The sequence below is a fragment of the Pseudomonas sp. F(2018) genome (genome assembly GCF_005508865.1).
Taxonomy (GTDB): Bacteria; Pseudomonadota; Gammaproteobacteria; order Pseudomonadales; family Pseudomonadaceae; genus Aquipseudomonas.
In genome coordinates this window covers 1,064,551-1,178,659 of the sequence record NZ_SCOM01000001.1, presented here as the reverse complement: position 1 = coordinate 1,178,659, position 114,109 = coordinate 1,064,551, and the positions used below count along the sequence as shown (strand labels likewise).

Sequence of the window (114,109 nt, the reverse complement as noted above, 5' to 3'; positions counted from 1 at the left end):
CATAGAGGGAGAGCGCCATCAGCGCACCGGTGTTGCCGGCACTGACGCAGGCCTTGGCTCGGCCGCTGCGCACCAGCTCTAGCATCACGCGCATGGAGGCATCGGGCTTGCCGCGCAGGGCATGGGTCGGACGCTCGTCCATGCCGATCACTTCGCTGGCGTGCTCGACCTGCAGGCGTGTGCGATCGACACCCGGATGACGGGCGATCAGTTCTTCGAGGACGGGAGCTTGGCCGACGAGGACCAGGTGTAGCGAGGGGAATTCAGCCAGACTGGCGATGCAGGCTGGAACAATGTGATGGGGACCGAAGTCCCCACCCATTGCATCGATAGCGATCGGAGCGGACAAGGATTACTCGTCGGCGCCCTTGTCGATCACTTTACGGCCACGGTAGACACCTTCCGGGGACACGTGGTGACGCAGGTGAACTTCACCGGTGCTCTTCTCGACGGACAGGGCGTTGGCCTCGAGGGCATCGTGGGAACGACGCATGTCGCGGGCAGAGCGGGATTTTTTGTTCTGCTGAACAGCCATAACTCAATAACTCCTAAACGTTTGGGTCACGCTTTAACTGCGCCAAAACACTGAACGGGTTGGACCGCGATACCTCGTCCTCGCTCGGCTCGGGCTCGTTGGCACCGGCCGGCTGCTGGCAATCCTCAGGGGCATGGACTGGAACGATGGGCAGAGCGAGCAACAGCTCATCTTCGACCAGCGTCAGCAGATCCAGTGGATCTTCGCCCATTTCCAGCACGTCATAGCCCTTGGGCAGCGACTGGGTATCCGCACCTTCCTTCACCACCGCGTAATGACACTCGCTGCGGATCGGCAGAGCGACCAGTTCCAGACAACGCTGGCAAACCATTTTGACCTCAACCTCGAGCTGACTGTGAATACTCACAGCACGACGCTCGCCACGTTCGAAGACCAGCTTCGCGTGCACCTGCCCAGCGTTGTCCGCCAGCGGGTCGCACAGTCGCTCGAAACTGGCCAGCGGCATCTCCCCTTCCAGGGTGGCACCGCGATCGGCGAGTTTGCGCGGATCAACGTGAGGTGGAATCGGCCCATTCGACATAGGCGCGGTATTCTAGGGATGCACCCTGCCCCTGTCAAAGGAATTTCCGCCCTGTCCGTCGGCCACCACGGTCGCTAGAATCGCGCCCGACTCTCGCAATCCCGCTCAGGAGATCAATCATGCTGCCGCTGGTACTCGCCTCTAGCTCGCCCTATCGCCGCGAGCTGCTGACACGCCTGCGCCAGCCCTTCACCTGGGCCTCGCCGGCCATAGACGAAACGGCGCATCCCGGAGAAAACGCAGAAGCGCTGGTACGCCGCCTGGCCGAAGCCAAGGCAAGGGCCCTGAGCGAACTGCATCCCGCACACCTGATCATCGGCTCGGACCAGGTCGCCGTGCTCGACCGACAGATCCTCGGCAAACCCCATGATTTCAGCCGCGCCCGCAGCCAGTTGCTGGCCGCCAGCGGCCGCAGCGTGACCTTCCTCACCGGCCTGGCCCTGCTGGACAGCGCCACCGACGAATGCCAGGTCGACGCCGTGCCCTTCACCGTGCACTTCCGCCACCTGAGCGAGGAGCAGATCACCCGCTATCTGGAGGCCGAGCAACCCTACGACTGCGCCGGCAGCTTCAAGGCCGAAGGCCTGGGCGTCAGCCTGTTCCGCGCCACCGAGGGCGAAGACGGCACCAGCCTCATCGGCCTGCCATTGATTCGCCTGGTGCAGATGCTGGACAGGCACGGCGTCGCCATTCCCTGACCCCTATATAAAGGAAGAGGCCCGACCAAGGCCGGGCCTGTTCACTTCAATTGAACTCAGCGCAGCGTCGGTCCCTGGAAGCCCATCCACAGGGCCAGGCGCTCGGCCACGCTGGTGCCGAGCTTCTTGGTGAAACGATCGAAGGGATTCTCTTCACGGGTGAAGTCGACGATGTCCTTGGCGCCGATCACTTCGCGCGCCACGTAGCTGCTGCTACCCAGGGCATCGACCAGCCCCAACTCCAGGGCCTGCTCACCGGACCAGATCAGACCAGAGAACAGCTCCGGATGCTGATCGACCTTGAGTCGCTCGCCGCGCCCCTTCTTGACGCTGTCGATGAACTGCTTGTGGGTAGTTTCCAGCACGCTCTGCCAGAAGCGGGTTTCTTCCACTTTCGGCGGCTGGAACGGATCGAGGAAGGCCTTGTGCTCACCCGAGGTGTAGACGCGACGATCGACGCCGACCTTCTCCATCACCCCGACGAAGCCGAAGGTGGCCGCGGTGACACCAATGGAGCCCACCAGGCTGGCCTTGTCGGCATAGATCTGATCGGCGGCACTGGCGATGTAATAAGCACCGGAGGCACCCAGATCACTGATCACCGCGTACACCTTGGTGTCCGGATGCTCGCCACGCAGGCGCTTGATCTCGTCGTAGATATAGCCGGACTGCACCGGACTGCCGCCCGGGCTGTTGATACGCAGGACGATGCCCTTGGTCTTCTTGTCCTCGAAGGCCGCGCGCAGGCTGCTGACGATGTTGTCGGCACTGGCCTCCTCGTCGGCCATGATCATGCCGCGCACTTCGATCAGCGCCGTGTGGTGCTCAGCCGAGGACGCCGTCTTGTCCAGCTTCAGGCCCGGCGCGAACAGCGCCAGTGCACCGAACAGGTAAACGAACGCCAGCAACTTGAAGAAGATGCCCCAGCGCCGCGCACGACGCTGCTCCACCACTCCAGCCTGCAGAGTCTTTTCCAGCAGCTTCCAGGCCTTCTCGTCACCACCAGCGGTGGTCGACGCTTTCCATTCATCCGACATACTCGCCTACCTCGACAGTCCTAACGGGTGCGCGCCCTTCCAGCCAGGCACGCAATTCGGGAAACTCATTGATCGCCAGCTGCGGCCCATGGCCGAGCAGGCTCTCCAGCGGCTGCGCCCCAAAACCTACGGCAACCGAATCGACACCGGCATTGCGCGCCATCTGCAGGTCGAATATCGAGTCACCAACCATCAGCGCCCGCTTGGGCGCTACGGCGCAATGGGCCAGGATCTCATGCAGCATGCGCGGGTGCGGCTTGCTCGCCGTCTCGTCGGCGCAGCGCGTGACATCGAAATACTCCAGCCAGCCACGCCCCTCCAGGATGCGGTGCAAGCCCCGGCGACTCTTGCCGGTAGCCACGGCCAGCTGATAACCCTGCTCGCGAAAGGCCTGCAGAGACTCCTCAACCCCAGGAAACAGCGCCGAGGGCTCGCTTTCCAGGGCCATGTAATGCTCGCCATAGCCAATGCGGAAGCGCTCGACCAGCGCCGCCTCTTCCAGCTCGGGGTAAAGCGTCCGGATCGCCTCCGGCAGGCCCAGCCCAATGATGCCCTTGACCGCCTCGTCGCTGAGTTGCGGCAGTCCACAGGAATCGGCGGCGCGATGCATGGATTCGACGATGCGCCCAATCGAATCGACCAGCGTGCCGTCCCAGTCGAAGATCAGCAGCTGATAGCTCGATAACCGAGAGTCAGACACCGAGGCGCTCCAGCGTCTGCGCCCAGACCTCGTCCACCGCCGCCTCGAGCTCCAGGCGCTGACCATCCGGCAGCTCGACCTTCAGCTGATAGGCATGCAGGAACAGACGCTTGCCGCCCAGCTCACGTACCTCGCGCGTGAATTCGTCTTCGCCGTACTTGGAGTCGCCGGCGATGCAATGCCCTGCATGCTTGGCATGCACGCGAATCTGGTGGGTACGCCCGGTGATCGGGCTGGCTTCGACCAGGGTGGCAAACTCGCCGAAGCGACGCAGCACGCGAAATTCGGTGAGCGCCTCCTTGCCTTCGGGATTGACCTCGACCATGCGCTCGCCCGAGCGCAGATTGTTCTTCAGCAGCGGCGCACTGACTTTTTTCTTCGAGGTCGGCCAGCTGCCGCGCACCAGGGCCATGTAGCGCTTGTCCACGCCATCGCCGCGCAGGGCCTCGTGCAGGTGGCGCAGCATGCTGCGCTTCTTGGCGATCATCAGCAGGCCTGACGTGTCGCGATCCAGACGATGGACCAGCTCGATGTCCTTGGCATCGGGGCGCAACTGGCGAAACGCCTCGATTACCCCGTAATTCAGGCCGCTGCCACCATGCACGGCAATGCCGGCCGGCTTGTTCAGCACGATCAGCGTCTTGTCCTCGTAGACGATGGCCGCCTCCAGGCGCTCCAGCAGGCTCTGCGCCAGCGGTGCCGGCTCGTCACGCTCGGCCAGGCGCAGCGGCGGCACCCGCACGATGTCGCCGGCCTGCAGCTTGTATTCGGGCTTGATGCGCCCCTTGTTCACCCGCACCTCACCCTTGCGCAGGATGCGATAGATGAGGGTTTTCGGCACGCCCTTGAGGCGGGCAAGCAAGAAATTATCGATACGTTGGCCGGCATGCTCCGGCGCAACCTCAAGCAGCTGGACGCCGGAGGTTGGAGAATTGTCAGTAGTCATGCCGGGAATCATAACAATTTTTTATGGAATTGAAGCACTTAATCATTGCTGCTATAGTCGCGAACGCCGCCAAAAGCGGCCCGGTCAGCGGATGATCGACAACCTACCATCCCCTGCCGAGCGCAACCCTTTCAGGACGTGAGGCCGTCCGACGGGAATCTCGCCGCACAGAGCGCGATGTTTCCCGGAAACAAAGCCTTGAGCCACAAGAGCCTTGAGCGCATGAAGTCGCGACCAGGCTCGACAGACGCGCAGGCCCAGCCTGCGGTAATGCAAACCCGCTACGGATTCAGCGAGCGGCACCCGATTTCAGCGATACGTGTAGGGTGGAGATGCACAACCGTCGGACAGCGTAGCTACAGGCATTACCCAGACGCTTCACATTCGTCCGCACCGACCGGTTGATTCCTCCCCTGACTGAGTGCTTCTGTCACCACAGCAAACAGGAGCGTTGTCGCGGCCCGGCCCCGTTGGCCTGACCGCTGGACACCGGAGTGATTTACGACCACACCGGCGACGCACCCTGACACCGACCGTGAGAGTCGTGTGTGCCAAACGCCGTTTCCGGCAGCCCCGGAAACCATTGGTACAACATGAAAAGAATGCTGATCAACGCAACTCAGCCCGAAGAGTTGCGTGTCGCTCTGGTAGATGGCCAGAAGCTCTACGACCTGGATATCGAATCCGGCGCCCGTGAGCAGAAGAAAGCCAACATCTACAAGGGCCGCATCACCCGCGTCGAGCCCAGCCTCGAAGCGGCTTTCGTCGACTTCGGCGCCGAGCGCCACGGCTTCCTGCCCCTCAAGGAAATTTCCCGCGAGTACTTCAGCAAGTCGCCTGAAGGTGGCCGCGTCAACATCAAGGAAGTGCTGAAGGAAGGCCAGGAAGTCATCGTCCAGGTCGAGAAGGAAGAGCGTGGCAACAAGGGCGCCGCCCTGACCACCTTCATCAGCCTCGCCGGCCGTTACCTGGTTCTGATGCCGAACAACCCGCGCGCCGGTGGCATCTCCCGCCGCATCGAAGGTGAAGAGCGCAACGAACTGCGCGAAGCGCTGAACGGCCTCAACGCCCCGGGCGACATGGGCCTGATCGTGCGCACCGCCGGCCTGGGCCGCTCGAGCGAAGAGCTGCAGCTCGACCTGGACTACCTGATCCAGCTGTGGACCGCCATCAAGGACGCCTCCCAGGGTCGTGCCGCACCGTTCCTGATCTACCAGGAATCCAACGTCATCATCCGCGCCATCCGCGACTACCTGCGCCAGGACATCGGCGAAGTACTGGTGGACAGCATCGAAGCCCAGGAAGAAGCCCTGGCCTTCATCCAGCAGGTCATGCCGCAGTACGCCAGCAAGATCAAGCTGTACGAAGACAGCGTGCCGCTGTTCAACCGCTTCCAGATCGAAAGCCAGATCGAAACCGCCTTCCAGCGCGAAGTGAAGCTGCCGTCCGGCGGCTCCATCGTCATCGACCCGACCGAAGCCCTGGTGTCCATCGACATCAACTCGGCGCGCGCGACCAAAGGCGGCGACATCGAAGAAACCGCCTTGCAGACCAACCTGGAAGCGGCTGAAGAGATCGCCCGCCAGCTGCGCCTGCGTGACATCGGCGGCCTGATCGTCATCGACTTCATCGACATGACCCCGGCCAAGAACCAGCGCGCCGTCGAAGACCGCGTGCGTGAGTGCCTGGAAGCCGACCGCGCCCGCGTCCAGGTCGGCCGCATCTCGCGCTTCGGCCTGCTGGAAATGTCCCGTCAGCGCCTGCGTCCGTCCCTGGGCGAGACCAGCGGCATCGTCTGCCCGCGCTGCAACGGCCAAGGCATCATCCGTGACGTCGAGTCCCTGTCGCTGGCCATCCTGCGTCTGATCGAGGAAGAGGCCCTGAAGGACCGCACCGCCGAGGTTCGTGCCCAGGTGCCGATCCCGGTTGCCGCCTTCCTGCTCAACGAGAAGCGCAACAGCATCACCAAGATCGAGCTGCGCACCCGTGCGCGCATCGTGATCCTGCCGAACGACCATCTGGAAACCCCGCACTTCGAAGTCCAGCGCCTGCGCGACGACAGCCCGGAAGTGATGAGCGGCCAATCCAGCTACGAGATGGCTGCCGCAGAAGTCGAAGATGCCCAACCGGTCAGCGCCACCCGCACCCTGGTCCGCCAGGAAGCCGCGCTGAAGACCACCCCGCCGCGCCCAGCCGCACCGACTCCGGCCGCCCCGCTGGCACCGGCCGCGCCGACTCCGCAGCCGAGCCTGTTCAAGGGCCTGGTCAAGGGTCTGGTCAGCCTGTTCGCCGGCAAGGAAGAAGAGCAGCAGCCGGTCGCCGAAGCCAAGCCCGCCGAGCGCAAGCCGCGTGGCGACGAGCGCCGCAACGGCCGCCAGCAGAACCGTCGCGACGGCCGTGGCAGCCGCGAGCGCGGTGAACGTAGCGAGCGTGGCGAACGCGAAGAGCGCAAGCCGCGTGAAGAGCGTCAGCCTCGCGAAGCCCGCGAGCCGCGCGAAGAGCGCCAACCGCGTGAAGCCCGTGAAGAACGCCAGCCGCGCGAGGAGCGTCAACCACGCGAGGCTCGTGAGCCGCGCGAGCCACGTGAAGGCCAGGAAAATCGCCGCGAGCGCCAGCCGCGTGAAGCCCGCGAGCCGCGCGAAGAGCGTCGTCGCGAGCTGCGCGAGCCGCTGGACGTCGTAGCCGCCAATGGTGAAGAGCAGCAGGAGCAGCGCGCCGAGCGCAAGCCACGCGAAGAGCGCCAGCCGCGTCCGCCGCGTGAGGAGCGTCAACCGCGCGCCGAACAGGCCGAAGCCGCCAGCGAAGAAGAAGTGCTGTTGAATGGCGAGCAGGCCGATGACGACCAGGAAGGCGGTGAAGGCGGTGATCGCCCGCGCCGTCGCTCCCGTGGTCAGCGTCGCCGCAGCAACCGCCGCGAGCGCCTGCGTGATGCCGACGGCAACCCGATCGCCGATGACGCCGAGGAGAATGCAGAAGCTGCCGAGGCCGGCACCGAAGGTGCCACCATCACCGCCGCCGAAAGCGCTGCCGTGGCGGTCGCCGCCGCCGTGACCGTAGCCGCCGAGCAAGCCCTGGCCCAGCCGGAACAGGCTCCGGTAGCCGAGCAAGCGCCAGCCGAGATCGTCACCTCGATCGAAGAGCCCGCCCCTGCCCCGGCCATCGCAGCCGAACCGGCAGTGGAAGCCGCTCCGGTGGAGCAGGCTCCGGTCGCGCCGGTCGTCGAGGCTCCGGCCGTGGTTGCCGAAGCTGCTCCCGCTCCCGTAGAGGCCGCTCCGGCAGCCGCTCCTCAGAGCAGCGGTGGTCGCGCACCGAACGATCCGCGTGAAGTGCGCCGTCGTCAGCGCGAGGCCGAGCGCCTGGCTGCCGAAGCCGCTGCCGCGCCGCAGGTGGAAGCCGCTCCGATCGAGGCACCTGCCGTAGTCGAGGCCGCTCCGGTCGAAGCCGCTCCGGTAGTCGAACAGGCTGCTCCGGTCGTGGAGGCCGCTCCGGCGGTGGAAGCACCGAGCGAAGTCGCCCCGGCTGAAGTGGTAGCCGAAGCGCCGAGCGAGGAGCCGGTGGTTGTCAGCGCCGCCGAGCCTGCCGCTGAAGAGGCGGACAAGGAAGAAGAGGCGAAACCGCAGATCTAAGATCTGCGGTCCAAGAAAAAGGGGATGCTTCGGCATCCCCTTTTTCGTTTCGGCCTATCGGCCGCCAACTGCCTGCGCTGTGCTCAGAGCACGTTGGGTTCTATCTCCAGCTCCACACCGAAGCGCTGCAGGATATCCCGCTGAATGCGCCGAGCCAGCTCCAGCAACTGGGCGCCGCTCGCCGCGCCATAGTTGACCAGCACCAGCGCCTGCAGACGATGCACGCCGGCATCGCCTTCGCGGAAGCCCTTCCACCCGGCCCGCTCGATCAGCCAGCCGGCCGCCAGCTTGGCCAGCCCCTCTCCCGCCGGATAACTGACCAGATCGGCATGCTCGGCGCGAATGCGCTCGGCCAGCTCGACCGGCACCAGCGGATTCTTGAAGAAGCTGCCGGCATTGCCCAGCTGCGCTGGGTCAGGCAATTTCTCGCTGCGGATGGCACAGATGGCGCGACTGACATTGCTAGGCGTCGGCGCCTCGATGCCTTCGGCCTGCAGGCGCTGGCGCACCGGACCGTAGTCCAGGTGCAGCCGCGCCTGGCGGGTCAGGGCAAAACGCACGCGCAGGATCAACCAGCGCCCCGGCTGCTGCTTGAACAGGCTGTCGCGGTAGGCGAAGGCGCACGCCTCCAGGTCGAACTCGCAAAGCTCGCCGCTGTGGCGGTCCAGCGCCGTCAGCCCGGCGAACACATCCTTGATCTCCACGCCGTAGGCACCGATGTTCTGCATCGGCGCGGCGCCGACCGTGCCGGGGATCAGGCTGAGATTTTCCAGCCCGGCCAGGCCCTGCTCCAGGCTCCACAGCACGAAGGGATGCCAGGGCTCGCCAGCCTCGGCCTCGACCAGCACCCGCGCGCCGTCGTCTTCGACGATGCGCAGGCCGCGACTGGCCATGCGCAGCACCAGGGCCTCGATATCGCCGGTCAGCAGCAGGTTGCTGCCGCCACCAATCGGCAGCAGCGGCAGACCGCGCTGCTCGGCCAGGGCCAGGGCCTCGCGCACTTCGGCGTCGCTGTTCGCCTCGGCGAACAGCCGGGCCCGCACATCGACACCGAAGGTATTGAAGGGCTTGAGGGAAACATTCTCTTGCAAGCACAGGCTCACAGGCGCCCCCTGATCTCGGCGAGCAGCGCATCGCTGGCCTGCTCGATCAGGTCTAGCACCTGCTCAAAGCCGTCGGCGCCGCCGTAATAGGGATCGGGCACCTCGTCCAGCGCCAGTTGGTAGCGGCGCAGCAGCAGGTCCAGCTCGGCGCCGCCAGCGGCAGGCCGCAGAGCCTGCAGACGCGCCAGGTTGTCGTGATCCATGGCCAGGATCAGGTCGAAACGCTGGAAGTCGTCACGCAGCACCTGGCGCGCGCGCAGGCTCGAAAGGTCGTAGCCGCGGCTCAGCGCCGCCTGGCTGGAGCGACCGTCCGGGGCCTTGCCCACATGCCAGTCGCCGGTGCCGGCGGAGTCCACCCTCACCCGCTCATGCAGGCCAGCCTGCAGCAGGCGCTGGCGGAACACGCCCTCGGCCGTCGGCGAGCGGCAGATATTGCCCATGCAGACGAACAGGACGCGCATCAGGCCCCCAACAGGCGGCGCACCCGCTCCAGGTCTTCCGGCGTATCGACGCCGGCGGCAGGCGCTTCCAGGGAATCGGCCACGTGGATGCGCACGCCATGCCAGAGCGCACGCAGCTGCTCCAGGCACTCGGTGTCTTCCAGCCAGCACGGGCCCCAGGCAACGAAGTCATGCAGGAAGCCGGCGCGGTAGGCGTAGATGCCGATGTGGCGACGGTAAGGCACGCCTTCCGGCAGCGCATCGCGACTTTTGGCGAAGGCATCGCGAGCCCAGGCCAGCGGCGCGCGGCTGAAGGTCAGGGCCAGGCCGCTCTTGTCCGACACCACCTTGACCACATTGGGATTGAACAGCGCGGTGACGTCCTCGATCGGCTCGGCCAGGGTGGCGATGCCGGCCTGCGGATTGGCGGCCAGGTTGGCGGCCACCTGATCGATGATGCTCGGCGGAATCAGCGGCTCATCGCCCTGCACGTTGACCACGATGGCGTCGTTGGCCAAGCCCAGCTGGGTGGCCACTTCGGCCAGACGGTCGGTGCCGGAGTTGTGGTCGACGCGGGTCATCAGCACTTCTGCGCCGAAGCCCTGGCAGGCTTTGAGGATGCGCGCATCGTCGGTAGCCACCACCACGCGGGTAGCGCTGCTCTTCTTGGTCTGCTCCCAGACGTGCTGGACCATGGGCTTGCCGGCGATGTCCTGCAGCGGCTTGCCGGGTAGGCGGCTGGAGGCGTAGCGGGCGGGAATTACAACGGTGAAGGCAGTCATCTACTTGTCCAGGCGCTCATCGGTGGTCAGGGTGCGCGCTTCGCTCTCCAGCATCACCGGGATGCCGTCGCGAATCGGATAGGCCAGGCCGGCGCCCTTGCTGATCAGCTCGGACTTGTCTTCGGAAAGCTGCAGCGGGCCCTTGCACACCGGACAGGCCAGGATGTCGAGCAGTTTGGGGTCCATGGGGGAATCCTCGGAGAGGTGGGAAAACGCGAAAACTCAGGGCCGGGCGGACGGCAGGCGATCCAGGCGCGCATCGAACCAGGCGACGAAGGCCGGTGACGGCGCCGCATCCACCGCCAGGTACCACCAGTCGGCGGCGGCGAAGGCTCGGCATTTCACCGCATCCTTCTCGGTCATCAGCAGCGGCAGCGGCGGGCTGAATTGCAGGGCCTCGGGGCTGTAGCTGGCGTGGTCGGCGAAGGGATGCGCGATCGGCCGCCAGTTTAGCGCTTCGAGGGTATTGAAGAAACGCTGCGGATTGCCGATGCCGGCTACCGCATGGACCTGCTGGCCCGGCGCGAAATGCTCGAGGCCGACGCGCTCGCCGCTGAGCAGATTGACCAGGGCGGTTGGCCGCAGCTGCAGGGCGTAGCCCTCCTCGCCATCCTCGGCGGCGCCGTTGCGCAGCACCGCGTCGACCTCGGCCAGGCGCTCGGCCGGCTCGCGCAGGGGACCGGCAGGCAGGCAGCGGCGATTACCCAGGCCACGCGCAGCATCGATCAATACCAGTTCGATATCGCGGGCCAGGCGGTAATGCTGCAGGCCGTCATCGCTGAGGATCAGGTCGAGTGGCTCCTGCTCCAGCAAGGCCTGCACGGCGCGGGCCCGCCGCGGGTCGATCACCAGCGGCACGCCGCTGCGCTGGACGATCAGCAGCGGCTCGTCGCCGGCGTGGCTGGCCGGGTCGTCGGCGCGGACCCGCCAGGGCAGCTGCGGCGGCGTCGCGCCATAGCCACGACTGACCACGCCGACGCGCAGGCCACGGGCACGGCAGCGCTCGATCAGCCAGAGAATCATGGGGGTCTTGCCGGTGCCGCCAACGGTGACGTTGCCGACCACCAGCACCGGCACCGGCGCGCGGTAGATATCGCCCTCGCCGGCCAGGAAGGCGCGGCGCTTGCCCTGCACCACCCGCCGGTACAACCACTCCAGCGGGCGCAGCAGGGTCAGGGCCGGGTGGCCGTGGTACCAGGCGGCGGTCAGCCGGTCGGCCAGGCTCAAGGCTTGGCCTCGGCCTCGACCGTGGTGATGCGCAGGTGGGAGAAGCCCATCTTGCCGGCGGCGTCCATGGCGGTGATCACCGCCTGGTGCGGGGTCTTGGCGTCGGCGCTGATGGACAGCGGCAGGCTGTTGTCGCCGCCGGACTCCTTGCCCAGCGCCGCCATCAGGCCGTCCAGATCGCTCTTGAGCAGCGCCTGGCCATTCAGCGAGTAGCTGCCCTCGGCACTGATCAGGACTTCCATCTGCTTCAGCGCGGTGTCTTCCGGCGGCGTGCCGCTGGCGGCTTCCGGCAGGTCGACCTTGAGCTGGGTCTCGCGGGTGAAGGTGGTGGTGACCACGAAGAACAGCAGCAGGATGAACACCACGTCGATCAACGACGCCAGGTTGATCTCGACATTGTTCTCCCGCTGTTTGCGCCGGAACTTCACGCCTTCTTGCTCTCTTTGCGGGCTTCTTTCGGCGCGGGGGCGCTGCCGTTGCCCAGGTCGACGTCACGGTCGCCCTGCACCACTTCCACCAGCTTGATCGCCTCCTGCTCCATACCGACCACCAGCTCGTCGACGCGGCGCACCAGGAAGCGGTGGAAGAACAGCGCCGGGATGGCCACGAACAGGCCGGCGGCGGTGGTGATCAGGGCCTTGGCGATACCGCCGGCGAGCACCGAGGCGTTGGCCATGTGGGTGCCCATGAAGGCGCTGAAGATATCGATCATGCCCAGCACGGTGCCGAGCAGGCCGAGCAGCGGCGCAATGCCGGCGATGGTGCCGAGGGTGTTGAGATAGCGCTCCAGATCATGGATGACGCGACCAGCCGCCTCCTCGATGCACTCCTTCATGATCTCGCGGCCATGCTTGGAGTTGGCCAGGCCGGCAGCGAGGATCTGCCCCAGCGGCGAGTTGGCACGCAGCTCCTTGAGCTTGTCGTTGGTGAGCTTCTTTTCCTTGATCCACAGCCACACCTGACCCAGCAGATGGGGTGGCGCGATACGGCTGGCGCGCAGGGTCCAGAGACGTTCGGCAGTGATGCCGGCGGCAACGATAGAACTCAGAATGATCGGCAGCATCATCCAGCCACCAGATTTGACCAGCTCCCACACGGCAGTGCATCCCCACTCGGAAAAGTGGCGCCACTCTAGCATAGGGTCGAGTCGGCGCAGACCACCCCGGTTCTCATTTTTCCCGCCAGAAACGCGGACGCTCGCGCCAGCTGGAAACGCCTTCCCCAGCGCCCAGCTGCACGCGTACGGCGCCACGTTCGGCGCTGTCATACAGGGTAATGTCGCGCTCGCGATAACGCGCCAGCACAGTCGGGTGCGGATGACCGAAGGGATTGTGCCAACCTCGCGAGAGCAAGGCAGCCCGTGGCGCCACCGCATCGAGAAACGCCGCCGACGACGAGCTGCGGCTGCCATGGTGCGGCACCTGCAGCCAATCGGCGCGCAGATCGCGACCGGCCGCCAGCAGCGCCGCTTCCGCCGCCTCATCTATATCGCCGGTCAGCAGCAGCCGCTCGCCTGCTGCCTCGACCTTGAGCAGGCAGGAAGCCGGGTTGCCCTCTCCCGCCCCGACCCAGCGCCAGGTGGTGAAGCGCACGCCATCCCAGCTCCAGCTCGCCCCGTCGATACACGGCTGCGCCACCAGACTCACCGGCAACACAGCCGCCTCGCCACTCAGCACGCGGTCGATCGGCAGACCACGCGCCAGCGCCTCCGCCCCGCCGGCATGATCGCTGTCGGCATGACTGAGCAGCATCAGGTCGAGGCGCGACACACCGAGCTGGCGCAGCGACGGCAGCACCACCCGCTCACCCAGATCGAAATCGCCAAAACGCGGCCCGGCGTCGTACAGCAGCACATGCTCGCGGGTGCGCACCAGCACGGACAGGCCCTGGCCGACATCCAGCTGCCAGACTTCCGCCTGCCCCGGCGGAATTCGTTCACGCGGCGGCGCAACGAATGCCAGCAGCATCACCAGGCCCAACGCCCGCAGCGGCACACCGGCCGGCGCCAGGCATAACAACACGCCCAGGCTGCCGATCAGCCAGCACCAGAGCGGCAGCGCGGTGGGTAGCCAGGCCGGTAGTAACGCCGCGATCCAGGCCAGCAGCTGGAACAGGATTTCCAGCAGGCCGCCGGCCAGCCACAGTAGTCCCTCCCCCAGCCAGGGCACCGGCAACAGTAGGGTGCCGAGCAACGCCAGCGGCACCACCAGCAGACTGACCCAGGGCACGGCGACCAAGTTGGCCAGCGGGCCGCTCAGGCTCAACGGCAGACCGAGGGCGAAGAACATTGGCAACAGCCCCAGGGCCAGCGTCCACTGCGCCCGCCACCAGACGCGCCACCAGGACCAGGCGCCGAGCCGCCCGCCGAATACCCAGACCAGCGCCCCCACCGCGCCGAACGACAACCAGAAGCCCGCCTGCAGGCTGGCCAGTGGCTCGACCAGCAACACCAGAATGAACGCCAGCGCCAGCGGCCACCACAGCCCAAGGTGTCGAAAGCGCAGGCGCCAGAGCAGCGCCAGCGCCACCATCACGCAGGCACGCCGTACCGGCACCTCGAAGCCGGCCAGCAGGCCATAGCCCAGCGCACCGGCGAAGGCCAGGCCACAGGCCCAGGGCAGCCAGGGCAGCAGGCGCGGCCAGAGACCGAGGCGGGCCAGACCGGCGACCAGGCCATAGAGCACGGCGGCGAGCAGCGCCACGTGCTGGCCGGAGATCACCAGCAGGTGCACGGTGCCGGTGTCCTGCAATGTGCGCCAATCGGCGCGACTGAGGCCGGAGTCGTCGCCGAGCACCAGCGCCGCCAACCCGCCGGCGCGGCCGTGCGCCTCGACGCTGAGCAGGCGCTGGCGCAGCTCATCGCGCCAGGCGGCAGGTCCCGATGCCTCGCCCAATCGCTCGCCCTGCTTGATGGTGCCGGTAGCGCCGATGCGCTGGGCCAGCAGCCAGGCCTCGTAATCGAAGCCCTGCGGATTGACCAGGCCACGTGGGCGCTTGAGCTTGACCGCCAGGCGCCAGCGCTCGCCGGCCAGCACGGGCGGACCGTCGTACCAGGACAGGCGCAGCCGTGCGGGCAGCCGGTGCGCACGCGCTATCGGCTCTTCCAACTGGAAGCGCACCACGCCCTCGCTCACCTCCGGCAGGCCGCTCACCCTCCCCTCCAGCCACAGGGTGCGGCCGTCCAGCTCGGGAAGCAGGCGATCATCCAGCGCCGCCTGGGCGCTCCAGCAAGCCCAGACAAAGCCGAACAACAGGAAGGAGATGGCATAGCTGCGCCACGGCAATAGCATCAACGCCACGGGCAGCAGCGTCAGCAACAGCCAGGTCGGCGGCAACTCCGGCAGTAACGGCAGGCAGGCCAGGCCTGTACCCAGCGCGAGCATCCCTGTGCGCATCTTTCCCATCCTGGGTTATCGGTTGTCACAATGCGGCCAAGCCTGCCTGCGACCATCGGTGCATAATAGCCGCTCGTTTTTCCCGAGACTGCCCATGCCTCGTCGTCTGTTCAAACGCTACATGCCCAATCCGGAGACGATCCGGGAACACAAGTCACTGCGCTTCCTCGGCGCCTTGCTGCACGATCCCAACCTCTGGCACCTGAACCGCCATTCGGTGGCGCGTGCCATGGCTGCCGGCCTGTTCGCCGCATTCATCCCGGCGCCTGCGCAGATGCTGATCGCCGCCTGCCTGGCGATTCCGATCCGCGCCAACCTGCCGATCTCGGTGGGCCTGGTGTGGCTGACCAACCCCTTCACCATGCCGCCGATCTTCTACTGCACCTACAAGATGGGCAGCTGGTTGCTCGGTATTCCGCCGATGGAGCTGCCGGACGAGCTGACCTGGGAATGGATCAGCGGCGAGCTGGCCATCGTCTGGAAGCCGTTCCTGCTCGGCTCGGTCGTCACCGGCGCGCTGCTCGGCGCACTGGGTTATGGCGTGACCATGCTGTACTGGCGCTGGTGGGTGGCGCACAGCTGGCGCAAGCGCGCCGAGCGCCGTCGTCAGGCCGCCAACTGAATGAAAAACGCCGCGATGATCGCGGCGTTTTTGTCTTCACTCGTAGCGCAGCGCCTCGGCCGGCTGGGTGCGTGAGGCACGCCAGGACGGGTACAGCGTGGCGAGGAAGCTCATGCTCAGTGCCGCGCCGCAGATCAGCAGCACGTCCAGGCCGCGCAGATCGGACGGCAGGCTGCTGATGAAGTACACGTCCGAGCTGAAGATATGCGCGCCGCTGACCCGCTCCAGCCAAGCCACCCAGCTGCTGACATTGAGCGCGACGATCACGCCCAGCACGCCACCGATCAGGGTGCCGATGCTGCCGATCACCGTGCCCTGGACCATGAAGGTGGCCATGATCTGCCCCGGCGTGGCACCCAGGGTACGCAGGATGGCGATGTCGGCGCGCTTGTCGGCGACCACCATGATCAGCGTGGCAATGATGTTGAAGGCAGCCACCGCGATGATCAGCAGCAGAAGCAGACCGATCATGGTCTTCTCCATCTGCATGGCGCTGAACAGGCTGCCCTGGGTACGGGTCCAGTCGATCGACTTGTAGCCGGCGCCCAACTCCTTGGCAATGGCGGCAGACACCTGCGGCGCCTGGTACAGGTCCTTGAGGGCGATGCGCACGCTCTGCACCTGCCCTTCGTTCATGCGCTGGATGCTGGAGGCGTCGGCGATGTTGATCAGCGCCAGGCTGCCATCCAGCTCGGCGCCGACCTTGAACACGCCGACCACCGACAGACGCAGCATGCGCGGGGTAATGCCGCCGGCGGCGTTGCTCAGCTCCGGCACGATCAGGGTCAGCTTGTCGCCGACACTGAGGCGGAAGCGCCGCGCGCTGATCTCGCCGAGCACCACGCCGAACTCGCCCGGCTTGAGGTCCTCCAGGCGGCCCTGGACCATGTGCCGACCGATGATCGAGACCTTCTGCTCCTCGGCCGGATCGATACCATTGATCTGGATCGGCTGCATGGTGCCCTTGTAGGAGAACATGCCCTCCAGCTCGGCGAAGGGCGCGGCGCCGGTCACCTGCTGGTGCTTCATGGCGGCGGCGGCCACCGCCTGCCAGTCGTCCAGCGGCTGCTGCGCGGACAGGGTGGCGTGCGGCACCATGCCGAGAATGCGCGAGCTCATTTCCTTCTGGAAACCATTCATCACCGACAGCACCACGATCATCGCCAGCACGCCAAGCGCCAGGCCGATCATCGAGGTCAGCGAGATGAACGAGATGTAGTGGTTGCGCCGCTTGGCCCGGGTGTAGCGGGCGCCAACGAAGATCGCGAGTGGCCGGAACATATCAGGCAGCCACCAGCTTGCCGTCTTCCAGGCGCAGCACGCGATCCATCTGCCCTGCCAGTTGCGGATCATGGGTCACCACCAGGAAGGCGGTCTGCGACGAGGAGCTGAGCTCGCGCATCAGGTCCTGAATGCCCTGGGCGGTGTGCTGGTCGAGGTTGCCGGTCGGCTCGTCGAGCAGCACCAGCGCCGGGTTGTTGACCAGGGCGCGGGCGATGGCCACGCGCTGGCGCTCGCCACCAGACAGCTCGGCCGGCTTGTGCGACAGGCGATGACCGAGGCCGACCCGCTCCAGCAGCGCGGTGGCACGCTGGCGCGCCTCCGGGATCGGCGTCTTGCCGATCAGCAGCGGCATGCACACGTTTTCCAGCGCGGTGAATTCCGGCAGCAGGTGGTGAAACTGGTAGACGAAGCCCAGCGCACGGTTGCGCAGCAGGCCGCGGGCCTTTTCGTTGAGCGCCGAGAGTTCCTCGCCGGCCAGCCAGACGCTGCCCTTGCTCGGCGTATCCAGGCCGCCGAGCATGTTCAGCAGGGTGCTCTTGCCCGAGCCGGAGGAACCGACGATGGCCACGCGCTCGCCGGGCAGCAGCTCCAGCTCGACATTGGCCAGCACCTCGACCGTCTGCGGGCCTTCCTCGTAGCTCTTGCCCAGGTTGCGGCAACTCAGGACGGACTTGTCACTCATAACGCAAAGCCTCCGCTGGCTGGGTGCGCGCCGCACGCCAGGCCGGGTAAAGGGTGGCAAGGAAACTCAGGACCAGGGCGGCGCCGCAGACCAGCGCCACATCCGAGCCCTGCACCTGCGAGGGCAGGTAATCGATGAAGTACACCTCGGCATTGAGGAACTGGATGCCGAGCAGATCTTCCAGGCCCTTGATCGCCGCGCTGACGTTGAGCGCGGCGAGCACGCCGAGCACGCCGCCGACCAGGGTGCCGACGATGCCGATCACCGAGCCCTGGACCATGAAGGTCAGCATGATCTGCCGCGGTGTGGCGCCGAGGGTGCGCAGGATGGCGATGTCGGACTTCTTGTCGGTCACCACCATCACCAGGGTGGAGATGATGTTGAAGGCGGCCACCGCGACGATCAGCAACAGCAGCAGGCCGATCATGGTCTTCTCCATGCGGATGGCCTGGTACAGGTTGCCGTGGGTGCGAGTCCAGTCGCGGGCGTAGAAGTCCTGCTCGCGCAGCAGGGTAGCCAGTTCCCAGGCCACCTGGGGCGCCTGGAACAGATCATGCAATTTCAGGCGGATGCCCTGCACCTCGCCCGGCTTGAGGCGCAGCAGGCGGCCGGCGTCCTGCACATGGGTCATCACCACATGGCCGTCGATCTCGCCAGCGCCGACATGGAAGATGCCGACCACGGTGAAGCGCTTCATGCGCGGGAACATGCCGGCGGGCGTCACCGCCACCTCGGGCGCGACGAAGGTGACCTTGTCGCCGATCTTCAGACCGAGCTTCTTCGCCGCCAGGTCGCCGATGACGATGCCGAAGCCGCCGGCCTTGAGCGAATCGAGCGCGCCCTGATCCTTGAGGAAGTAGTCGCCGATGATCGACACCTTGCCCTCTTCGACCGGGTCGATGGCGTTGACCAGCACCTTCTGCACCTGGCCGTTGTTGGTCAGCAGGCCCTGCATCTGGGTGAAGGGGGCGATGGCGGCCACCTGCGGGTGGCGCAGCAGGCCTTCGCCGATGGTGCGCCAGTCCTTGATCGGCGTGGGGCTGTCGAGGGTGGCGTGGGGCACCATGCCCAGAACGCGGTCGCGCATCTCGCGGTCGAAACCGTTCATGACCGACAGCACGACGATCATCACCAGCACGCCGAGGGCTAGGCCGATGATGGAGGTGAGGGAGATGAAGGAGACAAACAGGCTGCGGCGCCGGGCCTGCGTATAACGCACGCCGATAAAGAACGGCAGGGGTCTGAACATGAGTGAAGGGTTCGCTGGCGGAAAGAGAGAAACGTCCTTGTGGCGGGGCTTGGCGCGCGGCTTTACACTCAGACCACCACTGCTGCCATGGGTTCGCCATGTCGATTCAAGACGCCGATGATCGCCGCGAATACTACCGTATCGAGGATACGATCGCACTGGATTTCAGCCTGCTTTCCAGGGCCGAAGCTCACGCCAGTGACCCGCTGCACGATAATTCCCCGCTGTTCAATCTGCTCAGCGAACTGCACCTGATGGACTTCGAGTCGCAGCACCTGCTGCGGCATATCAGCGAGCGCGACCGCACCCTGGCCAATTACCTGAAGGTGATGAACAAGCGCATCGACCTGCTCGGCCAGGCCGTGGCGCAGAGCCTGCTGCGCGACATCGGCGCGCCACGGCGGGTGTCCATCTCCGAGGGCGGCATCAGTTTCAATCACGGCCAGGCGATACCGGCCGGCAGCCATCTGGCGATCAAGATGGTGCTGATGCCCCAGGCACTCGGTCTGCTGCTGCGCGCCCAGGTCGTGCACTGCCACAATCGCGACGATGGCCAGTTCGAGATCGGCACCGAGTTCGAGGCACTGACCGACGCCCAGCGCCAGCTGCTGGCGCGCCACATCCTGCAGAAGCAGGCGCTGGAGCGCCGCCAGGCGCGGGGGCAGGACTGATGCGCGCCCTGCCACTGCTGCTTGTCCTGCTGTTACCGTTGCCGGTGCTGGCGGAAACCATCGAGATTCCTGTCGGCCAACAGGGCGATGCGGTCGCCGGCCTGCCCAAGCTGGGCGAGTCCAGGAGTTCGGTGCTGGCGCGCTTCGGCCTGGCCGACGAGGAACATCCGCCGGTGGGCCAGCCACCGATCACCCGCTGGGACTACCGCACCTTCAGCGTCTATTTCGAGTACGACCACGTGGTGAACAGCGTGCTTCACCACCAGCCCCGCCATCCCACCAAGGAACAACAGTGACCCTCATCTACGGCCACCGCGGCGCCAAGGGCGAAGCACCGGAAAACACCCTCGCCAGTTTCCAGCAATGCCTTGAACACGGCGTCACCCGCTGCGAGCTGGACCTGCACCTGTCGCGCGATGGCGAGCTGATGGTGATCCACGACCCGACCCTCAAGCGCACCACCGGCCGTCGCGGCAAGGTGGTGGAGCATGATGCCGAGGAACTGACGAACCTGGATGCGCGCCTGGGCGGCCCGGGCTGGAAGACGCCCTGCCCCATCCCCAAGCTGGAGACACTGTTCGAGCAGTGCCCCTTCGAGCACTGGCAGCTGGAAGTCAAAAGCGCCTCGCGGGTGCGCGCCGCGCGTACCGTGCAGGCCATCCAGGCGCTGGCCGAGCGCTTCGGCATCAAGGACAAGGTCACCGTCACCAGCAGCTCGCGCGAAGTGCTGCGCGCCCTGCGCCGCCTGACCCCGGAGCTGTCGCGCGGCCTGGTCGCCGAGTACAACTGGCTCGACCCGCTCAAGGTCGCCGCCCACCACGAGTGCTCGATGCTCGCGCTGAACTGGACCCTGTGCACCCCGGAACGCCTGCTCAAGGCACAGAAGGCCGGCCTGCACGTGTCGGTCTGGACGGTCAACGAGCCGGCCCTGATGCGCCGCCTGGCCGACTTCGGCGCGGACAGCATCATCACCGACTTCCCGGGGCTGGCGGTCGATACGCTCAAGCGCTAGCTGGCGGCTCGTTGTAGCCCGGATGAAATCCGGGGAAACCGCGGCGCCGCTCCCGGATTGCATCCGGGCTACATAGCTGGCAACAGAGAATAAAAAACCGGCCCGAGGGCCGGTTTCTTTTTGCAGCAGCGCGCCTGGTCAGAAGCTCTCCCGATTCGGCCAGCGCCAGGTGCGGGAGTCGCTGAGGGGATCCCCGACCGGCTCAGGCCACCGGTCGGAGCCGCTCAGAAAAGCCGGTTGAGACCGTCGAACGCCGCCACCCGATAGGCCTCGGCCATGGTCGGGTAGTTGAAGGTGGTGTTGACGAAGTACTTGATGCTGTTCGCCTCGCCCTTCTGGTTCATGATCGCCTGGCCGATATGCACGATCTCCGAGGCCTGGTAGCCGAAGCAGTGCACGCCGAGGATTTCCAGGGTCTCGCGGTGGAACAGGATCTTCAGCATGCCCACCGGCTCGTGGGATATCTGCGCCCGCGCCATGCCCTTGAAGAAGGCCTTGCCGACCTCGTAGGGAATCTTGGCCTGGGTCAGCTCCTTCTCGTTCTTGCCGATCGAGCTGATCTCCGGAATGGTGTAGATGCCGGTCGGCACGTCGTCGACGAAGCGCCAGCTGTCGTTCTCCACCGCGCTACCGGCGGCCGAACGGCCCTGGTCGTAGGCGGCGCTGGCCAGGCTCGGCCAGCCGATCACGTCACCGGCGGCGAAGATGTTGCTGATCTGCGTGCGGTACTGCTGGTCGACCTCGATCTGGCCGCGGCTGTTGACCTTGATGCCGATGTTCTCCAGGCCCAGCCGGTCGGTGTTGCCGGTACGGCCGTTGCACCACAGCAGGCAGTCGGCCTTGATCTTCTTGCCCGACTTGAGGTGCAGGATCACACCATTCTCCAGGCCCTCGATGCGCTCGTACTCTTCGTTGTGGCGAATCAGCACGTTGTTGGTGCGCAGGTGATAACTGAGCGCGTCGGAGATCTCGTCGTCGAGGAAGCTGAGCAGCTGGTCGCGGTTGTCGATCAGGTCAACCAGCACGCCCAGGCCGCTGAAGATCGAGGCGTACTCGGAGCCGATCACGCCGGCGCCGTAGATGATGATGCGGCGCGGGGTGTGGGTCAGGCTGAGGATGGTGTCGCTGTCGTAGATGCGCGGGTGGTGGAAGTCCACGTCCGCCGGGCGATAGGGACGCGAGCCGGTGGCGATGACCACCTGCTTGGCCACCAGTTTCTCGACCACGCCGCTGGGGCAGACCACTTCCACGGTCTGCTCGTCGGCGAAGCTGGCGGTGCCGAAGAACACGTCGATACGGTTGCGCGCGTAGTAGCTGGTGCGCGAGGCGACCTGCTTGGAAATGACCCGCTCGGCGCTCTTCAGCACGTCGGGGAAGGAGAACCAGCGCGGCTCGCCGATCTGGCGGAACAGCGGGTTGGTGTTGTACTGCATGATCTGCCGCACCGAGTGGCGCAGCGCCTTGGACGGGATGGTACCGAGGTGGGTGCAGTTGCCGCCCACCAGCGGGCGATTGTCGACCACCGCCACCTTGCGCCCGGCCTTGGCCGCGTTCATTGCCGCGCCCTCGCCCGCCGGACCGGAACCCAGCACCACCACGTCGTAGTTGTAGACCGCCATGCTTACTCCTCATCGCGCACCGGGCCACTCGATAGAGATCGGCAAGACCCGGATCGACCGCGCCCCCATGGCCGCGGCTCTCGAAACTCTTTACACAGCTTAGCCGTGCAATTTTGCCCGGCACATTAGCGCTTGGTCGCGGCGTAGGCGAGCTTTCTCTCCACTACATGCCCGCGCCAGGCGCCTGCGGGTCGCCGAAGCGCCGCACGAAAGCCGTGCTCGCCCGGGTGACGAAGCGCTCCCCGTCGCGCCGGATAAACAGCGCCGCGACGCCCTCGCGCTCGGCATAGGCCATGCCCGCCTCTGGCCCCAGCACCATCAGGGTGGTCGACAGGCCATCGGCGCGCAGCGCCGAGGCTGCCACCACACTGACCGAGGCCAGGCCATGGCTGACCGGCCGCCCCGTGCGCGGGTCGAAGGTATGCGAATAGCGCTGACCGCCTACCTCGAAGTAATTGCGGTAGTCACCGGACGTGGACACGCCAAGACCATCCAGGGCCAGGCGCAACTGCTCCTCGCGACCCTCGTCGCGCGGGGCCTCGATGGCCACCGTCCAGGGCGAACCGTCCGGCTTGCGCCCGACTGCCTTGAGCTCGCCGGTGATCTCCAGCAGGAAGTTGCGCACACCCAGCTCGCCCAGGCGCGCGGCGATGCGATCCACCGTGTAGCCAGCAGCGATGGCGTCGAGATCGAGACGCACGGCGGCGTCCTTGCACAGCCTCCCGCCGTCGATGCGCAGATGACGCTGGCCGATCACAGGCAGCACCACGGCAATCTCCTCGGCGGCCGGCACGCGGCGACCGCGCGATTGCGCGCCGAACCCCCAGAGGTCCATCAGCGGCTGCACGGTGAGATCGAAAGCCCCCTCGCTGCCGGCGGACAGCTGGGCGCCGAAGCCCACCAGCTGCAGCACCGACTCGGGCATGGCCATGCAGGCGCCCGCCGGCAACCGGTTAAAGCGCGACAGGTCGGAGTCCGCGCGCCAGGTCGACATCTGCCGGTCGATCTCGGCCAGCATGCCCTCCACCTCGGCCTGCAGACGCTCGCGCGGTGGCACGCCTTCGGCCTGCACGTACTTCAGGGAGTAATGGCTGCCCATGGTCGGCCCGCCGAACTCCTGCAGCGCATCGCCACAGCCGCTCAGCAGCAGGATCAGGAACAGCGCGGAGAATCTGGCCACGAGGGTATTCCGTTGAGATCAGGCGCAAGCCTAGGCGCAGAAAATGAAAACGGGAGCCGAAGCTCCCGTTTTGCGTGTTACCCGGCGCTTAGCGCGGGAAGGCCGGCGGGTTGACCCCAGCCATCTCTTCCATCACGCGAACCACCTGGCAGCTGTAGCCGAACTCGTTGTCGTACCACACGTACAGCACGACGCGGTTGTCGTTGCAGATGGTGGCTTCGGCATCGACCACACCGGCGTGGCGCGAGCCGACGAAGTCGGTGGACACCACTTCCTGGGACTGGACGAAGTCGATCTGCTTCTGCAGGTCCGAGTGCATGGCCATCTGGCGCAGGTACTCGTTGATCTCTTCGCGGCTGGTGGCCTTCTCCAGGTTCAGGTTGAGGATGGCCATGGAGACGTTCGGCGTCGGTACGCGAATGGCGTTGCCGGTCAGCTTGCCTTTCAGTACCGGCAGGGCCTTGGCGGCAGCAGTGGCGGCACCGGTCTCGGTGATCACCATGTTCAGCGGGGCGCTGCGGCCACGGCGATCACCCTTGTGGAAGTTGTCGATCAGGTTCTGGTCGTTGGTGTACGAGTGAACGGTTTCGACGTGACCGTTGACGATGCCGTACTGATCATTGACGGCCTTCAGCACCGGCACGATGGCGTTGGTGGTGCAGGAAGCGGCCGAGATGATCTTGTCGTCAGCGGTGATTTCGCTGTGGTTGATGCCGTGCACGATGTTCTTCAGCGCGCCTTTGCCCGGTGCGGTCAGCACCACGCGGTCGACACCCGGGCAGGCCAGGTGCTGGCCCAGGCCATCGGCATCGCGCCATACGCCGGTGTTGTCGACCAGCAGGGCGTTCTTGATGCCGTACTGGGTGTAGTCGACTTCGGTCGGCGACTTGGCGTAGATCACCTGGATCAGGTTGCCGTTGGCGGTCAGGGTGTTGTTTTCCTCGTCGATGGTGATGGTGCCATCGAACTTGCCGTGTACCGAGTCGCGGCGCAGCAGGCTGGCGCGCTTGACCAGGTCGTTGCTGGCACCCTTACGGACGACGATGGCGCGCAGACGCAGGCCGTCGCCACCACCGGTTTTCTCGATCAGGATGCGCGCCAGCAGGCGGCCGATGCGGCCGAAGCCGTACAGAACCACGTCGGTGCCTTCGCGGGCAGCGCCGTTCTGCTTGCCAACCACCTCGGCCAGCTCGTCCTTGACGAACTGCTCGACGGCACGGCCGTTGCCTTCGGTCTTGAACTTGCTGGCCATCTTGCCCAGGTCCACGGAGGCGGCGCCCAGCTTGAGCTCGCTCATGGCCTTGAGGATCGGGAAGGTATCGTGCACCGACAGCTCGCTGCCTTCGTCAGCCAGGCGGTGACGGGCGAAGCGATGGGCTTTGAGGATGTCGATCACCGAACGGTTGATCAGACCACGGCCGTAGATCGAGGTCACCACGCTGTTGTTGCGGTAGAGCTGACCGATCATAGGAATCATCGCTTCTGCGAGGGCTTCACGATCAATCCACTCACCGAGACACTGGTCGGGCTTCTGGGTCACGGGCAATTACCTTCCACATGTAGGGGCTGAAAAAAGGGCTACATTATGACGGCGCCCACTGCACTGAGCAATGTGCGCCCGTCGTAACTGACAGTAGATACCTCCGCTCGTTACAATCGCCCCCTTCTTTTCGCCTGGGGCCGTGACACCCGTGTCCGTACTGCACTTGCCGAAACTGCCGGGCGCCGCCGGCAAACAGCACTGGGGCAACCTGCCCGGGGCCGCGCTGAGCCTGGCCGTGGCCGAGGCCGCCAGCGCCGCCAAGCGCTTCACCCTGCTGCTGACCGCCGACAGCCAGAGCGCCGAACGCCTGCAGGAAGAGCTGGCGTTCTTCGCCCCGGACCTGCCGGTGCTGCACTTCCCGGACTGGGAAACCCTGCCCTACGACGTGTTTTCGCCGCACCAGGACATCATTTCCCAGCGTATCGCCACGCTTTATCGCCTGCCGGAGATCAAGCACGGCGTGCTGGTGGTGCCGATCGCCACCGCCCTGCACCGCCTGGCGCCGACCCGCTTCCTGCTCGGTTCCGGCCTGCTGCTGGACGTCGGCCAGAAGCTCGATGTCGAGGGGATGCGCGCACGCCTGGAGGCCGCTGGCTACCGCTGCGTGGACACCGTCTACGAGCATGGCGAGTTCGCCGTGCGCGGCGCGCTGATCGACCTGTTCCCCATGGGCAGCGACACGCCCTTCCGCATCGACCTGTTCGACGACGAGATCGAGACCCTGCGCACCTTCGACCCCGAGACCCAGCGCTCGGTGGACAAGGTGGAGTCGATCCGCCTGCTGCCGGCCCGCGAGTTCCCGTTGGAGAAGAAGGCCGTCACCGATTTCCGCGGGCGCTTCCGCGAGCGCTTCGACGTCGACTTCCGCCGCTGCCCGATCTACCAGGACCTCGCCTCCGGTATCACCCCGGCCGGCATCGAGTACTACCTGCCGCTGTTCTTCGAGGAAACCGGCACCCTGTTCGACTACCTGCCGGGCGACACCCAGGTGTTCTCCCTGCCAGGCATCGAGCAGGCTGCCGAGCAGTTCTGGACCGACGCACGCAACCGCTACGAGGACCGCCGCGTCGACCCCGAGCGCCCACTGCTGCCGCCGGCCGACATCTTCCTGCCGGTGGAGGACTGCTTCGCCCGCCTGAAGCACTGGCCGCGCGTGGTGGTCAGCCAGGAAGACGTGGAAGTCGGCGTCGGCCGCGAACGCTTCGACGCCCGGCCCCTGCCGGACCTGGCCATCCAGGCCAAGGCGAGCGAGCCGCTGGCCGCGCTGCGCCGCTTTATCGAGGAATACCCGGGCCGCGTGCTGTTCAGCGCCGAGTCCGCCGGCCGCCGCGAGGTGCTGCTGGAGCTGCTGGCGCGGCTCAAGCTCAAGCCCATCGAAGTGGCCGGCTGGAAGGAGTTCACTGACAGCCGCGAGCGCCTGGCCATCTGCATCGCACCGCTGGACGAGGGTCTGCTGCTCGACAAGATCGCCCTGGTCGCCGAGAGCCCGCTGTTCGGCCAACGGGTGATGCAGCGCCGCCGCCGCGAGAAATCGCGCGACGGCGGCGACAACGTGATCAAGAACCTCACCGAGCTGCGCGAAGGCGCGCCGGTGGTGCATATCGACCACGGCGTTGGCCGCTACCTGGGCCTGGTGACCATGGAGTTCGACGGCCAGGCCGCCGAGTTCCTCGCCCTGATGTACGCCGAGGAAGCCAAGCTCTACGTGCCGGTGGCCAGCCTGCACCTGATCGCCCGCTACACCGGCAGCGACGACGCCCTGGCGCCGCTGCACCGCCTGGGTTCCGAGACCTGGCAGAAGGCCAAGCGCAAGGCCGCCGAGCAGGTGCGCGACGTCGCCGCCGAGCTGCTCGACATCTACGCTCGCCGCGCCGCCCGTGAAGGCTATGCCTTCAAGGACCCGGCCGCCGACTACGCCACCTTCAGCGCCGGCTTCCCCTTCGAGGAGACCCCGGATCAGCAGAACGCCATCGACGCGGTGCGCGAGGACATGCTGGCGGCCAAGCCGATGGACCGCCTGGTGTGCGGCGACGTCGGCTTCGGCAAGACCGAGGTGGCCATGCGCGCGGCCTTCATCGCCGTGCACAGCGGGCGTCAGGTCGCCGTGCTGGTGCCGACTACCCTGCTCGCCCAGCAGCACTACAACAGCTTCCGCGACCGCTTCGCCGACTGGCCGGTGACGGTCGAGGTGATGAGCCGCTTCAAGAGCGCCAAGGAAGTCAACGAGGCGGTGGCCAAGCTGGCCGAGGGCAAGATCGATATCGTCATCGGCACCCACAAGCTGCTGCAGGACGATGTGCGCTTCAAGGACCTGGGGCTGTGCATCATCGACGAGGAGCACCGCTTCGGCGTGCGCCAGAAGGAGCAGCTCAAGGCCCTGCGCAGCGAAGTCGATATCCTCACGCTCACGGCGACCCCCATCCCGAGAACGCTGAACATGGCGGTGTCGGGCATGCGCGATCTGTCGATCATCGCCACGCCACCGGCGCGCCGCCTGTCGGTGCGCACCTTCGTCATGGAACAGCACGACTCGGTGATCAAGGAGGCGCTGCTGCGCGAACTGCTGCGCGGCGGCCAGGTGTACTACCTGCACAACGACGTGAAGACCATCGAGAAGTGCGCCGCCGACCTGGCTGCACTGGTTCCGGAAGCCCGCATCGGCATCGGCCATGGGCAGATGCACGAGCGCGACCTGGAACGGGTGATGAGCGACTTCTACCACAAGCGCTTCAACGTGCTGGTGGCTTCGACCATCATCGAGACCGGCATCGACGTGCCCAGTGCCAACACCATCCTCATTGAGCGCGCCGACAAGTTCGGCCTGGCCCAGCTGCACCAGCTGCGCGGCCGGGTCGGCCGTAGCCACCACCAGGCCTACGCCTACCTGCTCACCCCGCCGCGCAAGGGCATGACCGAGGATGCGCAGAAGCGCCTGGAGGCCATCGCCAACGCCCAGGACCTGGGTGCCGGCTTTGTCCTGGCGACCCACGACCTGGAAATCCGCGGCGCCGGCGAACTGCTCGGCGACGGCCAGAGCGGACAGATCCAAGCAGTCGGCTTCACCCTCTACATGGAGATGCTCGAACGCGCGGTGAAGGCCATTCGCAAGGGCGAGCAACCGAATCTGGAGCAGCCGCTGGGCGGTGGTCCGGAGGTCAACCTGCGGGTGCCGGCGCTGATCCCCGACGACTACCTGCCGGACGTGCACAGCCGCCTGATCCTCTACAAGCGCATCGCCTCGGCTGCCGACGAGGACGGCCTGAAAGAGCTGCAGGTGGAGATGATCGACCGCTTCGGCCTGCTGCCGGAGGCGACCAAGAACCTGATGCGCCTGACCCTGCTCAAGCTGCAGGCGGAGAAGCTCGGCATCAAGAAGATCGACGCCGGCCCCCAGGGCGGGCGCATCGAGTTCGCCGGCGACACCAGTGTCGACCCGCTGGTGCTGATCAAGCTGATCCAGAGCGCCCCGGCCCGCTACAAGTTCGAGGGTGCCACCCAGTTCAAACTCCAGGTGCCGATGGAGCGCCCGGAAGAACGTTTCAATACCCTGGAGGCGCTGCTGGAGCGCCTCGCCCCGCAATCCGCCTGAAAGGACTGACTCAATGCGCGCGTTTCGCCACCTCACCCTGCTGCTCTGCCTGCTGGCCCCCCAGGCCTTCGCCGACGGCCTGTTCCAGATCGAAGTGCTGGTCTTCCGCCAGGGCGGCGAAGCCCTCTCCTCCAGCCAGCCGGCGCCGGACGACTGGGCCGTGGGCGCCGTGCCCATCACCGGTAACGAGCGCGGCACCGCGCTGAACGACGAGGCGGCCAAGCTCAACCCCGGCAATGGCTACGAAGTGCTGCTGCACCAGGCCTGGGCGCAGAACCTGACGGCCGTGCCGAGCAAGTCCGCCCTGAGCACCGGTAACGAGCAGTTCGGCCACTACCCGGTCGAGGGCGTGGTCGGTCTGAGCGAGCAGCAGCGCCTGATCGACCTGGAGGCGGACTTCTGGGTCAACCGCTTCGATACCGACGGTCTGCTCAGCGGCAGCGAGCGCGTACGGCAGAAGACCCGCCTCAAGCTGGGCGAGCTGACCTATCTGGACAACGGCAGCCTGGGCGTACTGGTGAAAGTCACCCAGCCCTGAAGACTCCCGTAGGAGCGAGCTCTGCTCGCGAAGCTCTCGGGGGCTGATTCGCGAGCAGAGCTCGCTCCCACAAACAAAAAGCCCCGCGGTGCGGGGCTTTTTTGTTCCTGGCGCCAGGCTCAGGCGCTCAGCACCCGCCCCAGCACCGCGCGCACCTTGTCGATACCGCGGGCCAGCTCCGCCTCGATCTCGGCCATGGTGATGATGCCGCTGGACTTGCCCGCCGCGGGGTTCACTACCAGCGCCAGGCAGGCGTAGGGCAACTCCAGCTCGCGAGCCAGGGCGGCTTCGGGCATGCCGGTCATGCCGACGATGTCGCAGCCATCGCGTTCCATGCGGGCGATCTCCGCCACCGTTTCCAGGCGCGGGCCCTGGGTGGCGCCGTACACGCCATGGCTGCTGTGCGGGTAGCCACATGCCTGCAGCGCGGCAATCAATCGGCTGCGCAGCGCCTCGTCATAGGGGTAGCTGAAATCGATATGGGTGACGTGGTCGATCTCGCCCTCGAAGAAGGTGTGCGCCCTGCCCCAGGTGTAATCGATGATCTGATGCGCCACGCAAAGGTGACCGCTGCCCATGGCCGCGTGAATGCCGCCCACCGCGTTGACCGCCAGGATCGCCTCGGCGCCGGCCTGTTTCAGCGCCCACAGGTTGGCGCGGTAGTTCACCTGGTGCGGCGGAATGCGATGCGGGTGGCCGTGGCGGGCGAGGAACAGCACCTCGTGGCCGGCGTACTCGCCGCTCAGCACCGGCGCCGAAGGGGCACCGTAGGGCGTATCGATGTTCTGCGCCTGCTTGAGAGTCAGGCCTTCCAGCTGAGTGAGGCCGGTGCCGCCGATGATGGCGTAGGTGGTCATGCGTTGTTCCTTAAATCAATCGATCAGCTGCGCCGCGCGCAGGGCCGCCATGGCCTGCAGCCAGCGCGGCTGCTCGCGGTAGTCGGTACGGGCGAAACCGCGACCGCGCATGCGCGCCAGCCCCTTGGGCGGCTGCACCTTGAGGCGCTGCAGAGCGCCGAGGGCTAGCTCGGCGGAGGCGCGATCGTTGCACACCAGGCCCATGTCGCAGCCGGCATTCAGCGCCGCTTCGATACGGCTGGCGGCGTCGCCCACCACATGGGCGCCGGCCATGGACAGGTCATCGCTGAAGATCACTCCAGCGAAGCCCAGCTCGCCGCGCAGGATCTCCTGCAGCCAGCGCCGCGAGAAACCGGCCGGGCCGGCGTCCACCTGCGGGTAGATGACATGGGCCGGCATCACCGCCGCCAGCTGCTGGCTCAGGCGCTGGAACGGGATCAGGTCCCTGGCACGAATCTGGTCCAGGCTGCGCTCATCTACCGGGATAGCTACGTGGGAGTCGGCCTCGGCCCAGCCGTGACCGGGGAAATGTTTGCCGGTGGCGGCCATGCCCGCCGCATCCATGCCACGGATGAAGGCGCCGGCCAGGCGAGTCGCCAGCTCGGCGTCGCCCTCGAAACTGCGACTGCCAACCACCGCACTGCGCTGGTGATCCAGATCCAGCACCGGGGCAAAGCTGAGATCCAGGCCCACGGCCAACACCTCGGTGGCCATCAGCCAGCCGCAGTGCTCGGCCAGCTGTTCGGCGTGGTCGTTATCGGCCAAAGCACGCATGGCCGGCAGGCGCACGAAACCATTGCGCAGGCGCTGCACGCGGCCGCCTTCCTGGTCCACCGCCAGCAGCAGGTCCGGGCGCACGGCGCGGATGGAGACGCACAGCTCGCGCACCTGGCGCGGGTCTTCGATATTGCGGGCGAACAGGATCAGGCCACCGACTTCCGGCTGGCGCAGGATTCGGCGGTCTTCGGCGGTCAGCCAGGTGCCCTGGATGTCCAGCATCAGGGAGCCGTAGAGAGGTGTAGTCACGAAGAGTCCTTAACAGAGTTCGGCGGTCGCCCACTCGGGGCGCGGCGCCTCGTCGATCAGCACCGCGCAGTGCGGCGGTACACGGGGAAAGAGATCCAGCAGGTCGGCGTTGCGCAGGCGCACACAGCCATGGGAAAGCGGCACGCCCATGGGCCGGGTATCCGGCGTGCCATGCAAGTAGATGTAGCGGCGGAAGGTATCAACCTTGCCCAGGCGATTGATGCCCGGTTCACAGCCGCTGAGCCAGAGAATGCGGGTAAGAATCCAGTCGCGGCCGGGGAACTGCGCATCCAGCTCCTCGGACCAGACCTCGCCGGTCCAGCGTCGCCCGCGCAATACCGCGCCGAGCGGCAGGCCGTCACCGATCTTCGCCCGCACCTGATGGCGCCCCCGCGGCGTGCAGTTGGAACCACTCTGCTCACCGGCACCATTCAGTGCGGTGGACACGGGCAGGCGCACGATCAATTGCCCGTCGGCGAAGCCGTACAGGCGCTGATCGGCAATGGAGATATGCAGGAGATCGAGCGGGCGCATGGGCCGCTAGCTTAGCCCATCGGCCCGCCCGGGCACAGGGTCAGACGGCCTTGGCGGTGACCGGCGACTTGGTTCTCGGCTTGAATTGGGCGGTGGCCAGCGTCTCGTCATTCAGCCCACTCTCGGCACGCATGCCGGCGGCGAGGAACGGCACCATCAGACGCATCACCTGCTCGATCGAGGTATCCACACCGAAGTCGTTCTCGGCGATGGCACGCAGGGCCTTGATACCGGACATGCTGAACGCCGCGGCGCCGAGCATGAAGTGCACGCGCCAGAAGATCTCCAGCGGCGGCAACTTGGGCGCGACCTCATTGAGCAGCAGCATGTAGCGGCGGAAGACCTTGCCGTACACCTCTTCCAGATACTTGCGCAGGTGACCCTGGCTCTGGCTGAAGGCCAGGCCGAGCAGGCGCATGAAGATGGACAGGTCGTTGCCACTGCGCGGCTTCACCGCCAGGGCCTGCTCCACCAGCATCTCCAGCAGTTCTTCGAGGCTAGCCTTGGCATCCGGCTTGGCCAGGCGACGATCCAGCTCACGCTCGAGACTGATACAGAACGGCCCAAGGAAGCGCGAGAACACTGCCTGGATCAGCGCCTTCTTGGAACCGAAGTGATAGTTGACCGCCGCCAGGTTGACCCCGGCCTTGCTGGTAATCAGGCGCAGAGAAGTCTCGGCGAAGCCCTTTTCCGCGAACAGCTGCTCAGCAGCATCCAAAATGCGCTCAACAGTTTCTGATTGAGCCATGACATCTCCACCTGACAAACACTTGTTTGAAACATACGTTTCAGGCTGGCGCCCTGTCAAGTCTGACAAGACCTTTCATGGCTGCTCGGTCACGCATTAAACCATAGGTTAAATAAGGAAAAGCCCATACCGCTCCGCTGGATGGCAGAAATGGACATTTCGCCTCCGAAACGAAACAGGGGTTGCCAGCATCGAATCACTGTATATAATCACAGCAACTGTATAAACAGACAGACCGCCAGCATGCTCAAACTGACGCCGCGCCAATCCGAAATCCTCGCCTTCATCAAACGCTGCCTGGAAGACAACGGCTATCCGCCAACCCGCGCGGAGATCGCTCAGGAACTGGGCTTCAAGTCGCCCAACGCCGCCGAGGAGCACCTAAAAGCCCTCGCCCGCAAAGGTGCGATCGAGATGACCCCGGGCGCCTCTCGTGGCATCCGCATCCCCGGCTTCGAACCGGCTGCGGCGGAAGAAGAAGGCCTGCCGGTAATCGGCCGGGTCGCCGCCGGTGCGCCGATCCTGGCCCAGCAGAACGTCGAAGACTCCTGCAAGATCAATCCGGAGTTCTTCCACCCCAAGGCCGACTATCTGCTGCGCGTGCGTGGCATGAGCATGAAGGATATCGGCATCCTCGACGGCGACCTGCTGGCCGTGCACACCACCCGCGAGGCCCGTAACGGCCAGATCGTGGTGGCCCGCATCGATGACGAGGTGACCGTCAAGCGCTTCCAGCGCAATGGCAGCAAGGTCCTGTTGATCGCCGAAAACCCGGAGTTCGCCCCTATCGAGGTGAACCTGGAAGAGCAGGACTTGGTGATCGAAGGTTTGAGTGTCGGCGTCATTCGCCGCTGAGCATTAGGAGAGCTTCATGCAGTTCCCGCAGTCGCTGAATCGTTCGCAACTTCCACTGTTTGAAGCTTTCCTCGGCAATACGCTGACGCCGCTGCTCGACGATGTCGTGGAAAACCCCTGGCTCGACGAACCCGAGCCGTTCAGCGAGCTGCGCCTGTCCGGCTCGCTCGGCAACTGCCGCCATCTGCTAGGGCCGGTGCTGCGCGAGCTCAGCCTGAATCAGGATGCTCGATGGCTGACCCTGATCGCCCCGCCCGCCTCCATTACCACGGCTTGGCTGCGCAGCGTCGGCCTCAACCTGGATCGCCTGCTGGTACTGCAACCCAGCACCGGCCAGGAGGCTCTGGATCTTGCTCGCGAAGCACTGCGCCTGGGCCGTAGCCACACAGTTGTGAGCTGGATCGGCCTGCAACCCAATCAGCGGGCGAGCCTGACCAGTGCCGCGCGCCTGGGCAGCGCACAGAGTCTGAATATTCGTCTGGATTAAGGCTTACGGGAGGCGCAGTCGGATAGCGCCTTCGAATCAAGCGCCCAGTGCGGGCGCCGGGCAATCAATGCAGCACGCGCGGCTGCTCATCCTGCTCGATCTCACCTTCGGCCAGTCGGCCGGCCATCTGCACGCCGACATTGAGCATGGCCTTGGCCACCTCGACATGATGACCCTGCAGAAAGGCCTTGGCATCCGCCGAGAAGTCCAGGGTCACCAGCACTTCCTCATCCTCGGCACGGCGCAGAATGATGCGGCCGTCGGGCAGTTCGACAATTTCGAGGAAGGAAGTGGGCATAACATCGATCTCCTAGCGGGCTGTCAGTGTAACAGCCCTGACTTGCTGGCCCTAGTCCAGCGACGGACGTAGAACCTATTTACGATCTCGCAAGCTAGAGCGAGACAAGGCAAAAACAGTTTAAGAAGCGCAGTTTACGAATAGTAAATGAGCATTCTGAATGCTGTTTTTAACGCCGTATCGCCGACGCGCAGCAGATCGTAAGTAGGTTCTCAGCACTCGCTGAGTGACTCGCGGTAACGCAGCACCAGTTGCTTGAGCTGCTGCCGCCAGCTCTCCAGCTCGTCACGGCTCAGGGGGGCAACTTCTTCCTCGACACTGACCGCTGCGATCAATGGCGGGGTCGGATCGACCTTGGCGGTTTTCGGCGCCTGCGGTGGCAGGAACAGCGCGGCGTAGGCGGCCAGTAAGCGGGCGAGCCAGCTTTCCGGCTGTTGGGCAATCTCCACCATTTCCGCCAGCTCGGGAGTCGGAGAAGACTGCAGCACCGCCTGGTTCAGCAGCAGCTCCACACGCGGTGCATTGGCCTCGGCCAGCTTGTAGTAGCCGGCAACCTCATGGCACAGGCCAAGCACCGCTCCATACAGGTGGAACAACGCAGCCTCGCGTTCGGCATGGACCAGCGCTTGGGCATTCGCTGCCTCACCGGCTTCGGCCTTGCGCAGGCTGTCCAGGGCCAGACCGGCGAAGAAGATCTTCTGATTGGTACGGGTGTAGAGTTCGTGGGCCATGACAATGCCTCGCAAGCGGTGTTGCTGATACTCGGAGATGGGTAGCCGGCGCCCTCACAAGGGCGCGCGACTGCAACGCGATCAGCGCTTGTCTTCCACCTTCCACTTGCCGCCATCGAAGAAGGCGCGCCAGCCGGTGGGCTTACCGTCCACCTCGCTCTGCACATACTGCTCCTTGGTCTTGCGGCTGTAGCGGATCACCGCCGGATGGCCTTCCGGATCCTTCTGCGGCGCCTCCAGCAGGAAGTGGTACTTGGGATCGATCTCGTCCTTGTGCGGGATCAGCTCCAGCACCAGCGGCGCACGGGTCTCGCGGTTCTTCGGGAAGCCGCTGGCGGCGAGGAACAGGCCGGATGCGCCATCACGCAGCACGTAGGTGTCGTCGACCTTCTCGCATTTGAGCTCGGGCATCTTCACCGCATCCATCTTGGGCGGCGCCGCCTCACCGCTCTTCAGCAGCTTGCGGGTGTTCTTGCAGCTGGCATTGGTGCAACCGAAGAACTTGCCGAAGCGGCCGGTCTTCAGCTGCATCTCGCTGCCGCACTTGTCGCACTCCAGGCTCGGGCCTTCGTAACCCTTGATGCGGTACTGGCCCTGCTCGATCTCGTAGCCGGTGCAATCCGGGTTGTTGCCGCAAATGTGCAGCTTGCGGGTCTCATCCAGCAGGTAAGCATCCATCGCCGTGGCGCAGATCGGGCAGCGATGCTTGTTCAGCAGCACGCGCGACTCGGACTCGCCCTCGTCGTCCGCGGCGATCTCGTCGCCCGGGATCAGGTTGATGGTGGCCTTGCAGCGCTCTTTCGGTGGCAGGGCGTAGCCGGAGCAACCGAGGAACACGCCCGTGGAGGCGGTACGAATCATCATCGGCCGGCCGCAATCGCGGCAGGCGATATCGGTGGGGGTCGGCTGGTTGGCGCGCATGCCCTTGTCAGCCTCGCCGGCCACTTCCAGCTTCTTCTTGAAGTCGCCGTAGAACTCGTCGAGCAGGTGCTTCCAGTCGCGCTCGCCCTGGGCCACATCATCCAGATGCTCTTCCATGGCGGCGGTGAAGCCGTAGTCCATCAGGTTGGCGAAGCTCTCATCGAGGCGCTCGGTGACGATGTCGCCCATCTTCTCGGCGTAGAAGCGGCGGTTCTGCACCGCCACATAGCCACGCTCCTGGATGGTGGAGATGATCGCCGCGTAGGTGGACGGGCGACCGATGCCACGCTTCTCCAGCTCCTTGACCAAGCTGGCTTCGGAGAAACGCGCCGGCGGCTTGGTGAAGTGCTGGCTGGGGTCGAGCTTCAGCAGCTTGAGCGCCTCGCCCTCCTTCATCTCCGGCAGCACGTCGTCATCGCCCGGCTTGCCCTGCTGCGGCAGTACCTTGGTGTAGCCGTCGAACTTGAGGATGCGGCCCTTGGCGCGCAGCTCGAAGCCGCTGGCAGCCACGCTGACGCTGGTGGACAGGTATTCCGCCGGAGGCATCTGGCAGGCCACGAACTGGCGCCAGATCAGCTCATATAGCCGCTCGGCGTCACGCTCCATGCCGGACAGCTGGGTCGGGCGCAGGTTGACGTCGGACGGGCGGATCGCCTCGTGCGCCTCCTGGGCGCCCTCCTTACTCGAATAGAAGTTCGGCTTGGCCGGCAGGTACTTCTTACCGAACTCGCTGTCGATGAAGCCGCGCACCATGTCGATGGCGTCGTTCGACAGGTTGGTCGAGTCGGTACGCATATAGGTGATATAGCCTGCCTCGTAGAGACGCTGAGCCATCATCATGGTCTTCTTCACACCGAAGCCGAGGCGATTGCTCGCCGCCTGCTGCAGGGTGGAGGTAATGAAGGGCGCGGTCGGTTTGCTCGAGGTCGGTTTGTCCTCGCGCTTGACCACGCTGTAGCTGGAGTCCTTGAGCTTGGCCAGGGCCGCCATGGCCTGGGCCTCGTTGAGCGGCTTGAAGGCCTCGCCGTTCTCGCGGACCACCTCGAAGCGCACCTTGTCGCTCTTGGCGGTGCCCAGGTCGGCGTGGACTTCCCAGTACTCTTCCGGGACGAAGGCACGGATTTCCTTCTCGCGCTCCACCACCAGCTTCACCGCCACCGACTGCACGCGGCCGGCGGACAGGCCGCGGGCGATCTTGGCCCACAGCAGCGGCGAGACCATGTAACCCACCACGCGATCGAGGAAGCGGCGTGCCTGCTGGGCGTTGACACGGTTGATGTCCAGCTCGCCGGGCTGGGAGAAGGCCTCCTGGATGGCCTTCTTGGTGATCTCGTTGAACACCACGCGCTTGTAGCGGCTGTCATCACCACCGATGGCCTCGCGCAGGTGCCAGGCGATGGCTTCCCCCTCGCGATCCAAGTCGGTTGCGAGATAGATGGTGTCGGCATCCTTGGCCAGACGGCGCAGCTCCTCGATCACCTTTTCCTTGCCGGGCAGGATCTCGTACTTGGCCTTCCAGCCATGTTCCGGATCGACGCCCATGCGCGAGAACAGCTGACGCTTGGCCTTCTCCTTGGGCGACAGAGCCGGCGCCTCGGCTGCAGCGGCCTTGCCGCGCTTGACCGGCTCTTTGCTGGCGCTGGCGGAACCGCTGGTGGGCAGGTCACGAATATGGCCGATGCTCGACTTCACCACGTACTGGTTGCCCAGGTACTTGTTGATGGTCTTGGCCTTGGCCGGGGATTCCACGATGACCAGCGATTTGCCCATGGATTGGAGAATTCCTGAAAACTATAAAAGGAAGAATAAGAGGCGGGAGCCTATAAAGGCACCGCTATATATAGTGGCTGTCGACTCGCGGTCAAGCGCGAGTCCCAGCGGAGTCCTGTCCGATCACTGCCGGTTCGGCCTCGATCAGAGCAAAGCGCGGGACCGTCTCGCCGTCCAGTTCGACCGTACCGCAGAACATCTCCAGCGGCCGCACCCACAGGCCGAATTCGCCGTAGAGCGCCTGGTAAACCACCAGCCACTCCTCGGTTTCCGAGTGGCGCGCGGTGCCAAATACACGGTACTGCGGCCCCTTGTAGTGACGATAGAGCCCTGGTTGCAGCTGCATGAACACTCCTCCCGAAAAACAAAAACCGGGGCACAGGGCCCCGGTCTTCGCATCTGCGAGCGCTTAGACGCGTTCGAAGATGGTGGTGATGCCCTGGCCGAGACCCACGCACATGGTGGACACGCCCAGAGTACCGCCGTTCTGCTTCATCACGTTCAGCAGGGTGCCGGAGATACGCGCACCGGAGCAGCCGAACGGGTGACCCAGGGCGATGGCGCCGCCGTGCAGGTTGACCTTCTGCTCCATCTTGTCGAGGAGTTTCAGGTCCTTCAGCACCGGCAGAGCCTGAGCGGCGAAGGCTTCGTTCAGCTCGACGAAGTCGATGTCATCCATGCTCAGGCCGGCACGCTTGAGTGCCTTCTGAGTGGACGGCACCGGGCCGTAGCCCATGATCGCCGGATCGACACCGGCCACAGCCATTGCGCGAACCACGGCCATCGGCTGAATGCCCAGGTCCTGGGCGCGCTGGGCGCTCATGACGATCATGCAGGAAGCGCCGTCGGTGATCTGCGAGGAAGTACCCGCAGTCACGGTGCCGCCTTTCGGGTTGAACGCCGGCTTCAGGGCAGCCAGGCTCTCGATGGTGGTCTCGGGACGAATGGTTTCGTCGAAGTCGAACACCTTGAGGAAGCCATTCTCGTCGTAGCCCTGCATCGGGATGATTTCATCCTTGAACTTGCCTTCGACGGTGGCCTTGTGTGCCAGACGGTGAGAACGCTCACCGAAGGCATCCTGCTGCTCGCGGCTGATGCCGTGCATCTTGCCCAGCATTTCGGCGGTCAGGCCCATCATGCCCGAGGCCTTGGCGGCGTACAGGGACAGGTGCGGGTTCGGATCGACGCCGTGCATCATGCCGACATGGCCCATGTGCTCCACACCGCCGACGACGAACACGTCGCCGTTGCCGGTCTGGATCGCCTGCACGGCGGTGTGCAGGGCGCTCATGGAGGAACCACACAGGCGGCTGACGGTCTGGCCGGCGCTGGTGTGCGGGATCTGGGTCATCAGCGACGCCATGCGCGCGATGTTCCAGCCCTGCTCCAGGGTCTGGTTTACGCAGCCCCAGATCACGTCTTCCACTTCGGCCGGGTCCAGCTTGGTGTTGCGCGCCAGGACGCCGCTGATCAGGTGTGCCGACATGGTCTCGGCACGGGTGTTGCGGTGCATGCCGCCCTTGGAACGACCCATCGGGGTACGACCGAAGTCGACAATGACCGCGTCTCTCGGATTCAGGCTCATATTTCTACTCTCGCTCTGTTCGCTGCGCGATTAACCGAAGAACTTCTGGCCCTTGGCGGCCATTTCACGAAGCTTGGCGGTCGGGTGGTACAGGCCGCCCAGGTCGGCATACTTGTCGGCCAGGGCGACGAACTCGGCGACACCGATGGAATCGATGTAACGCAGAGCACCACCGCGGAAGGGAGGGAAGCCGATACCGTAGATCAGGCCCATATCGGCCTCAGCTGCGGTCTCGACGATGCCGTCTTCCAGGCAACGAACGGTTTCCAGGCACAGCGGGATCATCATGAAGTTGATGATGTCTTCGTCGGTCAGCTCGCGCTGCTCCTTGACGATCGACTTCAGCAGCTCGTAAGCGACCGGGTCGGAGACTTTCTTCGGCTTGCCGCGCTTGTCGGTCTCGTAGGCGTAGAAGCCCTTGCCGTTCTTCTGACCCAGGCGATTGGCGTCGTACATCACGTCGACGGCGGTCTTGCCTTCAACAGCCATGCGGTCCGGGAAGCCTTCGGCCATCACGTCACGGCCGTGGTGGCCGGTGTCGATGCCGACGACGTCGGAGAGGTAAGCCGGGCCCATGGGCCAGCCGAACTTCTCCATGACCTTGTCGATGCGCACGAAGTCGACACCGAATTCCAGCAGCTTGGAGAAGCCGCCGAAGTACGGGAACAGTACGCGGTTGACCAAGAAGCCCGGGCAGTCGTTGACCACGATCGGGTTCTTGCCCATCTTCTTGGCGTAAGCCACGGTGGTGGCGACAGCCACGTCGCTGGACTTCTCGCCACGGATCACTTCCACCAGCGGCATCATGTGCACCGGGTTGAAGAAGTGCATGCCGACGAAGTTTTCCGGACGCTTCAGGGCCTTGGCCAGCAGGTTGATCGAGATGGTCGAAGTGTTGGAAGCCAGGATGGCATCTTCACGCACCACGCCTTCCACTTCGGCCAGAACGATCTGCTTGACCTTCGGGTTCTCGACCACGGCTTCGACGACGATGTCGACGTTGCCGAAATCACCGTAGGACATGGTCGGGCGAATGGCGTTGAGGGCTTCGGCCATCTTGGCCGGAGTCATGCGGCCTTTCTCGACGCGCTTGCCGAGCAGCTTGGAGGCCTCGTTCAGACCCATCTGGATACCCTCTTCGCGGATATCCTTCATCAGGATCGGAGTGCCTTTGGAAGCCGACTGGTAGGCGATGCCGCCACCCATGATGCCGGCGCCGAGTACGGCAGCCAGTTTCACGTCGCGAGCGATCTCGTCGTGCTGCTTGGCCTTCTTCTTCAGTTCCTGGTCATTCAGGAACAGACCGACCAGGCTCTCGGCAACCGAGGTCTTGGCCAGTTTGACGAAGCCGGCGGCTTCCACTTCCAGGGCCTTGTCGCGACCGAAGTTGGCGGCTTTCTGGATGGTCTTGATGGCTTCGACAGGAGCCGGGTAGTTCGGGCCGGCTTGACCTGCGACGAAACCTTTGGCGGTTTCGAAGGCCATCATCTGCTCAATGGCGTTGAGCTTGATCTTTTCCAGCTTGGGCTGACGCTTGGCCTTGAAGTCCAGCTCACCGGAGATGGCGCGCTTGATCAGGTCCAGAGCGGCGTCCTTGAGCTTGGCGGGAGCGACGACGGCGTCGACCGCGCCCACTTTCAGCGCGTCGGCGGCCTTGCTTTCCTTACCGGAAGCGATCCACTCGATGGCGTTGTCGGTACCGATCACGCGCGGCAGGCGCACGGTGCCGCCGAAGCCCGGGTAGATGCCCAGTTTGACTTCCGGCAGGCCGATCTTGGCGCTCTCGGAGGCGACACGGTAGTCACCGGCCAGGCACATTTCGAAACCGCCGCCCAGGGCGATGCCGTTGATGGCGATGACGGTCGGAACGGCCAGGTCTTCGAAATCACTGAAGATCTTGTTGGCTTCGAGGTTGCCGGCAACCAGCTCTTCGTCGGGCAGCTTGAAGTTGTCGACGAATTCGGTGATGTCGGCGCCGACGATGAACACGTCTTTGCCGCTGGTGACGATTACGCCCTTGATCGAACCGTCGGCCTTGATGGCGTCGACCGACTGGCGCAGCTCGCTCAGGGTCAGACGGTTGAACTTGTTAACGGACTCACCCTTGAGGTCGAAATTCAATTCGACGATGCCGCCCTCAAGAGCCTTAACCGTGATGGCTTTACCTTCGTAAATCATCAACTGATCTCCACGGTATGGAAGCTGAACTGTACACGTCGGAGCTAACCTGCCTGGGGCACCCGCGGCACAGGCCGTCGAGCATAGTCCCAATCGGTGCAGCACACCCACCAACGCGATAATCGGGCTGTAAAGGCGCTGCCACCGAGGGCAGAGCGCTCAATTCATACGCCCGTTTGATTTGGGTGGGCGTACATTCAGTGAAAACCCGGCAATTGTCAATTGCCCGTCGCAGGCGCCCCGAATGGGTGCAACGTCACAGAATGACCGAAGAAGGTACCGCTGCTCAGAAAAGCCGCCGCGACCCAGGCGCCAGAGCGGTTCGTGCGAGCAATCGACCGGTAGAATCAGGCTACCGCCGCCAGCACTTCGGCGACCCGCCGCAGCTCCTCTTCGCCGCCGCGTTCCCCCCAGTACAGCGCCACCATCTGCGGCCCGGCCTCGACCTTGTAGACGTCGGCCGGCAGACCTTGCAGACGCTCGAGCATGACCGCATCGGTGCAGGGCTCGCGCCACTGGTTGCACCATTGCCCCGGTGCAACCTGCCAGTACAGCCAGCTGTCAGCGCGGCCGGCGCGGCGAGCGCGGTGATATTGCGCGCAGCTGCCCGGCGGCGAACCCGTCAGCCAGTGCGGCCAGTCCTGCTGGCTGAGCTGCATGCCCAAACCCAGGCGCCGCGCGGCCAGGCGCAGCTCCATCTGCCCGCGCTGGCGCGGCGAAGGACGCAGCCATACCAGCGGACTGAGCGCCGCACCAACGAGTAAAAGCACGATCCACCAGGTCATATCTGTCACTTGCAAGGAAAGCCTGTGTTATGAAGTGAGCGAAGCCATACTGCAAGCATGACCACTCAGTGGAGGAGACTCAGATGCCCTACCAGCACATCCTGATCGCCGTCGACCTGACCGAGGAATGCCATCCGGTAGCCGAACGGGCCTTGGCCATCGCCGCCGGTGGCGCAGCCGGGGTCTCCCTGGTCCATGTCGTCGAGCCGATGGCCATGGCCTTCGGCGGAGACGTGCCGATGGACCTGTCGATGCTCCAGCAGCAGCAGTTCGACCAGGCCCGCGAACGCCTGCAGAGCTTCGCCGGCCGCTACCCGCAACTGGGAGAAGAACAGCGCCACCTGACCTATGGCCAGCCACGCCAGGAGATTCACCGCCTGGCCGAGGAACAGGGTTGCGATCTGATCGTGGTCGGCAGCCATGGCCGCCATGGCCTGGCCCTGCTGCTCGGCTCCACCGCCAATGACGTGCTGCACGGAGCGCCGTGCGACGTCCTGGCGGTGCGCCTGAAGAAACCCAAGGAGTAAGCCGAGGGTCCGGCGACGGGCCCCGTCACTTATTCCTGGCCGTCGCCCGCGCTCATCACCAGCGGGCGAATCTTCTGCAGCTGGGTCTCCATGGACACGGTCAAGCTCGACGACATGGAGAAGAAGGTAAGGAAGGCCTTGAGGTTGGAATCACCCTCGCAGACGTCGAGGATGCGCTGCCAGAACGCCTGATTGACCAGCTGCAGCTGCTGGAACTGCTTGACCAGCCCTTTCAGCTCCCAGTCCGGGCGGCGTCCTTCGCGGAAGTTGAAGTACTGCCGGGTCAGGTACAGCGAAATGGTGCGCAGGATGAACTCCTGGCTGCTGGCGAACGGCAGGTGGTTTTGTGCCATCGGCTTCAGCCGGCCGAGCACCGGGCACGCGCTGGTGGCCATGATTACGCCGAGCAGCGAACGCAGGCCCTCTTCCAGGCCGACCTGCTTGTTGTACTCGCGCTCGGGGGTACGCACCCACACCTGCGCCTTCTTGACCGCCGGCAGGCCCTGGAAGTCCTCGATCACCTTGTGCAGGTCGACCGCCGCCGGGCAGCGGCTGAATTCGTCTTTCTTCAGTGGGCAATTGCTGCACTGATTGTGTTCGAGGCGCGTCCACTTCGGCGTCGCCTCGGCACCCTGGGGATCGTACTGACGGTCCAGCTCTATCCTGTAGCTGAACTGATGGTTGTCATCCAGGGTGATGCGGTACTCAATCGCCATGCATGTCTCCGACAGGCTTCTCAGGCTTCCAGTTCGGCCCAACGCTCCAGCAGTTGGTCCAGTTCTTCTTGTAGGCGTTGCAGACGTTCCAGGGCGGCGCCGGTAATGGCCGGGGCCTGCTGGTAGAAGGCCGGATCGGCGATCTGCGCCTGCAGTTGTGCCAGCTGGACCTCCAGGGCGTCGATCTGCCCGGGGATGGCTTCCAGCTCACGCTGCAGCTTGTAGCTGAGCTTCTTCGCGGCGGCCGGAGCCGCCTCTTTCACTGTCTCTTTCACCGGCGCAGCGGGTGCCACTGCGCTCAGCTCCGCTTTACCCGACTTGCTCTCGCCAACGCCCAGCAGGCGTGGCGAGCCGCCCTGGCGCAACCAGTCCTGATAGCCGCCGACGTATTCGCGCACTTTGCCCTCGCCCTCGAAGACCAGCGTGCTGGTCACCACGTTGTCGAGGAAGGCCCGGTCGTGGCTGACCATCAGCACGGTGCCGGGGAAATTCAGCAGGACCTCTTCGAGCAGCTCGAGGGTTTCCACGTCCAGGTCGTTGGTCGGTTCGTCCAGCACCAGCAGGTTGGCCGGCTTGCTGAACAGCTTAGCCAGCAGCAGGCGCGCCCTCTCCCCGCCGGACAATGCCTTGACCGGCGTGCGGGCACGCTGCGGACTGAACAGGAAATCCCCGAGATAGCTCAGCACGTGACGGCTCTGGCCATCGATGGTGATGAAGTCGCGCCCCTCTGCGACGTTGTCGATTACCGTCTTTTCCGGTTCCAGCTGATGACGCAGCTGATCGAAATACGCCACTTCCAACTTGGTCCCTGCCACTATCGTGCCACTATTTGGCTGCAGATCGCCAAGCAGCAGTTTGAGCAGGGTGGTCTTGCCGGTGCCATTGGCCCCGAGCAGGCCGATGCGGTCGCCGCGTTGCAGCACCAGCGAGCAGTCGCTGATCAGCGCAGGTCCCCCTGCGTGCGCAAAACTGACATTTTCCGCCACTATCACCTGCTTGCCGGATTTCTCCGCCGCATCCAGCTGGATGCTCGCCTTGCCCTGGCGCTCGCGACGCTCGCTGCGCTCCTGGCGCATGGCCTTGAGTGCGCGCACGCGGCCTTCGTTGCGGGTGCGACGGGCCTTGATGCCCTGGCGAATCCACACTTCTTCCTGGGCCAGGCGCTTGTCGAACAACGCGTTGGCCGTCTCCTCGGCGGCCAGTTGCTGCTCCTTGTGCACCAGGAAGCTGGCGTAGTCGCCGTTCCAGTCGATCAGCCCACCGCGGTCCAGTTCGAGGATGCGGGTGGCCAGGTTCTGCAGGAAGGAGCGGTCGTGGGTGATGAACAGCACGGCGCCGCCGAAGTCCTTCAGCGCCTCTTCCAGCCAGGCGATGGCGCCAATGTCCAGGTGGTTGGTCGGTTCGTCGAGCAGCAGCAGGTCCGGCTCGGAGACCAGTGCCTGGGCCAGCAGCACACGGCGGCGCCAGCCACCGGACAGCTCGGCCAGGGTCTTGTCGGCCGGCAGCTGCAGGCGGCTCAGGGTGCTGTCGACCAGCTGCTGCAGGCGCCAGCCATCCTTCGATTCCAGCTCCTGCTGCACGTGCATCAGCTGGTTGAGGTCTTCGTCGTTCTGGATGTTCTGGCTCAGGTGGTGATAGCGGGCGAGCAGCTCGCCCACGCCGGCCAGACCCTCGGCGACCACGTCGAACACGGTCCGCTCGTCGGCACGCGGCAGCTCCTGTGGCAGCTCGCCGATCTTCAGCGCCGGCGCGCGCCAGATCTCGCCGTCATCGGGCATCTGGTCACCCTTGACCAGGCGCAACATGCTCGACTTGCCGGTGCCGTTGCGGCCGATGATGCACACCCGCTCCCCCCGGGCGATCTGCCAGGACACATTGTCCAGCAGGGGCATGGCGCCGTAGGCCAGGGAAACGTCGGAAAACTTGAGCAGGGTCATGACTACTACCTTGGAAAACAGGCGCGCATTCTAACCGAGTTGAGCTGGCCCAATGCTGGCGCGTTTGTCGCAGGCGACCCGGCATTCTCGTGCCACGCGCAACAGGCTAAGCTAGGCGCATTTTTGGAAGCACCCCGCTCCATTTCGTTCCCTTTGCCCGGATGTGTCATGCGCCGCCCTCTGTTCTGCCTGCTTTCCGCGATCCTCTCCTGCACCCTCGGCCTGTCCAGCGTCCAGGCCGCTAGCCTGGCCCAGCAGCGGCAGATGTATGACGAAGCCAAACGCGCCCTGGCCAAGGGCGACAAGGGCCCTTACCAGCGCTATGCCAACGCCCTGCGCGACTACCCGCTGACGCCCTACCTGGCCTATGACGAGCTGACCGCCCGCCTGAAATGGGCCAGCAACGACGAGATCGAAGCCTTCCTCACCGAGCACGGCGACCTGCCCCAGGCCGGCTGGATGAAGCTGCGCTGGCTGCGCTGGCTGACCGAGCGCGGCGAGTGGCAGACCTTCGCCAACCATTACGATCCCAAGCTCAACTTCACCGAACTGGACTGCCTCTACGGCCAATACCTGTACAAGCAGGGCATGAAGGCCGAGGCGCGCGTCGCCGCTGAGAAACTGTGGCTGATGGGCAAGTCCCAGCCCGAGGCCTGCGACACCCTGTTCGGCCTGTGGCGCGCCGATGGCCAGCTCACCGAGGAGAATCGCTGGAAGCGCGCCAAGCTGGCCGCCGAGGCTCGTAACTATGGCCTGGCCAGCTACCTGGTGAAGGGCCTGCCGACCTACGGCAAGCAGGGTCAGCTGATGATCGAAGCGGCGCAGAAGCCGCAGATGATGAGCCAGACCGCGCGTTTCACCCCCGCCGACCGTCACATGGCCGACGCCGCCGGCCTCGGCCTGCGCCGCCTGGCCCGCCAGGACCCAGAAAAGGCCCTGAGCCTGCTCGAGGTCTACGCCGGCAAGCTGCCCTTCTCCGCCGAGGAGAAGGTTGCCATCGCCCGCGAGATCGGCCTGACCCTGGCCAAGCGCTTCGACGTGCGCGCCCTGCAGGTCATGGCCCAGTACGACCCGGAGCTGCGCGACAACACCGTGTCCGAATGGCGCGCCCGTCTGCTGCTGCGCCATGGCCGCTGGGACGAGGCCTACCAGTTGACCAGCCGCCTGCCGGCGGACCTGGCCACCACCAGCCGCTGGCGCTACTGGCACGCCCGCAGCCTGCAGCTGGCCCAACCCCAGGACCAGCAGGCCCTCGCCCTGTATCAGCCGCTGGCCAAGGAGCGCGACTTCTACGGTTTCCTCGCCGCCGACCGCATCCAGGCGCCCTACAGCCTGAACAACCGGCCGATGGCCCTCGACCCGCAACTGGTGCAGAAGGTCCGCAACACCGCCGGCATCCGCCGCGCCCTGGAATTCCACGACCGCGGGCAGATCGTCGACGGCCGCCGTGAGTGGTACCACGTCAGCCGCCTGTTCAGCCGCGAGGAGCTGGTGGCCCAGGCCAAGCTGGCCTACGACAAGCAGTGGTACTTCCCGGCCATCCGCACCATCAGCCAGGCCAAGTATTGGGACGACCTGGATATCCGCTTCCCCATGGCGCACAAGAGCAGCCTGACCCAGCAGGCCAAGCTGCGCGGCCTGCATTCCAGCTGGGTGTTCGCCATCACCCGCCAGGAAAGCGCGTTCATGGCCGACGCCCGCTCGCCGGTCGGCGCCATGGGCCTGATGCAGCTGATGCCGGGCACCGCCAAGGAAACCGCGCGCAAGTTCGGCATCCCCCTGGGCAACCCGCAGCAGGCCTTGGTGCCGGAGAAGAACATCCAGCTCGGCGCCGCCTACCTGAGCCAGGTGCACGGCCAGTTCAACGGCAACCGCGTGCTCGCCTCCGCCGCCTACAACGCCGGCCCGGGGCGCGTGCGCCAGTGGCTGAAGGGCGCCGACCACCTGGCCTTCGACGTGTGGGTGGAGAACATCCCGTTCGACGAGACCCGCCAGTACGTGCAGAACGTGCTGTCCTACTCGGTGATCTACGGCCAGAAACTCGGAGCTCCGCAGCCGCTGGTGGACTGGCATGAGCGATTCTTCGACGATCAGTGAGAACCAGTCCACGAGCACGCTGCGCGTCGGAAAAACTGCGTTGGGAGCAGCTTCGGAATGCTCATTGACCATCAGTCAACTCCGCTTCCTCAGCTCCTCCCGCCTGGTTTTTCTCTAGCTCGCTAGCTCGTGAACAGGTTCGAACAAAAAAAGGGCGCCCACAGGCGCCCTTCTCGTTTCTGCTACAGCCCTACTCCAGCACTTCCACCGGCATACCCACGCGCAGCTCACCCACGCCGCGCGGCAACAGGTTCTGCCCGAAGTACACCTCGCCATTGCGCTCGCGGTAGGTCTTCAGGGTGGTCAGCGGCTCGCGGTCGGCGTTGCGCTCGCCGGTCTGCGGGTCGATGGTGGTGAGGATGCAACGACTGCAGCCCTTGGCCACCTCGAACTCCAGCTCGCCGATGCGAATGCGCTTCCAGCCGTCCTCGGCGTAGGCCGCGCTGCCCTCGACCACCAGGTTGGGACGAAAACGCAGCATCTCCAACGGCCGACCGACCCGCGCGGACAGGTCCTCCAGCGACGCCTGGCCAATCAGCAGCAAGGGGAAACCGTCGGAGAACGCCACCTTGTCGCCAGGCTGGGCGTAGCCGGTGTCGACCTGCCGGGCCCGCGCCTCGGGCACCTGCACCAGGCGGCAGGGCCGGCCGATAAAGGCGCTCAGCCATTCGGCCGCGGCATCGCCGGCATCCGGCACGCGCAGGCTGTCGCACCACACGGTCACCCCGCGCAGATCCCGGTCCGCCTCCGGCAGCGCCACCTCGAGGCTACCGAAGCCAGGCGCACTCAGGCTCAAGCCACCAGCCTCGCTGTACAGCGCGCTGAGCTGGCTCATCTGCGGCAACAGGCGCTGGGTGAGGAAGCGCCCGCTCTCCGGCTCCACCAGCATCCAGCGCCGGTCGCCGCGCAGGCCCAGGGCCTCCAGCGGCGAACTGCTCAGGCTTTCACCACGGGCGGATTTGAGTGGGTAGCGATAGAGGGCGGACAGCTGCATGAAAGCCTCGCGTAGGAAGAAAGGATTAATCGCGCGTTCAACCGAAGGAGCGATGTGCTCGGCGTCACACTATTTGCAACCATGCCCGCGCGAGTTCAAGCCACATAAAACCAATAACAGTGCTGCAGGTGTACTCATGCCCGCCCATCAGATTGCTGCCATCCCGGCCGAGCCGGCCCGTTCAACCCTTCCCGGTGCCTACCCGCTGCTGGTGTTCTGCCAGCTGTTCCTGATCGCCGCGGTGCTGACCCAGGCGGACAACGGCCTGCGCCTGGTCGCGCTGGCCATGGCCCTGCCGATCTTCATCCTCGGCTGGCGCCTGCACAAGGCGCAACGAGTGAACATACTGAGCGAGCGCCTTGCCGCAATCAATGGCAGCCTGATCGACCTCACCGGCCATGCCACTGCGGAGTCGCCGGACGGCAGCGCACAGGTCCTGCAGAGCCTGACCGGACGCCTGCGCGACAACATCGCGCGCCTGCAGCAAAACAGCCTGCAGGTCGCCGCCACGTCGGCCGGCAGCCGCCTGCAATCGGAACGCGCGGCGCAGGATGCGCACCAGCAACAGAATCTTTCCGAGCTGATCTTCCAGGCCAGCGAGCAGACCACCGGCGCCCTGCAGGACATTTCCGCGCGCACCGGCGGCATCACCGAGATGAACAGCCGCAACCTGGACCTGGCGCGCCAGTCGCAAGGCCAGCTCGGCGACGCCTGCCGGCACATGCAGGCGATCAGCCAGACCATGGACGGCTTCCAGCACAACATCGCGGCGCTGGAGAACACCTCCACACGGGTGCGGGAAATCCTCACCACGGTGCAGGACTTCTCCGCACAGACCAACATGCTAGCTCTCAACGCCGCCATCGAGGCGGCGCGGGCCGGCGAACAGGGCCGCGGCTTCGCCGTGGTCGCCGACGAGGTGCGCAATCTCTCGCTCAAGGTCGGCAGCGCGGCCCAGCAGATCGGGCAACTGATGGAGCAGATGGCCAGCGCCATGTCCGGTGCCGAACGCCAGACCCGCGACATGCATGAACAGAGCACCACGGCGGGCGCGGCGGTCGGCGTCGCGGCCGACCAGTTCGCGACCATGGTCGAGGACTTCCAGCGCGCCAACGACGATCTGCTGATGGTCAGCAGCGCCCTCGAAGAGCTGACCGCGACCAATGCCGAGACCCACCAGCACAGCAGCCGCATTCGCGACCTCAGCCTGACCATCAGCGCCTGCATGCAGCAGAGCTTCACCCAGGCCGACCGCACCCGCGACAGCGCCAATTTGCTGTTACAGGAACTCAGTGGCTTCCGCCTGGGCCACGGCCGCCTGGAGGCGATCGTCGACATGCTCATGCTGCGCCGCGCCGATATCGAGGCTCGGCTGGACGCGCTGCAGGCCTCCGGCGTCGACCTGTTCGATCACAACTACAAGGCGATCGCCAACAGCAACCCGCCCAAGCACAACGTGAGCTGGGCGGAGCCCTATCGCCGGCAGATCCAGCCGCTGCTGGACCAGTGGGATACCGGCGGCAAGGATGGCGTGCTGTATATCGCGCCGGTCAACGACCGCGGCTACCTGGCCGCCGCACGCAGCGCGGCCTCGCAGGAGCCCTGCGGCGATCCGGCCATCGATGCGGCGAAGAGCACGCACCTGCGCTTCTTCGGCTCGGCGGTGGAGCACGAGAACATGCGCAAGTGCAGCCATGTGAGCATGGGAACCTTCGTCCTGCCGGGCACCACGACGGTGATCTTCGTGATGTACGTGCCGCTCATGGTCGGCGGGCGCCGCTGGGGCACCATGAGCGCAGGCGTGTTGCCGGCGGCGATTGGCGTGTGAAGGAGAGGCAGGGCGCCGAGCGCGCCCTGCCGGAACGCGTCAGGCGTCGAGTTCGAGACGCTGACGGATCACGTCGACCAGCTTGTCCGGCTGGAACTTGGAGAGGAAGTTGTCGCAGCCGACCTTCTTCACCATCGCCTCGTTGAAGCTGCCGGACAACGAGGTGTGCAGCACCACGTAGAGATCCTTGAGGCGCGGGTCGTTGCGGATCTCGGTGGTCAGGCGGTAGCCGTCCATCTCCGGCATTTCGGCGTCGGTGAAGATCATCAGCAGCTTGTCGGTCATCACCTCGCCGCTGTCCGCCCACTTCTTCAGCTGCTGCAGGCCCTTGAGACCGTCGCTGGCGCTGTGGGTCTTGATGCCCAGCTGCGACAGGGTCTCGCGCAACTGGTTGAGGGCCACGCTGGAGTCGTCCACCAGCAGCACCTCGCGGCCAACGGCCTTGGCTAGCAGCGGGTCGGCCAGCTTCTCGTCGGAGACCTTGGTGCTCATCGGCGCAATTTCCGCCAGCACCTTTTCCACGTCGATGATCTCGACGATCTGGTCGTCCACCTTGGTGATCGCCGTCAGGTAGTGCTGGCGCCCTGCCCCGCCCGGCGGCGGCAGGATGGATTCCCAGTTGAGGTTGAGGATGCGGTCCACGCCACCGACCAGGAAGGCCTGCACCGAGCGGTTGTACTCGGTGACGATGATGGTGCTGTTCTCGCTCGGCGTGATCGGACGCATGCCGATGGCCTGGGACAGGTCGATCACCGGCAGGGTCTGACCACGCAGGTTGACCACTCCGCAGACGTAGGGGTGGCGGTGCGGCATCAGGGTCAGCTTGGGCAGCTGCAGGACTTCCTGCACCTTGAACACGTTGATCGCGAACAACTGGCGGCCGGCCAGGCGGAACATAAGGATTTCCAGACGGTTCTCGCCCACCAGTTGGGTGCGTTGATCCACTGTATCGAGAATGCCGGCCATGTGATGTTCCTCAAGTGCTTGAATCGAGTCTAGCTTCTATCGGCCGATTGCACGGGAACTGCAGGGTATGGCCTGACGCCATCATGCCGCAGGGCACCGCTCGGGCGCCAGCACGCCTCAGCCGAGCAGCGGCGAGATGTTCGGCAGGTGCAGGCGCAGCGCCCCGGTGCGCGCGGCAAAACGCAGGCGATGACTCTCCAGCGGCTCGCCGTCCAGGTTGATGTCCAGCCCCTCCGGCGCCTCGACTTCCAGCCATGGCAGGCGCGCGCTGATCGACACCGACTCGAGGCCGAGGATGCCGCCGGACAGCAGCGTGCCCAGGGTACCGACCACGTCCTGCGGCGCCGGCACGATGCAGATATCCAGCAGGCCATCGTCGATACGCGCCTGCGGGCACATCACATGACCACCGCCGGCCTGGCGCCCGTTGCCGATGCCGAGGGCGAGGAAATCCCCTTCCCAGGTGAAGCCCGGTCCGCTGAAGCGGCCGAAGGCGGCATGCACCTCGGGAAAACGCGTCAGCCCGGTGAGGAAATAGGCGGCGCCGCCGAGCATCTTCTTCAGCTCTTCCGAGGTATTGGCGGTGACCTTGGAACCGAAACCACCGGTGGCCATGTTGAGGAACAGCTGGCCGTCCACCTCGCCCAGGTCGATCGAGCGCGGCTCGAACTCCAGCAGGGACAGGGCCTCCGCCGGCGGCAGCGGAATCCCGGCGGCGCGGCAGAAGTCATTGGCGGTACCCAGCGGCAGCAAGGCCAGGGAAGCGTCGCTGCCCGCCAGCGCCATGGCCTCGGCCACCTCGCGCAGGGTGCCGTCGCCGCCACCGGCGATCAGAGTCGGATAGCCGGCGGCCAGCGCCTCATCCACCAGCCGGGCGGCATCGCCGCCCTCCCAGGTCAGGCGCACGGCCAGCTCCCAGCCATTCTCGCGCAGCGCCATCACCGCGGCCCGCACTTCCTCGTTCTGCGCCTGCTTGCCATGCAGGATCAGCAGTGCCTTGCGCTCGCTCATGCTACGCCCCCTCTCCCTTGTGGTTCGTCCGAGTACAGCAGACCGCGGCGTAGAGGGGAAAGTGCCGACTACCGTTGCGCTTGGACGCGCTAAGCGGGATACCCAGTGATCTCGCGGATGCTGCCGTAGAGCGGCTTGAGCTGCTTGTACATGCGCAGGTAGACCTCGCGGTACAGCCGTTCGTAGACCGCCACCGCCTGCGGATTGGGCTGGAATACCTTGCCGACGCGGGTCATGGCGGCGATGGCCGTGGGGAAGTCCGGGTGCAGGCCGAGGCCGACGGCGCAGTCGATGGCCGCGCCCAGGCCGGAGGTCTCGTACAGGTGCGGGCGCTCGGCCGGCAGGTTGAAGATGTCGGCGGTCAGCTGCATGGCCGCATCGCTCTGCGAGCCGCCGCCGGAGATGCGCAGGCGTTCGATACGCGTGCCGGAGCGCTTCTCGATGCGTTCGCGGCCTTGACGCAGGGCGTAGGCCAGGCCTTCGAGGATCGCCCGATACAGGTGCGCACGGGTGTGCACGTCGCCGAAGCCGATGATCGAGCCCTTGGCTTCCAGCCCCGGCTCGCGGATGCCCGGCGACCAGAACGGTTGCAGGGTCAAGCCCATGGAGCCCGGCGGCACGCTGTTGACCAGCTCGTCGAACAGGGTCTCGGCCTCCACGCCCAGCTCCAGGCCGCGCTGGCGCTCGGCATGGCCGAACTGTTCCTTGAACCAGCTGACCATCCAGAAGCCGCGGAAGATCATGACCTCGGTGTTGAAATGGTCGGGAATCGCCGCCGGGTACGGCGGGATCAGCGGGATGGTCTCCAGGTACTTGGCGCGGGTGGTGTTGATCGTCGCCGTGGTGCCGTAGGACAGGCACGCTGTGCTCGGTTCCACACCGCCGGCGCCGATCACCTCGCAGGCCTTGTCCGAGGCCGCGGCGATCAGCGGCAGCCCTTCAGGAATGCCGGTGTGGGCACTGGCCGCGGCGGTGATGCTGCCGATGCGCTCGCCCGGCTTGACCAGCTCCGGCAGCATGTCCGGGCGCACCGGGATGGCCTGCCACTTCCAGTCGCTGGGCTTGGCCCAGCACAGGCGCTTGTAGTCGAACGGCAGATAGGCCACGCAGCTGCCCACAGAATCGACGAAGCGACCGCTCAGGCGGTGGCTGAGAAAGCCCGAGAGCAGCAGGAACTTGTGCGTGCGGGCCCAGATCTCCGGCTGCTGCTGGGCGACCCAGTTGGCCTCGGCCTGGGCGCGGAAATAGTCCACCGTCGCCTCTTCGCGGATCAGCTTGAACAGCCAGCCCCAGGGGCCGGTGATGCTGCCTGCCACCTCGGCGCGGCGCTGGTCCAGCCAGAGAATGGCCGGGCGCAGCGGCTTGCCGGCCTCGTCCACGTTGATCAGGGTGCCGCGCTGGGTGGTGACCGAAACGCCGGCGATCTGGCTTCTGTCGATTTCGACGCTGGCCCACAGCCGGCGGCAGGCCTCGCCCAGGCTGGCCCAGTAGTACTCCGGGTCCTGCTCGGCCCAGCCGGGGTGCTCGGAATAGTAGGGCTCGAGCTCCACCTTGCCCTTGCCGATCAGGTTACCGGCCAGGTCGAAGAGCAGCGCGCGCACGCTTTGGGTGCCGTTGTCGATGGCCAGCAGGTAGCGTTGTTCGGTCACGTCGGTTTCCAGGCAGTTCAGGGCAGGCCGTAGCAGCTACGCCACAGCTCAAGATAGCGTTGTTGTTCTTGTTCCCAGCATGCATCGCTCCAGCCCAGGCGCGGCTGGCACAGCGCGCGGATGCGCGGCAGCTCGCCCTCGGCACCGCCCGCCAGCAGCAGGCCGATACGGGTGCGGCGCAGCAGCAGGTCGTCCAGGTGCAGCACCAGCTCCTCGTCGCAGGCCAGGGCCAGCTCGGCCCACAGCGTGTTGCTGGCGCCGATGCAGGCGCTACCGAGCTCCTCGATCAGCCGTGCCAGACGCGGCAGTGCCGCACCATGGCGACCGGCCAGGCGGCGCTGCTGGGCCATACCCAGGCCGGGCAGCGTCTGCGGCTCGGCGCTACGGAACACCTGCTGACCGGCATCCGTCACCTCGCGACCGACCATGGGCGCACAGGCGCGCAGCACTTCCAGGGCTAATAAACGGAAAGTAGTCAGCTTGCCGCCAGCCAGGGTCACGCAGCCGGGCTCGCTCCACAGCGCGTGCTCGCGCTTCTCGTCCGAGGGCTTGCGCCCGGCGCTCTGCCCTGCGCTGACCACCGGGCGCACGCCGGCCCAGGTGGACAGCACATCGGCACGCCCGATGCCGACATGTGGGAATACGCTGGCGCAGGCCGCCAGCAGGTAATCCACCTCCTCGGCGCTGATGCGTGCGTCCTGGCCCAGCGACTCGCCGTGATCCAGATCGGTGGTGCCGACCACCGTGGATCCTTCCCAGGGAAACACGAAGACGGGCCTGCCATCATCCGAGTGCATAAAGCTGATGGCCTGGGCCACCGGCAGGCGCCAGGCCGGCAGCAGCAGATGGCTGCCGCGCAGCGGGCGGATATGTTCCAGGCCGCTCTTCTGCCGCAGCTCGTCAGCCCAGGCGCCGGTGGCCTGGGCCACGGCGCGGGCGCGGAAGGCTAGGCGCTGGCCGCTCTCCACGTCCTCGGCGACCAGCCCGACCACCCGGCCGTTGTCACGGCTCAGCTCGACCACGCGCAGGCCATTGAGCGCCTCGCCGCCGTCGGCGCGCGCCTCGCCCAGCACGCGCATAACCAGCCGCGCATCGTCGGTAACCGCATCGGTGAAGCGGGTCGCACCGAGCAGCGTCTGCTCCTGCAGGCCCGGCGCCAGGTAGCGCAGCTCGGCCAGCGGGTGATAGCGATGCAGGCGCTGGCCGGCCAGGGCGTCGTACACACCGAGCAGGCCGCCAAACACCTTGGGGCCGGGGAAGCGGCCACGGTAATGCGGGAACAGGAACGGCAGCGGGTCGACTAAGCCCGGCGCCTCGCCGATCAGGCGCTGGCGCTCGCGCACCGAGTCGCGGGTCAGGCCCAGCTGGCCCTTGGCGATATAACGCAGGCCGCCGTGGACCATCTTTGACGAACGACTGGAGGTGCCCCAGGCGAAGTCGCGCTGCTCCAGCAGCAGGCAGCTCCAGCCGCGCCGCGCCGCCTCGCGCAGGATGCCGGCGCCGGTGATGCCGCCGCCGATAACTATCAGGTCCCAGTCGCGCGCCGCCAGTTCCGGCAGCGCGGTTTCACGCCAGGTGGCGTTCCAGCTCATTTCAGTCTTCCAGCAGTACGCCGGGGGCCAGGCGCTGCTCCGGATCGAAGTGCTGGGCCATGGCCTTGAGCGCCGCCATGCCCAGCTCGCCCTTCTCCGCCACCAGATACGGCGCGTGGTCGCGACCGACGCCATGCTGGTGGCTGATGGTGCCGCGGTTGCCGGCGATGGCCTGGCAGGCCGCGTGCTTGAGCGTGCTCCAGCGCGCCAGGGTTTGCTCGTAACTGCTGCCCGGACGGAACACGTAAGTGGTGTAGATGCTCGAACCCTCGCCATAGACGTGGGACAGGTGAGTGAACACGTGGACCTGCTCGCCCTCGTCCGTCAGGCCCTGGCGCAGGCTGGCCTCGACCTTGTTCAGCAGATTGTCGACGTTGCTCCAGTCGGTCGCCGTCTCCAGGGTGTCCACCGCGTAGCCGGCCTCCCACAGGCCGTGGCGTAGGTAGGGGAAGCGGAAGCGGTTTTCCGCCCATTTCTTGCCCAGCAAGGTGCCGGTGAACACGCCGCCCTCGGCACGCAGGATGCGCTTGGCCTGTTTGACCGACAGGGCGTTCTGCGCCCGATTGCCGGTGACGCCGAAGGTCAGCATGCACTTGCCCGCGCGGGCGCCACGCAAGGCCAGGTATTTCTCAAGCCAGGCGATCTGCTCCGGATGGCCGGCCAGGGCCAGTTGGGTCTCGGTCTCGATGGCGTTGGACAGGCGCAGCATCGACAGCGGCACGCGCGCCTGGGCCAGGGCGCGGATGCCAGCCAGGGCCTGCTGCCAGCTGGGCAGGAATACGGCGAAGAACTTCTCCTGCTCGGCCAGCCTGGTCACGCGCACGCGCACTTCGGAGATCACCCCGAAGCGGCCTTCGCTGCCGAGGATCAGCTCGCGCAGGTCCGGCCCGGCGGCCGAGGCCGGGAAAGTCGGAATCTCCAGGGTGCCGGCCAAGGTCTCGACCTTGCCGCCGGCGAACAGCTGCTCGATACGCCCGTAGCGCAGCGACTGCTGGCCGCTGGAGCGACTGGCGACCCAGCCGCCGAGGGTGGACAGCTCCCAAGACTGCGGGAAGTGACCGAGGGTGTAGCCGCGAGCGCGCAGCTGCGCCTCCACCTGCGGGCCGCTGGCGCCAGGGCCGAAGGTGGCAATCTGGCTCTGCTCGTCGAGGTCGAGCAGCTGGGTCATGCGCTCCAGCGACAGGGTCAGCACCGGCTTGGCCGACTCGACCGGGTTGATGTGGCCGGCCACCGAGGTGCCACCGCCGTAGGGGATGACGATGACGTCCTGCTCCCTGGCCCAGGCCAGCAGCTCGCGGATTTGCGCGGCGGTCTCCGGCAGGGCCACACCATCGGGGAACACACCGAAATCGCCGGAGCGCATGGCCAGCCAGTCCGGCAGGCTCTGGCCGCGGGCATGGCGCACGCGCATCTCCGCATCAATGCTGACCAGCGGATGACGGGTAGCCAGACGCGACTGCGGCACGCGGGCCAGCACCTGCTCCAGGCTGGCGTCCGCCAGGCGCTGGCCGGCGCCGACACGCTCGGCAAGGAAGGCGCCGCCATGGGCCGGCAGTTCAACCTGGGTGGCTTCGTCGCCCCATCCGTTCCAACGTCGCATCCGTCCTTTCCTCACAGTTCCGCTGATGATCGATGGCTGCCTATACTAGCCAGCCGCCCGCTGCGGTCACTGTCAAATCGGGACAGCGGCTGTCGCCAATCAAGACAAGCAGAACAACAAGAATCGACCATGCTGACCCTCGGCTATACCTCGGTCCCCGCCCTGCTCAAGTATCTGCGTCACGCCGAACACCTCGGCCTGGACGTGGAGAATGCTCGCGCCGTCGCCGGCATCAGCGCCGAGGACCTGGCGGACAACGGCAAGCGCCTGCCCAGCGAGGTACACGAGCGCCTGCTGGAGCACCTGATGCAGGTTTCCGGCGACCCGCTGTTCGGCCTGCATGCCGCGCGCTACGTGCAACCCGGCTCGTGGAGCGTGCTCGGCTACATCACCATGAACTGCGCCACCCTGGGCGAGGCGATGAGCCGCATCGTGCCCTACGAGAAGCTGGTCGGCGACATGGGCACCAGCCAACTGGAACTGGCCGGCGACCATGTGCGGCTGATCTGGAACTGCCGCCACGAGCACCCGGGCATCCGCCGGCACATGGTGGAGAACGTGCTGGCCTCGTGGATGCTCTACGCGCGCTGGATCGCCGACATGGACCGCTCGCCGCGCGAAGTCTGGTTCGAACATGCGCGGCCTGACGAGGCACCACAGGCGGACTATGAAGAGGTATTCGGCTGCCCGGTGCGGTTCGAGCAGCCGAGCAATGCCCTGCTGGTGCCGCTGGACTACCTGAGCATTCCCCTGCGCCAAGCCGACGCCAACCTGCTGCGCACCCTGGAAGAACACGCGCTGACCATGATGGCCGGGCTGGACGACAACGAGCCGCTGCCGCAACGGGTGAAGAACGCCCTGCGCCTGCTGCTCAAGGACGGCCTGCCGCGCAAGGAAAAGGTCGCCGAGAAATTCCACATGACGGTGCGCACCCTGCAGCGCCACCTGCAGCAGGCCGGCACCAGCTACCAGGAGATCCTCGACCAGCTGCGCCAGGAACTGGCCGAGCACTACCTGCTGCGCAGCGACCTGGCGATCCAGGATATCGCCAGCTACCTGGGCTTCACCGAGTCGCGCTCGTTCCACCGCAGCTTCAAGGCGTGGACCGGGATGACGCCGGGTGAATATCGTCAGAAATATCAAAAGGCCACTACTTTTTAATTGCCTTCAAAAAAACTTCGTGGTCCAATCGACAAAAAACCGGCGATAGCATAATTAAAGCAAAATAACATCGCCAAAAATCTGACAACTCTCAGCAACATTTCATCGGCGGTCCCGACCAAGACCGAACGGGGGAGCTTTTGCGCGCGCATTCCACCGAACGCCAGCCGATCTCTAGACCGAGCTTCGTCCAGTATTTCGTGGCCTTCACTCGCCTTCTTCATGGCTTCACCGCCATATTGCCAGGGCTGGTATTGCTGTGGACGCTGAACGGCAATCCCGAACTGACCAATCACTACGTCACGTTGATGCTGTTCTTCGGACTGATTACCGTGCTGATCTTCCAGGCCGGCGGTGTCTACAACGACGAACTGTTCAGCAACCTGCTGCGCTTTCGCCTGATGTTCTTCAATTGGCTTGCTGCCTTTGCCCTTCTGCTCTTTATGCATCAGGCCCTCAAGCTCTTCGCTCCCATTCCCGTCCGACTGCTGGCGATCTGGTTTGTCGCTGGACTGCTCATGTTTGGCGCAGAACGACTGTTACTACTGGCAATCCTGCGCTCGCTGATGCGCCAAGGGCGACATCTGCAGAATGCGGTGATCCTTGGCGGCACCGACAATGGTGTGCGCGCGGCCGAGTATCTGCGGCGTAACGGTGACATCCGGCTGGGAGTGATTGGCTTCATCGACGATCGGCTGAGCCGAGTCAGCGGCATGCTGGGGGATCTGCCAGTGCTAGGCGACACAGCGGTACTGGAGAAGCTGATCCGCGAGGAGCGCGTCCAGCAGGTTCTGGTGGCACTCCCCTGGACCGCCGAGAACCGTATCGACCATATCGTCAGACACCTGCGCACACTCCCAGTCAATGTATTGCTGGTGCCCGACATGCTCGCCCTGCGGCATGCTCACAACCGCATCACCGAGGTTTCCGGCGTACCGATGTTCAATGCCTCGGAGCTTCCGCTGCGAGGCTGGTCGCCACTGATCAAGCGCATCGAAGACCTGTTCCTCGCCAGCATTGCGTTGGTGTTGCTGGCCCCGGTGATGCTCGGCCTGGCGCTGGCGATCAAGCTGGACTCACCCGGCCCCGTCTTGTTCCGCCAGAAGCGCTACGGCTACAACAATCGACTGATCGAGGTGTACAAGTTTCGCTCCATGTACCACCAGATGGCCGATGCGAATGCTGAACGCCAGACCATACGGGGTGACGCGCGCATAACCCGAGTCGGCAACTTTATTCGCCGCACCAGTCTGGACGAGCTGCCACAGCTGTTTAACGTGTTGCTTGGCAGCATGTCCATGGTTGGTCCGCGGCCGCATGCCACGGCAACCAAGGCAGCCGGCATATTGTTCGAAGAAGCCGTAGAGCAATACAGTGCCCGCCATCGGGTCAAGCCAGGCATCACCGGCTGGGCCCAGGTCAATGGCTATCGGGGCGAGACTGACACACTGGAGAAGATCGAGAAACGCGTCGAGTATGACCTCGAATACATCGAGAACTGGTCCATCTGGTTCGACCTCTACATTATCTTTCGCACCTTGCCCGCCGTGGCTTCCAGTAAAGAGGCCTACTGAATGGGCATCCTGATTCCATGCATCATCGCTGGCGGTGCAGGCACCCGTCTATGGCCCATCTCCCGCGAGGCTCGACCCAAACCATTCATGCGCTTGCCAGATGGCGAAAGCCTCTTGCAGAAAACCTTCCTGCGCGCCGCGCGTTTGCAGGGCGTAGAGCGGCTGATGACGGTGACCAATCGCGAGCTGCTGTTCAGTACCCAGGACGACTATCGCGCGGTCAATACTGGCGCGCTGGCTCTGGACTTTCTGCTCGAACCCTGCGGACGCAATACCGCCCCGGCCATCGCTATCGCCGCTTTGCATGCGCAGAATCAGTATGGCGATGACTGCCAGCTGCTGATCCTGCCAGCCGACCACCTGATTCAGGACGAAACTGCCTTCGCAGGCGCGGTAGCACAGGCCCGCCGTTTGGCCGCTGCAGGCCATCTGGTGACCTTTGGCATCCAGCTAACCCGCGCCGAAACGGGCTACGGCTATATCGAAGCTGGTGCAGCGTTGGGCACAGACGGCCTGCAAGTCGCCCGTTTTGTCGAGAAACCGGACGCCAGCACAGCTCAGCAGTACCTCGATAGCGGCAGGTATCTATGGAATGCCGGCATGTTCTGTTTGCAGGTAGACACCCTGCTGCGCGAGCTAGAACGCTACGCGCCAGATGTGCTGGACATCGCGCGCAGCAGCCTGGATGCCAGCCCACTGCTACAAGGTAGTGGCTGCTTACAACGCGAGCTCCCCCTGGAGCATTTCGGTAAGGCCCCGGATATCTCCATCGATTACGCCTTGATGGAGCGCTCATCGCAGGTCGCCGTAGTGCCCTGCTCACTGGGCTGGAACGACATAGGCTCCTGGCAGACTCTGCGTGAGCTGCTGCCCAGCGACGACGCCGGCAACCAGGTGCGTGGTGAGGCCATTCTGCATGAAGTCAGCAATTGCTATATCGACAGCCCCGACCGCCTGATCGGCGCCGTAGGCGTCCATAACCTGATCGTGGTCGACACTCCGGACGCCCTACTGATCGCCGACGCCGAGCGTAGCCAGGACGTCAAACACATCGCCCTGGAACTCAAGAAGCAAGGTCATGAGACCTATCGCCTGCATCGTACGGTCAACCGCCCGTGGGGGACATACAGCGTCATAGAAGAAGGGCCACGCTTCAAGATCAAGCGCATCGTTGTATGCCCAGGAGCCTCACTGTCTCTGCAGATGCACCATCACCGCAGCGAACATTGGGTGGTGGTCAGTGGCATGGCTCGGGTGATCAATGGCGAGCGCGACTTCCTGCTCGACACCAACGAGTCCACCTTCATTCCCGCCGGACACAGTCATCGTCTGAGCAATCCGGGGGTGATCGACCTGGTGATGATCGAGGTACAGAGCGGCGAGTACCTGGGCGAGGACGACATCGTGCGCTTCGAGGATATCTACGGCCGCACCCCGGAGCCGTCGAACTGATGCGTGTGGCGCTGATCATTCCAACGCGCAATGCCGGTGGTTTTCTCGATCGGCAATTGCCCGCGCTCGCCCGTCAGACCCTACAGCCGGACGAGCTATTGGTAATTGACAGCGCCTCGCAGGACGACACAGTTGCACGCTATCGCGAGTACGGTGCGCGTGTCGAAGTGATCGATCCGGGCAGCTTCAATCATGGCAAGACCCGCCGCTGGGCCAGCCAGCAGGTCGACGCCGACGTCTTGATCTACTTGACCCAAGACGCCATTCCTAGCGACCCCCAGGCACTGGCCAAGCTGCGCGACGAACTGCTGTCGGAAGATGACATCGGCGTCGCCTACGGCCGCCAGCTACCGCACCCGAACGCCGGCTTGCTCGGCGCACAGGCGCGTCGCTTCAACTATCCGGAGCAGGGTCGTACCAAACGCTTGCGCGACGCGGCCGAACTGGGTATCAAGACCTGTTACAGCTCCGACTCCTTCGCCGCCTACAAGCGTACAGCCCTGATGGCTGCCGGAGGCTTCCCCGAGGATGTCATCGGCAGCGAGGATGCCTATGTCGCGGGCAGGCTGCTATTGGCAGGCTACGCCGTGCGCTACGCCGCCAGCGCCTGTGTCGAGCACTCGCACGACTATCGCCTGTTGGAGGAGTTCCGCCGCTACTTCGATATCGGTACCTTCTACGGCCGAGAAAAATGGATCGCCGAGGCCTTTGGCGACGCCGGCGGTGAAGGCAAGCGATACGTACTGGCAGAGTTGGCCGCGCTGCGCCATGCCAATGCCTTGCATCGAATACCGGAAGTGATGCTACGCACCCTGCTCAAGCTACTGGGCTATCGGCTCGGCCATAACGAGCGGTGGCTACCAGTCGCCCTCAAACGCAAAATCAGCATGTTCCCCGCTTACTGGGACTGACGCATGCAGCTCATCGCAAGAGAAACAGCCATGCCCAAACTACTCATTCCTGTCCTGCTGGCATTTAGCCTCGTAGCCTGCAGCACACCGGCTCGCGTGCACTTGCCCGACGATGAAGTACTGAAGCTGCGTCACCAGGAAACCTACCAGCTGGCCGAGCTGCCCCCACCACAGGTACGTATTCAAAGCGGCGATACCTTGCGCATCGTGCGCGATGCTCAGGAGCCCTCGGAAAAGGATGATATGACCCTGTTCGTGGTACGCCCGGACGGCTACTTCTCCATGCCCTTTATCGGCCTGATCAAAGCCGATAGGCGCACACCCGAAGACGTGGCCAAAGAAGTCACTAGCAAGCTGGCAACCATCTACCGCCGCCCCAACGCCACGGTGAATATCGCCATCGCACCGAGCAACAAGGTGTTTGTGGGAGGCGCCGTACCCAACGCCGCCTCATTCGACCTGACCGGACATGCCACCCTGGAGCAGGTGCTGCTGGCCTCTGGCGGCGTGCTGCCATCGGCCGATAGCGACAACATTGCCCTGCTGCGCGCCGGCCCCGATGGCAAGTACAAACTGTATTTCTTCAGCCTGGGCAGCCTGCTACAGGATAAAGAGCGCCCCATGGTCGCCATGCAACGCGGCGACATCATCTATGTACCGCAATCGGGCATCGGTAGCGCCGTCGAGGCCGTCGACATGTATTTCACCCGTCTATTCCCGGTCAACAAGGGCATCGGCGTGGGCTTCAACTACGACCTCAACGATCCCGACGTGAGCAACAGCGGGAACACCTACCAGTGCCAAGGCACCAGCTGTAACTTCTGAGAGCAGTCAACATGATCGAAATTCGTTCCTTCCGCGATCTGCTGCGACTGTTCTTCATTTTCCGTCGCGAATTCCAGTGGACGGTGATAGCCACTGTCGCTGTCGCCGTACTTGGCGCCTTCCTGCTACCGCCCAAATTCGAATCCAATGCGCGGTTGCTGGTGAAGCCGGGGCGCGAGAGCACAACGCTTCCTATCGAAGTTGCCAACCGCCAGGCCCTGGTCGCCCCCAGCACCCAGCGTGACCCCATCGTCGATGAAGAGAAGATGCTCACCGGTCGCCCCATAGTGCGCATGGTCGCCGAGCGCTATCTGGAGCAAATGTCCAGTCACCAGCCACAAGGCTTCTGGGCGACTGCCAAGTCCTATGTGGGCATGGCGGCCAATGCGGCGATCGAAGCGCTGCGCGGCATCCTCCAACTGCTCGGCATCATCGAGCAGCAGTCTCCCGTCGACCGCCTGGCCAAGAAGCTGGAAAAGAACTTCGTCGTGGGCCATGAGCCAGGCTCCGCGGTAATGGAGGTCAGCTTCACCTGGGACGACCCAGCCATCGCCCAGAAGGTGGTCGAGACCTGGATCAATGCGTATCTCGAGGAACGCACCCGCGCTCTCGGACGCAGAAGCCTGTACGCCTTCTACGAGAACGAGATGCACAAGGTCGATGGCCAGGTCAGCCTGCTCAAGCAACAGCTACAGAGCCGGCTGCAGAGCGTCAACTCGGTTAGCGTCAAGGAGCGTCTGGGCAACCTCACCGACCAGATCAATCGCCTCGCCGATGCACGATCGGAAAAAGTCAACGAGCAAGCCGGCGTTCGCAGCTTCCTCACCGACGCTCGCCTGCAACTCAAGCGTCAGCCCCAGGAGGTGGTCACCGCTCGCGAGATCGGCCTCAACCCATCGCAGCTCGACCTGCGCCGCCGCCTCAACACGCTGGAACAGGAGCGCGCTACCCTGCTGCGCACCTTCCTGCCCGATGCACCGCCGCTCAGGGAGATCGAAGAAAACATCGCGCAGATGAAGACCATGATCGCAGCCGAGGAAGAGCGTCTGGAACGCTCGCGCAACCTCGCCCCCAACAGCATCGTGGTCAATCTGAAGCAACAGATCATCGACGCCGAGCTGCGCGACGGTCAGCTAGCCGGGCAAATCAAGGACCATGACCTGCAACTCCAGCAACTGCGCAGCGAGCGCCAGCGCATCATGGGCGAGGAGCCGGAGATCAACCGTTTGCTCCTGCAGCTAACCAGCGCCGAAAAGAGCTATGCCCTGTACGCCGAGAATCTGGAGAAGGCGCGTATTGATCGCGAGTTGGATAACAGCCAGATCAGCAACATTGCCGTAGTCGAGCAAGCCACCCACAACCCCAGCCGAGTCTTCCCCAAGAGCCTGCTGATCCTCCTGCTGGCCCTCCCCGCCGGCCTGGCTGTCGGCCTGCTCACGCTCTACATCTGCTATCTGCTGGACTCTCGCATTCATGACGGGGCACGCATCGAGGAAACCTTCAAGGTACCGTTGTGGACCACGCTTCCAGACCTCGGTCCGCAACCCTGGAGGATCAGCAGCGGTTTCACCGCCAGCATCTACCGGCTCTACAGCCTGCTGCCCGGCGATGTGATCGAGAGCAAGGGGCTGGCGCTGGCCCTGGCTTCGGCTCGCCCCGGCGAGGGGGTCAGCTTCGTATCCGCCCATCTGGCCAACCTGCTGCGTGAGCGCGGTCATGCCGTGCGCGAGGGTGGCGACGCCGCACCACAACCCGGCGAGATAGTCTTGCTAGATGCCTCCGCCCTGATGAGCAATCAAGAAGCCTTCCTCGCCCTGCGCCGTGCGGATCTGATCGCCTTGGTCGCCGAAGCCAAGACCAGCACCGTGCCGGTGGTCGAACATGCTCTGTCGATACTCAATACCGCCTTCGGCAAGGTCGACGGGATTATCCTCAATCGCCGTCAGTTCGAAGTACCAGGTCGGGTTCTGGACATCATCAAGCGTTTGCGGGGCGAGGCCTGATGCGTATCGCCCTGCTCGCCCCCTTGCCACCCGAGCAGACTGGCATCGCCGATTACGCCGAACACTTTCGTCGGTCGCTGGAGGCGCATGGCGTTGAGGTCATGACGCCGCTTCAGGGATGCAGCAGGGAAAATTTGCCAGCCCGCCTGGCTGAATTCGACTGGGGGCAGCCGCAACTGGTACATGCCGAACTGGGTGGGGGGCGACTGAACGAGTTCCATGCCCTCGACTATTTGCGACGCACCCACCCGAAGCTGCCGCTTACCGCCACGGTACATGACCCCGAACGCCTGGTCTGGCGGCGTGCGCACCTTCCCTGGCCACTATCGATGGCCGAACGCTTTCCGCGTCCATGGCCTCAGGCCGCCGCGCTGCTGGCCGATCCACTGACACTTCATGAGGAGCGGCGCCTGGCCCGCCACCTGCGTCGCGCGGTTACGCTGACCGAACTGGGCAGGCAGCACCTCGCTACACGCATGGGCCTCGCCGCAGAGCAGACGGCAACGATCGCCCACGGCAATCTGGATATACCTCCCGCAGCGCTGCCGCCACTGAATCCGCTGCGCCTGCTGTATTTCGGCTTCATCTATCGCGGCAAGGGCATCGAAGACTTGCTTCGCGCACTAGCCAAGGTACTGCAACGCCAACCGCACCTGCGCGGCCAGCTGCGCCTGACACTGGCCGGCGGCACCGCACCGGAAATGGCTTTCGACCCGGCGGGCAACTATCTGGACGAATTGCGTCAGCTGGCGCACGAGTTGGCCCTGAGCGACTGCCTGGATTGGCAGCTGAATCTGCCGTCAGCGGACATAGCTCAGACCATCCAGGCTCACCATGTAATGGTCCTGCCCTACCGCGAGTCTAAAAAGCTCGGCCTGCTCGGCGAGATGCGTGGTACCAGTGGCGCGCTATCCTGGGCTAATGCCTGTGGTCGCGGCGTGATCACGTCCGATGCCCGGGCCTTCGCCGAGGAAGTTGCCAACGGTAACGGTGCGACTTATCCGCAGGGTGATATCGATGCTTTGGCTACCACCATCGAGCATCTGGCCCTGGAACCGCAGCTGGCCACATCCTGGGCCGAACAAGCAGGCGTGATCGGCGCAGCACGGCGCTGGTCAGCCACCGCCGAACGCTTTCTCACCTTGTTCCGTGCTGCCTGCGGAGAAACCTGATCATGCGCAAACTCCTTTATGTGTTGCCGCTTGCCGGCCTATTGGCGCTGTTTCTGATATTCAATCCAAGCCGCCCGGCCGAAGCGGGTGGCATGCAGCTGAAAGCTCCACGAGCGATCGAATGGAGGGACTTCCTCGGCGTCAATGCGCACTTTCTCTGGTTCCCCCCTGAGGTCTCTCGCAAACAGATGCAGCAGTGGCAGGCACTCGGTCTGGACTGGACCCGAGTCGACCTGCACTGGGATCGGCATGAGCCCGAGCAAGGCCAGTACCGCCTAACGGAACTGGATGGCGTGGTCGAGCAACTGCAACAGGAACGACTCAAATCGGTGTTTTACCTGGTCGGCTCGGCACCCCATGCCACCACGGCGCCAGCTGGCTCACCGACAACCGACCAGTACCCACCCAAAGATCCTCAGCTGTTTACCCAGATGCTGACCATGCTGGCCGACCGTTACCCCAGCGTCGACGCCTGGCAGGTGTGGAACGAACCCAACTTGCCCTCCTTCTGGCGCCCTCACGAGGATCCAGAAGGCTATGCGCGTCTGTTGCTCCCCAGCGTTCAGGCACTGCGCCAGGCAGTGCCCAACAAACCGGTGGTAATGGCGGGCATGGCTTACTACAGCCAGATGCCGACCAAGGGCGGACTGATGCTCGAAGAGCTTGTCAAACTCGGCGTGCTGCAGCTCAACACCGTCATCGCCTATCATCCCTACTCGCAGCAGCCAGAAAGCGACGAACCAGGCGTCAACGATTTCGTTCTGCGTGCTCAACAACTCAATGCCAAGCTTCGCGGAGCCGGAGTACCGGCGATCTGGGCGACCGAATGGGGTTGGTCCAGCTACGCCGGACCGATAGAACTGCAAGAGATCATTGGCCCCCAAGGGCAGGCCGACTACGTGCTGCGCCGTCTCGCGCTAATGAGCGCGCTGGATTACGACAGGATCTTCCTGTTCGCCCTGTCCGACCTCGACAATCGCGCTAGCGCCCGTGACCAGCAATATGGTCTTCTCGACTTACAGGGCCAACCGAAGCCGGTCTACCAAGCGCTCAAGCGCTTCCTCGCCATCACTGGCCCCCGCCTGGTGCCTGCGAATCCACCTGCCTTGACCACTGCCGCGACAGACCTCTACAGCATCGCCTGGCGTCGTGCAGACGGCCGACAGCTGTGGTTGTTCTGGAGTGCCAGCGGCGCCTCGCTACATTTGCCTGGTGTGGCCAATGCCGAGCTGCATGACCCATTGACCGGCAAGCAACGGACGTTGGCGGTCGCGGGTGGAGTGAAACTCAAGGCCAAGCCCAGCCTGCAGATGCTGGTCTGGTAAGGAATCTGATGCGTATTCTGTGGATTCTGCCCTACCTTCCATGGCCGACCAGCAGTGGCGGCAAGACTCGTCAGTACCACCTGCTGCGCACCATGGCCGCGCGCGGCCATCGCATCACCCTGCTGGTACAGTCCAAGGAGCAGCTGGAGCCCGAGACACAAACAACTCTGGCGCCGCTACTGGATGACTTGATCGTGCTGCCACGTCGCCCCCTACGCCACCCATTGACCCTGGCCGCCGCGTGCGGCGGGCCGTGGCCTCTGCTGACCTGCATCAACGGCCTCGCACCAACGCTCGCGGCGCGTTTCGAGCGACTCCTGGAGCAGGACTGGGACGTCATCCAGATCGAGCACAGCTACAGTTTCCAGCCGTTCGAACGGAGTCTGCGACGGCACCGACGCCCTTTCCTGCTGACCGAGCACAATCTCGAATCGAGCCTGGGTGGCGCCACCTATTCACGCTTCCCTACATGGGCAAAACCTTTCGTCATCTATGACCAATGGCGAGCGAGACGCTGGGAGCGACGAGTGTTCGACGCCGCGACCGGCGTGGTCGCGGTCACCGAGGCAGACGCAAAGGCCATGCGCGGACTGACTGCCACCCCCGTAGCCGTGGTGGTCAACGGTGTAGACACGCGAGGATTCGCTGCGGTGCAGTGCGACGCGACCAGCCAGCGCATCCTGTTCGTCGGCAACTATGAATACCCACCCAATGTCGATGCGCTGATTTGGGCACTAGAAGAAATATTGCCGCTTCTCTGGCAACGTCATCCACAAGCACGCTTCGCCGTGGCCGGCTACGCGATGCCCGCAGAGTGGGCGCAGCGCTGGCCGGATGAGCGCATCGAATGGCATGGCTTTGTCGCGGACCTCAGCGTGCTGCAGGCACGCAGCAGTCTGTTCTTCGCTCCGCTACGCCAAGGCGGTGGCTCCAAGCTCAAGGTGCTGGAGGCACTGGCTGCCGGCCTACCACTGGTGAGCACGAGCCAGGGCGTTTCCGGCCTGACACTGCGCGACGGCGTCGACTGTCGCATCGGCGAAACCGCCGCAGAGCTGGCCACGGCGCTTGCAGAACTGATCGAAGCCCCACAGGCAGCCTGCGAGCTCGGTGAGCTTGGCCGTCAATATGTGCAGCGCGAACACGATTGGCAGACCGCTGCCAATCAGCTGGAAGCAGCCTACCTGCAGCTCAACCAGACGGAGCAAGCCCCATGCGCGTAGGCCTGGACTACCGCCCGGCCACTGTCGCGCCGCAGTCGGGTATTGGCCGCCAGGTGTGCGCACTGGAGCAGGCCCTATTGGCGCGCAACGCAACCACGCTGGTGCGCTTCAGTGAAGCACCGCTCGATCATGCACAACGCCAGAGTGCCTGCTGCCCCGAATGGGCAAGCCCACTCGACGGCTTACAACGGCCCCAGGTTCGGCTGCGCTTCGAGGCCGGCTTTCTGCCGCGAGCGCTGCGTGAACAGCGTGTCGATCTGTACATCGCCACGGCCAACATGGGCCTGCCGCTGGGGCGCAAGGCGCGAAACCAGCGCCAGGCGCTCCTGCTGCATGACCTGTTCCAGTTGACCGAGCACAACCACCATCGCTCACGGCTAAAGGCTTTGGCCTACCGATTTATCGACGGTCTTTCTATCGCCTGGTCGGTATGGCGTGCCAACAGGGTCTGGTGTCCTTCCCTGTTTTCCGCCGAGGAAACCAAGCGCCTGTTCCCCTTTGCGCGAAACAAGGTGCGTGTCCTGCCCAATCTGGTGGAGCCCTGCACCAGCGAGCCGGCTCCTCGACCAGGCTCGCTGCCGGCACGTTACTGGCTGGCTGTAGGCACGCGCGAACCGCGCAAGAATATGGCGCATTTCGTCAGCAACTGGCGGGCGGCGCGAGCAGCCTCATCAGAGGTCCCGGATTTGCTGCTGGTCGGCCACTGCGAGGATCTGCCGGAAACCCTGCGCACCCTACCTGGCCTGCACTGGCGCAGTGGCCTGAGCGATGCAGAGCTACAGGCTCTGTATCAGCATGCGGAGTGCCTGTGGCAGCCCTCCTATGCCGAAGGCTTCGGTCTGCCGGTGGTGGAAGCACTTGGCTATGGCACGCCGGTCGCCTTGGCCCGCGGCTCGGCGCTGGATGAAGTCGCCCCGTCGCAATCACCGCGCTTCGCCCCACACGATGCGGACGATCTGCGCCGTTGCCTGCTGGAGCTGGCGCAACGACCATTGCCACGCGACGAATCGCTACGCGAGTGGGCCGCACGCTATGCTCCAGCAGCCTATCGCGCACGCCTGGACGAGCTTTTGCGGGAACTCGACGCGTGAGTATCGGGCTACCCATCGCCGTCTTGCTTGGCACCCTGTTCGGAGCCCTGCTGTGGTTCCTGCCAGTCAGCAAGCTGCTGATCCTTCTCGTCGGGGTGGCGCTGACCCTGACCCTGATGCGCAAGCCAGTCTGGGGGCTGCTGATGTTCGCCGCCCTGGCAACCAGCCTCCCCTACACCACGGTACAGATCGGCATTCGCACCACAATCAGCGAAGCAGTGCTGGCGCTGACCTGGATCGCGGTGTTCTGGCAGGGCTTTCTCGGTAGGACACGCGGCCTGCTGCAGTGGTACCCGGTCGAACGCAGCCTGGTGATGCTGATGGCCTACAGCGCACTACCTTTCGTAGTTGGCATGCTCATCATCGGCGCCGAAGGCAACGGTCCGGTGAACTGGGTGCGCTGGCTGATGAATCTGTCAGTGTTGCTGCTGGTGCCACTGCTGCTGCGTACTGAGAAAGACCGCGACCAGCTGATAGTGGCCCTGCTGCTGGGCAATCTGGCCATGCTTTGCCTGTCGATCTTCATGTTCCTGAAAGATCGCGATGCCAACACCATGATCCCGATTCTGACGGACCTGAAATACGCCCACCCCGAAGCGATCAGAGACATCTTCTCGGCCAACTTCCAGCGCATGGCCTCGCCCTGGGTGCATCCCAATCTCACTGGCGGCATTCTCGCCCTTATGGTGCCGCTGGCTTTGCTGTATGGCTGGACACGTAGCGGCTGGCGTCGCGCCTTGGGTCTGTCGGTAGCCATTCTGGGCGTCGCGGGCCTGCTGTTCAGCATTTCTCGCGGGGCGATAGTCTCGCTGGTATTGGTGTTGTTCTGGCTGAGCTACAAGCGCGTGCCCTACAGCGGCAGGATCATCGGTCTTGGGGCTGCCTTCGGCGCCGCCCTGGTGATGTTCTATCCGCCTCTGCAGGAGCGCCTGTTGAGCATCTTCTCGTCCAGCAACGCCAGTACCGAAATCCGCTTCGAGGAATACGCCATGTTCCCCGAGGCCATGGCCCGTTACCCTCTGGGCATCGGCTTCAAGGTCGATCCACCAGTACCGGGCAGCGGCATGCTGGGCATCTCCAATCTGTGGCTGAACTTCATCTACAAGATCGGCATTCCGGGCATGGCCCTGTTCGTCATGGTTACCGCACTGTGGTGGCGCGCCGTACGCCCCAATGGCAAGGTGCCGCGCATAACCAAGGACAACGCAGTCTGGCTAGGCAGCCTGAGCGGGGTCCTGGCGGCGCTGCTGACCGGCATTTTCGACCATTACTACAGTTTTACCTTTGTCATCATTGCCCTGTTTTGGCTGCTCGCCGGCCTGGCCCTGCAACAGGCCAGGTTGTATCCGCAGCAGACACGAGGCTGTCAGGAATCCGCCCGATGAAACACCGCATCATGCTGCGCTCGCACCTGCGCAACCAACTCCCCGATTACGCCGAGAAACTAGGCAGCAATCCCGAGGAACTCGCCCAAACGCTCGAGTGGATGCTGGCCAATGACGTTGCCTTCGAAGAGGGCGAACGGTTCGCGATCAGCTCCGTGGATATCGAGATGCGAATCGAAAATCCACTAGCCAAGCGCTTCTATGCCCTGCTCAAGCAAGAGGTGCCGACTAATCTGGTGCCGCTCTACGGCAAAAATTGGGTAACCCTTAAGGACCGCTGGCTGCGCGCCTGGGAGCAGGTCTACAACATCCTGATCAACAAGATTCCCAGCCACAACCTGCGCATCTGGTGGTTGCGTGCCGGTGGCGCGAAGATCGGCAAGGGTTCGTCGATCTGGCGTAATACCGAGGTACTCGGTGTGGAAAACCTGGTAATGGGCGACGACAGTGTGATCGCCTGGCATTGCCAGGTAGATGCCCGCGCCGGCCTGGTGATCGGCGATCACGTCGCCATCGCCTCCTATGTGCTGATCATCGCCGGCAGTCATGACCTCACCGCCCCCGAATTCTGGTCCGTTTCGGCGCCCATCTACATCGACGACTACGCCTGGATCGCCAGCCGTGCGCTAATCGGCCATGGCTCTCACATCGGCCGCGGCGCAGTGGTTACCGCCAACACCGTAGTGGCCAAGGAAATCGCCCCCTACAAGATTGTCGGCGGCAGCGGTGCCAAACCGATGGGAGAGCGCCCCCACGACCTCAACTACAAGGTCGGTGGCAAGGGCCTGTTCACCCTGCTGCACTGACCGGCACGATGTTTAACAGCACCCTCTGGTTGACCCTGGCCACCCTGACCGGGCTGATGCTCGGCTTCGCCCGCGAATGGCTGCTGGTGGCCAACTGGGGGGCCGGCGCACGCAGCGATGCGTTCCTGGTCGCCCTGTTCCTGCCCGAAGCGCTGCGCATGACCCTGGCTGCCGGCCTACTCAGTGCCGCTGCCTTGCCACTGTACCAACAGCGCGATCCGCTACGTCGCCAGTATTGGCTGAACGGCCTGACCCCTTGGCTGTTGCTCGTCGCTGTCCTGCTAAGCGCTCTGCTGGCAGGCCCCGCACCACTGTGGACACAGCTGATCGGCCCTGGCCTGGGAACCACAGCACAGAGCGAGGCCAGCGCCAGCCTGCGCCTGCTGGCACTGTGCACCCCTGGCTTACTACTGCACGCCTGGCTGAGCATCCCGCTGCAGGCCGGCGAACGCTTCGTGCTTGCCGGCCTGGGCTCGCTGCTGTTCAACCTGCCGCCAGTGTTCTGGCTGGCCCTGCGCGGTGGCGCCTGCCAAGCCGATGAGCTGGCTCTGGCCTGCGTGCTTGGCAGCCTGCTGATGCCTCTGGCGCTGACATTGCCCAGCCTGCGCCAGGGCTGGCGCCCGTGGGATTGGCATGGCGAAGCAGGCAGTGGTCGAGAGCTTCTGCGGCAGATCGGACCATTGTTGGCCAGCAATGCGGCAAGCCAGGGCCTGGCCCTGCTCGAACGCCTGGTAGCCAGCCTGCTCGGCGAAGGTGCCGTGACCTGGGTAAATCTTGCTCGCAAGCTGATCAACCTGCCACTGATCGCGTTGATGGCGCTCAATCAGGTGCTGCTCGGCATGTTGAGCACTCGCGCTACGGAAGAACGTCTATCGCTGCTGCGGCGCGGACTGGCAGCAGCCACCCTGCTCAGCCTGCCGGCGGCCTTTGGCTTGATAGGTGCCGGCCCCGCGCTAATAGACCTGCTGCTGCCAGACGAGATGCATGAAAGCCCATTGCCAACACTGTTGGCATGGCTCGCGATTCCCCTGGTGTTCGGCGCATGGAATGCCCTGCTGGCACGCTACGCCTACGCCAGTGGCGATACCCGTTTACCGCTGCGCTGCGAACTGGCTGGCAGCGCGCTCAATGCCCTGTTGCTAGCCGCACTGCCCTGGGCGCTAGGTCTGCCCGGAATCCCCGTGGCAGCCATGGCCGGTGTCCTGCTCACTAGCCTGTTGCTACTGCAGCGCCAGGGCTTGCTCGCCAGCTTGAGTTGGCCCGCACAATGGCTGACTAGCCTGGTCTTGCTGGGAGTAGCCGCATTGCTACTACATCCCCTAACGAATCCGTGGCTGCAGCTGGGGTTGAGCAGCCTGGGGGCTGTCGCCTCCATGGGCGGGTTGGCACTATGGCTCAAGCCTTGGCGCTAGAGTATCAGGCCAGCAGCTCGCTCAGCGGGATGAAGCGCAGCGAGTCGCCTTCGGCATAGGTCCGGTCTTCCAGTACTTCCACCAGGCCATCAGCCCAGGCGGCGCTGCGCAGTACACCGGAGCTCTGGTTCGGGTAGAGCACGGCGCGGCCGCCCTCGATTCGCCCGCGGAGATACTCGCGACGCTTGCCCGCCTTGTTCCAGGTGAAGCCGGCCGGCACCTGGAACGCCAACGGCTCGACCCGCTGCACGCCGAGGCGACGCAGCAGATAGGGACGCGCCAGCAGACCGAAGGTCACCAGGGTCGAGGCCGGATTACCCGGCAACCCCAGCACCGGCACACCGCGGAAGTGGCCGCAGGTCAGCGGCTTGCCAGGCTTGATCGCCAGCTTCCACAGGGCCAGCCCACCCTCCTCGTGCAAGACCTGGCCGAGGTAGTCGGCCTCGCCCACCGACACACCGCCAGTGGACAGGATCAGATCGGCATCACCCAGCGCCGCCAGGGCGTCGCGGGTGCGCTGCGCATCGTCTGGCAGGATGCCGGCATCGAGTACTTCGCAGCCCAGGCGTTGCAGCCAGGCGCAGAGCAGGCTGCGGTTGCTGTTGTAGATCTGCCCCGCGCCGAGCGGTTGACCGGGCTCGATCAGTTCGTCTCCGGTGGAAATCACCGCCACTCGCGGCTTGCGCCGCACCGCCAGAACAGCGTTGCCGAGCGAGGCGGCCAGACCCAGCTCGACCGGGCCCAGGCGGGTGCTGGCGGGCAGCACCACTTCGCCGGCGCGGGTCTCCTGGCCTCGCGGGCGGACGTTCTGTCCGGCCTCGAGCGGTTCGCGGAAACGCACTCGGCCATCGGCCAGCAGCTCGACGTTCTCCTGCATCTCTACCGTGTCGGCCCCGCTGGGCATCGGTGCACCAGTGAAGATACGCGCGCAGGTGCCGGACTGCAGCGGTTCGGGAGCCTGGCCGGCGAGGATGCGCTGACTGATCGGTAGCGGCCCGCCCTGGCCATCGGCCAGGCGCAGGGCGTAGCCGTCCATGGCGCTGTTGGGCCAGGGCGGCAGGTCGAGGCCAGCGACCAGATCGGTGGCCAGCACGCGACCATCGGCGGCGGCCAGCACGACTATTTCGCGACCATGAATGGGCGTGGCCTCGGCCAGGGTGAGCAGGCGCTGCAACGCTTCTTCGACCGGCAGCAGGCTCATCCGCGGCTCTCGCAGGCGGCGGCCTGCTTCAGGTGCGGGACGAAATTGCAGGGGCGGTGGCGGTTGTCCAGCTGCTCGCCGAGGATGCCGTCCCAGGCTGTACGGCAGGCGTTGGTCGAGCCCGGCAGGCAGCACACCAGGGTGCCGTTGGCCAGGCCAGCCAGGGCGCGTGACTGAATGGTGGAGGTGCCGATATCGGCCACGGATATCTGCCGGAACAGCTCGCCGAAGCCATCCACCTGCTTGTCCAGCAGGCAGCGTACCGCCTCGGGCGTGCTGTCGCGGCCGGTGAAGCCGGTGCCGCCGGTGATCAGCACCACCTGCACCTCATCCTCGGCGATCCATTGCGCCACCTGGGCACGAATGCGGTACAGATCATCCTTCAGCAGCACCCGCGCGGCCAGGTGATGGCCCGCGGCGGTGAGGCGATCGACGAACAGCTGGCCGGAGGTGTCGGTTTCCAGCGAGCGGGTGTCGCTGACGGTGAGAACGGCGATGTTCAGCGGCACGAAAGCCGCCTCGGCCTTGTGGCTCATGGCGTGATCCGGTTGTGGCGAAAACTGGCCGGTGTTATACCACAGGCCCCGACCCAGAGCCCTGCCATGACCACGCCTGCGCTTCCACCCTGCTCCATCCTGCTGCTGGCCGGCGGCCGCGGGCAGCGCATGGGCGGCCAGGACAAGGGGCTGCTGGAATGGCGCGACCGACCGCTGATCGCCCATCTGCATGAACGGGTACGGCCGCTGACCGATGACCTGATCATCTCCTGCAACCGCAATGCCGAGCGCTATGCGCGGTTCGCCGATCAACTGGTGAGCGACGCCGAGCCGGACTTTCCCGGCCCCCTGGCCGGCCTGCTGAGCGGCCTTGCCGCAGCGCGCCACGAACAGTTGCTGGTACTACCCTGCGATGCGCCGCTGGCGGACGAGAGCCTTCTGGCGGAGTTGCGCCGCCTGGCCCGGGAGCATCCCGGCAAACCGGTGATGGTCCGCCAGGGCGAGCAGTGGCAGCCGCTGTTCTGCTTGCTGCCACGCTCCCTGCTACAGCCGCTGCAGCGGATCTGGCAGAACGGCGAGCGCAGCCCGCTGCGCGCGATGCTGCGGCTCGACCCGCGGGAGTTCTCCTGCGAACCGGGCGACACGCGCCTGGCCAATTTCAATACGCTGGAACTGCTACGCGGCTGATCGGGAACCGCAGCGGCAAATCCTCGTCTTACGTACCCCATGACTCCCGGAGGTACCCATGACCCAACGGACCCTGACCGCCCTGCTCGCCACCGGCTTGCTGGCACTGGCCGGCTGCTCGACGCCCAGCGTCATCACTCTCAATGACGGCACTCAGATCCATACTACGGACGTGCCCGAGTTCGATGAGGAATCCGGCTTCTACGAATTCGAACAGCTCGACGGCAAACCGACACGGGTGAACAAGGATCAGGTCATTACCGTCAAAGAGTTCTGAGCAGCGCGCCACACGGAATCGTGGCGGCAAAAATCTTCCAGCTAACCCCTTGTGCCGCAAAACTTTTTCGGTAAAATGCGCGCCATCCTTCGGAGCGTAGCGCAGCTTGGTAGCGCGTCTCGTTCGGGACGAGAAGGTCGCTGGTTCGAATCCAGTCGCTCCGACCAAATCCCGAATCGACAGCAAAGTCGATTAGAAAACCGGCCCTCAGTGGCCGGTTTTTTTATTTTTACCCTCACGAAAAAGCCCGCATGCTTTTTGGCTTGCGGGCTTTTATGTATGGCGTCCCAGAGAGGGGTCGAACCTCCAACCTTCCCCTTAGGAGGGGGATGCTCTATCCAATTGAGCTACTGGGACAGCGATCGCTCTGCGACGGGGCGGCATGTTAACGGGCAGAGGCATGTTTGTCATGCCATTCGCCCAGCTTCTTACAAGCCAATAGACCATTACCGCCCGACGATCCCTAGCCGCCAGCGACGGTCTGAGATACCGTCGAGATCCGAGCCATCTGAATAACCGGCAATGTATAAGCCGCTCTATTTAGGGCATTCCAGGCAATTCGTATACTGACCAGTGCACCAGTTTTGCTTAGCTGTACGCATTTCGGACAATTGGTGCTGGCAATGCGCCTGCATTCGGACCACAATTACGTCGCGTAATTGGCGTCAAATAGTCGACCGATCAAAAACCGAACCGATGCTGTTACCGGCTGAACGGCTAGCGCCTAACATGGTCAAAGCAGCGACAATGTGTAGCTGATTGCCAGCATCGCTTTCCTGAACTAACCGGTTTAATGTATACGCCCTATGAAACAGGCCATCTATTCCAGCCGTACGGCTGACAAGTTTGTAGTCCGCCTGCCCGACGGTATGCGTGAGCGCATCGCCGACGTGGCGCGTAATCATCACCGCAGCATGAACTCGGAAATCATTGCGCGCCTGGAGCAGAGCCTGTTCCAGGAAGGCTCTCTGGGCGACGAGCTGAACCTGCACATAGACAGTCCAGAACTATCCCTGCATGAACGCGAACTGCTGCAACGCTTCCGTCAACTGTCGCGCCGCCAGCAGAACGCACTAGTCGCACTGATCGCTCACGATGCGGAGCTGGCCAGCGAAGAGGCCTGAATCTCTCCGCACCACCCCCAATAAAAAAGCCGGCTAATGCCGGCTTTTTTGTGCCTGCCGATCAGAGCAGGAACAGCGTAGCCAGTCCCAGGAAGATGAAGAATCCACCGCTGTCGGTCATGGCAGTGATCATCACACTGGCACCCATGGCCGGATCGCGCCCCATGCGCACCAGCGTCATGGGAATCAGCACCCCCATCAACGCAGCCAGCAGCAGGTTCAGCGTCATGGCACCCGTCATTACCAAGCCCAACGACCAGCTGTCATAAAGCCAGAAGGCAACTACACCAATCACACCACCCCAGACCAGACCATTGATCAGCGCTACCCCCAACTCCTTGCGCATCAGGCGTGAGGTATTGCCGGTACCGACCTGATCCAGGGCCATGGCGCGCACGATCATGGTGATGGTCTGGTTGCCCGAGTTACCACCGATGCCAGCCACGATCGGCATCAGAGCGGCCAAAGCTACCAGTTTCTCGATCGAGCCCTCGAACAGGCCGATCACACGCGACGCCAGGAAGGCGGTGATCAGGTTGATGGCCAGCCAGGCCCAGCGGTTGCCGAGCGACTTCCATACCGAGGCGAAGATGTCCTCCTCCTCGCGCAGACCGGCCATGTTGAGCACTTCGCTCTCGCTCTCCTCACGGATCAGGTCGACCATCTCGTCGATGGTCAGACGCCCGATCAGGCGGCCCTCCTTGTCCACTACCGGCGCGGAAATCAGGTCGTAGCGCTCGAACGCCTGGGCGGCGTCATGGGCATCCTCGTTCGGCTGGAAGCTCACCGGATCGCTGGCCATGACCTCGCCGACCTGCTTGTCCGGATCATTAACCAGCAAGCGCTTGATCGGCAGCACGCCCTTGAGCACGCCGTCGTAATCGACCACGAACAGCTTGTCGGTGTGTCCCGGCAGCTCTTTCAGTCGCCGCAGATAGCGCAGCACCACTTCCAGGCTGACGTCCTCGCGGATGGTAACCATCTCGAAGTCCATCAGCGCACCGACCTGGTCGTCCTCGTAGGACAGCGCCGACCGCACGCGCTCACGCTGCTGGGCGTCCAGGGACTCCATCAGCTCGAGCACTACATCGCGCGGCAACTCGGGAGCGAGGTCAGCGAGCTCATCCGCATCCATATCCTTGGCGGCGGCGAGAATTTCATGGTCATCCATGTCCGCGATCAGGGATTCGCGGACCGCATCGGAGACTTCGAGGAGGATATCGCCGTCGCGCTCGGCCTTGACCAGCTGCCAGACAGTCAGGCGGTCGCCAAGCGGGAGAGCTTCGAGGATGTGAGCAACGTCGGCGGAGTGCAGCTCATCGAGCTTGCGCTGCAGTTCGGCGAGGTTCTGCCGGTGGACCAGGTTTTCCACCAGATCCTGGTGCTGGCCTTCCTGACGATGAGTCAGGCTTTCGACCAGCTTGTGGCGGTGCAGCAGCTCGACCACCTGAGCGAGGCGGTCCTGCAGGCTTTCTTGCGGCTTTTTGGCTTCTACTTCAGTCATACGGCACGCTCCACCCCAGCAGCAGGGCGCGCCGCGGGGGTCAATCAGTCAAAACGCGATTGGGCGAAAAATAAGTTGAGTAACTACTGGGTAAGTCCATGGTGGTTTTCCACAAGCCCCGGCGGGGCTGACCTTGCAATGATAGCACCGCACTCCGTTTCGACGCGACAAAATCAGGCCTAGAACAAGCGCTTGCAGCGCTTTTCTAGACGCCCGCACAACCTGCTTCTTCGACGCATGCGCTGCGTCACAAGGCACGCTGGCGAGCCCACGAGGACGGTCTAGGCTGGGGAAGGCAACCGTCAAGGAGGACGAGTCATGCTGCGACTGATCTGCGCAGGAATTTGCGCATCCCTGCTCTACCCCACCACCCATTCCCACGCCTCTACCGTGTTCCGCTGCGAAGATGACAAGGGCCACATCACCTACACCCTGCACGGCTGTCCGAAAGAGGCCAGCCAGGATCTGCAGGAGGCCTATAACCCTACGCCAGGCAAAGGCAAAGCCGTGCCACTAGCCAAGGCTCAAAAGACCCGAGCGAAAGCAAAAGCCAAGAAAAAGGATGACGAACAGCTCGTAGTGGTTGGCACCAAGCAGGATGGCTGCGGCAATAAGCTCACCAGCAGCGAACGACGGCGCGCCGTGATCCGCCAGCAGATACGCGGCGGCATGACCCAGCGCGACGTGGAGAGCAGCCTGGGCGAACCGGACAAGGTCACCAGCAACGACGGACAGACCCGCTATCACTATGCCGACGACAAGGGGAACAAGCGTCAGGTGACCTTCGACGAGTACGGCTGCGTGAAGGAAAAAGGCAAACGCTGAAAAAGCAAAAGGCCCGCATCGCTGCGGGCCTTTTGGGTTATGGCGCACTCAGGAGGATTCGAACCTCCGACCGCCCGGTTCGTAGCCGGGTACTCTATCCAGCTGAGCTATGAGTGCGTATGGCGCTTTTTAGACCAGATCACCGCTGGTTGAAACAAAATGGCCTGCATCGCTGCAAGCCATTTCAATATGGCGCACTCAGGAGGATTCGAACCTCCGACCGCCCGGTTCGTAGCCGGGTACTCTATCCAGCTGAGCTATGAGTGCGTGGGTTGCGCATTTTAGTGATCTCAACCATCAGGTCAAGCACTTTTCCGAATAAGTTCAATAACTTATCGGACTTAGCACAAACACAACCGAGGTTGTGAATATGGCGGAGAAGGGGGGATTCGAACCCCCGACACCCTTTTGAGGTGTACTCCCTTAGCAGGGGAGCGCCTTCGGCCACTCGGCCACCTCTCCGCAACACGGGGCGCATGATAACCATGTTTTCCCCGTTTGCAAAGCCAAAATTTCGAGAAAAATTAGTGGCTTGGTTCGTCGCCTTTCTCTTTTTGGATGCGCTGGTAAATCTCTTCGCGGTGCACGGCAACTTCCTTGGGAGCATTGACACCAATGCGCACCTGATTACCTTTCACGCCCAACACGGTGACGGTGACATCATCACCCACCATCAGGGTCTCTCCGACCCGGCGAGTCAGAATCAGCATTCCTTTCTCCTTACGGATTCAATTACGGGACAACAGTCTGCAAGAAATAAAATGGTGGCAGCATCGCCTATATCAAGTGCGACACCTTCACCCAAGTATTGACCAGCCCGGACAAAAGAAAAGTCCCCTGCCAAACCGACCAAAAAAGCGAAAGGCGCGGATGACCGCGCCTTTCAGTAGAACATATCACTCGGCCTGTCGGGCCGGCGCATCCAGGTCGAAGGCAGTGTGCAAGGCGCGTACCGCCAGCTCCAGGTACTTCTCCTCAATGACCACGGACACCTTGATTTCCGAGGTGGAGATCATCTGGATATTGATGGTTTCCTTGGCCAGGGCCTCGAACATACGGCTGGCCACGCCCGCGTGGGAGCGCATGCCGACGCCGACGATGGAGACCTTGGCGATGTTGGTGTCGCCGATCACTTCACGGGCACCCAGCTCGCGCGCGGTGTTTTCCAGCACGCCCATGGCGCTCTGGTAGTCGTTGCGATGCACGGTGAAGGTGAAATCGGTGGTGTTATCGTGCGCCACGTTCTGCACGATCATGTCCACTTCGATATTGGCGGCACTGATCGGGCCGAGGATCTTGAAGGCCACGCCGGGGATATCCGGTACGCCACGGATGGTCAGCTTGGCCTCGTCGCGATTGAAGGCGATGCCGGAGATGATCGGCTGTTCCATGGATTCCTCTTCATCAAGGGTAATGAGGGTGCCCGGACCCTCCTGGAAGCTGTGCAGCACGCGCAGCGGGACGTTGTACTTGCCGGCAAACTCCACCGAGCGGATCTGCAGCACCTTGGAACCGAGGCTGGCCATTTCCAGCATCTCTTCGAAGGTGATCTTGTCCAAGCGCTGGGCCTTGGCCACCACGCGCGGATCGGTGGTGTAGACGCCATCGACGTCGGTGTAGATCTGGCACTCGTCGGCCTTCAGCGCCGCGGCCAGAGCTACGCCGGTGGTATCGGAACCACCGCGGCCGAGGGTGGTGATGTTGCCCTCCTCGTCCACGCCCTGGAAGCCGGCGACCACGACCACGCGACCGGCCTTGAGGTCGGCACGGATCTTCTGGTCGTCGATCTGCAGAATGCGCGCCTTGGTGTGGGCGTTGTCGGTGAGGATGCGCACCTGGTTGCCGGTGTAGGACACCGCCGGCACACCGCGCTGAATCAGCGCCATGGCCAGCAGGGCGATGGTCACCTGCTCGCCCGTAGAGACCATCACGTCCAGTTCACGCGGCACCGGCTGGCCGTCGCTGACCTGCTTGGCCAGGTCGATCAGGCGGTTGGTTTCACCGCTCATGGCGGAAACCACGACGACGATATCGTCGCCGCCTTCGCGGAATTTCTTCACCTTGTCGGCTACCTGCTGGATACGCTCCACGGTACCGACTGAGGTGCCCCCAAACTTCTGTACGATCAACGCCATGTCAAAAAGCCGCCTGATTCCTCGAAGGGCGCCCATTAAACCCGCATCGGGTCACACTGCCAAGGCCTGCCGGACGCACTGCAGGCCTTGGTTTCGCCGTATTTAGGCGCCTTGTTCGACGAAGGTCGCCGCCAGAGCCAGCGCCTCGTCCAGCTTGCCGGCATCCACGCCGCCGCCCTGAGCCATGTCCGGACGACCACCGCCCTTGCCGCCCACGGCAGCGGCTGCCTGACGCATCAGGTCGCCAGCCTTGAGCTTGGCGGTCAGGTCCTGGGTCACGCCGGCGACCAGCACGACCTTGTCGTCCTGCACGCCGCCGAGCAGGATCACCGCGCTGCCCAGCTTGTTCTTCAGCTGGTCGACCATCGCCAGCAGGGCCTTGCCGTCCAAACCATCGAGACGCGAAGCCAACACCTTGACGCCTTTCACGTCCACGGCCGAGCCGGCCAGATCGTTACCGGCGGCGCTGGCCGCCTTGGCCTTGAGCTGCTCCAGCTCTTTTTCCAGCTGACGGTTGCGCTCGATCAGGCTGGACAGTTTGTCCAGCACGTTGTCGCGACTGCCCTTGACCAGCGCAGCGGCTTCTTTCAGCTGCTCTTCCGCACCATTCAGCCAGGCCAGCGCCGCGGCGCCGGTGACGCCCTCGATGCGGCGCACGCCGGCGGCCACACCGCCTTCGCTGGTGATCTTGAACAGGCCGATATCGCCGGTGCGCGACACGTGGGTACCGCCACAGAGCTCGACGGAGAAGCCGCCGCCCATGGTCAGCACGCGTACGTTATCGCCGTATTTCTCGCCGAACAGCGCCATCGCGCCCTTGGCCTTGGCGGTTTCGATATCGGTTTCTTCAGTCTCGACTGCGGAGTTCTTGCGAATCTCGGCGTTGACCAGCTCTTCCAGTTGCTTCAGCTGCTCGGGCTTAATCGCCTCGAAATGGCTGAAGTCGAAGCGCAGGCGCTGGCTGTCGACCAGCGAGCCCTTCTGCTGGACGTGTTCGCCCAGCACTTGGCGCAGAGCGGCGTGCAGCAGGTGGGTGGCCGAGTGGTTCAGCGCAGTAGCCTGGCGCACCGAGGCATCAACCTCGGCCTGCAGCTCGGCACCGAGCTTGACCCCACCTTGGGCAACGATGCCGTGATGGAGGAATGCGCCACCGGCCTTGGTGGTGTCGCGCACATCGAAGCGCACGCCAGCAGCGGAGAGATAGCCGCTGTCACCGACCTGGCCACCGGACTCGGCGTAGAACGGCGTCTGGTCGAGGACGATCACGCCCTCCTCGCCTTCGCCCAGGCTGTCGACGGCCGCACCGGCCTTGAACAGGGCGACGACCTTGCCGTTGCCGGCAGTGCCCTGGTAGCCGAGGAACAGGGTGTCGCTGTCGACCTTGACCAGGCTGTTGTAGTCCATGCCGAAGGAGCTGGCGGAGCGGGCACGCTCGCGCTGGGCCTCCATCTCGCGCTCGAAGCCTTCCTCGTCGAGGGTCAGCTCGCGCTCGCGGGCGATGTCGCCGGTCAGGTCCACCGGGAAGCCGTAGGTGTCATACAGCTTGAACACCACGTCGCCGGGGATGACGCTGCCCTTGAGCTCGGCCAGATCCTGCTCGAGGATCTTCAGGCCTTGCTCCAGGGTCTTGGCGAACTGCTCTTCTTCGGTCTTCAGCACGCGCTCGATGTGCGCCTGCTGCTGTTTCAGTTCGGGGAAGGCTTCGCCCATCTCGGCCACCAGCGCGGCGACGATCTGGTAGAAGAAGCTGCCCTTGGCGCCCAGCTTGTTGCCGTGGCGGCAGGCGCGGCGAATGATGCGGCGCAGCACGTAGCCGCGACCCTCGTTGGACGGGGTCACGCCATCGGCGATCAGGAAACCGCAGGAACGGATGTGATCGGCTACCACTTTCAGCGAGGCCTGCCCCTCGTTGGTGCAGCCGATGGCCTTGGCCGCGGCGCCCAGCAGGCTCTGGAACAGGTCGATCTCGTAGTTCGAGTTGACGTGCTGCAGCACGGCACTGATGCGCTCCAGGCCCATGCCGGTGTCCACGCTCGGCGCCGGCAGCGGGTGCAGTACGCCGTCCGCGGTGCGGTTGAACTGCATGAACACGTTGTTCCAGATCTCGATGTAGCGGTCGCCGTCTTCTTCCTTTGATCCGGGCGGGCCGCCCCAGATGTGCTCGCCGTGGTCGAAGAAGATCTCGGTGCACGGGCCGCACGGGCCGGTATCGCCCATCGCCCAGAAGTTGTCGGAAGCGTATGGCGCGCCCTTGTTGTCGCCGATACGGATCATGCGCTCGGCCGGGATGCCGACTTCCTTGTGCCAGATGTCGTAGGCCTCGTCGTCGGTGGCGTAGACGGTGACCCAGAGCTTCTCCTTCGGCAGGTTCAGCCACTTGTCGCTGGTCAGGAATTCCCAGGCGTAGGCGATGGCGTCGCGCTTGAAGTAATCGCCGAAGCTGAAGTTGCCCAGCATCTCGAAGAAGGTGTGGTGGCGCGCGGTGTAGCCGACGTTCTCCAGGTCGTTGTGCTTGCCGCCGGCACGCACGCACTTCTGGCTGGTGGTGGCGCGGGTGTAGGCACGCTTCTCCAGGCCGAGGAAGCAGTCCTTGAACTGGTTCATGCCGGCGTTGGTGAACAGCAGGGTCGGATCGTTCGCCGGGATCAGCGAACTGGAAGCGACACGGGTGTGCCCCTTCTCTTCGAAGAAGCGGAGGAAGGCTTCGCGGATTTCTGCGCTTTTCATCTAATTCATCCAGGCAAACGGCGGCTGCGGCAAAAGCCGGCAAAGGGCCGCATTATATCGGCCCCGCGCGGCAGGGACAGCCCGTTTGCGGGGAATTTGGATAGAAAGCCTCTTCGGGCCACGGAGTGACCCGAATCGAGAGCGAAGAACCGGATCAGAGCTCGGTGGGGACGATCAGGATGCCGGCGCGCAGGCCGTTCTTGACCTTGGGGTTGGGGAAGATGATGCGTGCGCCCTGCTCTTCCACCAGCCAGCGGGTGCCGGCGATGTCCTCGGCCAGCAGGAAGCCTGGCTCGAGCTCAGTGAAGTTCTCGATATCGCTCGGCAGGTGCAGCTTGAAGGCATCGCTGTGCTTGATCACCTCACGCGACACGGCGAACAGCTGCAGGCCATCCAGCGAATCGGTTTCCGGCTCGCAGTTCTCCACCAGCTCGCGCAGGCGCTTCTCCAGCAGGTCAAGGTTGACCAGCTGGTTCTGGCCGAACGGCCGGGCCTTGCCCAGCTCCAGGGTGAAGGCCTCGGCGTCCAGGCGCGCGTAGGTGTAGGAGCTGAAGGTGATGCCGGTCTTGCGCTGCAGCAGCACGGCATCGATGCCGGCGCCGCGCAGGCGGGCCAGCTCGGCGCGCGAATGCTCGCGACCTTCGACATAGGGATAGAGGGCGAACTGCTCGATCTTCGAGCCGCGGATCGCCGTGTGCAGGTCGTAATGCAGGCGGGCGCGGCCTTCCTTGCTGAAGAAGGCGGCGGCGTGACGCTCCAGCTCGTTGGCGCGCAACGCCTCGAAACCACTGCTCTGGGCATGGCGGCCGTCGAACAGGCGGTTGATGTCCTGCTCGATGTAGCGCTCGCCGCGGCGCATGGCCTCGGGGTTGCCGTAGAGGAACAGCATGCGCACCTTGGGCAGCAGCTGGCCGGAGGCGATGGCCTGCAGCAGCCGGTCGAGCAGCTCGATCGGCGCCGTCTCGTTGCCGTGGATACCGGCCGACAGCAGCAGGTCGAGGCCGCTGTCGTCGTGGGCGCTGGGCGTCACTTCCAACACGCCTTCGCCCAGCCAGTGCAGGCGCGCACCCTCGCGGGTCAGCTGAATCTTCTCGGTCGGCTCGCGGCCGGCCAGGGTGAGTTCGAGCAGTTTGCCGAGGGCGAGCATGGGGATTACCTCAGTCTTTACGGTCCGGCTCAGTGCTTGCAGTCGGGACCGTGTACATGATCCTCGTCGTCACCGGACAGGTCGGCCGGCTCCATTTCCAGCTGCAGGCCGACCAGGTTGGTGGCCTGCGGGCGCAGCAGCAGGTTGGCGTACTCGGTGTCGCCCTCCTCCACGTCCACGCCGATCAGCAGTTGCTCGCCAACGGCCTGGATCCACACTTCCTTGCCCTGCCAGATCACGGCGAAGCGGGTGCAGGACGTTTCCAGCTGGGTGCCGTCGGTATCTTCGAGGATGAGTTGCAGGGCGTCGGACATGTTCAGTGCTCTCAGGCGAGTTGGAAGGGATAGACGGAGCCCAGTTTAAGGATCTGCGTCAGTTCATCCAATGCCGTACGGCATTCAATCAGCAATTGCGGGTCGGCCAGGTCGCTTTCCGCCAGGCGATCGCGGTAGTGCTTGTCGACCCAGGCATTGAGGGTATCGAACAGGGCCGGCGTCATCACCACGCCCGGATTGACCGCCGCCAGTTCGTGCTCCTTGAGCGCCACACGCAGGCGCAGGCAGGCCGGGCCGCCGCCGTTCTGCATGCTCTGCTTGAGGTCGAACACCTTGACCTCGCGGATCGGACCGCTGCCGCTGGTCAGCTGCTGCAGGTAGGCCCAGACGTTGGCGTTGTTGCGGCATTCCTCCGGCACGACCAGCAGCATGCTGCCGTCGGCGCGGGTCAGCAGCTGGCTGTTGAACAGGTAGGAGCGCACGGCGTCATCGACGCTCACGGCATCGCGCGGCACCAGTACGCCTTGGAAGTTGCCACCGCGGCGGCCAAGCTTGTCGCCCAGCTCGGCCAGCACCTTGTCGGTGTCGAGGAAGGCGTCCTGGTGATAGAACAGCACCTCGCCGTTACCCACGGAGATCACATCGTTGTGGAACACGCCCTGGTCGATCACCGCCGGGTTCTGCTGGGCATAGACCACGCCCTCGTCGCCCAGGCCGTGCAGACGGGCCACCGCCTGGCAGGCTTCCAGGGTCTGCCGCGCCGGGTAACGCTGCGGCGTCGGGAAGCGGCTGTCGAAGGCGCTGCGACCGAACACGAAGAACTCCACGCCGGCCTCGCCATAGCCCTTGCAGAAGCGCGTGTGGTTGGCCGCACCTTCGTCACCGAACTGACCCACGGCCGGCAGCGCGGCGTGGTGGGCGAAGTGCTGCTCGCTCTCGAACATGGCACGCAGCACGCGGCTGGTTGTCGGGTGCTCGATGCTGCGGTGGAACTTGCAGTTGAGGTTGGCGGCGGTGAAGTGCACGCGGCCATCCGAGGTGTCGGCGCTGGGGCTGACGGTGCAGGAGTTGGCGGTCCACATGCTGGAAGCCGAGCTGACGGCGGCCAGCAACGGCATGGACTGCTTGGCGACCTTGGCGATCACCTCGGCGTCGGTCCCGGTGAAGCCCAGGCTGCGCAGGGCGGCGACGTCCTGGCGCTCCTGCGGGGCGAACACGCCCTGCTTGAAGCCCATGTCCATCAGCGCCTTCATCTTGCCCAGGCCCTGCTTGGCCGCCTCCTTCGGATTGGAAGCCGCCTGGCTGTTGCTCTGCGAGGCCACGTTGCCGTACGACAGGCCACCGTAGTTGTGGGTCGGGCCGACCAGGCCGTCGAAGTTCATTTCATAGGCGGACATCACAGACTCACTCCCGGGGTCAGGGTGGCGGGCAGGCTCAGGGTGGCGCTCTCCAGCGAGGCGACCGGATAGGCGCAGTAGTCGGCCGCGTAGTAGGCGCTGGCGCGGTGGTTGCCGGAGGCGCCCACACCGCCGAACGGCGCGCTGCTGGCGGCACCGGTCAGCTGTTTGTTCCAGTTGACGATGCCGGCGCGGCTCTCGATCAGGAACTGCTGGTAGCGCTCGGCGCTATCCGACAGCAGGCCGGCGGCCAGGCCGTACTGGGTGTTGTTGGCCTCGGCAATGGCGGCATCGAAATCGGCGTAGCGGATCACCTGCAGCAGCGGGCCGAAGAACTCTTCGTCGATGCGCTCGGCAACGCTGGTCACATCGAGGATGCCCGGGGTCAGCAGCGCGGCGTTGGGCACCGGCTGGATCATCTCCAGCAAGGCCACAGCGCCCTGGTCGAGCAGATGACGCTGGGCCTTGAGCAGGTGCTCGGCAGCGCCCAGGGAGATCACCGGACCCATGAACGGCGCCGGCTGTTCGTCGAAGGCGCCGACCTTGATGGTCGAGGCCACCGCCACCAGGCGCGCCAGCAGGGCATCGCCCCAGGCGCCCACGGGCACCAGCAGGCGACGGGCACAGGTGCAGCGCTGGCCGGCGGAGATGAAGGCGGACTGGATGATGGTGTAGACGGCGGCATCCAGGTCCTGGACCTGATCGACCACCAGCGGGTTGTTGCCGCCCATCTCCAGCGCCAGGATCTTGTCCGGGCGGCCGGCGAACTGGCTGTGCAGCAGGTTGCCGGTGCGGCTGGAGCCGGTAAAGAACAGGCCGTCGATGCCCGGGTTGCCGGCCAGGGCCACACCGGTCTCGCGGGCGCCCTGCACCAGGTTGAGTACGCCGGCCGGCAGGCCGGCCTCGATCCAGCACTTGACCGTCAGCTCGGCGACCTTGGGGGTCAGCTCGCTGGGCTTGAACACCACCGCGTTGCCGGCCAGCAGCGCCGGCACGATGTGACCATTGGGCAGGTGGCCGGGGAAGTTGTAGGGGCCGAACACGGCGACCACGCCATGCGGCTTGTGGCGCAGCACGGCGGTGGCGTCGGCCAGCGGGCCGCTCTTCTCACCGGTACGCTCGCGGTAGCTCTGCACGGAGATGGCGACCTTGTTGACCATGCTGGTCACCTCGGTGGCGGACTCCCACAGCGGCTTGCCGGTTTCCTCGCCGATGGCGCGGGCCAGCTCGTCGGCGTGGCTCTTCAGCGTGGCGGCGAACTGCTCCAGCACGGCGATGCGCTCGTCCAGCGAGCGACGCGCCCAGGCCGGGAAGGCGGCGCGGGCGGCGGCGACGGCCTGCTCGACCTGCGCGGCGCTGGCGCCCTGGCCGCTCCACACGGTCTCCTGGGTCACCGGATTGAGCGACTCGAAGGCCTCGCCCTGCCCGGCCTGCCAGTTGCCGGCGATGTAATGGGTAGTCATTGCTTGCTCTCCTTGGCCGACAGCGGCACGGCGCGCACATTGGCGCCGGCACTGAGCTGCAGGCGCTTGGCGGTCAGCGGGTCGACCACCAGGGTGCCGGCGGCGGCACGCGCCGGCGCGGCGGCGATACGGCAGTCTTCGCGCTTGCGGTTGTGGATCAGATAGGGAATGGCGTCGTCGCCCGGGGTGCCCACGGCCAGCACCAGGTTCTGGCTGTCGCGCACCGCGCGGATCTTGTCGGTCTCCACCTCGATGGCCGGGCCGGCGTCGAAGATGTCGACGAAGCCCTGGTAGCTGAAGCCTTCGCCCTTGAGCATGGCCAGCGCCGGCTCGGTGTCCGGGTGAACGCGACCGATGACGCTGCGCGCCTCTTCGGAGAGGAAGCAGGTGTAGAGCGGGAACTTGGGCATCAGCTCGGCGATGAAGGCCTTGTTGCCGACTCCGGTGAGGTAGTCCGCCTGGCTGAACTCCATCTTGAAGAAGTGCCGACCGAGGCTTTCCCAGAACGGCGAACGGCCGTTCTCGTCGGACATGCCGCGCATCTCGGCGATCACCTTGTTACCGAACAGCTCGCGGAACTCGGCCATGAACAGGAAACGTGCCTTGGACAGCAGGCGCCCGTTGAGACCGGTGCGGTAGCCGGCATGCAGGAACAGCGAGCACAGCTCGGAGTTGCCGGTCATGTCGTTGGCCAGGAACAGGGTGGGAATCTCGCGGTGGATCTTCAATTCCTGGGAGGCACTGACGGTGAGGCCGACCCGGTAGTTGTACCAGGGCTCGCGCAGGCCCACGGCACCAGCCACGGCGGAGATGCCGACGACCTGGCCGTTGTCGTCCTCGAGCACGAACAGGTAGTCGGCGTCGGCGCGCTCGGCCTCGCCACGGAACGCCTTCTCCGCCCAGCCGACCCGGTGCGCCAGGCGCTCCTCGTTGGCCGGCAGGGTGGTCAGGCCGGTGCCGGTGCTGCGGGCCAGGTCGATCAGCGCCGACAGGTCGGTGCTACGGACGGGACGAACGATCATATTGCCTCCAGAATTCTCTCCCCTCTCCTTCCGGGAGAGGGGCCGGGGATTGAGGGAAGCTCCCTCATCCGGCCCTATGGGCCACCTTCTCCCGGTGGGAGAAGGGTCAACGCATCAAACCGCCACCAGCCGAACGCTGGCACCCTCGCCCACACCCAGCGCCTCGGCCGCCTCGGCACTCAGGGTCACCGGCTTGCCGGGCACCCAGTCGAGATCGGCGACGATGGCGCGGAAGTCCTGCAACTGGCCGTTGCTGACCAGGTACTGGCGCCCGCCCTTGCCCGGCTCACCGACGCGCACCGGCACGATGCGGCTCTGCGCGATGGAACGGATGCCCGAGGTACGTGCGTGCAGGGTCGGGCCGCCGTCGAAGATGTCGATGTAGTGGTCGGTCTCGAAGCCTTCGCGCATCAGGATGTCGAAGGTCACCTGGGCGCGGCTGTAGACCTGGCCCATGGCTTCCTGGGCGCTGTCCGGCAGCAGCGGCACGTAGATCGGGTAATGCGGCATCAGCTCGGCGAGGAAGGTGCGGCTCTTCAGGCCGCACAGGCGCTCGGCCTCGGTGTAGCTCATGTCGAAGAAGTTGCGGCCGACCGCGTCCCAGAACGGCGAGTCGCCCTGCTCGTTGCTGTAGCCGACGATCTCCACCACCACCGCATCGGCGAAGCGCTCCGGGTGGGCGGCCATGAACAGCAGGCGCGCGCGCGAGTTGAGCTCGGCGAAGGGGCTGTCGACCAGGTCGCGCTGCACGTAGAAGCTGGTCAGCAGGCTGTTGCCGGTCAGGTCATGGCACAGCGAGAGGACGTGGATCTTGTTGTGGATCTTCAGCTCGCGCGAGGCGTGCACGAAGGTCTCGTTGCGGAAGCTGTAGAAGGGCTCGGAGTAGCCGGCGGAAGCGACGATGGCCGAGCAGCCGCGCAGCTTGCCGCTGTCGGTATCTTCGAGCACGAAGAAGTAGCTCTCCTCGCCATTGAAGATGACCTCGGCAGCGAAAGACGCCTCGGAGGCGGCGATCTTGTCGCTCAGGCGACCGGCGTCGTCCGGCAGCGAAGTGACGCCCACCGGGCTATCCGCAGCCAGACGCTGTACCTCGGCAAGGTCCGACATCTGCGCGGGGCGCATCACCAGCATGGCGTTACTCCTTCAGAGCTGCGTTCCGCCAGGGCGAAACGGTTTTCGAATAAAACCCCCAGAAGGCTCACGGCCCCCTGGAGAAAGATCGGAGATTCCGATCACGCATGGAACGGTTCGTCCTGAAGCAAACCGGCGGTACTTCCCTGCACCGCCGTTATCGGGGTCGGGTGAATCAGCCCTGGACCAGCTTGGCCACGGCGCGCTCGAAGCGATCCAGGCCCTCGGCGATGTCGGCATCCTCGACCACCAGGCTGGGGGCGAAGCGCACGGTGTCCGGGCCGGCCTGCAGCACCATCACGCCCTCGGCGGTGGCGGCATCCAGCACGCTCTTGGCCTTGCCCTTCCAGGCATCGGTCAGGGCGCAGCCGAGCAGCAGACCGAGGCCGCGGACCTCGCTGAAGATGCCGTACTTCTCGCCAATCGCCTGCAGGCGCTGCTTGTACTGGGCGCTCTTGGCTTTGACGCCGGCCAGCACTTCCGGAGTGTTGACCACGTCCAGCACCGCCTCAGCCACCGCACAGGCCAGCGGGTTGCCGCCGTAGGTGGTGCCGTGGGTGCCGACGGCCAGGTGCTTGGCCAGGTCGGTGGTGGTGAGCATGGCGCCGATGGGGAAACCGCCGCCCAGGCTCTTGGCGCTGGAGAGGATGTCCGGGGTCACGCCGTAGTGCATGTAGGCGAACAGCTCGCCGGTACGGCCCATGCCGCTCTGCACTTCGTCGAACACCAGCAGCGCGTTGTGTTCGTCGCACAGCTTGCGGGCGCCTTCCAGATATGCCTTGTCGGCCGGCAGCACGCCGCCCTCGCCCTGGATCGGCTCGATCACCACGGCGCAGGTCTTGTCGGAGATGGCCGCCTTCAACGCGTCCAGGTCGTTGTACGGAACATGGCTGATGCCCTGGATCTTCGGACCGAAGCCGTCGGAATACTTGGGCTGCCCGCCGACGCTGACGGTGAACAGGGTGCGGCCATGGAAGCTGTTGAGCGCGGCAATGATCTCGCACTTCTCCGGACCGAAACGGTCATGGGCGACACGACGAGCCAGCTTGAAGGCGGCCTCGTTGGCCTCGGCGCCGGAGTTGCAGAAGAACACGCGCTCGGCGAAGGTCGCGTCGACCAACTTGTGGGCCAGGCGCAGGGTCGGCTCGTTGGTGAACACGTTGGAAATGTGCCACAGGGTGTTGGCCTGCTCGGTCAGCGCCTTGACCAGCGCCGGGTGGCAGTGGCCGAGGGAGTTGACGGCGATACCGCCGGCGAAGTCGATCAGCTCGCGACCGCTCTGATCCCAGACTCGGGAGCCCTGGCCGCGCACAGGAATGAAGGCAGCGGGGGCATAGTTGGGGACCAGATACTGATCGAAATCGGCGCGTTGCACCGGATCGTGCTGAACGGACATCGGGGCTCTCCTGAATAACGAACACCGCACAAATGGCAGGTGATGAAAGGATTGTAGGGGCTGCCCACGGGCCCGCATTGCCGCCATGCGACAACTTCTTACAGCGGCAACCCGCGGTTTTCCTGGGCTTTCGGCAATGCGACAGAAAGCTCCGGAATTGCGCAGTTTAAACGCTGCGCGACGGCATCGGCGGTGCCCAGAGGAAAAAAGCGGGAGGCGCGATGGGCATCGGGGCGTGCCGACCGACACGCGAGCCGCACTGACGGCTGCGCTGGCACCTTCGCCAGTTGCCAGCCGCACCCGGCATCACACCGACCGAGGCCTAAGCGCTGCCCAGGCAAACCCGATTGCGCCCTTCCTGCTTGGCCCGATACAGCGCGGCATCTGCCGCGCCGACCAGCGCCACCAACTCGTCCTGAGCCGGCGAACCCGGAATCGCCGATGCCAGGCCGATGCTGGCGGTAACCTTGATAACCTCGTCAACCAGCGGAATATCGAGCTCAGCCAGGGCCTGGCGAATACCCTCTGCGACCAGCCGGGCGCCGTCCAGCGTGGTGTCCGGCAGAATCACCATGAACTCTTCACCGCCATAACGGCACACCACATCGGCCTTGCGCTTGGCGAAGCCCTTGATAAGCGTCGCGACCGTCTTGAGCACGGCATCACCGGACTGATGCCCGTGGTTGTCATTGATGCGCTTGAAATGGTCGATGTCGACCATCAGCACCGACAGCGGACCCTTCTGCCGGCAGGCACGCGCCCACTCCGTCGCGAGGACCTCCTCCTGATGGGCGCGGTTATACACCCCGGTCAACCCGTCGATCGTGCTCAGCTCGCTGAGCTGGCGGTTCTTGTCGCTCAGCTCCAGCAAGGCGCTGTTGAGCTCTTCCGTGCGCTCCAGCACCCGCTGCTCGAGCGAGGCCCGCGCCTCCTGCTCGATACGCAGGTTTTCCTGCTTCAACAGGCGCATGCGGTCGGCCAGCGCCACCACCAGCAGGATCATCTGCAGAGCAGAGCCGATCTGCAGGGCGTACTCCGTGAGATAGGTGCCCGGCAGCACATGGAAGGTCTTCAGCGCATACAGCACCATGCCCAGCAGCAGCACGGTGAATGCCAGCAGGAAGAAACGCGACTGGCGATAACCGGCCCAGAAGATCCGCACCGCCACCGCAAACACCACCAACGGGGAAATCACCACCGACGCGGTGCTCAGGCGGATAGCCCAATCGTAGGGCATGACCAGACAAGCCAGCGCCAACGCGACATACAGCCGCTGTACCAATAGCAGCAGCCGATCGATACGCGGCGCCAGGGTGCGGGTCTGCAGAAACGAGCGGGTCAGCAGGATCAGGGTGAGCGTGGCCACAGTGATCGAGAGCGGCAGCATGCGGTTGCTCCAGCTCGGAAACTGGGGCCACAGATACTGGAAGGCCAGGCCATTGAGCGTCAGCTGGAACAACCCGTAGGCAGCAATGTAGGCAATGTAATAGAGATGGCTGGCATCCCTGACCGACAGATAGGTCAGCAGGGTGTACAGCAGCATCGACAGCAGAGCGCCGTAGTAGAGCCCCAGCAGGTAGTACTCGGTACGACTCGTGGACACATAGTGGTGGGCGCTGGAGAGTACCGCTGGCATCTGCAGCGACCCCTCGGTCTGCACCGCCACATACAACCAGACCGGCTCGCCGAGCGGCAATGGCAACTCCACCGTGAAGTGCCGACTCTTGATCAGGCGCTGGTCGAACGGTCGCCGATCGCCACCATGCTCGGCAACCAGCACCTCGCCGTGCTGATCGAGCAGGAACACGTCGATGTTATCCAGGGGCGGGTAAGCAAACTCCAGGAACCAGCTTTCATCGCCGTTGACCTGCAGCAACTGAGTGCGGAACCAGTAGCGCTCTTCGGTGAAACCGAAGTTCGGCGCTCCGCCGGAGTGGCGGGTGAAGCGCTGGGCGGGCAGCCGGCTGATGGCATGGACATCCGCGACGGAGCTTGGATCGGCGAGGAATTCGAAATGGCTATCGAGCTCAACGCGCGGATTCTTTTCATCCAGCAGCAGCAACGAAGCGTTCTCGGCTGCGGCGACAGTGACCGCACCGAAACTCATCCAGCAGCACAGCAGCAAGCGTAATAGGCGCATCTTCTTATAGTTGTTCGGTTTGCACCGCACTGAGCATAGGCCGGTTTATGGTGCTGAAAAAGCGCAGCGGCCGCCTCCGGCGAGCTCAATGTCAGGCTTGTTGTCGACCCGATCGGGATGCTGTCCGCGCCTTGCGACAGCGACCCCGGCGCAACGGCGGCATAGGCGCGGCGCCCGAGCAACGGGCGAACCAGCACTACCCGCGTTCGACGGACGCCGGCGCGATCTCGAAGGGGCTGGCGCTGCGGCGCTGGTTGCGGTCTTCGCGCGGGGTGGCGCCGAAGAAGTTGCGGTAGGCGCTGGAGAAGTGCGGGCCGGAGGAGAAGCCGCAGGACAAGCCGATCTGGATGATCGACTTGCTGGTCTGCATCAGCAGCTGGCGCGCCTTGTTCAGGCGCAGCTCCAGGTAGTACTGGCTGGGCACGCGATTGAGGTACTGCTTGAAGATGCGCTCCAGCTGGCGACGCGACACGCACACGTGCTGGGCGATCTCGTCGGTGGTCAGCGGCTCTTCGATGTTGGCTTCCATCAGCAGCACGGCCTGGGTCAGCTTGGGATGACTGGAGCCGATGCGGTTCTGCAGGGGAATGCGCTGGCGCTCGCCGCCCTCGCGGATGCGCTCGACCACCAGTTCCTCGCTCACCGCCCCGGCCAGCTCGGCACCGTGGTCACGGGCCAGTACGGCCAGCAACAGGTCGAGTACGGACAGGCCGCCGCAGGCGCTGAGGCGATCACGGTCCCAGTCGAACAGGTGGCTGGTGGCGATGACCTTGGGGAAGCGCTCGGTGAAATCGTCCTGCCAGCGCCAGTGCACGGCGGCGCGATAGCCGTCGAGCAGGCCGAGCTGGGCCAGCGGATAGACACCGGCGGACAGGCCGCCGATGGCGATACCGGCGCGCGCCAGCTGCTTCAGTGCCGAGGACAGCGCCGGCGCCACTTGCGCGGGCGGCTCGTCGGCCAGCAGGAACAGCTTGCTGCAACCCTCCAGGCGACCGCTCCAGGGCTCGCCCGGCATCTGCCAGGCTCCCGCGCTGGGGGCTTCGGCCTGCAGGAAACGCAGCTCGTAGGACACTTCCGGATGAACGCGCTGTGCCACACGCACAGCCTCCTCGGCCAGGGCCAGGGTCATGGGCCTGGTTTCTGGCCAGATCAGGAAGGCAATGCAGTGGGCAGTCGAGGTCATGGAGACAGTCTAGTGCTTACTTCAGGCTGCCGGAAAGGAACTGCTTCAGGCGCTCGGATTGCGGATTGGCCAGCACTTGTTTCGGGCAGCCGGTTTCTTCCACCAGGCCCTTGTGCAGGAAGATCAGCTGGTTGGACACCTCGCGGGCGAAGCCCATCTCGTGGGTCACCACCACCATGGTGCGGCCTTCCTGGGCCAGGTCCTGCATCACCTTGAGCACTTCGCCGACCAGCTCCGGGTCGAGGGCCGAGGTCGGCTCGTCGAACAGCATGACTTCCGGCTCCATGGCCAGGGCACGGGCGATGGCCACGCGCTGCTGCTCGCCACCGGACATGTGTGCCGGGTACGCGTCTTTCCTGTGCGCCACACCGACCTTGGCCAGGTAGTGCTCGGCCTTCTCGATGGCTTCCTTCTTCGGCACGCCGAGCACGTGCACGGGCGCCTCGATGACGTTCTCCAGGGCGCTCATGTGCGACCACAGGTTGAAGTGCTGGAACACCATGGACAGGCGCGAGCGCATGCGCTGCAGCTGCTTGGCATCGGCGGCCTTGAGCGCGCCGTCCTTGTTGGCCACCAGCTTGAGCTCCTCGCCGTTGAGCAGGATCTTGCCGCCATGCGGCTGCTCGAGCATGTTGATGCAGCGCAGGAAGGTGCTCTTGCCCGAGCCGGACGAGCCGATGATGCTGATCACGTCGCCAGCCTTGGCCGCCAGGGACACGCCTTTCAGCACTTCGTGGTCGCCGTAGCGTTTGTGCAGATCCTGAACTTCGAGTTTGTACATGGTTGGTCTCTCGTATGGCTCAGTCGCTCAGCAGGCGACCCTGACGAATGGGTTGATGACCGGCCACCTTGGCCAGCCAGAGTCCGGGTTGGGCGAAGCGCAGGCGCTCGCGCACATAGAGCACGCCGGAGGTGGACGCGCGCACGATGCTGTGGCGATCCTCCAGCGGGTCGATGACTTCGAATAACGGATCGCCAGCCACCACCCAGGCGCCGACCGGCTGCAGGAAGCTGACCACGCCGGGGTGCGGCGCATAGGCGTACTCGGCACCGGCAAAGGGCGTGGCCACGCAGCTCGGTGCGGGCGCCGCCGGCCAGTCGCCGTCGATCAGGCCGTGCTCGGCGAGGCAGGCGAGGATGGCCTCGGCGCTGGCCTCGGCGCGCTCGCGTTCGGTATCCGGCATGCCGCCCAGCTCCACCGTCGCCGCCTGGCAGGCCAGCGGCACGGCCGCCTGCGGGAAGCTGCGCGACAAACGCAGCCAGGCCACGGAGCAGGCCTCGTCGAAGGAGCTGCCGCCGGTGTCCTCGGCGACCAGCACGGCACCGGCCTGCAGGCGCGCGGCCAGGGCGGCGAAGGCCTCGGTCTGCTGCGGAATCATGTACAGGTGCGCCACCGCATCGAAATCGCAATGCAGGTCGAGCACCAGATCGGCGTCACAGGCATGGCGCAGCAGCAGGCGCTGCAGGCCCTGCAGCTCCGAGCCGGCGCATGGCAATGCGTCGAGCGCGTCGAGCATGGCCTGGCGGATCAGCCGCACGTTGGCCTGGGCATCGCCGCCCAGGCGACCTTCCAGCCGCGGCGAGACCAATTCGGCCAGGTCGGCGAAGTCGCGATTGAAGTTCTTGCCGCTGCCCAGCTCGAAACGCCCCTGGCTGGTGGCCTGGAACATCTGGCCGAGGCCGATGGGGTTGGCCACCGGCACCAGTTCGATCACGCCCTGCACACGGCCCTGCCCTTCCAGCTCGGCCAGGCGGCGCTTGAGCTCCACCGCCACGCGCATGCCCGGCAGCTCGTCGGCGTGCAGGCTGGCCTGGATATAGGCCTTGCGCTCGCCCGCGCCGAAACGGAACACGCTCAGCGTGCGTTCGGTGCCGGGGCAACCCCAGGGCAGGCGGTGGTCGATGCGTTGCATGGCGTCGGTCTCAGTGCTTGCGCGGGGCCAGGTAGGCCAGCCAGCGGCGCTCGGCCAGCTTGAACAGGCGCACCAGGATGAAGGTCAGGCACAGGTAGAACACGCCGGCGGTGATATAGGCCTCGAACGGCAGGTAGTACTGCGAGTTGACGGTCTTGGCGGCACCGGTGATGTCGATCAGGGTCACCACCGACGCCAGGCTGGTGGTGTGCAGCATCATGATCACCTCGTTGCTGTACTGCGGCAGCGCACGGCGCAACGCGGACGGCAGGAGGATGCGGCGATACAGCTTGCCCCGCGACATGCCCATGGCCTTGGCCGCCTCGATCTCGCCGTAGGGCGTGGCCTTGAGGCTGCCGGCGAGGATCTCGGCGCTATACGCACTGGTGTTGATGGCGAAGGCCAGGCAGGCGCAGAAGGTGGCGTTGGACAGGTACGGCCACATGAAGCTCTCGCGCACCGCCTCGAACTGGGCCAGGCCGTAGTACAGCAGGTACAGCTGCACCAGCATCGGCGTGCCACGGATCACGTAGGTGTAGAGCCAGGCCGGGAAGTTGATCGCGGCCTGCTTGGACACGCGCATCATCGCCAGCGGCACGGCTGCCAGCAGGCCGACGGCCAGGGAAATCACCAGCAGCTTGAGGGTGACCAGCACACCGCCGAAATACAGCGGCAGACTGTCGAGTACCACGTTGTAGTCGAAAAGCATGACAACTCCCTCAGATTTCGGCCGTCTTCACGCCGACCGAATAGCGGCGTTCGAGGTAGCGCAATACCACCAGCGACACGCTGGTCAGCACCAGATAGATGGCTGCCGCCAGAAGGATGTAGGTGAACGGCTCGCGGGTCGCGTCGCCGGCGCTCTTGGCGCGGGCCATCATGTCCTGCAGGCCGACCAGGGAAATCAGCGCGGTGGCCTTGACCAGCACCAGCCAGCTGTTGGTCACGCCGGGAATGGCCAGGCGGATCATCTGCGGCACCAGAATGCGGAAGAACACCCGCAGCGGGCTCATGCCATAGGCCATGCCCGCCTCGCCCTGGCCCTTGGGGATGGCCATGAAGGCACCGCGGAAGGTCTCGGACAGGTAGGCGCCGTAGATGAAGCCCAGGGTACCGACACCGGCAATGAACGGATTGATGTCGATGTAATCTTCGTAGCCCACCAGCGGGGCGATACGATTCACCAGATCCTGGCCGCCATAGAAGATCAGCAGGATCAGTACCAGATCGGGAATGCCGCGAATCACCGTGGCGTAGGCATCACCCATCAGGGCGAGCCACTTCATGGGCGACAGGCGACAGGCCGCACCGAACAGACCGAGCACGATGGCCACCGCCATCGATAGCGCGGCCAGCTGCACGGTGAGCCAAGCGCCATCGAGAATGGTCGAGCCGTAGCCGTTGAACATGGAATCTATCCTCTGGATACACAGGAGGAGGCCCTTACTAGGGCGGGGCTGGGTGAGTCCGGCAGAGCTGCTCGCTCACCCGGCCCGCGCAACGCCCTCCCCACTCGGGAAGGGCGAGCGCTGCGGCGTTACTCGCCGTAGACGTTGAACTGGAAGTACTTGTCCTGCACTTCCTTGTACTTGCCGTTGGCGCGGATCGCCAGGATGGCGGCGCTGATCTTGTCGGCCAGGGCCTTGTCACCCTTGCGCACGGCGATGCCGGCACCGTTGCCGAAGTATTTCTCTTCGGTGTAGTCCGGGCCCACCAGGGCGAAGCCCTTGCCGGCGTCGGTCTTGAGGAAGCCGTCGTCGATGTTGACGACGTCGGCCAGGGTGGCGTCCAGACGGCCCGAGGCCAGGTCGAGGAAGATCTCGTTCTGCGAGCTGTAGCGCACCACTTCGACACCGGCCGGGGCGAAGACTTCGGTGGCGTAGCGGTCATAGATGGACGCACGCTGCACGCCGACCTTCTTGCCTTTCAGGTCCACCAGCGGGTCTTTCAGCTCGGTACCGGCCTTCATCGCCAGCTTGGCGGGGGTGTGGTAGTACTTGCCGGTGAAGTCCACGGACTTCTTGCGCTCTTCGGTGATGGACATGGACGACAGCACGGCGTCGAACTTGCGCACCTTGAGGGCCGGGATCAGACCGTCGAATTCCTGCTCGATCCACTGGCACTTGACCTTCATCTCTTCGCAGAGGGCGTTGCCGATGTCGTAGTCGAAGCCGGTGATGCTGCCGTCGGGCTGCTTGAAGGCGAAGGGTGGGTAGGCCGCCTCGATACCGATGCGCAGCGGTTTGTCTTCTGCCTGGACCAGCGCACTGAAAGCGGAAAGCGCCAGTGCGCCGAGAAGTACGATCTTCTTCATCTTGTGCTCCTTCGAATGGGTACAGCGTTTGGCAGAATGAGGTTCGCCATGGCCTTGATGAATTGTAGAAAGTGTCGCCATGTTTGCCGGCGCAGAATGTGCGGCAATAGGCTCGGCCAAGTGGGCGGCATTCTATCGACCGGGGATAGGTCGATATTTCCTCAAAGCGACAACAAATTACAGAAGGGCAGGACGGGCGCTGAGCGCGTATTGACAGGTCAACCGAAACGTGACCGGCAGGACATAAAAACACAACCCAGTATTCAGGCAATAAGCACGCCAGCTATGGCCAGAGCCTTGAATTCAGCGGGCGCGGCACCCTCTCCCCGGTTTTCCTGACCCGCCAGTGTGCAGCGGGTGTTCCCAGCCGCCCCGAATCGGCGCATAGCGTTACCCTGGGCGTTACGCCTTATCGGGAAAAATCGGTATTCGGCGCCGCAAAAAACAAACCCCGGCTTGTGGCCGGGGTTCTGCACGTCGGCGCAACCGCCCGATCAGGCGGCCTGCATGGTGCGATGGGTGTCGATGAGGTGTTGCACCACGCCGGGGTCGGCCAGCGTGGAGATGTCGCCGAGGGAATCGTATTCGGCGGTGGCGATCTTGCGCAGGATACGGCGCATGATCTTGCCCGAGCGGGTCTTCGGGAGTCCCGGAGCCCACTGGATGACGTCTGGCGAGGCGATCGGGCCGATCTCCTTGCGCACCCAGTTCTTCAGTTCCTGACGCAGCTGCTCGGAGGTTTCCTCGCCTGCGTTCAGGGTCACGTAGACATAGATGCCCTGCCCCTTGATGTCGTGCGGCACGCCGACCACGGCGGCCTCGGCGACTTTCGGGTGGGCGACCATGGCGCTCTCGATCTCGGCGGTGCCCATGCGGTGGCCGGAGACGTTGAGCACGTCATCCACCCGGCCGGTGATCCACCAGTAGCCGTCCTCATCGCGACGGGCGCCGTCACCGGTGAAGTACATGCCCTTGAAGGTCTTGAAGTAGGTGTCGACGAAGCGGTCGTGATCGCCGTACAGGCTGCGCGCCTGGCCCGGCCAGGAGTCGATGATCACCAGGTTGCCTTCGGCAGGACCCTCGATCAGGTTGCCCAGGTTGTCCACCAGCGCCGGTTGCACGCCGAAGAACGGACGAGTGGCCGAGCCCGGCTTGAGCGCGGTGGCGCCCGGCAGCGGGCTGATCAGCACGCCGCCGGTCTCGGTCTGCCACCAGGTGTCGACGATCGGGCAGCGCTCGCGGCCGACGTTCTCGTGGTACCAGTGCCAGGCCTCGGGGTTGATCGGCTCGCCCACCGAGCCGAGCAGGCGCAGGCTGGAGCCGTCGGCGCCCTCTACCGCGGCCTTGCCCTCGGCCATCATGGCGCGGATGGCGGTCGGCGCGGTGTAGAGGATATTGACCTTGTGCTTGTCGATGATCTTGGCGACGCGGGTCACGTCCGGGTAGTTCGGCACGCCCTCGAACAACAGGGTGGTGGCGCCGTTGGCCAGCGGTCCGTAGACGATGTAGCTGTGGCCGGTGACCCAGCCCACGTCGGCGGTGCACCAGTAGACCTCGCCCGGCTTGTAGTCGAATACCCGCTCGTGGGTCAGCGCGGCATACACCAGATAGCCACCGGTGGTGTGCAGCACGCCCTTGGGCTTGCCGGTGGAGCCGGAGGTGTAGAGGATGAACAGCGCCTCCTCGGCGCCCATTTCCTTCGGCGCGCAGACGCTGCCGGCCACCTTCATCAGGTCCTCGAACCAGATGTCGCGGTGCTGGTTCCACTTGATCTCGGAACCGGTGCGCTTGACCACGATGACCTTCTGGATGCTGCGGGTCTCGGGGTTGGTCAGGGCGTCGTCGACGTTGGCCTTGAGCGGCACCTTCTTGCCACCACGCAGGCCTTCGTCGGCGGTGATCACCACCTTCGACTGACAGTCGATAATGCGCCCGGCCAGGGCCTCCGGCGAGAAGCCGCCGAACACCACGGAGTGGATGGCGCCGATGCGCGCACAGGCCAGCATGGCGACCACGGCTTCCGGAATCATCGGCATGTAGATGGTCACCACGTCGCCGCGGTGCACGTCCTGGCCACGCAGTGCGTTGGCGAACTTGCAGACCTGCTCGTGCAGCTGGCGGTAGGTGATTTCCTTGTGCTCGGACGGGTTGTCACCTTCCCAGATGATCGCGAGCTGATCGCCGCGCTCGGCCAGGTGGCGGTCCAGGCAGTTGGCCGAGACGTTGAGGGTGCCGTCGGCGAACCACTTGATGTCGACGTGGTGGTCGTCGAACGAGGTCTGCTTGACCTTGGTGAACGGCTTGATCCAGTCGATGCGCTTGGCCTGCTCGCGCCAGAAGCCGTCCGGGTTGATCACCGACTGCTGGTACATCGCCTTGTAGGTGGCTTCGTCGGTCAGCGTGTTGGCGGCCACCTCGGGGCGGACCGGATAGAGAGAAGCAGCGGACATGTGGATACCTCGGCGGCGCGGTTGTTTTTGTATGCCGCCTTTTGTATCCCCCGCCCTTTGGTGGGGCCATTCGACCATGGTCTTACCGCTCTACGACCTTGGTCTCAGCCCCGAAAAAGGAGGGGCAAAAAATCGCCGGGAGCGATTTTTAACGTCGCCCTGCGACGGCCCGAAGGGTGGCCGCCAAGGATGGCGGACATAAAAAAAGGCGACCCACCAGGGTCGCCGCCAATTCATTCCGGGGAGGAATGTCAGAAACGCAGTCCGATTCGCAGGAGCCGGACGACTGACTTTTTACCCCTCCCCGATTCAGCGAACCATTACACCAAGGTCGTAGGGCAATTCCCTACTCCTTGCCCAGGCCGTGCTGGCGCAGCTTGTTGGCAATGGTGGTGTGCGATACGCCGAGGCGCTTGCCCAGTTGGCGACTGCTCGGGTGCTCGGCATACAGGCGCTCCAGCACCGCCTTCTCGAAGCGGCCGAGGATGCTGTCCAGATCGCCCTCCACGGAGAACTCACCCAGCGGCTGCGGCGCGCCGTAGTCCGGCAGGCGGATATGCTCGGCCTTGACCGTGCCGCCGTCGCACAAGGACACGGCCTGGAACAGCACGTTCTCCAGCTGGCGCACGTTGCCCGGCCAGTGGTAATGGACCATGCGCTCGAACGCCGGCGCCGCCAGCTTCGGCAGCGGGCAGCCGATCTGCCGGCTGGCCGAATCGAGGAAGTGCTCGACCAGCGGTGCCAGGCCGTCCAGGCATTCGCGCAGCGGCGGAATATGCAGCGAAAGGACGTTCAAGCGGTGATAGAGGTCCTGGCGGAACTCGCCCTTGGCGCACAGCTCGGACAGGTCGACCTGGGTGGCGCAAATCACCCGCACGTCCAGGTACACCTCCTCGTCGCTGCCCACCCGACGGAAGCAGCCGTCCTGCAGGAAGCGCAGCAGCTTGGCCTGCAGGCGCGGGCTCATCTCGCCGACGCCGTCGAGGAACAGCGTGCCACCCGCGGTCAGCTCCAGTAGGCCGAGCTTGCCTTCCGGCCGCGCGCCCTCGAAGGCGCCGGGGCCATAGCCGAACAGCTCGGTCTCGGCCATGGATTCCGGCAGTCCGGCGCAGTTGAGCGCCATAAAGGGCGATTGCCCGCGCGGGCTGGCCAGGTGGCAGGCGCGGGCCAGCAGCTCCTTGCCGGTGCCGGTCTCGCCCTCGATCAGCAGCGGCGCGTCCAGCGGCGCCATGCGCCGCGCCTCGCGCACCACGGCGGCCATCACCCTGGAGCTCTGGAAGATCGAGTCGAAGCCGCGCAGCTCCTGCTTGCGCACGTGATAGATGCGCTCGCCCACGCGGTCGGCGCGGTGCAGGGTGAGCACCGCGCCGGCCAGCGCCTCGCTCTCGTCATGCTCGGACTGCAGCGGGGCGATATCGGCGAGGAAGATGTCGCCCTTCACCTTCACCCGCAGGCCGTTGACCCGCGACTTGTTGGCGCGCACCAGCTCGGGCAGGTCGAAGTCCTCGATATAGCGCGACAGCGCCATGCCCGGCACCTCGTCGACCCGCACGCCGAGCAGCTGGGCGGCGCTGCGGTTGGCGGCGACTATGCTGCCGCCCATGTCGATGGACAGCACCGGGAAATCCAGTGCGCCGAGCAGCGCGTTGAGCTCCAGGTGACGGCGCTCGCTGGGCATCAGGCCGACGCGCTTGACCCCGAACACGCCGGCGATTGCCTCCAGCTTGGGGCGCAGGGCCTGGAACTGCAGGTTGATCAGGTTCGGGCAGTGCAGATAGATGGCGTTGCCCTGCTCGCCACCGACTTCGCCGCGGGCGACGTTGATGCCGTAGTCGACCAGCAGTTCGAGGATGTCGCGCAGGATACCGACGCGGTTCTGGCAGTGGACTTTGATACGCATGGCGGAGTCTCGGCTCTTGTGATTGGCCTCTTGCGTCAAGAATACGTGACGGGAAGGCGAGACGTCTCGCGACGAACCGCACAGAACCCGGCTAAACGTAATCTTTCCATTACACCGCGCCCGGCAATCGACGGCTAACCTCCTAGGAGTCGCGCCACCGGCCAGGACCGCATGAGCATCTACGTCATCAACGACCTGATCCACTTCGACAGCGAGGCCTTCACCCTCTATCGGGCGGACGCACCCACCGAGCCGCTGCGCATCGGCGCCATCGCCAGCCGCTGCCTGGGGTTGCTGCTGCAGGCCGATGGCGAGATCGTCGGCAAGCGCGAGCTGATGGCCGGAGCCTGGGGCGCGTTCGGCCTGGAGGTGACGGAGAACAGCCTGGCCCAGGTGGTGCGTCAGTTGCGCGTGGCGCTGGACAAGCTGCAGCCGGGCCACGAGCTGATCCTCACCGTGCCGCGCATCGGCTACCGCATCAACGAGCGGGTGCAGCTGCTCGATGCCGCACCTCCCGTGGCTCCACCCGAACCGATTGCCGCGCCCACCCTGCAGGTGCCACCCTCGCCCGCTCCGATGCAGGCGCCCCATGCACCGCGCCACGGCGACTGGCCGGGCCGCCTGGCCCTGGCCGCAGCCGCGCTGGCCTGCTGGGTGCTGCTGTTCAAGCTGCCGGGGCTGCTCTACCCCATCCCGCTTGCCGAGCGGCCGTTCGTGGAGGCCGATGCGACGCGGATCGACGAGGTGACCCTGCACCTCGAAGACATGCCGGCCGCGGCACTGCGCCCGGACAACGAAAAGCTCGCCACTCGCGCCAGGCAACTGGGCCAGGCCTTGGACCTGGGCGAGCTGCATATCTACCGCTTCGCCGGCCAGGATCGCAGCCTCAACCTGCTGTGCAGCAGCGAGCTGCAGCCGGGCAACAGCCACTGCCTGGGGCTGCAGGTCGATGAATAGTCTTACCCGGCGTCACCTGCTCTGGCTGTTTCTGGCCGGCAGCCTGCTGAGCCTGGGCGCCGGGGTGCTGCTGGGCCGGCCGCAGGCACCGCTCGACCTGGAGTGCGCGGGCCGTTCGGCCCTGCTGCTGCCAGGCGAAGGACATCAGCAATGGCTGCTGGTGCGCTATGACCTGGACCTGCGAACGGAAGGACTTGGTGACCTCAAGGCCCGCCTGCGCCTGTTCGATGCCGACAGCGGCCAGGACTTGGGCTACCAGCACCGCACCGCGCGCTTCGCGTACCAGCGCCAGGACCAGCGTCTGCTGCTGCGGGTACAGCACAGCGGCAGCAGCCGCAACGGCGATCTGGCGCCGGAGAAGCTGGCCGGCCTGGGCCTGTTCCTGTTCAACGAACAGATGCTCCTGAGCTATCCGCTACGCCGGATCGGAGCGGACAGCCTGCTGATCGATACCGGCCAGGGCGGCGCGCTGTTCTGCACGCGCCACCCGCCGCGCGGCTGAACCTCAGCCGCCGCAGGCCACCACCAGGTCTTCGAACGGCATGGCGCAAGGCAGGGTGAGCAGCAGGCAGGTGGTGTTCTGACTGTCGTTCACCTGCAGCTCCAGGGTGCCGCCCTGGGCCTCGGCCAGCAGCTTCGCCGAATAGGTGCCCAGACCGGTGCCGCCCTGCTTGCCCTGGCTGCTGTACTTGTCGAAGAACCGCGGGCGGAAGCCCTCCGGCACCGCCGGCTGGTTCTCCATGCGCAGGCTCAGGCATTCGCCCAGCTCGAGCTGGAGACGCACGCGGGTGCGCTCCGGCGCCGCCTCGCAGGCGTTCTTCAGCAGGTTGCCGAGCAGCGAGTAGCACAGCGTGGCATCGCCCCAGGCCAGCACCGGCGTGTCCTGCACGTTGTCCGGCAGGCACAGCTCGATCACCAGCTCCTTGGCCTGGTAGGTGCTACGCGCACCCTCCACCAGCCGGCCGAGCATGGTCGCCAGCTCCACCTCCACCGGCTGCAGCACGAAGCGGCCGGTCTCGATGCGGTACAGCTGCGCCGACAGGTTAACCAGGTCGAGCAGCTGCTGGCCGCTCTCCTCCAGCAGGTTGACCATGCGCCGCTGCCCGGGCAGCAGGTTGCCGCCCTCGAGCAGGCCACGGGCCAGGCCGAGCATGGCGCTGACCGGCGCCTTAAGGTCGTGCCGGCCGATCTGCTCGACCTCCTCGCGCAGGCGCGCCAGCTCCAGCAGGTCGTCGTACTCGGCCTGGGTCCGCCGGTGCCGCTCGACATGGGTGAGCAGGTTACCGACCTGGCGCTGCAGCAGCTGCGGTTCGATCGGCTTGTGCACGAAGTCCACCGCGCCCAGCTCCAGTCCGCGTTCACGAGCCTCCGGGTCGGTCATGGCGGTGATGAAGATCAGCGGGATATGGCTGGCCCGCGGGTGACTGCGCAGCCGCCCGGCCAGCTCGAAGCCGTCCATGTCCGGCATCATCACGTCGAGCAGGATCAGGTCCGGCGGATCGTCCGAGGTGCAGATGGCCAAAGCGGCGTCACCGCTGTTGGCCAGGCGCACCCGGTAGTCTTTCATGAACAGGCCGGAGACCAGCCGCAGGTTGTCCGGCATGTCGTCCACCACCAGCAGGGTGGCGCGCCTGTGCTTCGGCTTGGCCGCCGGCACCGCCTCGCTCCTCGCGGCCAGCATTGCCTGGGCCTGCGGCATCACCCGCGGCTTGTGGCGCATGGAGCGAGCCAGATGCTGGGCCAGGTGCTGGGTGTTGTACGGCTTGACCAGGATGCTGCTGACGCCATTGGCGATCAGCTGGCTGACCTGCTCGCGCTCGCAGTCGGCGGTGATCATGATGAACGGCAGGTGGGCCAGGCGCTCGTCGCCGCGGACCTTGAGCAACAGCTCGAGGCCGGTCATCACCGGCATATTCCAATCGCAGATGATCACGTCGACCCGGCGCGCCTCGAGGATCTTCAGGGCCTCCAGGCCATTGTTGGCCAGCAGTATCTGGCGCGCGCCCAGCGAGCTCAGCTGGTTGCTGTTGATCCTGCGCATGGAGTCCATGTCATCGACGACCAGGAACACGGTTTGCTCGGTAATCATTATTGCTTCCCCAGGAGCGATGGCGGCCGGGCTCAGGCCGTCTTCGCCAGTTCCACATTCATCTGCTGGACCTTGGCCTGCAGGCTCTCGTCGGTATCGGCATAGCGCCGGGCGATGTCCTGGAACTCCTCCTCCAGGCTCAGGAAGGCCTCCACCACGGCCGGATCGAAGTGGCTGCCGCAGCCCTCGCGGATGATCGCCACGGCCTTCTCGTGGGGCATCTCCGGCTTGTACACGCGGCGACTGATCACCGCGTCGTAGACATCGGCGATGGCCATCAGCCGGGCGCTGAGAGGAATCGCCTCACCACTCAGCCCCTGGGGATAGCCGCTGCCGTCCCACTTCTCGTGGTGGCACAGGGCGATCTCCTTGGCGATGCGCAGGAACGGCACCGGCGCGCCGAGCATCTCCTCGGCATGCACCAGCGCCTGGTAGCCCAGGCGCGGGTGCCGCTTCATCACCTCGAACTCGTGTGGCTCGAAGCGCCCCGGCTTGAGCAGGATATGGTCGGGGATGCCGACCTTGCCGATGTCGTGCAGTGGCGCCGACTTGTACAGCAGCTCGATGGCCTGGTCGTCCAGCTGCACGGCAAAGCGCGACTGCTCGCGCAGCTTGAGGGCCAGTGTGCGCACATAGTTCTGCGTGCGGCGCAGGTGGTTGCCGGTCTCGTTGTCGCGGGTCTCGGCCAGCGAGGCCAGGGCCAGGATGGTGACGTCGTGCACCGCCTGCAGCTCGTGGGTGCGCTGCTCCACTTCCCGGTCGAGCTCGGCATTGCGCGCCCGCAGCTGGTCGGCGGCGTCCTTCAGGCGCAGCTGGCTGCGCACCCGCGCCAGCAGCACGGTGGGTTCGAAGGGCTTGCCCAGGTAATCGGTGGCGCCCAGCTCCAGGCCATGGCTCTCGTCCTCGGCCTGGTCCTTGGCGGTGAGGAAGAGGATCGGCGTGTCGGCGGTGCGCGGGTCTTCCTTCAGGCGGCGGCACACCTCGTAGCCGTCCATGTCCGGCATCATCACATCCAGCAGGATCAGGTCCGGTGGGCTGCGGCGGGCGATCTGCAGCGCCTTCTCGCCGCCCGAGGCCACCCGCAGGTGATAGTGCGGGCGCAGCAGCTCGCTCATCAGCAGCAGGTTCTCAGGAACATCGTCGACCACCAGCAGGGTGGCCTTGCGCTCGTTGCCGTTCATGTCGTCACCTCACATCGGTGCACAGGTTGGATGTCGCCATTGAGGCACGTTGCCTGCCGAGCCGCTCTGAATTGCCCTGAATCGCGCTGAATTCCTCTGAAGTCCTCATGCGGCCGCCCCTTCCAGGCCGTTGACGGCCTCGTCCAGACAGACCTGCGCCAGGTCGAAATTGAATGCCTGCAGCGCCGCCGACAGACGCGGCGCCTGTGCCGGGAAGGCCGCACGCAGCAGAGGGCCGTGGTCGGCAAAGCAGCCCAGGGCCTCGGCGTCGCAGTCCGCGAGCAACTCGTGGAGCTGCTCGCAGACCTGCCGCAGCAGCGTCTCGTCGACTTCGGTGGCGACCTCCTCGACCGGCGCCTGAAGCTGACGCAGGCAGTGCAGCAGCGGCAGCAGTTCACCCGCCAGGCCTTGCAGCAGCGGCGCGCAAAGGGGCGCATCGCCACCCTGGCGCAGCTGCTGCTCCAGGGCCGCAGCGGCATGCGCCACGGCATTCGCCCCGAGGGTGGCGGCAACGCCTTTGCAGCCATGGGCCAGGCGCTCGGCGGTGGCCAGTTCGCCACGTTCCAGAGCCTCGTCCAGCCGCTCCAGCAGCGTCTCCTGGCTGACCAGGAACTGCTCGAGCAGCTGCCGGTACAGCACCTCGTTGCCGAGCACCCGGCGCAGGCCGGCGGCCACATCCACGCCTTCCAGCTGCAGGGTCTGCAGCGGCTCGGCGACCTGCGGCTGGTGGAAGCCTTCGCCGAGCCAGCGCTGCAGGACCGTATGCAGGGTCTGCGGTTCGAAGGGTTTGCTGATGAAGTCGTTCATGCCGGCGGCCTTGCAGGCCTCGCGATCCTCGCGCATGGCATTGGCGGTCATCGCCACCACCGGCAGCTCGGCCAGCTCCGGGCGCAGGCGCAGCTCGCGGGTGGCGGCCAGGCCGTCCAGCACCGGCATCTGCATGTCCATGAACACCAGGTCATAGCGCCGCCCTTCGAGCTTATCCAGGGCCTCGCGACCATTACCGGCGATATCCACCTGGCAGCCCATGGCGCGCAGCAGCTCGGCCGCCACCTGCTGGTTCAGCTCGTTGTCCTCCACCAGCAGCACGCGGCCACCCAGGGCCTGGCTGCGGCCCAGGATCACTTCGGCACTCGGTTCCTCGCGCAGCGGCGCATGGGCCAGCTGCATCCGCGCGGAAAAGCTGAAGGTGCTGCCCTGGCCGGGCACACTGCGCACGGCCACGTCGCCCCCCATCAACCGCGCCAGCTGCTTGGCGATGGCCAGGCCGAGGCCGGTGCCGCCGTAGCGGCGGGTGGTCGAGGCATCCGCCTGCTGGAAGCTGGTGAACAGCTGAGCGCACTGCTGCTCGCTGAGGCCGATGCCGGTGTCGCTGACGGCGAACTCCAGGCACAGCTCCTCGGCATGTGTCTCGCGCAGCGCCACCGCGATCTCGATGCGGCCGCGCTCGGTGAACTTGACCGCGTTGCTCAGGTAGTTGAGCAGCACCTGGCGCAGGCGCAGCGGGTCGCCGTGCAGCTGGTCCGGCACCTGCGGCGCTACTTCCAGGCTCAGCTCCAGGCCCTTGCCGAGGATGCGCTCGTGCAGCAGGTCGGTGGTCTCGCGCAGCAGGCGCTGCAGGCTGAAGTCCTGGGTGTCGAGCTGCAGCTTGCCGGCCTCGATCTTGGAGAAGTCGAGGATGTCGTCGAGCACGCCCAGCAGGTGGCGGCTGGAACTCTTCACCTTGTCCAGGTAGTCGCGCTGGCGCTCGTCCAGCTCGGTGGCCATGACCAGGTGGGTCATGCCGATGATGGCGTTCATCGGCGTGCGAATCTCGTGACTCATGTTGGCCAGGAACTCGGCCTTGACCTTGGCCGCCTGCTCAGCCAACTCGCGGGCCTCGCGCATGTCCTTGACCGCGGCACGCTGCAGCGAGATGTCCTGCACAACCCAGATCGAGCCATGGGACAGGTCACCCGGGATCACCGCCCGCGCACTGACCGCGCCCCAGAACAGGCTGCCGTCCTTGCGCCGCAGGTGCAGCTCGCGGCGGTAGGTTTCTCCCTCATGCAGCAGCCGGCGGATCTCGGCGACGCTGTCCGGCAGCGTGCTGGCCTCGAGCCAGATCTTCGGCGACTGCCCCAGCAGCTCGTCCTCCTCGTAGCCAAACACTTCGTGCAGGCTGGAGTTGGCCTGGACGATGACCTCGCCATTGATGAAGGCGATGCCGTTGGGCGCGGCCATGAGAATCGCCCGTTGCTGCTCGTGGGCCAGCTGCAGGACGCGCTCGTGCTGCTTGCGCAGGCTGAGGTCGCGGATCACCACGCACAGCGACAGGCTTTCGTTGCCCAGCTGCGGCAGCCGCGACAGGCGCACCTCGACGGGGAACTCGCTGCCGTCACGGCGCCGGGCGACACCCTCGCCCATATGGATGGCATCGGGCGCGGCATGGAACGCGCGCAGCAGTGCCACGAAGGGCTCGCGCCAGCCTTCCGGCAGTATCTGGCTGAAATGCACACCCAGCATTTCGCCGCTGGAATAGTCGAAGATCCGCTCGCTCTCGAGGTTGGCCAGCACGATCCGCCCCGGCTCATCGAACACCAGCATGCAGTCCGGCGCCGCCTCGACTATGCCGCGGAACCAGCGCTCGGTGGCCGCCAGGGCGCCCTGCTGGGACTCCAGCTGGCAGGCCTGCTCGCGCGCCTGGCGCAGCAGCTCCAGCTTGTGCTCGCGCTGCAGCAGCAGGCCCCACCAGGCGCAGATCGGCTCATGCATGGCGTCCAGCAGTTCCAGCTGGCAAGCGTCCGGCAGCTGATTCAGGTGAATGTCGATCACGCCCTGCTGCTGGCCGTCGACCAACAGCGGCAGGCGGAAATGCCGACCGTTGCCGGCGTGTGGCACATCAACCTCCTGTTCATGGAAATCGACGTCGGCGTCCGGCAGCCACTGGCGCAGCAGCTCCCCCAGGCAGGCCACGAAGGCCTCCCGGTCCGAGCAGGACTGCAGCTCCAGGGCCAGTTCGCCCAAGCGATCCTTGGCCCACTGCTGGGACAGAATCTGCTGGTTGACCTGGCGGTAAGCCTCCAGGGCCCGGGCCAGGGAGCCCAGTTCGTCACTGGCCTGGCAATGCACCAGCTTGCCGGTGTCCTCCCCCGCCTGCAGGCGCCGGGTCTGCTCGGTCAGCTCTCGCAGCGGCAGGAGCAGCCGACAGCGAATGAATATCTGCGCCAGCAGCGCATAGGCCATGGTCAGGCCCAGCATCAGTGCGGCCAGCCCCTTGGCCTCGGCGGCCTGCTCCGCCGCTTCGGCCACCAAATGGCTCTGCCGCTCGGCACTGCGCTCGGTGAACTCGTCCAGCAGCCCGGTGATGTCCAGCTCGCTGCGCACATAGGTCTGCCCGTGCAGCAGCTGGGTGCCGCCGGCGGACCGGCGCTCGGCCATCGCCTGGTGCTCCAGGTCAGTCTGCAGGTGATCGAGCTCGGCGACCTGGCGCAGCATGCGCTGCTCCATCGGCTGCAGGTCCTGGCTACGCAGGCGCTCGAGGGTGGCGGCGATGCCACCGGCGGCAAGCAGCTCGCGGTAGTGCTGCAGGTAGATCTCGTCCCCCGAGTTCACGTAGAGCCGGGCGAACTGCGACATGCGGCGGTTCTCGGCGAACAGCCGCGCGCTGAGGCTGATGATCTCAAGACGCTGCTGGCCGATCTGCTGGCTCTGCTGGTTGTAGCGATAGGCCTGCCACACGCTGGCCAGGCAGGTGATGCCTAGCACCAGCATGCCGGCCGCCAGCCACTTGCTGAGTCGATCGAGGCTCATGAGTCGTTCCTCAGGTGATGGAGCGGAGCGCCGGACCCGGCCCTCCCGTTGTCCCGATTGAGTCACGGGCGCAGCGAGTGCGCTCTGAAATCCCCTGAAAAGTCCTGAAGGTGCCGTTGAAAATCGCTGAGAGGCCCGTGTCATGGGCCGCGGAGATTTCCGGCGAGCACCGATCTTTCGCGTCGACGTCGCAGATAGATGTCAAGAAAACGCTACAGGCACTCACAACGAATCGACCAAGCTCATTGGCCTGGCCGCATCCGTAAGTATTTTTTTACGAGTCGATACCCCGAATGGCTGCCCGCACCCGTCGCGGACGCTACACCCGCCCTCGCCCCTGGGTTACTCCTAGGGCAACACAACAAATTCCGCGGCATGCACCGCAGATGAGGAGGCGAGGCGATGAAAACCACGCAGTACGTGGCCCGGCAACCGGACGAACACGGCTTCATCCACTATTCGGACACCGAGCATCAGGTGTGGAACACCCTGATCACCCGGCAGATGAAGGTGCTCGAAGGCCGCGCCTGCCAGGAGTACTTCGATGGCATCGAACAGCTCGGCCTGCCGCATGACCGCATTCCCCAGCTCGGCGAGATCAACCAGGTGCTGGGCGCCACCACCGGCTGGAGCGTGGCCCAGGTGCCGGCGCTGATTCCCTTCCAGACCTTCTTCGAGCTGCTGGCCAGCAAGCGCTTCCCGGTCGCCACCTTTATCCGCACCCCGGAAGAGCTGGACTACCTGCAGGAGCCGGACATCTTCCACGAGATCTTCGGCCACTGCCCGCTGCTGACCAACCCCTGGTTCGCCGAGTTCACCCATACCTACGGCAAGCTCGGCCTGGCCGCCACCAAGGAACAGCGCGTGTACCTGGCGCGGCTGTACTGGATGACCATCGAGTTCGGCCTGGTCGATACGCCCCAGGGCCGGCGCATCTACGGCGGCGGCATCCTCTCGTCACCGAAGGAGACGGTCTACAGCCTGTCCGGCGAGCCCGAGCACCAGGTGTTCGACCCGCTGGAGGCGATGCGCACGCCCTATCGCATCGACATCCTGCAGCCGCTGTATTTCGTCCTGCCGCAGCTCAAGAGCCTGTTCGAGCTGGCCCACCAGGAAATCATGGGCATGGTGCAACGGGCCGCGGCGCTGGGCCTGCACGCACCGAAGTTTCCGCCCAAGGCCGCGTGAGCCGGCGGAACCCGTCCTAAGCTTGCAACCTCTACGTTCAAACACCCTTTGCTCCAGGAGCCCAGAATGTCCCTCGCCCAAGCCCAATGCGAAGCCTGCCGCGCCGATGCGCCCCACGTCTCCGATGAGGAGCTGGCCACGCTGATCCGCGAGATCCCGGACTGGAACATCGAGACCCGCGACGGCCACATGGAGCTGGAGCGCGTCTACCTGTTCCGCACCTTCCGCCACGCCCTGGCCTTCACCAACGCAGTGGGCGCCGCCGCCGAGGAAGTCGGCCACCACCCGGCCCTGCTCACCGAATGGGGCAAGGTCACCGTCACCTGGTGGAGCCACGAGATGAAAGGCCTGCACCGCAACGACTTCATCATGGCCGCCCGCACCGACGTGCTGGCCGCCAACGCCGAGGGCCGCAAGTGAGCCACTTCGCCGCCATCGACCGGGTGCCGGGCGATCCCATCCTCGGCCTGCTCGACGCCTATCGCGCCGACAGCAACCCGGCCAAGCTGGACCTGGGCGTGGGCGTGTACAAGGACGCCCTCGGCATCACCCCGATTCCCTACGCGGTGAAGCTGGCCGAGCGGCAGCTGGTGGAACACGAGCCGACCAAGAGCTACATCGGCGGCCACGGCGACGCGGCCTTCGGCGAGCAACTGCTGCGCCTGGTGCTGGGCGCGGACAACGCGCTGCTGGGCGCTGGCCTGGCCGGCGCCACCCAGACCCCCGGCGGCACCGGCGCCCTGCGCCTGGCCGGCGACTTTATCGCCGCCAACCTGCCGGGTCGTGGCATCTGGCTGAGCGCACCGACCTGGCCGATCCACGAAAGCATCTTCGCCACCTGCGGCCTGCGCGTGGAGCACTACCCCTACGTCGGCGCCGACAACCGCCTGGACGTGGAGGCCATGCTCGACGCCCTGCAGCGGGTGCCGGCCGGCGACGTGGTGCTGCTGCACGCCTGCTGCCACAACCCCACCGGCTTCGACCTGAGCCAGCACGACTGGCAGCGTGTGCTGGAAGTGGTCAAGGCCCGTGAGCTGCTGCCGCTGATCGACTTCGCCTACCAGGGCTTCGGTGACGGCCTGGAGCAGGACGCCTGGGCCGTGCGTCTGTTCGCCGCCGAGCTGCCGGAACTGCTGATCACCAGCT

General features: G+C 65.1%; 99 protein-coding genes and 5 tRNA genes (2 of these 104 running past the window's edge). 36 read left to right on the top strand and 68 right to left on the bottom strand.

Translation table 11 applies throughout. The features are described from left to right. The 3 genes in view from plsX to FFS62_RS05660 are tightly spaced (at most 13 nt apart) and all read right to left on the bottom strand, a layout consistent with a single transcriptional unit that may run on beyond the window. Positions 1–349, bottom strand: the start of a protein-coding gene (gene plsX / locus FFS62_RS05670) for a phosphate acyltransferase PlsX (RefSeq protein WP_256662116.1). The gene continues 659 nt to the left of window position 1, outside the view; only the first 349 of its 1,008 coding nucleotides appear in the window; its start codon is at positions 347–349; its stop codon lies off the left edge, out of view. A gap of 3 nt (positions 350–352) precedes the next feature. Then, a complete protein-coding gene (rpmF, locus tag FFS62_RS05665) occupies positions 353–535 on the bottom strand; it encodes a 50S ribosomal protein L32 (protein ID WP_013791824.1) in 183 nt (60 codons plus the stop codon). Positions 536–548: 13 nt separating this feature from the next. Continuing rightward, a complete protein-coding gene (locus FFS62_RS05660) occupies positions 549–1,076 on the bottom strand; it encodes a DUF177 domain-containing protein (protein ID WP_137971816.1) in 528 nt (175 codons plus the stop codon). 119 nt (positions 1,077–1,195) lie between these two features. Between FFS62_RS05660 and FFS62_RS05655 the strand changes: the two genes are divergently transcribed. Then, positions 1,196–1,774: a nucleoside triphosphate pyrophosphatase gene (locus FFS62_RS05655; RefSeq protein WP_137971815.1), complete on the top strand. Its 579-nt coding sequence runs from the start codon at positions 1,196–1,198 to the stop codon at positions 1,772–1,774. Positions 1,775–1,830: 56 nt separating this feature from the next. Here the strand turns inward: FFS62_RS05655 and sppA are convergent, their stop codons facing one another. Genes sppA through rluC form a run of 3 tightly spaced genes read right to left on the bottom strand, consistent with a single transcriptional unit; the run spans position 1,831 to position 4,457 of the window. Next, the gene (sppA, locus tag FFS62_RS05650) at positions 1,831–2,811 is read right to left on the bottom strand and encodes a signal peptide peptidase SppA (RefSeq protein WP_137971814.1); all 981 of its coding nucleotides are present in this window, start codon (positions 2,809–2,811) and stop codon (positions 1,831–1,833) included. Then, positions 2,801–3,511, bottom strand: coding sequence for an HAD-IIIA family hydrolase (locus FFS62_RS05645; protein ID WP_256662115.1), 711 nt, complete (start codon positions 3,509–3,511; stop codon positions 2,801–2,803). Before FFS62_RS05645 ends, sppA begins: the two co-directional genes overlap by 11 nt. After that, entirely contained in the window at positions 3,504–4,457 is a 954-nt protein-coding gene (gene rluC / locus FFS62_RS05640; RefSeq protein ID WP_137971812.1) for a 23S rRNA pseudouridine(955/2504/2580) synthase RluC, read from the bottom strand. Before rluC ends, FFS62_RS05645 begins: the two co-directional genes overlap by 8 nt. 593 nt (positions 4,458–5,050) lie before the next feature. Between rluC and rne the strand changes: the two genes are divergently transcribed. Further along, positions 5,051–8,083, top strand: coding sequence for a ribonuclease E (rne, locus tag FFS62_RS05635; protein ID WP_218569270.1), 3,033 nt, complete (start codon positions 5,051–5,053; stop codon positions 8,081–8,083). 83 nt (positions 8,084–8,166) lie between these two features. Here the strand turns inward: rne and murB are convergent, their stop codons facing one another. From murB to FFS62_RS05595, 8 genes are all read right to left on the bottom strand, one after another. Beyond that, on the bottom strand, positions 8,167–9,186 hold the full coding sequence (gene murB / locus FFS62_RS05630; RefSeq protein ID WP_137971810.1) for a UDP-N-acetylmuramate dehydrogenase: 1,020 nt from the start codon (positions 9,184–9,186) through the stop codon (positions 8,167–8,169). Further along, on the bottom strand, positions 9,183–9,647 hold the full coding sequence (locus FFS62_RS05625) for a low molecular weight protein-tyrosine-phosphatase (protein ID WP_137971809.1): 465 nt from the start codon (positions 9,645–9,647) through the stop codon (positions 9,183–9,185). Before FFS62_RS05625 ends, murB begins: the two co-directional genes overlap by 4 nt. Then, positions 9,647–10,408, bottom strand: coding sequence for a 3-deoxy-manno-octulosonate cytidylyltransferase (gene kdsB, locus FFS62_RS05620; RefSeq protein WP_137971808.1), 762 nt, complete (start codon positions 10,406–10,408; stop codon positions 9,647–9,649). The genes FFS62_RS05625 and kdsB overlap by 1 nt, the downstream gene beginning before the upstream one ends. Continuing rightward, complete coding sequence (locus FFS62_RS05615) at positions 10,409–10,594, bottom strand: Trm112 family protein (RefSeq protein WP_137971807.1); 186 nt, start codon at positions 10,592–10,594, stop codon at positions 10,409–10,411. Between the two features lie 36 nt (positions 10,595–10,630). Then, complete coding sequence (gene lpxK, locus FFS62_RS05610; RefSeq protein WP_137971806.1) at positions 10,631–11,635, bottom strand: tetraacyldisaccharide 4'-kinase; 1,005 nt, start codon at positions 11,633–11,635, stop codon at positions 10,631–10,633. Beyond that, on the bottom strand, positions 11,632–12,063 hold the full coding sequence (locus tag FFS62_RS05605) for a biopolymer transporter ExbD (protein WP_137971805.1): 432 nt from the start codon (positions 12,061–12,063) through the stop codon (positions 11,632–11,634). Before FFS62_RS05605 ends, lpxK begins: the two co-directional genes overlap by 4 nt. Further along, on the bottom strand, positions 12,060–12,731 hold the full coding sequence (locus tag FFS62_RS05600; RefSeq protein ID WP_137972238.1) for a MotA/TolQ/ExbB proton channel family protein: 672 nt from the start codon (positions 12,729–12,731) through the stop codon (positions 12,060–12,062). Before FFS62_RS05600 ends, FFS62_RS05605 begins: the two co-directional genes overlap by 4 nt. Positions 12,732–12,804: 73 nt before the next feature. Further along, complete coding sequence (locus FFS62_RS05595; protein ID WP_137971804.1) at positions 12,805–15,030, bottom strand: DNA internalization-related competence protein ComEC/Rec2; 2,226 nt, start codon at positions 15,028–15,030, stop codon at positions 12,805–12,807. A gap of 94 nt (positions 15,031–15,124) precedes the next feature. On the opposite strand from FFS62_RS05595, the gene FFS62_RS05590 reads away from it, so the two are divergent. Further along, on the top strand, positions 15,125–15,652 hold the full coding sequence (locus tag FFS62_RS05590; protein ID WP_137971803.1) for a DUF2062 domain-containing protein: 528 nt from the start codon (positions 15,125–15,127) through the stop codon (positions 15,650–15,652). Between the two features lie 36 nt (positions 15,653–15,688). Here the strand turns inward: FFS62_RS05590 and FFS62_RS05585 are convergent, their stop codons facing one another. Genes FFS62_RS05585 through FFS62_RS05575 form a run of 3 tightly spaced genes read right to left on the bottom strand, consistent with a single transcriptional unit; the run spans position 15,689 to position 18,867 of the window. After that, positions 15,689–16,933, bottom strand: a complete 1,245-nt coding sequence (locus FFS62_RS05585) for a lipoprotein-releasing ABC transporter permease subunit (RefSeq protein WP_137971802.1) — start codon at positions 16,931–16,933, stop codon at positions 15,689–15,691. Position 16,934: 1 nt separating this feature from the next. Then, a complete protein-coding gene (lolD, locus tag FFS62_RS05580; protein WP_137971801.1) occupies positions 16,935–17,618 on the bottom strand; it encodes a lipoprotein-releasing ABC transporter ATP-binding protein LolD in 684 nt (227 codons plus the stop codon). Beyond that, positions 17,611–18,867 (bottom strand): lipoprotein-releasing ABC transporter permease subunit, encoded by a 1,257-nt coding sequence (locus tag FFS62_RS05575; RefSeq protein ID WP_137971800.1) that lies wholly within the window; start codon positions 18,865–18,867, stop codon positions 17,611–17,613. The genes lolD and FFS62_RS05575 overlap by 8 nt, the downstream gene beginning before the upstream one ends. A gap of 98 nt (positions 18,868–18,965) precedes the next feature. Between FFS62_RS05575 and FFS62_RS05570 the strand changes: the two genes are divergently transcribed. The 3 genes from FFS62_RS05570 to FFS62_RS05560 are packed head-to-tail and all read left to right on the top strand — an operon-like array spanning position 18,966 to position 20,550. Then, the gene (locus FFS62_RS05570) at positions 18,966–19,538 is read left to right on the top strand and encodes a PilZ domain-containing protein (protein ID WP_137971799.1); all 573 of its coding nucleotides are present in this window, start codon (positions 18,966–18,968) and stop codon (positions 19,536–19,538) included. Then, positions 19,538–19,834 carry a phosphodiesterase gene (locus tag FFS62_RS05565; RefSeq protein ID WP_137971798.1) on the top strand — a complete coding sequence of 99 codons (297 nt, stop codon included), beginning with the start codon at positions 19,538–19,540 and terminating at the stop codon, positions 19,832–19,834. Before FFS62_RS05570 ends, FFS62_RS05565 begins: the two co-directional genes overlap by 1 nt. Further along, a complete protein-coding gene (locus FFS62_RS05560; RefSeq protein WP_137971797.1) occupies positions 19,831–20,550 on the top strand; it encodes a glycerophosphodiester phosphodiesterase family protein in 720 nt (239 codons plus the stop codon). The genes FFS62_RS05565 and FFS62_RS05560 overlap by 4 nt, the downstream gene beginning before the upstream one ends. A gap of 224 nt (positions 20,551–20,774) precedes the next feature. Here the strand turns inward: FFS62_RS05560 and sthA are convergent, their stop codons facing one another. From sthA to FFS62_RS05545, 3 genes are all read right to left on the bottom strand, one after another. Beyond that, positions 20,775–22,169 carry a Si-specific NAD(P)(+) transhydrogenase gene (gene sthA / locus FFS62_RS05555; protein WP_137971796.1) on the bottom strand — a complete coding sequence of 465 codons (1,395 nt, stop codon included), beginning with the start codon at positions 22,167–22,169 and terminating at the stop codon, positions 20,775–20,777. 163 nt (positions 22,170–22,332) lie between these two features. Then, positions 22,333–23,349: an FAD:protein FMN transferase gene (locus tag FFS62_RS05550; RefSeq protein ID WP_256662114.1), complete on the bottom strand. Its 1,017-nt coding sequence runs from the start codon at positions 23,347–23,349 to the stop codon at positions 22,333–22,335. An 88-nt stretch (positions 23,350–23,437) separates the two neighbouring features. Further along, entirely contained in the window at positions 23,438–24,889 is a 1,452-nt protein-coding gene (locus FFS62_RS05545; RefSeq protein WP_137971795.1) for a glyceraldehyde-3-phosphate dehydrogenase, read from the bottom strand. Between the two features lie 151 nt (positions 24,890–25,040). Here FFS62_RS05545 and mfd point away from each other — a divergent pair, with 151 nt between their 5' ends. Further along, positions 25,041–28,481: a transcription-repair coupling factor gene (mfd, locus tag FFS62_RS05540; protein ID WP_137971794.1), complete on the top strand. Its 3,441-nt coding sequence runs from the start codon at positions 25,041–25,043 to the stop codon at positions 28,479–28,481. 13 nt (positions 28,482–28,494) lie between these two features. After that, positions 28,495–29,019, top strand: coding sequence for a CsiV family protein (locus FFS62_RS05535; protein ID WP_137971793.1), 525 nt, complete (start codon positions 28,495–28,497; stop codon positions 29,017–29,019). A 119-nt stretch (positions 29,020–29,138) separates the two neighbouring features. Here the strand turns inward: FFS62_RS05535 and FFS62_RS05530 are convergent, their stop codons facing one another. The 4 genes from FFS62_RS05530 to FFS62_RS05515 are packed head-to-tail and all read right to left on the bottom strand — an operon-like array spanning position 29,139 to position 32,184. Then, on the bottom strand, positions 29,139–29,876 hold the full coding sequence (locus FFS62_RS05530; protein WP_137971792.1) for an S-methyl-5'-thioinosine phosphorylase: 738 nt from the start codon (positions 29,874–29,876) through the stop codon (positions 29,139–29,141). A 15-nt stretch (positions 29,877–29,891) separates the two neighbouring features. Further along, positions 29,892–30,875, bottom strand: a complete 984-nt coding sequence (gene nagZ / locus FFS62_RS05525) for a beta-N-acetylhexosaminidase (RefSeq protein ID WP_137972236.1) — start codon at positions 30,873–30,875, stop codon at positions 29,892–29,894. A gap of 36 nt (positions 30,876–30,911) precedes the next feature. Further along, a complete protein-coding gene (locus FFS62_RS05520; RefSeq protein WP_137971791.1) occupies positions 30,912–31,436 on the bottom strand; it encodes a L,D-transpeptidase in 525 nt (174 codons plus the stop codon). Positions 31,437–31,476: 40 nt separating this feature from the next. Then, a complete protein-coding gene (locus tag FFS62_RS05515) occupies positions 31,477–32,184 on the bottom strand; it encodes a TetR/AcrR family transcriptional regulator (protein ID WP_137971790.1) in 708 nt (235 codons plus the stop codon). A gap of 243 nt (positions 32,185–32,427) precedes the next feature. Here FFS62_RS05515 and lexA point away from each other — a divergent pair, with 243 nt between their 5' ends. Together lexA and sulA are read left to right on the top strand one after the other, a co-directional pair. Then, entirely contained in the window at positions 32,428–33,039 is a 612-nt protein-coding gene (lexA, locus tag FFS62_RS05510) for a transcriptional repressor LexA (protein WP_137971789.1), read from the top strand. Positions 33,040–33,055: 16 nt separating this feature from the next. Next, positions 33,056–33,526 carry an SOS-induced cell division inhibitor SulA gene (gene sulA, locus FFS62_RS05505; protein WP_137971788.1) on the top strand — a complete coding sequence of 157 codons (471 nt, stop codon included), beginning with the start codon at positions 33,056–33,058 and terminating at the stop codon, positions 33,524–33,526. A gap of 64 nt (positions 33,527–33,590) precedes the next feature. Here the strand turns inward: sulA and FFS62_RS05500 are convergent, their stop codons facing one another. The 7 genes from FFS62_RS05500 to FFS62_RS05470 form a co-directional block, all read right to left on the bottom strand. Then, positions 33,591–33,824, bottom strand: coding sequence for a hypothetical protein (locus FFS62_RS05500; RefSeq protein WP_137971787.1), 234 nt, complete (start codon positions 33,822–33,824; stop codon positions 33,591–33,593). Positions 33,825–34,036: 212 nt separating this feature from the next. After that, a complete protein-coding gene (locus FFS62_RS05495) occupies positions 34,037–34,555 on the bottom strand; it encodes a DUF6586 family protein (protein ID WP_137971786.1) in 519 nt (172 codons plus the stop codon). 81 nt (positions 34,556–34,636) lie between these two features. Beyond that, positions 34,637–37,246 (bottom strand): type I DNA topoisomerase, encoded by a 2,610-nt coding sequence (gene topA / locus FFS62_RS05490; RefSeq protein WP_137971785.1) that lies wholly within the window; start codon positions 37,244–37,246, stop codon positions 34,637–34,639. A 91-nt stretch (positions 37,247–37,337) separates the two neighbouring features. Next, positions 37,338–37,592, bottom strand: coding sequence for a DUF1653 domain-containing protein (locus FFS62_RS05485; RefSeq protein WP_137971784.1), 255 nt, complete (start codon positions 37,590–37,592; stop codon positions 37,338–37,340). A gap of 63 nt (positions 37,593–37,655) precedes the next feature. Next, positions 37,656–38,831, bottom strand: a complete 1,176-nt coding sequence (gene fadA, locus FFS62_RS05480; protein WP_137971783.1) for an acetyl-CoA C-acyltransferase FadA — start codon at positions 38,829–38,831, stop codon at positions 37,656–37,658. Positions 38,832–38,861: 30 nt separating this feature from the next. Beyond that, a complete protein-coding gene (gene fadB / locus FFS62_RS05475) occupies positions 38,862–41,009 on the bottom strand; it encodes a fatty acid oxidation complex subunit alpha FadB (protein ID WP_137971782.1) in 2,148 nt (715 codons plus the stop codon). A gap of 347 nt (positions 41,010–41,356) precedes the next feature. Beyond that, a complete protein-coding gene (locus tag FFS62_RS05470) occupies positions 41,357–41,794 on the bottom strand; it encodes a hypothetical protein (RefSeq protein ID WP_137971781.1) in 438 nt (145 codons plus the stop codon). An 83-nt stretch (positions 41,795–41,877) separates the two neighbouring features. Here FFS62_RS05470 and FFS62_RS05465 point away from each other — a divergent pair, with 83 nt between their 5' ends. Next, positions 41,878–42,321, top strand: a complete 444-nt coding sequence (locus FFS62_RS05465; RefSeq protein ID WP_137971780.1) for a universal stress protein — start codon at positions 41,878–41,880, stop codon at positions 42,319–42,321. A gap of 29 nt (positions 42,322–42,350) precedes the next feature. Here the strand turns inward: FFS62_RS05465 and FFS62_RS05460 are convergent, their stop codons facing one another. Together FFS62_RS05460 and FFS62_RS05455 are read right to left on the bottom strand one after the other, a co-directional pair. Further along, positions 42,351–43,037: a hypothetical protein gene (locus FFS62_RS05460; RefSeq protein WP_137971779.1), complete on the bottom strand. Its 687-nt coding sequence runs from the start codon at positions 43,035–43,037 to the stop codon at positions 42,351–42,353. Positions 43,038–43,057: 20 nt separating this feature from the next. Further along, positions 43,058–44,974 carry an ATP-binding cassette domain-containing protein gene (locus tag FFS62_RS05455; protein WP_137971778.1) on the bottom strand — a complete coding sequence of 639 codons (1,917 nt, stop codon included), beginning with the start codon at positions 44,972–44,974 and terminating at the stop codon, positions 43,058–43,060. 168 nt (positions 44,975–45,142) lie between these two features. On the opposite strand from FFS62_RS05455, the gene FFS62_RS05450 reads away from it, so the two are divergent. Next, complete coding sequence (locus tag FFS62_RS05450; protein WP_137971777.1) at positions 45,143–47,071, top strand: transglycosylase SLT domain-containing protein; 1,929 nt, start codon at positions 45,143–45,145, stop codon at positions 47,069–47,071. Positions 47,072–47,261: 190 nt separating this feature from the next. Here the strand turns inward: FFS62_RS05450 and FFS62_RS05445 are convergent, their stop codons facing one another. Further along, the gene (locus FFS62_RS05445; RefSeq protein ID WP_137971776.1) at positions 47,262–48,065 is read right to left on the bottom strand and encodes an MOSC domain-containing protein; all 804 of its coding nucleotides are present in this window, start codon (positions 48,063–48,065) and stop codon (positions 47,262–47,264) included. Between FFS62_RS05445 and FFS62_RS05440 the strand changes: the two genes are divergently transcribed. Further along, on the top strand, positions 48,064–49,893 hold the full coding sequence (locus FFS62_RS05440; protein ID WP_137971775.1) for a methyl-accepting chemotaxis protein: 1,830 nt from the start codon (positions 48,064–48,066) through the stop codon (positions 49,891–49,893). The two genes, FFS62_RS05445 and FFS62_RS05440, sit on opposite strands and share 2 nt — an antisense overlap. Positions 49,894–49,932: 39 nt before the next feature. Here the strand turns inward: FFS62_RS05440 and FFS62_RS05435 are convergent, their stop codons facing one another. The 5 genes from FFS62_RS05435 to FFS62_RS05415 all read right to left on the bottom strand — a co-directional run bounded on the left by FFS62_RS05435 (position 49,933) and on the right by FFS62_RS05415 (position 56,711). Continuing rightward, positions 49,933–50,859, bottom strand: coding sequence for a chemotaxis protein CheV (locus FFS62_RS05435; RefSeq protein WP_137971774.1), 927 nt, complete (start codon positions 50,857–50,859; stop codon positions 49,933–49,935). 117 nt (positions 50,860–50,976) lie between these two features. After that, complete coding sequence (gene yegS / locus FFS62_RS05430; protein WP_137971773.1) at positions 50,977–51,870, bottom strand: lipid kinase YegS; 894 nt, start codon at positions 51,868–51,870, stop codon at positions 50,977–50,979. Between the two features lie 89 nt (positions 51,871–51,959). After that, a complete protein-coding gene (locus tag FFS62_RS05425) occupies positions 51,960–53,519 on the bottom strand; it encodes an FGGY-family carbohydrate kinase (protein ID WP_137971772.1) in 1,560 nt (519 codons plus the stop codon). A gap of 17 nt (positions 53,520–53,536) precedes the next feature. Further along, complete coding sequence (locus FFS62_RS05420; protein WP_137971771.1) at positions 53,537–55,111, bottom strand: glycerol-3-phosphate dehydrogenase/oxidase; 1,575 nt, start codon at positions 55,109–55,111, stop codon at positions 53,537–53,539. A 1-nt stretch (position 55,112) separates the two neighbouring features. After that, positions 55,113–56,711 (bottom strand): FAD-binding oxidoreductase, encoded by a 1,599-nt coding sequence (locus FFS62_RS05415; protein ID WP_137971770.1) that lies wholly within the window; start codon positions 56,709–56,711, stop codon positions 55,113–55,115. A gap of 129 nt (positions 56,712–56,840) precedes the next feature. Here FFS62_RS05415 and FFS62_RS05410 point away from each other — a divergent pair, with 129 nt between their 5' ends. The 13 genes from FFS62_RS05410 to FFS62_RS05350 all read left to right on the top strand — a co-directional run bounded on the left by FFS62_RS05410 (position 56,841) and on the right by FFS62_RS05350 (position 73,048). Beyond that, a complete protein-coding gene (locus tag FFS62_RS05410) occupies positions 56,841–57,872 on the top strand; it encodes an AraC family transcriptional regulator (protein ID WP_137971769.1) in 1,032 nt (343 codons plus the stop codon). A gap of 140 nt (positions 57,873–58,012) precedes the next feature. After that, the gene (locus FFS62_RS05405) at positions 58,013–59,446 is read left to right on the top strand and encodes an undecaprenyl-phosphate glucose phosphotransferase (protein ID WP_137971768.1); all 1,434 of its coding nucleotides are present in this window, start codon (positions 58,013–58,015) and stop codon (positions 59,444–59,446) included. Beyond that, positions 59,447–60,898, top strand: coding sequence for a mannose-1-phosphate guanylyltransferase/mannose-6-phosphate isomerase (locus FFS62_RS05400; RefSeq protein WP_137971767.1), 1,452 nt, complete (start codon positions 59,447–59,449; stop codon positions 60,896–60,898). Continuing rightward, positions 60,898–61,809: a glycosyltransferase family 2 protein gene (locus FFS62_RS05395; protein WP_137971766.1), complete on the top strand. Its 912-nt coding sequence runs from the start codon at positions 60,898–60,900 to the stop codon at positions 61,807–61,809. The genes FFS62_RS05400 and FFS62_RS05395 overlap by 1 nt, the downstream gene beginning before the upstream one ends. A 30-nt stretch (positions 61,810–61,839) precedes the next feature. Further along, entirely contained in the window at positions 61,840–62,634 is a 795-nt protein-coding gene (locus FFS62_RS05390) for a polysaccharide biosynthesis/export family protein (protein ID WP_137972235.1), read from the top strand. An 11-nt stretch (positions 62,635–62,645) separates the two neighbouring features. Beyond that, positions 62,646–64,637, top strand: coding sequence for a lipopolysaccharide biosynthesis protein (locus FFS62_RS05385; RefSeq protein WP_137971765.1), 1,992 nt, complete (start codon positions 62,646–62,648; stop codon positions 64,635–64,637). After that, a complete protein-coding gene (locus FFS62_RS05380; protein WP_137971764.1) occupies positions 64,637–65,809 on the top strand; it encodes a glycosyltransferase in 1,173 nt (390 codons plus the stop codon). Before FFS62_RS05385 ends, FFS62_RS05380 begins: the two co-directional genes overlap by 1 nt. Then, a complete protein-coding gene (locus FFS62_RS05375; protein WP_137971763.1) occupies positions 65,809–67,134 on the top strand; it encodes a cellulase family glycosylhydrolase in 1,326 nt (441 codons plus the stop codon). Before FFS62_RS05380 ends, FFS62_RS05375 begins: the two co-directional genes overlap by 1 nt. A gap of 8 nt (positions 67,135–67,142) precedes the next feature. Further along, complete coding sequence (locus FFS62_RS05370) at positions 67,143–68,354, top strand: glycosyltransferase family 4 protein (RefSeq protein ID WP_137971762.1); 1,212 nt, start codon at positions 67,143–67,145, stop codon at positions 68,352–68,354. Then, a complete protein-coding gene (locus FFS62_RS05365; protein ID WP_137971761.1) occupies positions 68,345–69,445 on the top strand; it encodes a glycosyltransferase family 1 protein in 1,101 nt (366 codons plus the stop codon). The genes FFS62_RS05370 and FFS62_RS05365 overlap by 10 nt, the downstream gene beginning before the upstream one ends. Further along, positions 69,442–70,830: an O-antigen ligase gene (locus tag FFS62_RS05360; protein ID WP_137971760.1), complete on the top strand. Its 1,389-nt coding sequence runs from the start codon at positions 69,442–69,444 to the stop codon at positions 70,828–70,830. Before FFS62_RS05365 ends, FFS62_RS05360 begins: the two co-directional genes overlap by 4 nt. Next, positions 70,827–71,636, top strand: coding sequence for an acyltransferase (locus FFS62_RS05355; protein WP_137971759.1), 810 nt, complete (start codon positions 70,827–70,829; stop codon positions 71,634–71,636). The genes FFS62_RS05360 and FFS62_RS05355 overlap by 4 nt, the downstream gene beginning before the upstream one ends. 8 nt (positions 71,637–71,644) lie before the next feature. Continuing rightward, positions 71,645–73,048: a lipid II flippase MurJ gene (locus FFS62_RS05350; protein ID WP_137971758.1), complete on the top strand. Its 1,404-nt coding sequence runs from the start codon at positions 71,645–71,647 to the stop codon at positions 73,046–73,048. A 4-nt stretch (positions 73,049–73,052) separates the two neighbouring features. Here FFS62_RS05350 and glp read toward each other — a convergent pair whose 3' ends face one another. After that, positions 73,053–74,249: a gephyrin-like molybdotransferase Glp gene (gene glp, locus FFS62_RS05345; protein WP_137971757.1), complete on the bottom strand. Its 1,197-nt coding sequence runs from the start codon at positions 74,247–74,249 to the stop codon at positions 73,053–73,055. After that, the gene (moaB, locus tag FFS62_RS05340; protein ID WP_137971756.1) at positions 74,246–74,785 is read right to left on the bottom strand and encodes a molybdenum cofactor biosynthesis protein B; all 540 of its coding nucleotides are present in this window, start codon (positions 74,783–74,785) and stop codon (positions 74,246–74,248) included. Before moaB ends, glp begins: the two co-directional genes overlap by 4 nt. 66 nt (positions 74,786–74,851) lie before the next feature. Here moaB and mobA point away from each other — a divergent pair, with 66 nt between their 5' ends. The 3 genes from mobA to FFS62_RS05325 all read left to right on the top strand — a co-directional run bounded on the left by mobA (position 74,852) and on the right by FFS62_RS05325 (position 75,877). Beyond that, a complete protein-coding gene (gene mobA / locus FFS62_RS05335; RefSeq protein WP_137971755.1) occupies positions 74,852–75,433 on the top strand; it encodes a molybdenum cofactor guanylyltransferase MobA in 582 nt (193 codons plus the stop codon). Positions 75,434–75,491: 58 nt separating this feature from the next. Further along, entirely contained in the window at positions 75,492–75,710 is a 219-nt protein-coding gene (locus tag FFS62_RS05330; RefSeq protein WP_137971754.1) for a YgdI/YgdR family lipoprotein, read from the top strand. A gap of 90 nt (positions 75,711–75,800) precedes the next feature. Next, positions 75,801–75,877, top strand: a tRNA-Pro gene (locus FFS62_RS05325). Positions 75,878–75,990: 113 nt separating this feature from the next. Here the strand turns inward: FFS62_RS05325 and FFS62_RS05320 are convergent. Continuing rightward, positions 75,991–76,067 (bottom strand) — tRNA-Arg (locus tag FFS62_RS05320). 440 nt (positions 76,068–76,507) lie between these two features. Between FFS62_RS05320 and FFS62_RS05315 the strand changes: the two genes are divergently transcribed. Beyond that, positions 76,508–76,834, top strand: coding sequence for an Arc family DNA-binding protein (locus tag FFS62_RS05315; protein ID WP_137971753.1), 327 nt, complete (start codon positions 76,508–76,510; stop codon positions 76,832–76,834). Between the two features lie 61 nt (positions 76,835–76,895). On the opposite strand, the gene mgtE is transcribed toward FFS62_RS05315, so the two are convergent. After that, on the bottom strand, positions 76,896–78,338 hold the full coding sequence (gene mgtE / locus FFS62_RS05310) for a magnesium transporter (RefSeq protein WP_137971752.1): 1,443 nt from the start codon (positions 78,336–78,338) through the stop codon (positions 76,896–76,898). Positions 78,339–78,656: 318 nt separating this feature from the next. Here mgtE and FFS62_RS05305 point away from each other — a divergent pair, with 318 nt between their 5' ends. Next, positions 78,657–79,163, top strand: a complete 507-nt coding sequence (locus tag FFS62_RS05305) for a DUF4124 domain-containing protein (protein WP_137971751.1) — start codon at positions 78,657–78,659, stop codon at positions 79,161–79,163. A gap of 40 nt (positions 79,164–79,203) precedes the next feature. Here the strand turns inward: FFS62_RS05305 and FFS62_RS05300 are convergent. The 22 genes from FFS62_RS05300 to FFS62_RS05195 form a co-directional block, all read right to left on the bottom strand. Continuing rightward, positions 79,204–79,280: transfer RNA gene (locus tag FFS62_RS05300), tRNA-Arg, on the bottom strand. 73 nt (positions 79,281–79,353) lie between these two features. Continuing rightward, positions 79,354–79,430, bottom strand: a tRNA-Arg gene (locus FFS62_RS05295). A gap of 104 nt (positions 79,431–79,534) precedes the next feature. Further along, positions 79,535–79,625: transfer RNA gene (locus tag FFS62_RS05290), tRNA-Ser, on the bottom strand. A 62-nt stretch (positions 79,626–79,687) separates the two neighbouring features. Further along, complete coding sequence (gene csrA / locus FFS62_RS05285) at positions 79,688–79,873, bottom strand: carbon storage regulator CsrA (RefSeq protein WP_003244478.1); 186 nt, start codon at positions 79,871–79,873, stop codon at positions 79,688–79,690. A gap of 186 nt (positions 79,874–80,059) precedes the next feature. Further along, a complete protein-coding gene (locus FFS62_RS05280; protein WP_137971750.1) occupies positions 80,060–81,298 on the bottom strand; it encodes an aspartate kinase in 1,239 nt (412 codons plus the stop codon). 102 nt (positions 81,299–81,400) lie between these two features. After that, a complete protein-coding gene (alaS, locus tag FFS62_RS05275) occupies positions 81,401–84,025 on the bottom strand; it encodes an alanine--tRNA ligase (protein ID WP_137971749.1) in 2,625 nt (874 codons plus the stop codon). Positions 84,026–84,179: 154 nt separating this feature from the next. After that, positions 84,180–85,172: a succinylglutamate desuccinylase gene (gene astE, locus FFS62_RS05270; RefSeq protein ID WP_137971748.1), complete on the bottom strand. Its 993-nt coding sequence runs from the start codon at positions 85,170–85,172 to the stop codon at positions 84,180–84,182. Between the two features lie 29 nt (positions 85,173–85,201). After that, positions 85,202–85,486 (bottom strand): topoisomerase II, encoded by a 285-nt coding sequence (locus FFS62_RS05265; RefSeq protein WP_137971747.1) that lies wholly within the window; start codon positions 85,484–85,486, stop codon positions 85,202–85,204. Between the two features lie 11 nt (positions 85,487–85,497). Further along, positions 85,498–86,844 (bottom strand): N-succinylarginine dihydrolase, encoded by a 1,347-nt coding sequence (gene astB / locus FFS62_RS05260; RefSeq protein WP_137971746.1) that lies wholly within the window; start codon positions 86,842–86,844, stop codon positions 85,498–85,500. Then, on the bottom strand, positions 86,844–88,307 hold the full coding sequence (gene astD, locus FFS62_RS05255) for a succinylglutamate-semialdehyde dehydrogenase (protein ID WP_137971745.1): 1,464 nt from the start codon (positions 88,305–88,307) through the stop codon (positions 86,844–86,846). The genes astB and astD overlap by 1 nt, the downstream gene beginning before the upstream one ends. Then, a complete protein-coding gene (gene astA, locus FFS62_RS05250; protein ID WP_137971744.1) occupies positions 88,304–89,329 on the bottom strand; it encodes an arginine N-succinyltransferase in 1,026 nt (341 codons plus the stop codon). The genes astD and astA overlap by 4 nt, the downstream gene beginning before the upstream one ends. A 114-nt stretch (positions 89,330–89,443) precedes the next feature. Continuing rightward, the gene (gene aruF, locus FFS62_RS05245; protein ID WP_137971743.1) at positions 89,444–90,460 is read right to left on the bottom strand and encodes an arginine/ornithine succinyltransferase subunit alpha; all 1,017 of its coding nucleotides are present in this window, start codon (positions 90,458–90,460) and stop codon (positions 89,444–89,446) included. 175 nt (positions 90,461–90,635) lie between these two features. Beyond that, entirely contained in the window at positions 90,636–91,856 is a 1,221-nt protein-coding gene (locus tag FFS62_RS05240) for an aspartate aminotransferase family protein (RefSeq protein ID WP_137971742.1), read from the bottom strand. 322 nt (positions 91,857–92,178) lie between these two features. Continuing rightward, entirely contained in the window at positions 92,179–93,963 is a 1,785-nt protein-coding gene (locus FFS62_RS05235) for a diguanylate cyclase (protein WP_171016270.1), read from the bottom strand. 229 nt (positions 93,964–94,192) lie between these two features. Beyond that, the gene (gene argR, locus FFS62_RS05230) at positions 94,193–95,179 is read right to left on the bottom strand and encodes a transcriptional regulator ArgR (RefSeq protein WP_137971740.1); all 987 of its coding nucleotides are present in this window, start codon (positions 95,177–95,179) and stop codon (positions 94,193–94,195) included. Positions 95,180–95,195: 16 nt separating this feature from the next. Further along, entirely contained in the window at positions 95,196–95,960 is a 765-nt protein-coding gene (gene aotP, locus FFS62_RS05225; protein WP_137971739.1) for an arginine/ornithine transport ATP-binding protein AotP, read from the bottom strand. Between the two features lie 19 nt (positions 95,961–95,979). After that, positions 95,980–97,092 carry a succinylglutamate desuccinylase/aspartoacylase family protein gene (locus FFS62_RS05220; RefSeq protein ID WP_137971738.1) on the bottom strand — a complete coding sequence of 371 codons (1,113 nt, stop codon included), beginning with the start codon at positions 97,090–97,092 and terminating at the stop codon, positions 95,980–95,982. A 10-nt stretch (positions 97,093–97,102) separates the two neighbouring features. Next, positions 97,103–97,801, bottom strand: a complete 699-nt coding sequence (locus FFS62_RS05215; protein WP_137971737.1) for an ABC transporter permease — start codon at positions 97,799–97,801, stop codon at positions 97,103–97,105. Positions 97,802–97,811: 10 nt separating this feature from the next. Continuing rightward, entirely contained in the window at positions 97,812–98,501 is a 690-nt protein-coding gene (locus FFS62_RS05210) for an ABC transporter permease (RefSeq protein ID WP_137971736.1), read from the bottom strand. Positions 98,502–98,629: 128 nt separating this feature from the next. Beyond that, positions 98,630–99,406, bottom strand: a complete 777-nt coding sequence (locus tag FFS62_RS05205; RefSeq protein ID WP_137971735.1) for an ABC transporter substrate-binding protein — start codon at positions 99,404–99,406, stop codon at positions 98,630–98,632. Between the two features lie 494 nt (positions 99,407–99,900). Further along, positions 99,901–101,856, bottom strand: coding sequence for an acetate--CoA ligase (acs, locus tag FFS62_RS05200; protein ID WP_137971734.1), 1,956 nt, complete (start codon positions 101,854–101,856; stop codon positions 99,901–99,903). A gap of 346 nt (positions 101,857–102,202) precedes the next feature. Beyond that, a complete protein-coding gene (locus FFS62_RS05195) occupies positions 102,203–103,756 on the bottom strand; it encodes a sigma-54-dependent transcriptional regulator (protein ID WP_137971733.1) in 1,554 nt (517 codons plus the stop codon). Positions 103,757–103,927: 171 nt separating this feature from the next. Between FFS62_RS05195 and FFS62_RS05190 the strand changes: the two genes are divergently transcribed. Further along, positions 103,928–104,713 carry a winged helix-turn-helix domain-containing protein gene (locus FFS62_RS05190; protein ID WP_137971732.1) on the top strand — a complete coding sequence of 262 codons (786 nt, stop codon included), beginning with the start codon at positions 103,928–103,930 and terminating at the stop codon, positions 104,711–104,713. After that, positions 104,706–105,215: a hypothetical protein gene (locus tag FFS62_RS05185; RefSeq protein ID WP_137971731.1), complete on the top strand. Its 510-nt coding sequence runs from the start codon at positions 104,706–104,708 to the stop codon at positions 105,213–105,215. Before FFS62_RS05190 ends, FFS62_RS05185 begins: the two co-directional genes overlap by 8 nt. Before the next feature lie 3 nt (positions 105,216–105,218). On the opposite strand, the gene FFS62_RS05180 is transcribed toward FFS62_RS05185, so the two are convergent. The 3 genes from FFS62_RS05180 to FFS62_RS05170 form a co-directional block, all read right to left on the bottom strand. After that, positions 105,219–106,802: a response regulator gene (locus FFS62_RS05180; RefSeq protein WP_137971730.1), complete on the bottom strand. Its 1,584-nt coding sequence runs from the start codon at positions 106,800–106,802 to the stop codon at positions 105,219–105,221. Positions 106,803–106,834: 32 nt separating this feature from the next. Continuing rightward, positions 106,835–107,983: a two-component system response regulator gene (locus tag FFS62_RS05175; protein WP_137971729.1), complete on the bottom strand. Its 1,149-nt coding sequence runs from the start codon at positions 107,981–107,983 to the stop codon at positions 106,835–106,837. Positions 107,984–108,088: 105 nt separating this feature from the next. After that, positions 108,089–111,775, bottom strand: a complete 3,687-nt coding sequence (locus FFS62_RS05170; RefSeq protein WP_171016269.1) for a PAS domain S-box protein — start codon at positions 111,773–111,775, stop codon at positions 108,089–108,091. 402 nt (positions 111,776–112,177) lie between these two features. Between FFS62_RS05170 and phhA the strand changes: the two genes are divergently transcribed. The 3 genes from phhA to FFS62_RS05155 form a co-directional block, all read left to right on the top strand. Beyond that, the gene (gene phhA / locus FFS62_RS05165; protein WP_137971727.1) at positions 112,178–112,963 is read left to right on the top strand and encodes a phenylalanine 4-monooxygenase; all 786 of its coding nucleotides are present in this window, start codon (positions 112,178–112,180) and stop codon (positions 112,961–112,963) included. A gap of 66 nt (positions 112,964–113,029) precedes the next feature. Then, positions 113,030–113,383, top strand: coding sequence for a 4a-hydroxytetrahydrobiopterin dehydratase (locus FFS62_RS05160; protein ID WP_137971726.1), 354 nt, complete (start codon positions 113,030–113,032; stop codon positions 113,381–113,383). Continuing rightward, positions 113,380–114,109 carry the 5' portion of an amino acid aminotransferase gene (locus tag FFS62_RS05155; RefSeq protein WP_137971725.1) on the top strand. It continues 467 nt past the right edge of the window, so only the first 730 of its 1,197 coding nucleotides appear in the window; it begins with the start codon at positions 113,380–113,382; the stop codon falls past the right edge of the window. Before FFS62_RS05160 ends, FFS62_RS05155 begins: the two co-directional genes overlap by 4 nt.

What these genes read in the sequence shown, in the direction of transcription:
- rpmF (WP_013791824.1), bottom strand. Translation starts at nt 535, where the DNA reads ATGGCTGTTCAGCAGAACAAAAAATCCCGCTCTGCCCGCGACATGCGT.
- FFS62_RS05660 (WP_137971816.1), bottom strand. Translation starts at nt 1,076, where the DNA reads ATGTCGAATGGGCCGATTCCACCTCACGTTGATCCGCGCAAACTCGCC.
- FFS62_RS05655 (WP_137971815.1), top strand. Translation starts at nt 1,196, where the DNA reads ATGCTGCCGCTGGTACTCGCCTCTAGCTCGCCCTATCGCCGCGAGCTG.
- sppA (WP_137971814.1), bottom strand. Translation starts at nt 2,811, where the DNA reads ATGTCGGATGAATGGAAAGCGTCGACCACCGCTGGTGGTGACGAGAAG.
- rluC (WP_137971812.1), bottom strand. Translation starts at nt 4,457, where the DNA reads ATGACTACTGACAATTCTCCAACCTCCGGCGTCCAGCTGCTTGAGGTT.
- rne (WP_218569270.1), top strand. Translation starts at nt 5,051, where the DNA reads ATGAAAAGAATGCTGATCAACGCAACTCAGCCCGAAGAGTTGCGTGTC.
- FFS62_RS05625 (WP_137971809.1), bottom strand. Translation starts at nt 9,647, where the DNA reads ATGCGCGTCCTGTTCGTCTGCATGGGCAATATCTGCCGCTCGCCGACG.
- kdsB (WP_137971808.1), bottom strand. Translation starts at nt 10,408, where the DNA reads ATGACTGCCTTCACCGTTGTAATTCCCGCCCGCTACGCCTCCAGCCGC.
- FFS62_RS05615 (WP_137971807.1), bottom strand. Translation starts at nt 10,594, where the DNA reads ATGGACCCCAAACTGCTCGACATCCTGGCCTGTCCGGTGTGCAAGGGC.
- FFS62_RS05595 (WP_137971804.1), bottom strand. Translation starts at nt 15,030, where the DNA reads ATGCGCACAGGGATGCTCGCGCTGGGTACAGGCCTGGCCTGCCTGCCG.
- FFS62_RS05590 (WP_137971803.1), top strand. Translation starts at nt 15,125, where the DNA reads ATGCCTCGTCGTCTGTTCAAACGCTACATGCCCAATCCGGAGACGATC.
- FFS62_RS05585 (WP_137971802.1), bottom strand. Translation starts at nt 16,933, where the DNA reads ATGTTCCGGCCACTCGCGATCTTCGTTGGCGCCCGCTACACCCGGGCC.
- lolD (WP_137971801.1), bottom strand. Translation starts at nt 17,618, where the DNA reads ATGAGTGACAAGTCCGTCCTGAGTTGCCGCAACCTGGGCAAGAGCTAC.
- FFS62_RS05575 (WP_137971800.1), bottom strand. Translation starts at nt 18,867, where the DNA reads ATGTTCAGACCCCTGCCGTTCTTTATCGGCGTGCGTTATACGCAGGCC.
- FFS62_RS05570 (WP_137971799.1), top strand. Translation starts at nt 18,966, where the DNA reads ATGTCGATTCAAGACGCCGATGATCGCCGCGAATACTACCGTATCGAG.
- FFS62_RS05565 (WP_137971798.1), top strand. Translation starts at nt 19,538, where the DNA reads ATGCGCGCCCTGCCACTGCTGCTTGTCCTGCTGTTACCGTTGCCGGTG.
- sthA (WP_137971796.1), bottom strand. Translation starts at nt 22,169, where the DNA reads ATGGCGGTCTACAACTACGACGTGGTGGTGCTGGGTTCCGGTCCGGCG.
- FFS62_RS05535 (WP_137971793.1), top strand. Translation starts at nt 28,495, where the DNA reads ATGCGCGCGTTTCGCCACCTCACCCTGCTGCTCTGCCTGCTGGCCCCC.
- FFS62_RS05530 (WP_137971792.1), bottom strand. Translation starts at nt 29,876, where the DNA reads ATGACCACCTACGCCATCATCGGCGGCACCGGCCTCACTCAGCTGGAA.
- nagZ (WP_137972236.1), bottom strand. Translation starts at nt 30,875, where the DNA reads ATGCTGGACATCCAGGGCACCTGGCTGACCGCCGAAGACCGCCGAATC.
- FFS62_RS05520 (WP_137971791.1), bottom strand. Translation starts at nt 31,436, where the DNA reads ATGCGCCCGCTCGATCTCCTGCATATCTCCATTGCCGATCAGCGCCTG.
- FFS62_RS05515 (WP_137971790.1), bottom strand. Translation starts at nt 32,184, where the DNA reads ATGGCTCAATCAGAAACTGTTGAGCGCATTTTGGATGCTGCTGAGCAG.
- lexA (WP_137971789.1), top strand. Translation starts at nt 32,428, where the DNA reads ATGCTCAAACTGACGCCGCGCCAATCCGAAATCCTCGCCTTCATCAAA.
- sulA (WP_137971788.1), top strand. Translation starts at nt 33,056, where the DNA reads ATGCAGTTCCCGCAGTCGCTGAATCGTTCGCAACTTCCACTGTTTGAA.
- FFS62_RS05500 (WP_137971787.1), bottom strand. Translation starts at nt 33,824, where the DNA reads ATGCCCACTTCCTTCCTCGAAATTGTCGAACTGCCCGACGGCCGCATC.
- FFS62_RS05495 (WP_137971786.1), bottom strand. Translation starts at nt 34,555, where the DNA reads ATGGCCCACGAACTCTACACCCGTACCAATCAGAAGATCTTCTTCGCC.
- topA (WP_137971785.1), bottom strand. Translation starts at nt 37,246, where the DNA reads ATGGGCAAATCGCTGGTCATCGTGGAATCCCCGGCCAAGGCCAAGACC.
- FFS62_RS05485 (WP_137971784.1), bottom strand. Translation starts at nt 37,592, where the DNA reads ATGCAGCTGCAACCAGGGCTCTATCGTCACTACAAGGGGCCGCAGTAC.
- fadA (WP_137971783.1), bottom strand. Translation starts at nt 38,831, where the DNA reads ATGAGCCTGAATCCGAGAGACGCGGTCATTGTCGACTTCGGTCGTACC.
- fadB (WP_137971782.1), bottom strand. Translation starts at nt 41,009, where the DNA reads ATGATTTACGAAGGTAAAGCCATCACGGTTAAGGCTCTTGAGGGCGGC.
- FFS62_RS05470 (WP_137971781.1), bottom strand. Translation starts at nt 41,794, where the DNA reads ATGACCTGGTGGATCGTGCTTTTACTCGTTGGTGCGGCGCTCAGTCCG.
- FFS62_RS05465 (WP_137971780.1), top strand. Translation starts at nt 41,878, where the DNA reads ATGCCCTACCAGCACATCCTGATCGCCGTCGACCTGACCGAGGAATGC.
- FFS62_RS05460 (WP_137971779.1), bottom strand. Translation starts at nt 43,037, where the DNA reads ATGGCGATTGAGTACCGCATCACCCTGGATGACAACCATCAGTTCAGC.
- FFS62_RS05455 (WP_137971778.1), bottom strand. Translation starts at nt 44,974, where the DNA reads ATGACCCTGCTCAAGTTTTCCGACGTTTCCCTGGCCTACGGCGCCATG.
- FFS62_RS05450 (WP_137971777.1), top strand. Translation starts at nt 45,143, where the DNA reads ATGCGCCGCCCTCTGTTCTGCCTGCTTTCCGCGATCCTCTCCTGCACC.
- FFS62_RS05440 (WP_137971775.1), top strand. Translation starts at nt 48,064, where the DNA reads ATGAAAGCCTCGCGTAGGAAGAAAGGATTAATCGCGCGTTCAACCGAA.
- FFS62_RS05445 (WP_137971776.1), bottom strand. Translation starts at nt 48,065, where the DNA reads ATGCAGCTGTCCGCCCTCTATCGCTACCCACTCAAATCCGCCCGTGGT.
- FFS62_RS05435 (WP_137971774.1), bottom strand. Translation starts at nt 50,859, where the DNA reads ATGGCCGGCATTCTCGATACAGTGGATCAACGCACCCAACTGGTGGGC.
- yegS (WP_137971773.1), bottom strand. Translation starts at nt 51,870, where the DNA reads ATGAGCGAGCGCAAGGCACTGCTGATCCTGCATGGCAAGCAGGCGCAG.
- FFS62_RS05420 (WP_137971771.1), bottom strand. Translation starts at nt 55,111, where the DNA reads ATGAGCTGGAACGCCACCTGGCGTGAAACCGCGCTGCCGGAACTGGCG.
- FFS62_RS05415 (WP_137971770.1), bottom strand. Translation starts at nt 56,711, where the DNA reads ATGCGACGTTGGAACGGATGGGGCGACGAAGCCACCCAGGTTGAACTG.
- FFS62_RS05410 (WP_137971769.1), top strand. Translation starts at nt 56,841, where the DNA reads ATGCTGACCCTCGGCTATACCTCGGTCCCCGCCCTGCTCAAGTATCTG.
- FFS62_RS05400 (WP_137971767.1), top strand. Translation starts at nt 59,447, where the DNA reads ATGGGCATCCTGATTCCATGCATCATCGCTGGCGGTGCAGGCACCCGT.
- FFS62_RS05395 (WP_137971766.1), top strand. Translation starts at nt 60,898, where the DNA reads ATGCGTGTGGCGCTGATCATTCCAACGCGCAATGCCGGTGGTTTTCTC.
- FFS62_RS05390 (WP_137972235.1), top strand. Translation starts at nt 61,840, where the DNA reads ATGCCCAAACTACTCATTCCTGTCCTGCTGGCATTTAGCCTCGTAGCC.
- FFS62_RS05385 (WP_137971765.1), top strand. Translation starts at nt 62,646, where the DNA reads ATGATCGAAATTCGTTCCTTCCGCGATCTGCTGCGACTGTTCTTCATT.
- FFS62_RS05380 (WP_137971764.1), top strand. Translation starts at nt 64,637, where the DNA reads ATGCGTATCGCCCTGCTCGCCCCCTTGCCACCCGAGCAGACTGGCATC.
- FFS62_RS05370 (WP_137971762.1), top strand. Translation starts at nt 67,143, where the DNA reads ATGCGTATTCTGTGGATTCTGCCCTACCTTCCATGGCCGACCAGCAGT.
- FFS62_RS05365 (WP_137971761.1), top strand. Translation starts at nt 68,345, where the DNA reads ATGCGCGTAGGCCTGGACTACCGCCCGGCCACTGTCGCGCCGCAGTCG.
- FFS62_RS05355 (WP_137971759.1), top strand. Translation starts at nt 70,827, where the DNA reads ATGAAACACCGCATCATGCTGCGCTCGCACCTGCGCAACCAACTCCCC.
- FFS62_RS05350 (WP_137971758.1), top strand. Translation starts at nt 71,645, where the DNA reads ATGTTTAACAGCACCCTCTGGTTGACCCTGGCCACCCTGACCGGGCTG.
- glp (WP_137971757.1), bottom strand. Translation starts at nt 74,249, where the DNA reads ATGAGCCTGCTGCCGGTCGAAGAAGCGTTGCAGCGCCTGCTCACCCTG.
- moaB (WP_137971756.1), bottom strand. Translation starts at nt 74,785, where the DNA reads ATGAGCCACAAGGCCGAGGCGGCTTTCGTGCCGCTGAACATCGCCGTT.
- mobA (WP_137971755.1), top strand. Translation starts at nt 74,852, where the DNA reads ATGACCACGCCTGCGCTTCCACCCTGCTCCATCCTGCTGCTGGCCGGC.
- FFS62_RS05330 (WP_137971754.1), top strand. Translation starts at nt 75,492, where the DNA reads ATGACCCAACGGACCCTGACCGCCCTGCTCGCCACCGGCTTGCTGGCA.
- mgtE (WP_137971752.1), bottom strand. Translation starts at nt 78,338, where the DNA reads ATGACTGAAGTAGAAGCCAAAAAGCCGCAAGAAAGCCTGCAGGACCGC.
- FFS62_RS05305 (WP_137971751.1), top strand. Translation starts at nt 78,657, where the DNA reads ATGCTGCGACTGATCTGCGCAGGAATTTGCGCATCCCTGCTCTACCCC.
- csrA (WP_003244478.1), bottom strand. Translation starts at nt 79,873, where the DNA reads ATGCTGATTCTGACTCGCCGGGTCGGAGAGACCCTGATGGTGGGTGAT.
- FFS62_RS05280 (WP_137971750.1), bottom strand. Translation starts at nt 81,298, where the DNA reads ATGGCGTTGATCGTACAGAAGTTTGGGGGCACCTCAGTCGGTACCGTG.
- alaS (WP_137971749.1), bottom strand. Translation starts at nt 84,025, where the DNA reads ATGAAAAGCGCAGAAATCCGCGAAGCCTTCCTCCGCTTCTTCGAAGAG.
- astE (WP_137971748.1), bottom strand. Translation starts at nt 85,172, where the DNA reads ATGCTCGCCCTCGGCAAACTGCTCGAACTCACCCTGGCCGGCCGCGAG.
- FFS62_RS05265 (WP_137971747.1), bottom strand. Translation starts at nt 85,486, where the DNA reads ATGTCCGACGCCCTGCAACTCATCCTCGAAGATACCGACGGCACCCAG.
- astB (WP_137971746.1), bottom strand. Translation starts at nt 86,844, where the DNA reads ATGTCCGCCTATGAAATGAACTTCGACGGCCTGGTCGGCCCGACCCAC.
- astD (WP_137971745.1), bottom strand. Translation starts at nt 88,307, where the DNA reads ATGACTACCCATTACATCGCCGGCAACTGGCAGGCCGGGCAGGGCGAG.
- astA (WP_137971744.1), bottom strand. Translation starts at nt 89,329, where the DNA reads ATGATCGTTCGTCCCGTCCGTAGCACCGACCTGTCGGCGCTGATCGAC.
- aruF (WP_137971743.1), bottom strand. Translation starts at nt 90,460, where the DNA reads ATGCTGGTGATGCGCCCCGCGCAGATGTCGGACCTTGCCGAGGTACAG.
- FFS62_RS05240 (WP_137971742.1), bottom strand. Translation starts at nt 91,856, where the DNA reads ATGTCCGTTCAGCACGATCCGGTGCAACGCGCCGATTTCGATCAGTAT.
- FFS62_RS05235 (WP_171016270.1), bottom strand. Translation starts at nt 93,963, where the DNA reads ATGAGTTTCGGTGCGGTCACTGTCGCCGCAGCCGAGAACGCTTCGTTG.
- argR (WP_137971740.1), bottom strand. Translation starts at nt 95,179, where the DNA reads ATGACCTCGACTGCCCACTGCATTGCCTTCCTGATCTGGCCAGAAACC.
- aotP (WP_137971739.1), bottom strand. Translation starts at nt 95,960, where the DNA reads ATGTACAAACTCGAAGTTCAGGATCTGCACAAACGCTACGGCGACCAC.
- FFS62_RS05220 (WP_137971738.1), bottom strand. Translation starts at nt 97,092, where the DNA reads ATGCAACGCATCGACCACCGCCTGCCCTGGGGTTGCCCCGGCACCGAA.
- FFS62_RS05215 (WP_137971737.1), bottom strand. Translation starts at nt 97,801, where the DNA reads ATGCTTTTCGACTACAACGTGGTACTCGACAGTCTGCCGCTGTATTTC.
- FFS62_RS05210 (WP_137971736.1), bottom strand. Translation starts at nt 98,501, where the DNA reads ATGTTCAACGGCTACGGCTCGACCATTCTCGATGGCGCTTGGCTCACC.
- FFS62_RS05205 (WP_137971735.1), bottom strand. Translation starts at nt 99,406, where the DNA reads ATGAAGAAGATCGTACTTCTCGGCGCACTGGCGCTTTCCGCTTTCAGT.
- acs (WP_137971734.1), bottom strand. Translation starts at nt 101,856, where the DNA reads ATGTCCGCTGCTTCTCTCTATCCGGTCCGCCCCGAGGTGGCCGCCAAC.
- FFS62_RS05195 (WP_137971733.1), bottom strand. Translation starts at nt 103,756, where the DNA reads ATGCGTATCAAAGTCCACTGCCAGAACCGCGTCGGTATCCTGCGCGAC.
- FFS62_RS05190 (WP_137971732.1), top strand. Translation starts at nt 103,928, where the DNA reads ATGAGCATCTACGTCATCAACGACCTGATCCACTTCGACAGCGAGGCC.
- FFS62_RS05185 (WP_137971731.1), top strand. Translation starts at nt 104,706, where the DNA reads ATGAATAGTCTTACCCGGCGTCACCTGCTCTGGCTGTTTCTGGCCGGC.
- FFS62_RS05180 (WP_137971730.1), bottom strand. Translation starts at nt 106,802, where the DNA reads ATGATTACCGAGCAAACCGTGTTCCTGGTCGTCGATGACATGGACTCC.
- FFS62_RS05175 (WP_137971729.1), bottom strand. Translation starts at nt 107,983, where the DNA reads ATGAACGGCAACGAGCGCAAGGCCACCCTGCTGGTGGTCGACGATGTT.
- FFS62_RS05170 (WP_171016269.1), bottom strand. Translation starts at nt 111,775, where the DNA reads ATGAGCCTCGATCGACTCAGCAAGTGGCTGGCGGCCGGCATGCTGGTG.
- phhA (WP_137971727.1), top strand. Translation starts at nt 112,178, where the DNA reads ATGAAAACCACGCAGTACGTGGCCCGGCAACCGGACGAACACGGCTTC.
- FFS62_RS05160 (WP_137971726.1), top strand. Translation starts at nt 113,030, where the DNA reads ATGTCCCTCGCCCAAGCCCAATGCGAAGCCTGCCGCGCCGATGCGCCC.